This is a genomic window from Sodalis sp. RH15 (genome assembly GCF_047324255.1).
Lineage (GTDB): Bacteria > Pseudomonadota > Gammaproteobacteria > Enterobacterales > Enterobacteriaceae > Acerihabitans > Acerihabitans ligni.
Genome location: NZ_CP178738.1, coordinates 459,381 through 572,573 on the forward strand (window position 1 = coordinate 459,381; position 113,193 = coordinate 572,573).

Consider the following 113,193-nt stretch of genomic DNA (forward strand, 5'->3'; position numbering starts at 1 on the left):
AGCACTCCGGCGAGTTCCACCGCGATATAACCGGCGCCCACCACCGCCACCCGCCGGGGCATGGCATCCAGGGCAAAAAAGCCGTCTGAATCGATGCCGTATTCCTCGCCGACGATATCGATGTGGCTGGGACGGCCCCCGGTGGCAATCAGGATATGATCGGCGGTAATGCGTTCGCCGTTGACTTCAACGGTATGGGCGTCCACAAAGCGGGCGAAACCTTCGATAACATCTACTTTGTTATTGCCCAGCACCCGTTCATAGGATTGATGGATGCGGTCAATATACGCGCTGCGGCTTTTGACCAAAGTCCCCCAGTCGAGACGGTTGATGGTGGTGTCAAAACCGTAATCGGGGCCGTACAGTTTTATCGCCTCGGCAATCTGTGCCGCATGCCACATGATTTTTTTCGGGACGCAGCCGACATTGACACAGGTACCACCGAGATATTTGGCTTCAATCAGGGCGCATTTCTGGCCGTACATCGCCGCACGGTTAATGGAGGCGATGCCGCCGCTGCCGGCGCCAATAGCAAGGTAATCGTAATGTCTGGTCATCGGATCTTCCCTATGTTCATATCAATGGGCACAAGTTTAACCCGCAAAGGTAAATTGTCGCAAAGATTGCATCAATCCCTCCAATAGGCGAAACGGCTATACCGGGTTTATCCCGGCCCGGCCTGGATGACTCCGGGGATTTATTGCTGGATTCGTCGGCTAAAACAGGATTGGTCAGGATAGGGATCACTCCGGCGCCACCCAGCGCACCAGGGTATGGCCGATTCCCTCGGGCACCAGCGCCTGATGAATCCAGGGCAATAATTCATTCATCTGTTGTTCCAGCATCCAGGGGGGATTAATCACGATCATGCCCGATGCGGTCATGCCCCGTTGATCGCTGTCAGGGCGCAGCGCCAGCTCGATCTGCAAAATCCGGCGGATGCCGGTCTTCTCCAGCCCGGCCAGGATGCGTTTCACATTCTGACGCAGCACAACCGGATACCACAGGGCATAGACGCCGGTGGCGAAGCGTTTATAGCCCTCCTGGATGCCGGCCACCACGTCCTGATAGTCCGTTTTCATTTCATAAGGCGGGTCGATGAGTATCACGCCGCGCCGCGACGGCGGCGGCAGCTGGGATTTCAACTGCTGGTAGCCGTCGGCGCGCAGCACCTCGGCACGGGGGTCTTTTTGGAATTCGCTGCGCAGCAGCGGGTAATCGCTGGAGTGCAGTTCCGTCAGGTGCAGGCGATCGTGCTCCCGCAGCAATTGGCGGGCAATCAGCGGCGAACCGGGATAATAACGCAAGGTACCGCTGCGATTGTAGTGATTGATAACCGTCAGATACGGTTCCAGCAGCGCCGGACAATCTTCCCGCTGCCAGATACGGGCGATACCTTCGCGATATTCGCCGGTGCGTTCGGCCCGGTCGCTGTTGAGCAGATAGCGCCCGGCGCCGGCATGGGTATCCAGATAGAGAAAGGGCTTATCCTTCTCCTTCATGGCGGCCAGGATCAGGCTCAGTACCGTGTGCTTGAGCACATCGGCGTGATTGCCGGCGTGAAAACTGTGGCGATAACTTAACATTTATTTATATCCAATTGGAATTTATCGATTTTATTATAATTAGCATTTTCTTCATTTGTTGCTTTCACAAAAGACCGCGCTGGTACAAAACGGAGAAAGGATCACCGACCATAGTAATGGTATCAGACAGTTTATGGCTTCATTGACATTCCATAGACGATGGAGAGTAAAAAAACCGAGGAAATAAATGCACCTTGAGTTTCAGATACCGATTTAATCCTCTTGTTTTATTAAACGACCATCAAATGAAAAATCAACTTCTTTAACTGATCGCAATGCCTGCCGAAAATCAGTGTGTAGAGGATTTAAAATAGCATTGTTTTCTTGTGGAATAATGCATGAAGGAATTATTAAAGCAATACCTTCAATTGAGTCAAGCCAACCTGTTCCCAAGTCCATGGTGGAAAACGGAGCCGGATCCTCTCTCCAGTCATCAGGCAAATAAGCATTTTCGAGGTATTCAACCTGATCATCGGGCAACTCGATACTGAAAAGGGAGTACTGATTCAGTAGGCTATCATGAATTGAATGCACAAGAATTTCCAATGAGGCCAGAGCGATGGTGGTAGATACATAAACAGCCGCACTGCCTTTGTGATTCCATCTCCCTCCATAAATACTCGCGCCATAACCCGTCCATGCTTCCGCCGCATGGATTTTTTGTGTAAGCCTGTAAAAAATCATGAATAGACGCCGTGCTCAAGCCTGCCAATCAAATCAAGGACCTCAAGCGCACCACTCTCAGTGGAAAGAAGCGAGACCGGTGTTACATTTCCCAAGCCCTTTACGGGGCTTCTCAACCAGGTATAGGCATCGGGTTTATTACCGCCAAAAAGATGTACGCTTGCGTCCATCACCCGCACAAGCCGGGCGATACGTTCACTTTCATCGGGTGAAAAAGCCGTTCCTGTACTTTTACGCCTGGCCACGTTTCTTTCATTTATGCCGGCAATCCGCAGAATATCGGCCTTAGACATGTCTGACCATTTATGAATACTGTCAAGCACGTCAACCGGCAGGCCAATTTTCAGCACATTGGTCAACTCACGGCCTCTGCTGACGGGCAGACCGGCAAATTTCCACAAAGCATTATGTTGTGGTTCATGGGACGGAATATAAGCTCTCATGGCAATCTCTTCAGCAGACATTTGTCATGGGATAGTATAGACAATTGTCAGATGGGTATAAAGCACTATTTATGCGTATTTTGCCAACGCACCTGCAACTTGAGGTATGACGGGTATATACACAGTGAATGGCATCGTTTTGGGTCAGTCACCTCATTCCGGCAATGTTACAAAACCCCGGCGGGGCGAGATGCGTATCCGCCGCCCAACTGGTATGCTGGGGAAGTATGCCGGTTTACCCGCTGGCGGATGCCGACGGCGGGATTAAAGCCGTCTCTATTACCGCTATGAAATCACGGGAGGCAGCCATGGCTGCGATTAAACAGGTTTTGATAGCCTATGATGATTCTGACTGCGCCAAACAGGCGCTGGGATTTGCCTGCGAATTTGTCAGGCGTTTCGACGCCAGGTTACATATTGTTTCCGTCTGCCAATTGCCGCAATTCGGCAGCGGAACCGCGACGGAAATGATTATCGAAAATGCGCGAGGGATATATGGGAAATTCTTCGACGGCTTGAAAGATAATCCCGCTTACCGGGATATGGATCTGGTGAAGCAAATGGAAATCGGTAACCCGGCGGAAATGATCCTGCATTATGCGGAAAGCCACAAAATAGACCACATTATCGTCGGCCATCGCGGTTTTTCCAATATTGAACGCTGGTTAATGGGATCGGTGGCGCGACAGATTATCGACAACGCAGGCTGCCCGGTCACCGTGATCCGGGAATCCTCTTATTCAGCACAATAATAACAAAGCGGCATTCGGCTGATAAAAACGGCGAACGCCGGACTGATAGTTTGCCGGTGTATGGAAAGAGTCGGGCTGAATGACACGCCGGCGGTGTGGAAAAACTCGCCGGTATGTCACGTGCCGATTAACCGTTTTCAAACGACACGCTGCTTCCATCAATGGTCATTGGACGGGCCGCCTGCATCCCCATCGGCTATCCCCAGCGTGAAATGGGCCTTGGCGGGATCCCCCACCTGGCGCGGCAGGTCCGCTTCCCAGGCCAGATAGGCGGCGCTGGCGGCGGCATTGCCCTCATGGCGATCGTGCAGCCAAAATAAAAAATCGATTTGCTGAGCAACGGCAGGGGTTTGCGAACTGCTGTGCAGTTCCAGTCCGGCGGCCAGCCAATCCTGCCGTTTACCCTCAACCGCCGTGGCGTTGAAACCCGCGTCGCTCAAATCCAGGACCACCCCTTGCGCCAGCGCCGGATCTTCGGCGAATACCAGGATGTCCCGGGCATTGCCGGCGACGGCAGGCAGATCATCCAGCCGCGAGCGGTTTACCCAGTGGGTGCCGGCGGGATGATACCGGCGATAGTCCCAGCTGCGGTCGGCGGAGAGTCCGATGGCGCCGTTCAGAAGCCGTTGCCCCACGGCGGCGGCGTTTATCCGCGGGACGGTAGGCGGCGCAAGGAGACGGGACGGCGGGCGAATACCCTCGTCAATGCCTGCCAGCACATAGCATTGCCAGCCAAGCTGTATAAGCCAATGGGCAGTGGTGGCGGCCCGGACGCCGTCATTGTCGTTGAGCACAATTCGACTACCCCGCGTGCCCACCCATTTATCCAGCGCCTGAACCAGCTGCCCTCCCGGCACCCAGCGGGCGTCGGCCCGGTGGCCACGCCGGTATTCGTCCTCATGGCGGACATCAAACACGTAGGTGGTGCGCTTTTCATCCCCTTGCCACTGGCGGAGGGTGGCCGCATCAATGTGCGGTACATGGTAGCGCCGGGCCAGTTTTGCCGCTCGTTGCCGGGACGATTGGGCGGCGGTATCGCTTTGGGCCTGAAAGTAGCGATTGCCGTCCCGGACGGTGGCGAAATCCGCCAGCCGCCAGCCTTGGGTGCCGCCGGACAGCGCCACGACCCGATTGGGGACGCCGGCGTTTATCAGGGTTTGCGCGCCGATAATGCCGCGGGTTCGGCCGGCGCAGGAAACCACCACCAGGGTCTGCGGCGAGGGGACCAGATCGTCGAAGCGGTAAAGCAGTTCGGCGCTGGGCACGGATATGGCGCTCGGTACATGGAAGCGGTCGTACTCCTCCACCGTCCGGCTGTCCAAAAGAACGTAATCCCCCTGCTGTTCAATCAGGCGCGCCAGCGCGTCGGCTTCGATGGCCGGCGTCCGGTAATGATGTTCGACGAATTCGGCAAACGCCTTGTACGGCACATTCACGCCTTTGAACAGCGGCAGGCCGGCCTGTTCCCAGGCGCCTATCCCTCCCTCCAGGATGTGAATGTCCGAATAGCCCAGGGCCGACAGTCGTCCCGCGGCCCGTTCGCCCCCTCGGGTATCTTCCGCCAGCAGCACCGTGCGGGTATCGGCGCGGGGGACCAGCGCGGGGAACTGGCTTTCCAGCAGGCTGTAAGGCACGTTCACCGCCAGCAGAGGATGGCTGTCGCCATACAGCCCCTCTTCCCTGATATCGATAAAGGCCAGCTCTTCGCCGTCTTCAAGCCAATTAAGCAGATCGGACAGGGGGACGGCCGATCCGTAATCATTATATTTAGTCATAAGTAGCCCATTGATAGCCGTCATCTTTCACGTGGCAGCCGTGTTGGCCGCCTATACCCGTCATATTTTAAGTTGCAGGTGCGTTGGCAATACTCGGCTCATCCTTGGGCCTCGCCCCTTCGGGGCCGCTGTAAGCAGCGTTCAAATCTGCTTCAGGCAGATTTGTCGCTGCGTTGCCGCCTTCCTGCAACTCGAACTATTTAGGGTATAGTGAAGTTAAATAATTAAAAAACTTACAGACGCAGGCCCGCTTGTTTAAGCAGCGGCAGGATGCGTTCGCCGAAGTAAGCCAGTTCCGGTTCATAGTCCACAAAGCAGAGCTGCAGCCCGTCGCAGCCGATGGCCTTGAGGCGCAGTATTTGCCCGGTTATCTGTTCCGGCGTGCCCACCAGCTGGATATTGCCCCCCACGATGCGCTCATCACGCTGGTGGCCGCGCCAGGAACGGCTGTCGCCGGTGGCATGGGTATGGAAGAAGCCGTCCACCGCGCCATGGTCGGCCTGCCGGAGGATCTCCTGATAAACCCCATGGGCTTCTGCCTCGGTATCCCGGGCGATAATCATCGGATTCACCAGAATGCGGACGTTGCGGCCGATGGCCGCCGCCGCTTCCCGCACCTGGCGGGTGATGCCCGGCAGCGCCTCGATGGCCTCGTCGAAAGAGGCGCCGGCCGGGCTGGTGACGAATATCAAATCCGCCTGGCGCACCGCCTGGGCGATGCCGGCGGCGGAGCTGGTGGCGCTGACGATAATCGGCCGGCCATAGCGGGGTTTAGGCGTGACGAAGGCCTTGCTCAGCGTCCATTGTGCGCTGTGGTAGTCAAGATCCTCTTCGCCGGCCCACAGCTGTTGCAGCAGGGAGACATACTCATCCGCCAGCTCATAGCGGCGGTCGTGGTCGGGCTGCTGTTGGCCGAACATGGACCATTCATCTTTGCGAAAACCGGTAACGACGTTGAGCCCCCAGCGGCCGCCGGACATATGGTCAAGGGTGGCGCCGAACTTGGCCAAATGCAGCGGATGCCAAGGACCGTAGAAAATATGCACGGTGGAGATCAGCAAAATGCGCTCCGTCACCGCCGCCAGCCCCGCCGCCGCCATCAGCGTGTCTAGGGCGGTTTCGCGATAGCGTATCTCGCCGCCGAACCCCCCTTTGGACAACCAGTGGGCCGGTCCGAACACCAGATCGAATCCCAGGGCTTCGGCTTGGCGGGTCAGCGCCGCGTTGTAATCGAAGGTCCAGTCGGTGGCCCGCGGATAGGCGGACATGGTCCAGCCGCCGTTATGTATGGGTAAAAACAGCCCGAGTATCAGCGGTTGATCCAGCACTTTCCCCAGCGGACTGTCAGGGGGAAGCGGCGGTAAAACGGGGTAAGGCATAGGCCACCTCAAAATGTACTTAATCGCGATAATCGGGTTCGCGCCGGTCCAGCAGCCGCCTTAACGCTTCAAAATGCAGCTGATAGCCGGGTTTGTATTGTTCTCCCGGCGAATTGTGCAGGGGAGTGTTGTGGATTTGATCCTGCACCTTGTCCACCTGGGCCGGGCTTAAGCCCCGCAGGCGCTGGCCGGTCCACAGGGCGAACAGCTGGACCCGGGCGGCCCGTTCCAGGGTATAAAGGCGATCGTAGGCCTCGGCGGCGGAGCGGCCGGTCACCAGCACGCCGTGGTTGCCCATAAAAAGAATGGTTTTTTCACCCAGTATTGTCGCCAGGCGCTCCCCTTCCGCCGGATCGCGGGCCAGGCCGTCGTAGGCGTCATCGTAGGCAATCTGATCGAGCAATAATGCCTCCGTCTGGCCGAGAGCCAGCAGGTGCTGGCTCTCCAGCCGGGTCAGCGCGCCGGCATAGGGCATATGGGTATGGAATACCGCCTGGTGCTTGGCATGGGCGGCATGTATCGGCGCGTGAATGCAATACGCCGAGCGTTGGATAATGCCTTCCCCCGCCAGGAGCCTGCCGTCGAAACCGATGGTCATCAGCTGGCTGGCCTGGATTTCCGACCAATGCAGGCCGAACGGCGGCAGCAGAAAACGATCGTTGGTGCCCGGCACAGCCAGGGTGAAATGATTGTAGATACCTTCGCTGAAATCGTGCCAAACCGCGAGCCGGTGCGCGGCGGCCAGATCCCGCCTGGCCTCCAGCCTCGGCTGCTCATCGGCATCATCGGCGAAATCCCCTCCGGCCTCCGGCCGCGCCTGCTCGGCGGCAACCCCGGGGGCGCCCTGCCGTGACGACGGGCGGGTAGCATTGTCCGTGGCGGTTGCGGCGGTAAAAGGCTCGGTTTGTTCACGCGGGTCCTGTGGGTAGAAAGCGGTCATGATTATTTTCCTCCGGGTTCCAAAGACACGTCTTTAAGGGACGATAAAGCGCCGTCGGGAGCGGTGCTGACGCCTTTGAGCCGTGCGCTGTAGACGGTAAAATTCTGTTGTTCAACCAGGGGTATCACCGGCAGATCGGTTTGCGCCAGGCGCTGAAACTGGTGGAATTCGTCGGCGCGTTTGGCCGGGTCGCTTTCCACCTGCAGCGATGCAATCAGCGCATCCATCTTGGGATTGGTATAATTTGAGGCATTGGACCAAGGCGTTCCTTTGGCGATGTTCTTGCTCCAATAGTGGCGCAGCCCGCCAATCTGTGGGTCCATCATCGGCACCCAGCGGCCGGTCTCGATATCAAAATCGTAATCGCTGTAGATCCGCTTGATAAAGGTGGCCAGGTCCTGATTGCGCACCGTCAGTTCGATACCTATCTTGCTCAGGCTCTGGCGGATAAATTCGGCCTGGTTTTTAAAGCCGTCGTTAACCGGGAAATAGTCAATGGCCAGCTTAAAGCGAATACCGCCCGCCTTGCGGGGGTAGCCGGCCTCATCCAGCAGTTTTTCCGCGGCGGCGGGATCGTAGGGATACTGCGGTACGCCGTCGGCGGTGTAAAACTGCTTGAGGGAGGAGGGGATCGGACCGGTGGCCGGTTTTCCCAGGCCGTACCAGACCACATCCACCAGCGCCTGTTTATTGATGGCCCGGGCGATGGCCTGGCGGACCTTAAGATTCGCCAGGATGGGATTTCGCAGGTTGAACTCCAGGAAGGTATAGGCCGCCGAGGAATCGTAGCCCTGCTTGGTGACCACCAGCTGCGGATTTTGGCGCAAACGCTGTACGTCGGATAACGGCACCGAGTCATAAGGAGCGTACAGGGCTTCCCCGGTTTCCAACGCCGCCGCCCTGGAACCCGCGTCCGGAATGATGCTGAAAATGACTTTGTCTACTTTGGGTTTGCCGCTGTCCCAGTAGTCGGGATTGCGTTCCAGTTCGATATATTGTCCCCGCACCCACTTCACAAACTTGAAGGGTCCGGTACCCACCGGCTTGGCGTTGTAAAGGCTGGTGCGAATATCCGACCCGGCGAACAGATGCTCGGGCAGGATCTCCGCCTCATTGGCGTTAATGGAACTCATGATCACCAGGGAGGGGTGCTCAAGGCGGAATATTGCGGTATAAGCGTCCGGGGTTTCCACGTCTTTCAGGGCGGCAAAGGTGGTGCGCCCCCGCGGGTGGACTTTTTTCCACAGCTCCAGGGCGGAGTATTTCACGTCCGCCGAGGTAAAGGGCTGGCCATCGTGCCATTTCACGCCGTGACGCAAATGAAAGGTGATGCTCAAGCCGTCCGGCGCCACTTCCCATGAGGTGGCCAGGCTGGGTTCCGGCTGCATATCCTGGTTGTAAGTGACCAGGCCTTCGTAAATATTATTGGATACTACGCCGTTGGGAAAATTGGTGTTGAACGCCGTATTTAGCGCAACCGGTTCGGGCTGGACGATAGCGACCAAACTGCCCCCGGCGGCCAGTGAGGAAAACGCGGGGAAAATGCTGCAAAGACCCATGGCGGCGAATAGCGTTTGCCGCAAGGTTACACTGAATTTACGCATAGCAAATTATCTTATAACCTCGATGATGAACAACGAAACCTAATTCCATATAAATATTAAGGTGATGCCTGTTCAGTGATAAATCCCCGTTAAGAAGTCCGTTAAACAGAATGGGCGCTCATTTTTTAGTAACATATTAGAAACACTTAAAATAGAAATCTATAACCCGTTTAGCCAATGCTTTTTTTGTATTAGCAAAGAACAAACATGATAATAAGCCACAGAAGTAGCGCGTATTCAGATTTAGCCAAGATTACGGCGTGAACGGGGGATTGTCAGCTATTGGAGCGCATGATTAATTAAGACAGACTATTCAAAATATTGCGTAAGATGCGAGGATGGCGGAATTTGCATCGGGTTAATGCTTTTAATCGCTATGGTTATGCTTTATTGTTTTTAACATTCTTATAGCATTGAGATGTCTATAAACATCATTTATTGATATTTAGTAAATGAGCTTGCGCCGGGATAATATTTGTCGGGTTTACATTTCACCTGCGCCATTCGACAAATAATGTTTATTAGAAAAAAAGGGTTAATTCATGTCCCGGAAGTTTATATCCGCTTTATCCCTGGGGATAATACTGCTGGCGCTAAATGCCATGGGCCGGGTGCTGGCGGATGAGCAGACGCCGGTACGAGGCGGAACGCTGATCGCCGCTATATATCCTGAGCCGGTAACGTTGACGGCGACCTATAATAACCAATATGCCAATCGGGTTATCTCCGCTAATATTTTTGACGGCTTAGTGTATTATGACGATAACTACCGGCCCCAGCCCCGTCTGGCCACCTCCTGGGAGGTGGCGCCGGACGGCTTGAGCATCACCTTTCATTTGCGTCACGGCGTGAAATGGCATGACGGCCAGCCCTTTACCTCAGCGGATGTGAAATACTCCGCCCTGGAAGTCTGGAAAAAAGTCCATTCTCGCGGGCGGTCCACCTTTGCCGCCCTGAAAGATGTGGAAACCCCGGACGATTACACCGCCATCTTCCGCCTAAGTTCGCCGTCCCAGGTTATTCTCAGCGCACTGGACGGCGCGGAATCGCAGGTGGTGCCTAAGCATATTTTCGACGGCGGCGACATTCGCAAAAGCCCGGAAAACGCCCGGCCCATCGGCACCGGTCCCTTTCGTTTCAAGGAGTGGAAGCGCGGACAGTACGTTATCCTGGAACGTAATCCGGATTATTGGGACAAGGGAAAGCCCTATCTTGACCGGGTGATTTACCGTTTTATCCCCGACGCGGCGGCGCGCAGCGCGGCGTTGGAATCCGGCGAAGTGTCCTATATCCCCTACGCCGGGGTGCCGTTTTCGGATATAAACCGGCTTAAGCAAAATCCGGAACTGAAATTTGATTCCCGCGGGTACTCTTATGCGGCGCAAACCTATTTTCTCGGTTTCAATCTGCGTTCGGTCCCATTGTCCAATCTGAAAGTCAGGCAGGCCATTGCCCATATTATCGATAGGCAACGGATTATCGACACCGTCTGGTACGGTCAAAGTAATCCCGAATACAGCGTGGTGCCCCAATCATTGACCCAATTTTTCACGCCGGATATCCCCCGTTATGATTACAGCGTGAAGCAGGCCAATACTCTCCTGGACGAAGCCGGTTATCCCGTCAAGGCGGACGGAAAGCGCTTCACCCTGCGCCTTTATACCGACCCGAGTTCCAGCCAGTTCCTGCTGGCGGGGGAGTTCCTCCGCCAGGAGTTCAATAAAATCGGCATCGCTATCGACTTTACGCCGCTGGACAACGCCACCTTCCTCAAGAAGGTCTATACCGATTATGACTTCGATATTATTTTCCAGGGATTCGGCGTGATGCTGGATCCGCAAATGGGGTTAACCCGGGTCTATTACTCCAAAGCCCAATCGCCGGGGGTGCCCTATGCCAACGCCTTCGCTTACGTCAGTCCGGCCACCGACCGATTGATCGAGGCCTATCAGAATGAAGTTGACCCCAAAAAGCGCATTGCCGTGATTGCGGATTTCCAGCGGCAGACCCTTACCGATCTGCCGCTGTTGCCGGTCATGGCGGCGCCGTTTTTTACCGTTTACAACCGTAAACTGCACGGTCTGGATTTCTCGCCGGCGGGAGCGCATTCCGGCTTTCGCGACGCCTGGATAGCCGGGAAATAGGGGTGCAGGCAGCGGGCACAATGTCTCGACCGCCGATCATGAGACGCCCTTATCTTGGCGGTGGCCAGCAGGATGATTCCTCATAGTGGCGATGGCTTGGCGCAAGATTTCCTGATTAAGGTCGGGTCCTGTGCGGATCCGTTATTTTTCACCGTTTTTTGGAGCAGCGTTATGTCCTTGAATATGACTCCCCCCACCCCCGCCGAAACGCCGGAGGATCGTAACGGCCGGTTTGCCGGGCCGGTGGCCGGCCGGGATAGCCGGGACGATTTGCTCGCCGCGGCGCGGGATATCGGCGCCCGGTTGGCGGTGGACGCCTCGGTGCGGGATAAAGAACGTATTTTGCCCCACGATGAATTGAACTGGGTGTTACAGGCGGGCATTGCCGCCGCCAGGGTGCCCAAAACCCACGGCGGTCCTGAGCTGAACTACACCGACCTGGCGCGGATATCCATCCTGCTGGCGAAGGGCGACCCCAACGTCGCCCAGATATTGATCCCGCATTTTACCTCGGTTGAACGCATTCGCCTTACCGGCACCCCCCATCAGCAAACGCGCTATTTTCAGGGACTGCTGCGGGGGGATTTGATCAGCGGCGCCACCGGGGAACTGGGAGGAAAATTCGTGTCGGACATGACCACCCGGCTCAGTAATACCCCTCGGGGTTTGCGGCTGAGCGGCCAAAAATTCTACAGCACCGGCGGATTGATGGCGGACCGGCTGCGGGTCACGGCCAAGGATGATAGCGGCGATACGGTGTCGGTTTTCGTGCCGAGGGGGCGTGCGGGCATTGTGCAGCATGATAACTGGGACGGCATGGGACAGCGGTTAACCGCCAGCGGCACCACGGAGTTTCTCGATGTCGCGGTGGCCGAAGATGAAGTGATGTTTTACAGCGGCGAAGAGCGCAAGAAACGCAATTATCAGCCGGCCGCCACCCAAATGCTCCATTCCACCATTGAAGTGGGTATCGCCCTCGCGGTGCTGGACGACGCGGTGGCCTGGGCGCACCGCGGGGCGCGTCCCCGCGCCGACTCCGGCGTGCAGCGGTCGGTGGACGATCCCTACGTGCAGCATACCATCGGCAATATCATCGCCAACGCCCACGCCGCAGAGGCGGCGCTGCTGCGCGCCGCGGCGCTGGTGGATACGGCGGTGGCCGCCTGGTACGGCAACGCGGCGGCGGATGAATTGGAACAGCGGCTGATTGAAGGCTCCATTGCCGTCGCCGAAGCCAAGATAGTTTGCAACGGCGCGGCGCTGCGGGCGGCGGAACTGATTTATGAGGTGGGCGGCTCGTCCGCCACCCTGCGGGAGAATAATTTTGACCGCCATTGGCGCAACGCGCGTACCCATACCACCCACGATCCCATTAATCACCGCTATCGCGTGGTGGGGAATTATTACCTCAATCAGACGCCGCCCCCCATCACCATGTATGACTGATAAAGCCTCGGTCCGGGTCGGATAACCGTTTCGCCATGGGTGAAAATGATGACAAAACAGAAAAGACAGATGCATTTGGGGGCTTTTTTACAGGATGTCGGCCATCATATCGGCGCCTGGCGCCACCCGGACGCCCCGCGGAACGCCGGCATGAATCTTGAGCATTTCAAGCTGCTGGCGCGGCAGGCCGAAGACGCCAAATTCGACATGATTTTCCTCGGCGACCAGATGACCTTTCAATACGAGGAGGACGAGCATATCGGCCGCACCACCCGGACCGTCAATTTCGAGCCGCTGACCTTATTGTCCGCTCTGGCGATGCTCACCCGCCGCATCGGGCTGGTGGCGACGGCGTCCACCAGCTATAACGAGCCGTTTAACGTCGCGCGCAAATTCGCTTCGCTGGATCATATCAGCGGCGGGCGGGCCGGCTGGAATATCGTGACCTCCTGGACGCTGGGGGAAGCGCTGAATTTCAATCGCGACGAGGTCATGGATCACGGCCTGCGTTATCAGCGCGCCCAGGAGTTTGTGGACGTGGTGCAGGGGCTGTGGGACAGCTGGGAAGACGACGCGCTGCTCAACGATAAGAAAACCGGACTTTTCTTCGATCCGGACAAGCTGCATGTGCTGGATCACCAGGGCCGGTTCTTCAAGGTGCGGGGGCCGCTGAATATCTCCCGCGCCATCCAGGGCCAGCCGGTGCTGGTTCAGGCCGGTTCTTCTTCCGATGGCCAGGATCTGGCGGCCCGCAAAGCCGAGGTGATTTTCACCGCCCAGCGATCCCTCGCCGAGGCGCAGGGGTTTTATCGCAGCGTCAAAGAGCAGATGCAGGCCTACGGCCGCCAGCCTCATCAGTTGAAGATCATGCCGGGGGTGTTTCCCATCGTCGGCGAGTCCCGCGAGCATGCCGGGGAAAAGTTCGAACAGCTGCAAGAACTGGTGGATCCGGAAATCGGCTGGCCGGTGCTGGCCCGGCATTTAGGCGGCTTTGATTTGTCTGGCTATCCTATTGACGGTCCGGTGCCTGAAATTCCCCTGTCCCAGGGCAACCAGAGCCGGCAGCGGCTATTGGCGGATTTCGCCCGGCGGGAGAAACTGACCATACGGCAACTGTACTGGCATGTGACCGGCACCCGCGGCCACTGGGCGATTTTCGGCACGGCGTCGGACATTGCCGACCAGCTTGAAGAGCGCTTCACCGGCGGCGGCGCGGACGGCTTTAACATTATGGCCCCCTGGCTGCCGGGAGGATTGCTGGAGTTTATCCACCAGGTGGTGCCGGAACTGCGGCGGCGGGGGCTGTTTCGCACCGAGTACAGTGGGTCGACGCTGCGGGAGCATTTGGGTTTATCCGCGCCGCCGAACCGTTATACGCAGCCGGCTGCGGGAGCCGCCTTATGAGCGGGGCGCAGCGGCAGATGAACCTTGGGGTGTTTGTGGAGACTACCGGCCGGCACGTGGCCGGCTGGCGCCACGAAGGAGTTGATCCCCTGGCCCCGCTTGACGTCGGGCATTACCGGCAGGTGATCGGGATTGCCGAGCGCGGCCTGTTTGATCTGTTTTTCCTGGCGGACGGGCTGGCTATTCGCGATCGATCCGCCGAGCGCCTGGGCCGCGGGCCGAAAGCGCATTTCGAACCTTTGACCCTGTTGTCGGCCCTGAGCATGGTCTCCCGCCATATCGGACTGGTGGCCACGGCTTCCACGACCTTTAATGAGCCCTTTCATATCGCGCGTAAATTCGCCTCCCTGGATTTTCTCAGCGGCGGGCGGGCCGGCTGGAACATCGTCACCTCCTCAAGCCCGGCCGAAGCGGAAAACTTCGGCAACGGGCGGTTACCGCCGCCGGAGGAGCGCTACCGGCGGGCCGCTGAGTTTGTGGAGGCGGTGCGCGGGCTATGGGATAGCTGGGATGACGACGCCATCGTCGCCGATCGGGACTCGGGCGTCTATTTCCGCCCCGACGGCCTGCATGCCCTTCATCATCACGGCGAGTTTTTCGACATCCGGGGGCCGCTGAACATCGCCCGCCCGCCACAGGGACATCCGCTGCTGGTGCAGGCGGGATCGTCCTCCGCCGGTATCGGGCTGGGGGCCAGGGTCGGGGAGATCATCTATACCGCCCAGACCACCCTCGAGGATGCAAAATCTTTTTATGCCCGGCTAAAGGGATTGGCGCGGGAGGAGGGGCGTCAGCCCGAGTCGCTGCGCATTCTGCCGGGACTGTTCCCCATTGTCGGCCGCTCCCGCGACGAGGCCCGGGAAAAATTCGGCTATCTGCAATCCCTGATTCATCCCGAGGTGGGACTGGCGCAGCTTGAGCATCACCTCGGCGGAGTGGATCTGTCCGGCTATCCGGTGGACGGGCCTTTGCCGGAAGACGCATTGCCCGGAGAAGGCGCCGACAGCCGGAGCGGGTTGCTCCGGCATATTGCCCGGCGCGATAGCCTGAGCATTCGGGATCTCTATCTGCAGGTTTCCATCGCCCGCGGCCATCCGGTGTTAACCGGCACCGCGACGGATATTGCCGATTACATGGCCGCCTGGTTCCAGGAGGGCGGCGCGGACGGTTTTAATATCATGCCCGGCTGGCTGCCGGGCGGACTGGAGGATTTCGTCACGCTAGTGGTGCCCGAACTGCAGCGGCGGGGGCTGTTTCGCACCGAATACCGGGGTTCCACCACCCGGGAAATCATGGGGCTGGCGCGGCCGGTCAGTCGGTATGGGCGTCTTAATGAATAATCAGAGTTTAACGAGGGGAGTCAGGGGTGTCTGCATATTTTAAAGACAAAGGCCGGGTAGACCCCGCCGAATCGTGTACCGAGAAGATAACGGCATTATTGGCGCTGGCGGAGAAGTTCAGGCTGCGTTTTGCCGCCGGGGCGCCGCAGCGCGACCGCCAGCGGCTATTGCCCCATGAAGAGATGCTGGAGCTGCGCCGCAGCGGCCTGTTGGCCATGCGTGTACCGCGAGAGTACGGCGGCCCGGAGATAGACATGGTGAGTTTTTCCCGGATTATACGGCTGCTGGCTGCCGGCGATCCCAATATCGGCCAGGGCATTGCGCCGCATTTCACCAACCTGGAAAAACTTCGCATTTACGGAACGCCGGCGCAGCAAAAAGTCTACTTTGACCTGGTGTTGGAAGGCTGCTTGATGAGCAATGCCGCCGCCGAACGGGAAGGCGCATTTATCGGCGATGTCTCGACGCTGCTTTTCAGGGAGAATGGGGTCTGGCGTCTGCGGGGCAATAAGTATTACAGTACCGGCAGCCTATTCTCCAGCATTATCCTGGTGACGGCGGCTCACGAAGAGGGGGGCCGGGCGGCGATTTTTGTCCCGGTGGACCGGCCCGGCGTCACGGTGGCGGATGATTGGGACGGCATGGGGCAACGCACTACCGCCAGCGGCACCACCGCATTCGCCGACGTCGAAATTGCCGAGGAGGAGATTTTGCGTATTCCCGCCTATGGCGATCGCCGCACCCATGAGGGCGGCTTCGCCCAGTTGATACACGCCTCCATTGATGCCGGTATCGCCCGGGCGGCGCTGGAGGATGCCTGCGAATACGGCCGCACATCCGCGCGGGTATTGCGGGAAAGCGGCGTGCGCGGCGCCATAGAGGATCCTTATGTGCTCCACACCGTGGGGGAGATGGCCATTATCACCCACGGGGCGGAAAGCCTGCTGGAGCGGGGGGCGGCACTGCTGGAAAACGCGGTACGGGTTGCCTTCGCCGGCGGGGCGGATGCCGACAGGCTGCTGGGAGAGGCCTCGGTGGCGGTGGCCGAGGCAAAATACGCCACCACCGAAGCGGCTATCAAGGTGAGCGAGATGATATTCCGCATCGGCGGGGCATCGGCCACCTCAGCCCGGCTCAATCTGGACCGGCACTGGCGCAATGCGCGCACGCATACCACACACGACCCGGTGGCCTACAAGGCGCGGGCGGTGGGCGATTTTTATCTGAACGGCGCACTGCCGCCCATCAACACCAAAATCTAAGGGGTAGGGTCATGGAACTCGGTTTAGCGGGAAAAACGGTACTGGTGACCGGCGGCAGTAAAGGCATCGGTCTGGCGGTGGCTCGGGCGTTCATTCGCGAAGGAGCGCGGGTGGGTATTGTCTCCCGCGACGGGGGGAACCTGGAACAGGCGCGAAAGGTTCTGGAAGAAGAGGAAGGCGCGGTCATTGCCGTGGCCCGGGCTGACCTGAGCCAAAGCGAACAGGCCGATGCCGCCGTGGCGGCGATTACCCAACGGTTGGGGTCCATCGATATTCTGGTGAACAGCGCCGGCGCCGCCCGCCGGAATCCGCCGGAATCCCTTGACAGCGCCGCCTGGCACGCCGCCCTGGACGCCAAGTATTTTACCTACATCCATACCCAGGACGCGGTGCTGAAACGCTGGGTGGATAAGGCCCGTTCAGCGGGTACGGACCAGGCAGGCGGCGCGCCGTCGCGGCAGCTCGGCGCCATCGTCAATATCGTCGGCACCGGCGGACGTGTGCCTCATCCCTCCCATGTGGCGGGCGGCGCGGCCAATGCGGCGCTGCTGCTCTCCACCCTGGGACTGGCAAGCCATTACGCGCGCTACGGCATCCGGCTGAACGTGGTGAATCCGGGTTATACCCTGACCGAGCGCATGGACCAGACCGTGGCGCAGGAGGCGCTGCGCTTGGGGGTTTCACGCGAAAAGGCGTTAGAGCGGCTCAGCGCCGAATTGCCCCTGCGCCGTTTCGGCGAGCCGGATGAAATCGCCAATGTTGTGCTGTTCCTGGCCAGCGAACGCGCCAGCTATGTGGTGGGGGCATTAATCTCGGTGGACGGCGGCCAGCATCCCATAATTTAACTGATTGCCGGGTGCGTGCCGCAATTCCCATTGTTTAGCGGGGTATCCGGAGCGCCGCCGGGCCAAGCCGCTATTTTGATTAATAGAACCGATTATCCGGACGGCTATCGGACCCGAGTCGCTAAATCGAAGCGGCTCGTCCCCCCGAGCCGGCATTTCACGCCGCCGCCAGAATCAGATTGCGGGTATAGGCATGCACCGGGGCGGCCAAAATCGACATGGCCTCCCCGGCTTCGATAACGTTGCCGTCTTTCATCACGATAATCTGATGCGCCATGGCGGCCACCACCGAAACGTCATGGGTGATAATCAGGTAGCTTAGCCCGTGTTCCCGCTGTTGGCGCTGTAGCAGGGCGATGATCTGCCGCTGGATGGTGACATCCAGCGCGCTGGTGGGCTCGTCCAGCACCAGGATATCGGGATTGATGATCAGCGCCCGCGCAATGGCGATACGCTGGCGCTGTCCGCCTGAAAATTCATGAGGATAGCGTTGCAGCAGACCGGGGAACTGCTCTTGTGTCAGACCCACCTCGGCGAGCATAGCCACGATGCGCCGATCCCGCTCGCGAACCGACAGCTCGGGGTGATGAAAATGCAGATTTTCACCCACGATTTGCGCAATGGACATGCGCGGCGACAACGAAGAGAAGGGATCTTGGAACACTGCCTGGATTTTGCGGCGCAGGGACTTGCGTCCCTGCTTACTGCCGGCATTGGCCTGTTTCCACGATACTCCTTCCACCAGCAGGGAGCCTTCATGTCCCATCAGTCCCAACACCGCGGCGGCCAGGGTGCTTTTGCCCGAACCGGACTCGCCGATGACCCCCAGCGTCCGGCCCGGCGGCAGCGTAAAATCGGCATTTTTCACCGCATTGAAACGGTGGCGCCGAAACCAGTTGCTGATGCCCGGCTGGGATATGGGATAGCTTATATTGATGGCTTTGCCTTCCAGCCGCGGCGGCGTTCCCGCCGCAAAGGCCGGACTGTCGATATCCCGTTCGGGACGGCTGTTGATTAACCGGCGGGTATAGGGATGCCGGGGCGCCAGGAATAACTGCTCGGTGGGGGCGACTTCAACGATGTTTCCCGCCTCCATGACAATCACCCGATCGGCGAAGCGGCGCACCAAATGCAGATCGTGGGTGATCAGCAGAATGGACAAACCGTTCTTGCGCTGCAGGGCGGCCAACAGCTCCAGAATTTGCAGCCGCAGGGTGACATCCAGCGCCGTGGTGGGCTCATCCGCCAGCAGCAGCCTGGGCTCGCCCGCCAGCGCCATGGCTATCATGGCGCGCTGGCGCTGGCCGCCGGACAGCTGGTGCGGATAGGCATGGGCACGGCGCTCCGGCTCGGGGATGCCGGTTTCCGCCAGCCGCGCCACGGCGCGGATCCAGGCCTGTTTCTGGCTCATTCGGGATTTCAGCCGGTAGACCTCGGCGATTTGGTCGCCGACGGTATGCAGCGGATTGAGGGCGGTCATGGGATCCTGAAAAATCATGGCGATATCTTTGCCGCTGATATCGCGTATCTCCCGCTCCCCCAGCGCCAGCAAATCGGTGTTCTCGAACAAGGCCTTGCCCGATACCTCGGCGCCGGGAAGCAGATGCAGCAGGCTCATGGCGCTGACGCTTTTGCCTGAGCCGGATTCTCCCACCAGGGCCACCTTTTCATGGGGTTTGATGTGAAAAGAAATCCCTTTGACGATCTGTTCGCCGTTAAAGCCGATGCGCAGATCCCGGACATCAAGAAGGTTCATTGGCGTCTCCCCGCCCGGTGATGGTGACAGGCGTCTTGCGGGCTTTATGCAGGCGCGGATTGAACACATCGTTCAGACCGTTGCCTATCAGCATAAAAGCCATGACGGTGAGAAAAATAGCCAGCCCCGGCAGGGCGGTCATATACCAGGCGGTGCGCAGCACCTCGCGCCCCGAGCCCACCATGCCGCCCCAGGTAACGACGCTGGGATCGCCGAGGCCGAGAAAGGAGAGGGATGCCTCGGATAAAATCACCTGGGCCACCAAGACCGACGACGCCACCATCACCGGCGCGATACTGTTCGGCAGCACATGGCGGACGATAATGCGAAAATGCCCCAGTCCGATGGTGGTGGCGGCCCGGACGAACTCCAGCTCCCGCACGCGCAGAGCCTCGCCGCGCACCAGCCGGGCGATTTGCGGCCATGAGGTGGTGCCTAGGGCCAGGGAGATGCTGAACGTGGACGGACCCAACACCATCACCATGGCAATGGCGAACAGCAGGCGAGGCATGGTGAGAAAGACTTCGGTAAGCCGCATCAGGACATCGTCAACCCAGGATGCGCCGAAATAGCCGGCGATCACGCCGATAATAATGCCCAGCACCACTGACAGCGCGGTGGCGAACAGGCCAATCATCAGGGAGGTACGGGCGCCATACAGCAGGCCGGACAGCATATCCCGGCCCATCATGTCTGTGCCCAGGGGAAACCTCGGGTCGCTGCCGGGCCACATCGTCGGGCTGCCCACCATATCCCGCGGGTCCCCCGGGAAGAAATAGGAGGCGGAAACGGCGCCGAACAGAATCAGCAGCAGCAGTATCAGGCCGCACTGGGCGGAGGCGGAGTCCGCCAGGCGCTGGAGAAATCGGCGTGACCTCATGAACGGCGCCTCCCGATGCGCGGATCCAGCGCAACATACAATAAATCCACCGCCAGGTTCATCAGCACCACCAGCAGGGAGCTGAACAGGAAAATGCCCAGCAGCAGATTAAGGTCGCGGGAAAAAACCGCATCATAGGCAAGACGGCCGATGCCCGGCCAGCCGAAGACCGTTTCGATAACCACCGAGCCGCTCAGCAGACCGCCGATTTCAAGGCCGGTAATAGTGATGATGGGCAGCGCCGCATTGCGCATGATATGGCCGAAAATCACCTGCCATTCCCGTAGTCCTTTGGCCCTGGCGGTGCGTACAAAATCCAGCCCGTAGACTTCCAGCATCGACGAGCGGGTAATCCTGACATACATGGACAGGAAGAACAGGCTTAGGGATAACGCCGGCAAAATCAAATGCCGCCCAACGTCCAGCAGGTATTGGAAGGTATTGGCGTAATCCGCCCCCACCGTGGACAAACCGCTGACCGGTAGCCAGCGCAGCTGTATGGAAAACAAGACGATTAGCAGCAAACCGATCCAGAACAGCGGCGTGGCGAAGCCGATGGTGGAGAACACGGAAATGAGCCCGTCCAGGGCTGAACCCCGGTATCGGGCGGCGATCATTCCCAATAATACCCCGACCACCAGCGCAAAGATGATGGCGGTTAGCGAGAGGGTAATCGTCGCGGGGAGCCGGCTGACGATAAGTTCGGATACCGGCATGTTTTCACGGAATGAATAACCCAAATCGAAATGGGCCAATGAAACAATATAATGGATAAATTGCTGCCACACCGGCATATCCAGTCCGTACAGATGGCGCATTTGGGCCATATATTCCGGCGTGGCGCCGCCCGATTCCCCCGCCACCACGTCGATAACGTCGCCGGGCGCCAGCTTCATCAGCACAAACGCCAGTATGACGATGATAAATGTCGTCGGCAAAATCTGGAATAACCGCCAACCTATATACCCGATTCGGCCATGCATCGCTAATCTCCGGAATAACAAACAGAAAAACCTTCTAGGAGGCGGTTATGCCGTTAAATTGCGCCTGCCGTTCCATTGCGCGCGAAAAAGTCCCCAAAGATTCCATCAGCCGGGTTTCCAGCTCGGCGCTGAGCTGCGGGTTACGGTCGTAATGGGTTATCTGGCTGTCCTCGGCAAAGACGCCGTGCAGGATTTCCTGCGCTTTCAGCGCGTTAAGCACCGGTTTGAGGGCATAATCCAGCGCCAGCATATGCCCGCTGGAACCGCCGGTTGCCACCGGCAGCACCACCTTGTGTTCAAAGGCCCGCTCCGGCAGCAGGTCCAGCAGGGTTTTCAGCGCGCCGGCAAAAGAGGCCTTATAAATAGGCGTACTGATAATGATTCCGTCGGCGTCCGCCAATTGCTCGATAAATACCTTCAGCGCCGGGCTGTCAAAACGCGCGTACAGCAGGTCTTCCGGGTTGAAATTGAATAAATTCCAGGGAGTGACGTCGATACCTTGTCCCTCGAGCCAATGCTGCGCGACGGTAAGCAGTACGGCGGATCTTGAGGGAAACCTGGGGCTACCGGCCAAGGTAATAACATTCATGGCAACTCCTTAACTGCTTTCCAAAATGGCCTGATCACGTGATTTTTCGTCATGGTTAAGCCGCTGGTTCATACCGGTTCGGCAGCCTGATTTACATCTGGTTAACCATGTTATGATTTAAATCCTACAAATTAAAATACGTTTTATGGCTGACTATATTCAGAAATGGAGGATTGGCGGGGAATATTGATGGTCTTTAGAGGGATAGCGACACGCGTCGGGAGGCGTGCCTGCAGCTTGCAGTATGGCGAGTATAGGCTTGCAAAAAACAAAAAAGTGTAAAGCGACAGCTCCCATCTATCGGGGCGAAAACGGTAAATAAGATAGACTTCCTTAAAATGGAGCGGTTTAAGTGACAAGTTTCATACGGGAAAATCAACGCCTATTTCCCCCGAGGAAAAAATAAGCGTATATATTGTCAAAACACCTGACCATAAAGCACATGCAGCTAATGGAAACCACAAAGGACGAAAAATGTTTAGGTAAGGAATACCACGTTTGATAAGCAATATCTGCACCACTTAAGATTGACGCAGAAAATAATATCGATAAAAAGAGTAGAATATATCGAACTATTTTTTTTGTCATGAACAGGTTCTCTGTGCTGAAAATATTATCTAGACATAACATGCTAATATCGGCGGCGTTTATAGCAGATCTTTATCTCTTGTTGTTTACACTGTTATCGCCTTGACCCTTCCCTTTTTCAAAGCACCCACCGGCTATGGCGCCGCCGATCAGCCCTAATGTCAATCCCGGCGCGCCTCCCGCCGATCCCGCGACCATGTCCCCAATAACGCCATTATTGCAACTGATAACCTTATCGCCCAACTTATTATAATAACCACTAGAATTAGGCGCATTTTTCGAAGCGGCTTCAGCATTGCTGGCACTACTATGCTGGTTAACAGTAGATGAGTTATTCATAAGATTCTCCTTGTTAATAGTGATTATCTATTTTATCCGTTATGCTAATCAACCAATGGATTTCACAAAACGCTTAATAAAATAAGCCACTTATCATCATTGCCCATGAGGAAGTATCAAGGCTCAATGACATTTTTCCACTTTACTTATTGGCTTGGTTAATTTCAAGGGATTTTCAAGATTCTTTATTACACATAAGTGAAGTATTATATTTGCTGATTATTTATTATGATATGTCTTTTATTTAATTGAATGTCATCGCCTAGTGGGAATTTTCTTACTTAATAGGCGCACTCGTACCGCGCTTCGCATAAAATGCGAACCACATAATTCATAGACCCTATTTTTACGCTGAGGGGAGATGACTTCATCCCCTTTTGGCATCGCGGGTGGCCAGCCAGCACAGCAATGAACCGGCGGTCACCATCAGCACACCCAGCCAAAAGGAGAGCAGCAGTTGGGTGTTCAACAGCACGCCCGCCAGCAGCGAGGACAATACCGGAGTGAAGTAGGACGCGGTGGCCAACAGCATTAAATTACCCCGCATGATGCCGCGGTTCCACGCCGCATAGGCCACCGCCGAGGCGCCGCCGGCCACTAAAAAACGTACCACGGCGGCAACATCCATCTGCATCCCCCGTTCGTGGCTGAAGGCATATTGTATCCACAAGGTGACGGCGGTGAGGACAAAAAACAGCGTGACGCCGTCTTTTCCCTTGGCCCATTTCTTGGTGATATTACAATACGCCGCCCAAATCAGGGCGCCGCAAAAGGCCAGGCCGTAGCTCAGCGGGTTCGAGAGGATATTCCGGCCTATTCTCGGCAGCGACCAGCCCCCCTCGCCGCCCATGATCCAGCCGATGCCGTACAGGCATAGCAACAGCCCCGGTATCAGCCATTTATTGGCTTTTTCGCCGTTAATCAGTACCGCCATCAGTATGGTAAAGCTCGGCCAAAGATAATTCACCATGCCGATCTCGATGGCCTGGGCGCGGTTATTGGCGTAACCCAAGGCCAGAGAAAGAAAAATTTCATAGCTGGCAAACAGGATACCGCCGGCTATCAGATACTTGCGGGGAAAAGACCGCAGGGAAGGGAAACCCACCAGCAGCAGCAAAAACAGCGAACTGACGCTGTAGATAATAGCGGCCCCGCCGATGGGGCCCAGCGCTTCGCTGACGCCCCTGATTAAACCAATGGTGCTGCTCCAGAGCAGAATGGCCAACAATCCGCACCCGGTCGCCTTATTTTCCGGCGAAACGACAAACATCACTAACCCCTTAACTAAGTGCATCAATATGCTTATCGGCCACACATGTTCCCGGTCCACGCTTGATAAGCAAAATTCAAACCGCCGACAGGGAGGCGACACTGAAGCCCTATCGGCGAAGGGAAATTAACGCCAGTTCGGGTTCTTCATAATACTGATGCGGCCGCAGCCCAACAGCGCAATGGCCAGACCGGCGAAGAAAAACACCGCCATCACCTCTACGCCCCAGCCGCCGACCTTGTCCATGGTAAAGACCAGTTCGGGCTTGGTAATCAGCCAGGCGAATATCATGGTAAAGCAGAAGATCAGCGCCGCCGGACGAACCAGAATGCCTAGAATAAGCAGAATCGGCATCGCAACCTCGCCAACATAAACGCCATATCCCACAGATGCCGGCAGATCGTGGGCCACCACCATGGCGATGATATTGTCGATACCGTGAATGATTTTGTGTATGCCGTGCGGCAGCATCATGCCGCCGAAGGCCAGGCGAAGAATAAATTTCCCCAGATCCGGGTGGTCCAGCATCCGATTAAAAGCAGCTATCATTATAAATTATCCATTGATAAGAAGATGAATAGTTATCGTTACATGTGTCACTTTGATATTCAATGACAATTCCCGCCGCCGCCGCCATTGATTTTCGCTATAGTTAGCCTCATGTTATTCAGATAGATCTTTAACGATAATCAGGGCCGCCTTATGACTAATCCGTTACTTGCTTCTTTTATCCTGCCGCCTTTTTCCGCCATCAAGCCCGAGCATATCGTCCCGGCGGTAAAATCCGCCCTTGAGGATTGCCGCCGGACCGTGGAACAGGTAGTGGCGCTATCAGGCCCCTATAGCTGGGACAATCTGTGCCAGCCGCTGGCCGAGACGGACGATCGCCTGGGCCGTATCTGGTCGCCGGTGGGCCATCTCAATGCGGTGAAGAACAGTCCTGAACTGCGGGAAGCCTATGAACAAAGCCTGCCGCTGCTGTCAGAATACAGCACCTGGGTCGGCCAGCATAAGGGATTATACGACGCGTATCGCAATCTCCGCGACGGTGAGAACTACGGGGATTTGAGCGTGGCGCGCAAGAAGGCCATTGATAATGCCCTTCGTGATTTCGAGTTATCCGGTATCGGCCTGTCGCCGGAAAAACAAAAACGATACGGCGAAATCGCCGCCCGGCTGTCGGAATTAGGTTCCGCGTACAGCAACAACGTGCTGGATGCCACCATGGGCTGGAGCAAGCTTATTACCGATGAATCCGAACTGGGCGGCATGCCGGAAAGCGCGCTGGCCGCCGCCCGCGCCAAGGCCGAGGCCAAAGGGCAGGAGGGATGGCTGCTGACCCTGGACGTGCCCAGCTATTTGCCCGTGATGACCTATTGCGACAATGCCGCGCTGCGGGAAGAGCTCTATCGCGCCTATAATACCCGCGCTTCCGATCAGGGGCCGAATGCCGGTCAATGGGATAACGGTCCGATCATGAGCGAAATCCTGGCGCTGCGCCATGAACTGGGGCAACTGCTGGGATTCGCGAGTTACGCCGAGAAATCCCTGGCCACCAAAATGGCGCACGATCCGCAGCAGGTACTGGATTTCCTAACCGACCTGGCCAAACGGGCCCGGCCGCAGGGAGAGCAGGAGCTGGCGCAGCTGCGCGCGTTCGCCGCCGAGCACCATGGCCGCGACAATTTGCAGCCTTGGGATATCACCTACTACGGCGAAAAGCAAAAACAGCATCTGTATGCTATCAGCGATGAACAGCTGCGGCCGTATTTCCCGGAGCAGCGCGTCGTTAACGGCCTGTTTGAAGTGGTCAACCGGATTTATGGTGTGACCGCCGAAGAGCGAACCGATGTGGATACCTGGCACCCGGAGGTGCGTTTCTTCGATTTGTTCGACCACCAAGGGGAACTGCGCGGCAGTTTCTATCTGGATCTCTATGCCCGCGAAAACAAACGCGGCGGCGCCTGGATGGATGACTGCGTCGGTATGCTGCGCAAGGCCGACGGCAGCCTGCAAAAGCCGGTGGCTTACCTGACCTGTAATTTCAACCGCCCTGTCAGCGGCAAGCCGGCGCTGTTCACCCATGACGAAGTCACGACGCTATTCCATGAATTCGGCCACGGCCTGCATCATATGCTGACCCGTATCGACACCCCGGGAGTTGCCGGCATCAACGGTGTGCCCTGGGATGCGGTGGAACTGCCGAGCCAGTTTATGGAGAACTTCTGCTGGCAGCCGGAGGCGCTGGAGTTCATTTCCGGCCATTATGAAACCCACGAGCCATTGCCAAAAGAGATGCTGGACAAGCTGCTGGCGGCCAAGAACTATCAGGCCGCCCTGTTTATCCTGCGTCAGCTGGAGTTTGGTTTGTTTGATTTTCGCATGCATTACGAGTACAGCGCCGAGCAAGGCGCCCGCATCCTGGACACACTGGCGGAAGTGAAACAACAGGTGGCCGTGATGCCGGCGGTGGAGTGGAGCCGTTTCCCCCATGCGTTCAGCCATATTTTCGCCGGCGGATACGCGGCGGGTTATTACAGCTACCTATGGGCGGATGTGCTCGCGGCGGATGCCTGGTCCCGTTTTGAGGAAGAGGGCATTTTCAACCGCGAAACCGGCAAGTCGTTCCTGGACAATATCCTGTCCCGCGGCGGTTCGGAAGAACCGATGGTGTTGTTTACCCGTTTCCGCGGACGCGAACCTACACTGGATGCCATGCTGCATCATTACGGTATCCGTGGGTAATCCATTGAGCGCTATGCCATGCCGCGCTATGGCGGGTTTCGAGGATAACGAGTGAGTTCTGTGTGCCTGAGCCGTGAAGGCGACGTGGATGCGCAGCGGCTTATCGCCCTGGCGGAGCGCTGGGGCTTGATCAGCGATCCGTCGGCGGTGATGGAGCTGATGTTGACGCCACAGCGTCTGGAATTGCGCAAACGGGATGAGCCAAAGCTTGGGGCTATTTTCGTTGATTTTGCCGGCGGCGTCGCCGCCCATCGCCGCCGTTTCGGCGGCGGTCGCGGCGAGGCGGTGGCCAAGGCGGTGGGGGTCAAGGGCAGTCACCTGCCGGACGTTGTGGATGCCACGGCGGGGCTGGGGCGAGATGCGTTTGTCCTGGCTTCGCTGGGGTGTCGGGTGCGGATGTTTGAACGCCATCCGGCGGTGGCGGCGCTACTGGATGACGGCTTGCAGCGGGCCTACGCCGATCCGGAAGTGGGTGAGTGGTTGCGTCAGCGGCTTACCCTGGTCCATGGCTCCAGCCTGGAAGGCTTAACGGGAGTACTGCCCCGGCCGGAGGTGGTTTACCTGGACCCGATGTTTCCGCACCGGCCCAACAGCGCGCTGGTTAAAAAAGAGATGCGCGTTTTCCAGTCGCTGGTAGGCAGCGATGAAGACGCCGACAGGCTTTTAGCGCCGGCACGAGCGCTGGCGACCCGCCGGGTGGTGGTGAAACGGCCCGATTACGCGCCGCCTTTGGCCGGCATCGCGGCCCAGGCCCATATCACCACCAAGAACCATCGATTTGACTTGTATACGCCTGCGCCCGCCGGATCCTGATCACAACCCAGCTATTCCTCGTACACTTCTTCGTCGTTAAGCGGGACGATCAGCATATCCACATGTACGGTATTGATCAGCTGCCGCGCCGAAGACATCAGCTTGCTCCAGAAATCCTGATGGTGGCCGCATAACACCAAATCTACGTCGTACTTGTTAATGGCATCCACCAGCACCTGGGCGAGATCGCCGCTGCCGCTCAGCACTTCGGCAATGGGATAACCGGCGTTTTGCGACAGCTGGGTCATGGCGTGCGATGTCTCCTCGGAGATACGTTTTTGCATATCGCCCAAATTGACGTCAATCAGGCCGGTATAGAGATCGGAATAATTGACATCGACATGGATCAGCGAAACCTTGGCATTGTACGGTCTGGCCATCGACACGGCTTTTTCCACCAATACGTTACTTTCCGGTGAAAGGTCAACGGCGATAAGAATGTGTTTGTAAGACATAATCAGACTCCTTGTAAAATGTCACTCGTTAACTCGTCGCGGGTCATTCTTTCGGCCTGCCTGTGACAGAATGAGTTTACCACCCCGCGGCACCGGAGAAGTGATGCCGGGATCACGTCGAACCGAATAATATCAGCCGGTTGGCATAAACAACCATCACGTAAAGTACGGCAGCGTCTCAAAAAATCAGCAGAAATATATGTTGCTGAATGTTAATGGTTTGAATATCAATGTACTCGTTCTAGTATAGTCATTTATGGGAGCCGGGTCGCAACCTTGGCACCCCACCGGCGTTGGCAAAAAAAATTGCAAAAATGCACAAATTTTGTCGCTTCGGTTGCTTTCTTTTGACAAACCTTTTCTACACTCAATATTGTAGAACCTCATAATACTGTGAGTAAGTTGATCTAATCTCAGACATATCATTTTTGGGGTGGGCTTCTTCAGCTCTGTGGTAAGTTATTAAGAGGCGTAACCGCTGAGAGCCCGCGGGTCGGGGATTCAGTGTGGATTTGCGTCGCCGGGGAGGGGGTATGATCAACACCGTTGCGCTTTTTTGGGCTTTATGTGTCGTCTGCGTCATCAATATGGCGCGCTATTACTCTTCATTGCGGGCGTTATTAGTCGTACTTCGCGGCTGCGATCCGCTGCTCTATCAGTATGTTGACGGCAGCGGTTTTTTCACCGCTCACGGGCAACCCAGCAAGCAGTTAAGACTGGTTCGCTATATCTATGCGCAACGCTACCTTGATCATCACGATCAGGAATTTATACGCCGTTGCGAACGGGTGCGGCGACAGTTTATGCTCACCAGCGGGCTGTGCGGGTTGATTATCGTCAGCCTGATTTCCCTGGCTATCTGGCATTGAGAGAAGGGGAAGGCGACCCTCAGGCCGCCTGTGTTACGCTATTGAATACATTTCAGCGCCAGCCAATAAAGAGACCCTGACAGCACAATCGCCACCGGCAGGGTCAGTACCCAGGCCAGCAGGATATTCTGCACCGTCTTGCTTTGCACGCCGCCGCCGTCCACCACCATGGTGCCCGCCACCGCCGAGGAGAGGACATGGGTGGTGGAAACCGGCATGCCGGTATAACTGGCGACGCCGATGGAGACCGCGGCGGTCACCTGCGCCGAAAGCCCCTGCGCATACGTCATGCCCTTCTTGCCGATTTTCTCGCCGATGGTGGTGGCCACTCGCCGCCAGCCGATCATGGTGCCCAACGACAGCGCCAGCGCGACGGCAACGATAATCCATAGCGGGGCATATTCAACGGTGGCCAGCAGGTCCTTGCGCAAATTCCCCAGCAAACGTTTATCTTCACCGGAGGTTTGCGGCAGTTTGACCAGTTTATCCGTGGTGTCGGCGATGCACATCAGCAGGCGCCTGACGTGTGAACGCTCGCCGGGGCTGAGGTGATCGTAGCTTTGCAGATTTTCCAATAACGCCATGGTGCGGTCTATGGCGATGAGCGCCCGGCTGCCGTCGCAGTGGAATACCGTGGTGGCGGGCAGGGCTGAAGGAATGTCGGGCGCCGGTATTACCTGCGTATCAGTATCGGCGGTTTGCGGCAGGGTTGCCGCATGCAGATGATAAAACTGCTGCAGGTTGCCGACGGCATCCCTGGTGCGGGCGATATCATAGCCGGTGGAGTTCATATTCACCATAAAACCCGCCGGGGCGACGCCTATCAACACCAGCATAATCAGGCCAATCCCTTTTTGTCCATCATTGGCGCCGTGGGCGAAGCTCACGCCCGCCGCCGAGAGGATAAGCGCCGTTCGGGTCCAGAACGGCGGCTTGCGCTTGCCGTCCTTCTTTTCCCGTTCCGCGGGGGTCAGGTGGATACGGCGGCGTTTCGGCGTGCCGCTCCAGTAACGGCGCAAACAGAATACCAACGCGCCCGCCAGTACCAGCCCCACGATGGGCGAGATGATAAGGGACAGGAAAATCTCAATCAGCTTTGGAATATTCAGCGCCGCCAACACCGAGGTATGGGTCAGCAGCGCATTGGTCAGGCCGATACCGATAATGGCGCCAATCAATGTATGGGAGCTGGAGGCCGGCAAACCGAAATACCAGGTGCCCAGGTTCCAGATGATGGCCGCCAGCAGCATGGAGAACATCATTGCCAGTCCGTGGGTGGAGCTGACATTCAATAACAGATCCACCGGCAGCAGATGAACAATGGCGTAAGCCACGCTCAAACCGCCCAACAGCACCCCGAGAAAATTGAATACCCCGGACATTCCCACCGCCAGCTGAGAGCGAAGCGCGCGGGCATAGATTACGGTTGCCACCGCATTGGCCGTATCATGAAACCCATTGATAGCTTCATATATTAATACAAATATTAACGCGATAACCAACATAAGACCGGTATGAAATTCCAGGCCGGTAAATAGATGCAGCATAAGGTTACGCCATTTATTGGACATGAACGGGGCGCATTATCTGCGACAACGGGGGCGCTGGAAAAGCAAAATATGACCTTTTTATGACATTTTTATTGACGCTGCCCTTGCGCTTGCTGATGATTATCAATTTTATCAATAGGTTAATTCTGTTCCACCCGGCGTTTTTTCGCGCGGCTGGCGTCTGCCGCGGTGGATGGCTACAATCAGGTGCCCCGCCAAACGCGCCGACCGGGGGTATCCCCCTTAAAAACAAAGGCGGGTGCACATAAGTCAATTGAGCATGATTAGAGTATGAATAAGTTTGGTTTGTATTTATTGAGCGAATATAAATTGTTTAAGCATCAGTCGAAAGTGCAGACATTGAATGGATATAAATTGACTGAATACCAGTCGAGCAGGCTCCTGTTGAAGAGTGATAAATTGATTGAGAATCAGTCAAGCGAGAATAGATTGGCCGGGCTTAAGGTGATTGAGTGAGCACAGGGGAACAATTTGACGCCATTATCATCGGTGCCGGGGCCGCGGGCCTGTTTTGCGCCGCCCAGGCCGGTCAGCGCGGCCTCAGGGTACTGCTGCTGGATAACGGCAAAAAACCGGGCCGGAAGATCCTGATGTCCGGCGGCGGCCGCTGCAACTTCACCAACCTGCACGTGGAGCCCGCCGCCTTTCTCTCGCAAAATCCGCATTTTTGCAAATCGGCCCTATCCCGCTACAGCCAATGGGATTTTATCGAGCTGGTGCGGCGGCACCGCATTGCCTTCCATGAAAAAACCCTGGGGCAGCTGTTTTGCGACGATTCGGCCCAGCAGATCGTGACGCTGCTCCTGGACGAATGCCAGCGCGGCGGTGTGACCTTGCGGATGCGCAGCGAGGTGGCGGCGGTAGAAAAGCGTGATGAACAGTTCCATGTGCTCCTCCCCGGCGGCGAGGTCACGGCGCCGTCGCTGGTGGTCGCCACCGGCGGCCTCTCCATGCCCGGACTCGGCGCCACGCCGCTGGGTTACCGCATTGCCGAACGGTTCGGTATTCCGGTGGTGCCCACCCGCGCCGCGCTGGTGCCGTTTACCCTGCATAAACCGCTGCTGGAGTCTTTAGGCGCTCTCGCCGGCGTCGCCCTGCCAACGCAGGTGGAAGCCGCCGCAGGCATGTCCTTTCGGGAAAATCTGCTGTTTACCCATCGGGGCCTGTCCGGCCCGGCGATGCTGCAAATTTCCAGCTACTGGCAAAACGGCGAATTTCTTACCCTCAACCTGGTGCCGGAGCGGGATCTGGAGGCGTTTCTCACCGAAGAGCGACGGGATCACCCCAACCAAACGCTGAAAAATACCCTGGCAAAGGTGCTGCCGCGCCGGTTTGTAGAGTGCTGGCATACCCTGCTGGACATCCCGGAATGCACCTTGACGCAGCTCAGCCGCCGCCAGCAAAACGACTGGGTGATGTCTTTGCGGCAGTGGCGCGTACAGCCCAACGGCACCGAGGGCTATCGCACCGCCGAGGTCACCCAGGGCGGCGTGGACACCCGCCGCCTCTCCTCCAAAACCATGGAAAGCCGGCAGGTGCCGGGGCTCTATTTTATCGGCGAGGTGGCGGACGTCACCGGCTGGCTGGGGGGCTATAACTTCCAGTGGGCCTGGAGTTCGGCCTGGGCCTGCGGGCAGGCGCTTGCCGAAGTCGCCGGCATGTGATCAGAGGAACTTTAGCCCTTCTCAATGTCACCTCTATCTTGGCAGTGACTGTGCGGCTGGTTCGTCCGTAAACCACGGCGGAAAATCATCGATACAACTTGTCGAGAAATACGTGTATCGACGCTGCTATGTCGTCCACCTTCTCATCGAGCGCAAAGTGACCGGCATCAACCAGTTGAACCTCTGCATCAGGCACATCGCGCTGGTAGGCTTCAGCTCCCGGCACCAGGAACGAGCTGTCGTAGCGGCCCCATATCACCAGCGTCGGCGGCTTATGCGCGCGCAGCCATGCTTGCCACCGCGGATATGCCGCGACGTTGGTCTGATAGTCATACAGCAATGCCGTTTGGATCTCCTTTTCGCCGGGCCGGGAAAGAAAGGCGTATTCGTCCGTCCAGCTATCGGGGTTGTAACATTCCGGGTTTGGGCTGTCGCCGGCATGGCGGAATTTTGTACCCTCGAATGACATAAAGGCTTCAGGCACTTCCGGATGATTCTTTGGGTCGGCCCAATAAGCCCTGATGCCTTGCCATTTGGGCCCTAAGCCCTCTTCGTAGCTGTTGGCGTTTTGAATGATGAGGCCCTGAACGCGGGCCGGATGCGCCAACATGACGCGAAAACCCACGGGTCCGCCATAATCCTGCAGGTAAAGGCTGTAGCGATCAATCTTCAATTGCTCAAGCAGCCTATTGGTTGTTTCGGCCAGGTGGTTGAACGTATAGCGGTAATGGGACGGGGGAGGGGCGTCACTTTGCCCGAAGCCGGGATAGTCGGGCGCGACGACATGATAGCGTGTGGCGAGCAGCGGAATCAGCGTATCGAACATCCTTGATGATGAAGGGAAACCGTGGAGCAACACGATGGTCGGTGCGTCAGTGGGGCCTGCTTCGCGGTAAAAGATACCGACGCCGTCTACCTGGACCTTATGATAGGTCGTGTTCGAATGCGTGGCAGGAAGGGCCGCGGGTGTCTTGTCTGTAAATAAAGACAACGCGGCGGGAATGCTGGAACGGGACATTGCGTCCTCCTTTGGGCGTGCCTATGAATGGGTTGGACAGCGACCGATTAGCGCGGTACTGGCTCGACCGTAGCGTTCAGTTAACGTCGCGATGATTACATACAATTTTATCCGCCGCGACCCGTGAAAGAAAGCTCTACGGCTTTCGTATTCCGGATGGCTGGCTACGAACTTAAGGCTGGGTTCATGCATGGCATCTTTAGGATACTTGCAGGGCACATGGTTACTCCTATAATAGTAGTAGCTAGAGATATGAGCAAACCGAGCCTCGCTGTGGGATGACATCTTATGAAAACCTCCTCAAATGAGTGGGCAAAATTCATCGCAGCCCCTGAGTTGGGAATGCAGGGGCTACATGCCTATTTTAATAAGCATCAATACGAGCGCCACTCTCACGATTATTATGTCCTCGGCACCATAGACGCCGGCGCGCCGAAAGTCGCCCTGGAAAACAGCTCATTTATCGCCCCCGCGGGAAGCGCCATGATCATCAATCCGGGTGATTCCCACGATGGCAAGGCCTGCGGGGATCAGGGCTACCTGTACAGCATGGTCTACGTGGAGCCTTGGGCCATTGCGGACATTGCCGGGGAATTCGGCGTTTCCACGCCTGCTTCCATACTCTTTACCCGTTCGGTGGTTACCGATCCGGACGTGGTCTTCGCCTTGAGACGGCTCCATCGCACATTATTCTATGGGCAGGATCGGCTGGCGGCGGAAATCCATCTGATTGAAGCGCTGAAACCGCTGTTGACCCGGTATTCCACGCGCCCCGCGACGTTGAGGGCGAAGGCGCATGATCCTCGCATCGAGCGGGTGCGGGAGCTTATCCATGCCTGTTTTGCCGATTCGCTGACCACAGCGGATATGGCCGACGCCGCGGGTCTTAGCCGGGTTCGTTTAAACCAGCTGTTTCGCGCCGCCTATGGCTTGCCCCTTCATGCCTATCTCAATGGGGTTCGGCTTGAGGCCGCCAAAAAACTGCTGGCCTCCGGGCTACCGTCCGCTGGCGTCGCGGCATCCGTGGGCCTGTTCGATCAGAGCCATTTGATCCGGCGCTTCAAGGGCTGCTTCGGCATCACGCCGGCCCAGTTTGTCGATGCGCATTTTCCAGTTGTCCAATACGGTACGTCTTCAAGCCTTCCATAATCCCCTTCAGCCACAACAACCCACTTGGAGCGGACCGTATGCCTGATACAACCAATGAGCGGCAGCGTGGGCGCGCCTATGTCAGTCCTTCCGCCTGGGCCCTGGTAGTGATTGGCGCCGGAAGCGTGCTGTCATCCCTTGATCTTTTTGTAGTGAACGTAGCCTTTCCGGCGATCCGCGAGGGCTTTCCCGGCGTCACCAACCAGGCCATGTCTTGGGTGATAAGTGCTTACTCCATTGCGTTTGCCGCATTCCTGGTGCCCAGTGGCCGGATTGCCGATATTTACGGACGTAAGCGGGTTTTCAAAGCGGGTTTGCTGGTGTTCACGATTGCCAGCGTAGCCTGCGCATTCGCGCCCGGCGCGCTGACTCTGATTGGCGCCCGCGGCCTGCAAGGCTTGGGCGCGGCGCTGATGATCCCCACCAGCCTGGGTTTGCTGTTGGCGGCCTATCCCCAAGAGCACCACAAGCGGATGGTGGGCATCTGGGCGGCCACCGGGTCGGTTGCCTCGGCGCTGGGCCCTGTTCTGGGAGGCGCGCTGGTGGACATCGATTGGCGGCTGATTTTTATCGTCAATCTGTTTGTCGCCATGCCGGCATGGCGGCTAAGCAAACATTTGACCGAAACGCCCATCGTTAACAGCGCCTTCCCCGATGTCATGGGTTCGCTGATGCTGATTATAGGCCTTGCGCTGCTGGTGGCCGGGATTTCATATGCAGGCGATTGGGGTGTGACGAGCACGGCGCTTTGGTCGGTGTATTGTGGGGCAGCCCTGTCTTTGGCGCTATTTGTCCGGCGTTGCCTGACCTGCCCCTCGCCCGCATTGGATCTGCGCGTCTTTGCCGTATCCACTTTTACCGTCGCCACGGTGGGCATGGCCTTTTTCTACATGGGTTTCGCCATCATGCTGCTGGGCGGTTCGCTTTTCCTGACCGAGGTCTGGCGCTGGGCGCCGATGTCGACGGGCGCCGCCCTCGGCGTGGGCCCTTGCGCCGCGGTGGCGGCAGCGCTGCTGGCCGGCAGAACGACATTCTCGCCCAAACAGCTGACGCTCGCCGCCGGGCTGCTGTTCTTTATCGCCGGGCTTTGGTGGTATGCCCTGTTAGGCGCCGAATCTCAGTATTTTTTCGCCTATCTGCCCGGCATCCTACTGACCGGCGCGGGAGCGGGGATCGGGCAAACCGGATTTATTGCCGGGGGAGCTTCCGCTCTCCCTTCCCATCAATACGCCACCGGCACCGCCATTATCAATACCTCAAGGCAAATCGGCGCGGCTATCGGCGTCGCCGTATTCGTGGCGGTAGCCGGGACCGCGCTGCATGCCGGGCAGTTCAAAACCGCCTGGCTGCTGATGGCGGCGTTCGGTTTGATGGCGTCGCTTTCCGCGCTCTTGCTGACCGTCCCGGAATAGGCCGTTCATGCCCACTCAGTCAGCGTACTGGGCGATGCCGTTGCCAAATGACCAATTCTCCTTTTTCACCTCCACCAGATTGATGAAGACGTCGCCGGGGGGTATGCCGAGCTGATGGTTCAGCTCATCGGCGATAGTCTTGTAGAGTCTTTTTTTCTGATCTAGGGTTCGCCCTTCATTCAGGGTTATCTGGATCATCACCAGCCGGTCGGTTCGCTTGATGCCCAGGTATTTCGGGTCATAAACGAAATGCTCATGATCGTGCTCATTCAGCACCTGGAAATTGTCGTTTTCCGGAACGGAAATGGCGGTTCGCATGGCGTCGTACACGATATGGCCGATTTTTCCGATGTAGCCGCCGTCCTGATTCTTCATGGTATCTATGCGTACTATAGGCATCGCTGGTGCTCCTGTTGCCGAGAATGTTTGAATCAGAGACGCTGCGAAGAGCGTCCCAACAATATAAATGTCGCTAACGCCGATAGGGCGGCGATGACCGCCGCGCACCCCATCAGCAGGCTGAAGCCGAAAATGAATCCCTGATGGGCCGTTTGCAGCCAAAGGGCGGTATCGGCGGAGGGGATTTTTCCCGCCAGCCATGACTGCAGCTGGCCGGTTGCCACATGATGAACGGCGTCCCGCAGGTTGACGGTATCCGCCAGGGGAAGATTAAGACGCTTTAGAGCAAAAAAGCGGCTGATGCCCGCCGTTAACACCGCGCCGAGTCCGGTCAGCCCGATAAGCAGCCCGACAAACCGGAACGTGGATGCCAGCCCCGAGGCCATTCCGGCACGCTCCAACGGTACGACCTGCATGGAGACCCTGGCGGTTTCACCGTTAAGCAGGCCGGCGCCCATGCCCAATATAAACATGCCTATGGCGACAAAAAGGTAACTGCCCGCCGCGGCCCAGGCGATGGCGGCATTACCCGCCGCCGCCAGCAGCAGTCCGATAACCAGTATCCCCCGGCCGGAAAAGCGTTGCGAAAGGCGCGCGGCGAACCAGGGGCCGGCCAACAGGGGAATACTGAAAGGGAGCAGCGCCAGTCCGGTTTTACCCGGATTGGAAAAGAAGGTTCCCTGCAGGAAAACCGGCAGATAGGTGGTCATGACATAACAGGTGGACGCAAAGGCAAGCATCGCAAGGCTGCAACCGATAAATGCCGGGTTGCGAAAGAGCCGCAGATCCACCATCGGCCGTTTCTGGCGCCGTTCGGCGTAAATGAAGGCCATCATTAACAGGGCGCCGGCAAGAAAGAGCATCTTAACGGAAAGGAGGTTGAATCCCTGATTGCCGCCGTCAATCAATGCGGTGGCAAAGCAGGCCAATGCCGCGGCAAACAGTACCGCTCCGCCGATATCAAGGCGGGCGTGGAGCAGATCCCGTGATTCAATAACCGAACGCGTCGCCAGGATAAACAGCGCCGCGCCAATGGGCGCATTGATTAAAAAAGCCCATTGCCAGCCTATACCGGCGGTGATGACGCCGCCGACGATCGGCCCCGCCGTGGCCGCTACGCCTATCACCACGCCCCACGTCGCGAATGCCTTGGCTCGCTCGCTGCCCTGAAATTCATGGCCCAGGACGGCAAGGGCCGAGCTCAGCTGCAATGCGGCCCCGATCCCCTGCAGGGCCCGGCCGATATTGAGCTGCATAATGGTTTCCGACAAACCGCAGAGCACGGACGCCAAAGTGAATATCGCCACTCCCCATTGCAGGCTTTTTTTTCTGCCGAAGCGATCGGCTATGGCCCCGGCGGGCATCAGGCAGGCGACGAATGCCAGGATATAAGCGCTGACGACCCACTCCACGCCGCTGAAGGCGCTGTGCAGGGAGCCGGCGATGGACGGAAGAGAGACCGCAACAATATTGGCATCGAGCATGATCATAAACGAGACGCCGGAGGTCGCCACCAGGACTTCGTAACGCCGCTGCTTTTCCGACGGAGCCGCAATGATATTGGTTAAGGACATCGTCTTCTCTTTCGTTGAATGGCTAAAATAGATTATGACTATAATATATTTTAATCAACAAAAAAACTCAACGCAAATGAGAAGCCGAGGTCCGGCGCAGCAAGAGGAAACCGTGCCGCCGTTACTTATTCCGTAAGTTCCGCCGCCCTGCGTCTGTCATATTCCAGCTGGGCCCGTTCGATATCGGATTGATGGTGAGCCGCCCAGCCGTACAGGGCGGTAAAAGGTTCCTGCAATGAGTGTCCCAACGCGGTGAGAGAGTATTCCACCGCGATGGGGGATGAGGTGATGACCCGTCGGGAGACCAGCCCGTTTCTTTCAAGGCGGCGGAGCGCTTCGGTCAGCGCTTTGTGGGTGATCCCGTCCAGACGCCGTTTGATGGCGTTGAAACGCGCGGGTTCCGCGCAGAGGAAGGTGAGGATCAATACCGACCACTTATTCGCGATCTGGTCAAGAATCGGCCTGGTGGACAAGGCTTCTACCAGTAGGCAGTCTTTGATTTTCGGCCTGGCTTCTTCCCGTATCGGGTTCTCAATTTTCGGCATGGGGGTTACCTCGTCTATATCTGGGCTACTTCAGGTGCGTAATTGACATTAGATATACGTCGTATATCTTGATGTCAACCTAAAAGATGAGGAGTGACCATGTCGAGATTAAACGGAAAGATTGCGGTTATCACCGGCGGCAACAGCGGAATCGGCTTTGCCGTGGCGCAGCGGTTTGTGCGGGAAGGGGCCTATGTCTTTATTACCGGGCGCCGTCAGGGGGAGCTGGACAACGCGGCGGCATCGCTGGGAGCGAACGCCCAGGCGGTGTGCGGCGACATTACCTCTGAAGCGGATATGCAGCGTTTATACCAAACGGTGAAGGATAAAAAAGGCAAACTGGATATCCTGGTGGTGAACTCGGGAATATCGGAATACGCCACCTTGGACGACATCACGGCGTCCCATTTCGATAAGACTTTCAATCTGAACGCCCGCGCCTCGCTGTTCACCGTGCAAGGCGCCGTGCCGTTGATGCCTGATGGCGGCGCCATCGTGCTGATGGGGTCCATCGCCGGATTTATCGGCACGGAAGGATACGGCGTTTACGGCGCCACCAAGGCGGTGATGCGATCCTATTCCCGCACCTGGGCCAAGGAGCTTTCCGGCCGGGGTATTCGCGTGAACACCCTTAGCCCCGGTCCCATTGATACGCCGATGTTTGACAGCGCATCCGATGAACTGAGAAAAACGATGACGGCGCTGATTCCGCTGGGTCGTCTCGGTCGTCCGGAAGAGGTGGCGGCCGCCGCGCTTTTTCTCGCCTCGGACGAGAGCAGCTTTATCACCGGCGCGGAGCTCTGCATCGACGGCGGAATGGCGCAGGTCTGAACGCGCGTTTCGTTAAAGGCGCTTAAGCCGTTCGGCCAACAGTGCCAGAAAGCGCGGATTATCCACCTGGGTCATCACCTGTATATTCGGCGAGGCGTCGCCGGGATGGCCCGAGGCAAGGGTTACCAAGGTCTGGCCGCGCAAATCATCGTCTTGACAGTTAACCCGTACCCGTCCCGATACGCCGTCAAACAGCGACGGATCGATAAGCCAGGCGATCACGCAGGGGTCATGCAGGCAACGATCGCCGGTGCCGTAACGCTGGATCATGGCGCTGACTGACGACGGCAGCGGGCCGGACTGCCGCAGGCCATCAAGAAAGGGTCCGCTGGTTTTGGCCTGGTGGGTGACATCCAGCCCGAACATCACCTGGGGTATGCCGGCATCAAGGACAATCCGGGCGGCCCAGGGATCGAAAAAAAGATTGAATTCCGCCACCGGCGAGACGTTGCCCGGACAAAAAGCCGCGCCGCCCATAAAGACGATCTGTTTGATTTTTGGCGCGATGTCGGGCTGTTTGACGATGGCCAGGGCGATATTGGTCATCGGACCGATGGGACATAGCGTGATTTCACCCGGCGCCTCGCTGACGGTGCGGATAATGAAATCCACTCCGTGCAGGTCCTGCAGGGGTACCGTGGGCTCAGGAAACGGCGCATCCCCCAGCCCGTCGCTGCCGTGTATCGGGGCGGACCGGCCCTGGGCTTCAATCATCGGCCTGCCGCAACCGGCATATACCGGAATATCGCCGCGCCCGGCCAGTGTGCATATCCGGCGTGCATTATACTGAGTCTGTTCCAGCGGCCTGTTGCCCGCCACGGTGGTGATACCCACTACCTCTATTTCCGCCGGCGAGGCCAGCGCCAGCAGAATCGCCACGGCGTCATCCACCCCCGGATCGCAATCCAGAATAATTTTATGTGTTGCCATTGCGGTGCTCCACTCTCCACTGATACTTGGGCAAACGTCGGGCTTGTAAATAATGGATTGTTCGCGCTGCCTACACCGTCATAAATGCCAATGAGGTCAATTTCAGGCTATCCTTAGGACTCCCCGCGCCGGGTCCAGGGTGACGGTCTGGCCGTTATGAACCCGGTCCATTAAACCGGTTATGCCCACCAGTATGGGAATGCCCATCGCCCGCGCCAGGATAGCGGTATGGGACAGCGGATGCCCTCCCTCCAGGGCAATGCCCGCCACCTTGGCGCGGTCCAGCGACGCCAGCCGGGAGGGGTATAATTCCTTGCCGATCAGGATGTATTCTTCACTTGGCGGCGGTGGCGGCGGCGGAGCCGTGTCAATCAGCGCCAGTACCATGTCCCGCATATCGCGGACATCCAGCTCACGTACCCGTAAATACTCATCCTGCAGGCCGGCATAATCCGCTGCCATCGCCGCGGTCTCCTTACGCCAGGCGGCGGCCGCGCTGCCGAGCCGAGGGATATTTTCCGCAACCGCGTCCCGTAGCCCCTCGTCCGACAGCAGCATGGCCTGCGCCTCGAAAATGCCGGCGAAGCGCGGTCCCAGCCGCAGGCTGATGGCGGCGGCGAGCTGCTCCAACTGACGCTGCGCCTGATCAATCGCCCCGGCAAAACGCCGCTGCTCCGGCTGAATGCAATCTAATGAGGTATCCGCGCGCGGTTGCGCCGACTGGGTTTGATTGCCCGTCATGGCCGGGATCCCTACCGCATTTTGCCTCGGGTCGCCGGTAAGACGCCAGGCGCGGGCGGTGACAGAGGGCTCCGCTACCGTTGTTCCTTGCAGCACTTCACCCTCTTGCGTCGGGATGGTCTCGCCAAAGCCGGTCCGGGCCTCCTGGAGAAATGCCGCCAGCGCCGCGTCGGCCTGCTCGCCTTCAGCGTACAGCACTATCTCGTCCCCCTGGCGCACCTGCAGGGCGGCTACCTGGTTTAGCCGGTTTGCGTCGGCGAACTGTCCGGTTTTTTCCAGCGTCAGCCGGGCGGCGAACGGCGAGAGCACCGATACCAGCCGGGCGGCGGGACGGGCGTGTAAACCGTGGGGATTCTCTATTCGCCAGAACGCGCGGCGCGCGCCTTCCCCCGGCGGGGTTGCCTGCGCCCCGGCGGCAGCGGCGGTTTCATCCGGCGGCGCTTCCCCGCCGGCGGGCACGGTTTCCCCTAATTGGGCCCGTTTGGCGGCCAGGGCATTCATGGCGTCGGCCATCACCCGGTCAAGATCGGCGCCGTTGGAAGCCGCCACCGCGGCCGCCAGCGTGCCTTCCACCAGCGGTGCGGCACAGAGCCTGACCTGCCGCGCCATATCCGGATCAAGAAGTTCCAAGGCCGTTTCGGCGCTGAGCAACGCGCTGCCCAAATCCATCATGACCACCACGCCGGAGGGATCGAACACCTCTTCAATAGCCGCCATGATCTTTACCGCATCGGTCCCGATGGGGTGCGCTTCGTCATCCACGCCGGCCGCCGTGATGAGGCGGCAGCCGCCCTGTATCATTTGCCCCGCCAGTTCCGCCACCCCCTCCGCCAGTTTGGCGCTGTGGGAAACCACCACCAGATTCACCATAGCTTGCTCCATTCCGCCTGCCGCGCCGCTGACATCACGCCGTCGGCGTTTTCGCCGCCGGATTAACCTTGGCTAGCCCCGTTACCCTTGATGCACCGTGGCCGCCAGCGCCTCCACCATCAGCATCGCCGAGGTGGCGCCGGGATCCTGGTGACCGATGCTGCGCTCACCCAGATAGCTGGCGCGCCCTTTGCGCGCCTGCATGCCGACGGTTTCCTCCACTCCCCGGCGGGCCTCCGCCAAAGCGTGATCCAGCGCGGCGGCGAGGGTATCCCCTTCGCCCTGCGCCCGCTCGAGCGCCGCCACCACCGGCCGCCAGACGTCGCACATGGTTTTATCCCCCGGCTCCGCCTTGCCGCGCGCCGTCACGCCGTCCACGCCGTCCTTAATCATTCGATACAGTTCCGGTAGCTCAAGGCTCTCAAGGGAAGCGGTGCTTTGCGCGGCGCGGATAAAGAAAGAACCGAACAGCGGGCCGCTGGCCCCGCCGACGCTGGAGAGCAGGGTCATGCCGGTATTTTTCAGGATGAAACCGATATCCTTATCGGCGAAAGTGGGCAGCTTTTCCACTACCTTGCTGAATCCACGGTGCATATTAAGACCATGATCGCCATCGCCGATCTCGGTATCCAGTCCGGTGAGAAAATCCCGCTGCTGTTGAAAAACCTCGCCGCAGCGCTGTAGCCAAGCCACAATCTGCTGTTTGGTTAATGCCATGTCTGTCTCCCGTTAACAATGCCAGCGCAGGGCGGGGGTATTCACCGGCGCGTCCCATAGCGCTAGGGTTTCTTCATCGGCCCGCATCAGCGTGATGGAAACGCCATACATATCCAGCGACGTGCACCAGGAGCCCACCAGGTTGCGGGCAATTTCAATGCCGGCCTCGGCGCAACGCTCGGCAAGGCGCCGGTAAACGTCGTAGAGTTCGGAAAGCGGCGTGCCGCCAAGATTATTCACCACGGCAATGACCCGTTCACCCCGTTGCAGCGCGTGTTTATCCTGGATCTCATCCTGCCAGTCCCCGAGTTCGCGATCCCAGCGGCGGATAGTACGCTGGTAATTGCCGTTTTCAATCAGTGTAGCGAACATCTGGTCCACCGTGTCATCCAGGTTGTGAAAGTTCCGCCGCTCAATACCCGGCTCACCGTGGATGCCGACGCCGAATTCCATCTCGTTTTCCGCCAGGATAAACGACGGGCGGCCCGCGGCCGGCACGGTGCAGGCGCTGAGCGCTACGCCCAGGGAAAATCCGTCGTTGTTGAGCCGGTGCCCCAGGGCCTGCAGTTCATCGAGGTTGTCTCCCCGGGCCGTCGCCGCCCCCAGCAGTTTTTCCAGCACCACGGTATTGGCGACGCCGCGCCGACCGGCGGTGAAGAGGCTGTCCTTGACCGCGACGTCGTCGTCCACCAATACGGTGGCCACCGGAACGCCGGCATCGTGCAGCAGCTCGGCGGCGGTTTCGAAGTTCATCACATCGCCGGTATAGTTCTTGATAAGCAGCAGAACGCCGTGGCCGCCATCCAGCGCCATGGCGCATTCGAACATTTGATCCGGCGTCGGCGAGGTAAAGATCTCACCCGGACAGGCGCCGTCCAGCATGCCTTCGCCGACATAGCCGGCATGCATGGGCTCATGGCCGCTGCCGCCGCCGGAGAGCAGCGCCACCTTGCCGGTGACCGGCGCATCGACACGGGTAACATACACCGGGTCTCGGTGCAGAATAAGAGCGGGATGAGCCGCCACCAGGCCGGCCAGCTGACCGGCCAGCAGATCGTCCACGCCGTTAATGAATTTTTTCATAGTGCGTTCCTTGGAAATAAGGGGGCCTTCCGGCATCGTTGCCGATTAAAAGCAGCGCCTCCGGATGCCGGCAAAAGCCGGCAGCGAACCGGATAGTCTTCAACATGTGCCTTCTCCTGTTCAGAATAGGCGGTTTATGTCCAGAGGCTGTCGGGCGAATGCAAGGAGCAAAATTACTGCGGAAAATCATTGAATTGTAGGAGGGGTTGAGACCAATTTCTGAGGGTGGCGTCTCATAACGGAACATCCCGTTCCCGCCGATGATGTACGCCGATATAACGTTCATAACGGGCGGGTTTTAACTGGTGTAAATCCACCAGCACCAGGCCGTCGACGCAGTTGTTGAAGGCCGGATCGGAACCGAAGTCAATAAACTGCACGCCGCCCGCTTCGCACAGTTCGGAATACTGTTTATACAGCGGGGGTATACTGCAGCCGAAGTTGGCAAACAGGCGTTTTAGCCGGTGGAGGTCTTCCTGGTAGTTATCGCCGGTGAATTGGGCCAGGACTTCGGGCAGCGAAGCGGGGTAAGGCCGGCGGGACGCGGCCAGCGGCAGCGAGGGGGCAAAATAGAGCCGGTAGAAGGCAATCAGCAGATCCCGCGCCGCCACGGGCATGCCGCCGGAAATGGACACCGGGCCGAACAGGTAGCGGTACCGGGGGTATTTGGCCAGATAGGCGCCGATGCCAATCCAGAGATAATCCAGACTGCGTTTTCCCCAGTAGGCCGGCTGGACAAAACTTCGCCCAAGTTCGATACCCTGCGCCAGAATGTCGTCCATCTGGTGGCCGTAATGGAACAGGCTGTGGGTGTAAATACCGTCAATGCCTTTAAGCCGGTATTGTTCCGCCGTGGGAATAAAGCGATAGGCGCCGACAATTTCCAGCCCCTGGGCATCCCAGAGGATCAAATGATAATAATCATCGTCATAGCCGTCCAGATCACGGCGGCGGCCGCTGCCTTCACCCACCGCGCGAAAGGCGATTTCACGCAAACGCCCCAGCTCGCGCAGTATGGGGACATAATCCTCGCCGTTACGTCGGTACAGATAAATGATCTTGCCGTCCGGTAAATGGCCCAGGATTTCACTGCCCTCCAGGGCGCGTTTCAGCACGGCGCGGTCTTCCGCCCGCGCTATGGCGGATTCGCTGCGGAAAAACCCTTCTTTACCTTGCCCCAGCCGGTAAACATGGCGACGGAAACGTTCGGCGAGATCCTTGGCCTGGGTATGGCCGTCATGCCAGTTGGCAAAGGGGATGCGCGCGCCTACCCTCAGCCGCAGCCGGTTGCCGCCCTGCAGGAACATCTCCCGTACCAGCAACAGCATGGACAATGGCCGGTATAATAGGGCAGAGGCATAAAACAGCGCGCTGTTGCGTCCGCCGATGTGCACCGGCACGATGCAGGCGCGGGTTTTGGCCGCCAGACGGATAAATCCGGTGTGCCAGTGGCCGTCCCGGATGCCTTTGCCGCCGAGGCGGGAAACTTCGCCGGCCGGGAAGAGTATCAATACGCCTTGTTTCTCCAGATGCTGCTGCATCATGGCCACCTGGTTGCGGCTGGTGCGATTGCCCATGTTATCCACCGGGATCATCAGGCTGCCCAGGGCATCCACGCAGGATAATACGCGATTGGCCACCACCTTCACATCCGCCCTTACCGAAGAGACGGCATGCAGCAGCGCCAGGCCGTCCAAGATGCCCAGGGGATGATTGGCCACCAGGACCACCGGTCCGTAGCTGGGTATTTGCTCCAAATCCCGTTCGGACAGCTCACAGCGCAGGTTAAAATGCTCCAGCATCTGCTCCACCATATCCATGCCTTTGAGATGCCGGTAATCTTCCGCCAATTGCCGGAAATATTTTTCGCGGAATAAATAACGCAGCAGACTGAGTTTCCAGGGCGCGGTTTTATGCAGCGGATCAAGATCCTGCAGCACCATATCCATACTAAACATGGTATTACCTCCGGGTAAGTTGCTTTGAACATAATCCGGACAGATGACAGTTCAATGGCAGGTAAATGATGATAAGGAGAATGATGGGTGCTTCCTAAAAACGACCAGCGCCGCGAGGAAATTATCTGCGCCGGGCCAGACAGATATAAAATAGTTGCTCATAAAAAATAATCGCTGCACTGAACCGGACCTTAGGTATAGCATTCTGTGTCTGAAATAAAGATTTCATTTATATGACATTCCTGTGACCATCAGATCATGCGGTGTTATTGAGCTTGTACCGCGTTGGCACGATAAAAGAGATTGCTTTTATTTTATTAACTGTCGTAATAATGTTTTCTCATGATTTGACGATATGAAAAATGCCGGCGGAAATTACTCAGCAATTAAACTTTAACGATGAAGTGACCGGGCTTATTTACGGCTATGTTTTTGAACCGGATGCGGCGGCGCGTCGTATTCCCTCCCGTGAAGTGCTCAATGAATTTCAATCCATCGAGCCGGGCCGGGGGTTCATCTGGCTACATGTGAATCTTAATCACGCCACGGCCGAGAAATGGCTGAAAAAACATTTCGCCATGGCGGATTTTTTCTTCGAGGAGATTCGCCAGGGCTCGCGCAGTACCCGGATAGAACGCCAGGGCGAGGTGCTTTTCGCCGTGCTCAACGATGTGATATTTCGCCCCGAGGGCGGCGGGGAAGATGCGGCGACGCTCTGGCTCTATTGCCGGCCCCAACTGGTGGTGACCGCGCGCCATAAGCCGGTGCGCCTGATCGAGAATCTGTTTCGCAAGCTGGATCAATTGATGCCTGCGTCGCCTACGGCATTATTGGTCGACTTGCTGGAAGAGCAGGAGGATGTGCTGGAGCAAATAGTCCGCCAGGCCAACCTGTACGTAGACGCCATCGAGGAGCGGCTGCTCAGCCACCATATCAAAAACAACCGTACCGCCCTGGGCCGCCTGCGTCGGCTGTTGTTGCGCTATCAGCGTTTGCTGGCTCCCGAGCCGGCGGCATTATTTCGTCTGATGAGCCGTCCTCCGGCATGGCTCGAGACCGTGGTAGTGCAGGATATACGGCATTTCGCCGAAGAGTTCACGGTAGTGCTCAATGATTTGGTGGGTTTGACCGAGCGGATTCGTTTATTGCAAGAAGAGATAGCCGCCAAACAGATGGAGCAAAATAACCGTACGCTGTTTCAGTTGACCATCATCACGGTACTGGCGCTGCCGATTAATATCGTTGCCGGTTTTTTCGGCATGAATGTCGGCGGTATCCCCTTTGCCAATAATCGCCATGGCTTCCTGCTGCTGGTGCTTATCGTGACGGGCTTTACCCTGATTACGGCCTATTGGGCGCTTAGGCGCCGGGACAATGATTAAGCCGGTGGGATTTCAAGGCGTCGATCGTGAATGTCTCAACCCCCCGGCATGCCCGGAGCGAATAAATGCACGTCGGACGAACGTGAGAACCGTTACTGATTATTTAAAATCAATGCGCTCGGAATGTGATAATTGAGACGAATTTCCCGGCCGGCGGGAATATCTTCCGTGGCGAATAACGCGATAACATTCACTCTTCGCCCACCTTCGAGGCAGGCCTTGAATTTCGCGCTTTCAACATTGTAGCCGGTTTTTGCCTGGCTGACGGGCATGCCGTGATCATCGTATTTATAACGCGTATTGATTTTTGACAGTATGCCGTCACTGTCCAGATAGGTTATCGGCTGTCCTTTTAACGAGAGGTCGATAATATATGCATGGTCAAACAGATCGGCGTCTCCCATTTCCTGCGGCGAGACCAGGACACCGGCAAAAATCCCTAAACAGGTAGCCCGAGGGATGAGTTTGGCGGCCACCACTCCCCATTGCCCGATAAGGCGGGATTCCTGCGGCGGTACATCATCGCCGGTTAAGATGCGACAATCCAGATAATGAAATAACCTCCCTCTTTCGGCGCCGGTTGACGTTAATGATATAAAGGGCCTAACCGCCTGTGCACGGTAATGTTTCCCTGAATCGGCGATGGCGGAAAGGTCGGCGATATTTTGTATGGTTATGGTCTTTCCGGCGGTATCCCGGTATGGAGGCAAATCATTATCTCCGGAATAATAATCACGATTACGATTAATTATGGTTTGACGCAGCCGGTATTTTATCGCCATTTTCAATAAACCATTCATGGCCTGTCGGGAATAATAATGCATGGCGGCGCGCTCCCTATCGTCGGCCTGTGCTTCCGATTTGCCGTTACGCATATTCACCAAGCGGGTAATGTATATTAGGGTAGATTCCGGCAAGTCCTCCGTAGGGAGAGAGGCGGGGTTGATGCCGATGGGGGCCAGAGCGGCCCGATCTTCCAGCGTTATCAACCTGGCGCTAAGGGAACGCATGCATTTCAGGGCTATAAGGATAGGCTTGCTGGGATGCGCCGCATTCATCCCCCGGGCGGCGGCGGATAACAATGCGCTGTCCGCTATCTGCAGCCATTGCCGCCAGAGCGGACGGCAATGGCTGCAGCAATTCTGCGCGGCGCGCAGGCGTTGCAGTAAAGCCTCGGTTTGGCGGGGCAATTCATTACGCAAGGCAGGGAACGAGATAAGATAGCCTGCGACATCCGGGGGGGCGATAGCGTCCATAGTAGTTCCTCCTTTTTGAGGCAACGGCTTTTATGCGTTATGGATTGGGTCACTGAATGCTCAGCGTTTCCATAGGGTAACATCGCAGGAAAAAGAGTATAGGGCCGGGCATGCGCCGGAAGGAAAAGTGTTATTGCCGGGGGTGTCCCCGGCCTGATACGGTCACTCTGTAGCGGGTCGCTCGGAGGCGAAATAACATAATGCAATCGCCGGCAGTGCGGTGCCCAGAAGAGAAGCAAGCCCCCACCCGCCCTGGGCATAGGCCCATCCCCCCAGGGCCGAGCCTATGGCGCCGCCGACAAAAAAGGTGGCCATATAGATGCCGTTCAGACGGCTTCGGTAGTGTTCTCCCAGAGCAAAAATGGCCCGCTGGCCAATCACCAGGTTCATGGTGACGCCAAAATCCAGCAGTATCGCCGCCAAGACCAGGATGCCCAGCTTCAGGTGAGAACCCGTATCGCCGATATGGGTAAGCAGAAACGCCGTGCCGGCGGCCAGCATGGCAAACAGCGTGGCGGGCTTGCTTAAACCGCGATCGGCAACACGTCCGGCAATGGGTGCGGCGATGGCGCCGGCCACCCCGGCAAAGGCGAACAGCGCCACCCCCACCTGGGAAAGATGAAACTCCGGTCCGGTGAGGAGCAACGGCGTCACGGTCCAGAACAGGCTGAACGCGCCGAACAGGGCGGCGTGGTAAAGGGCGCGCCGCCGCAGGGTAAGATTATGCACCGCCAGGCTGCCGATAGAGGCCATCAGCGCGCGATAGCGTAGTCCCGGGGCCGGTCTGCGGACGGGTAAAACATATCCCAGCGTCAGCGTCAGCAGGATCATTACCAGGGTGGATATAATGAATACCATCCGCCACGACGACAAATGCGTGATCAGGCTCGATACCGGGCGGGCGAGCATGATGCCCAGCATCAGACCGCTCATCACGTCGCCCACCGCTTTGCCCCGCAGAGCGGGGGCGGAAAGATGCGCCGCATAGGGCACCAGTATTTGCACCGCCACCGAACCCAGCCCGATAAACACCGCGGCGGTCAAAAACAGGCTGACGGTATGGGCGAGTACCGCCGTCGCCAGGGCGGCAATACCCACGCCCATGACGCATAGCGTCAGCCCGCGGTTTTCGAACAGGTCACCCAGGGGCACGATCAAAAGCAGTCCCAGTCCATAGCCGATTTGCGTCATTGTCACGATAAGTCCGGCCGCCTGGGGCGATAGGCCAAGGGCGCGGCTGATTTCTCCGGCCAGGGGCTGGGCATAGTAGATATTGGCGACGATCAGGCCGCAGGCGGTGGCCAGGATCAGCGTCAGACGCCTGGATAAAGCCGGTGGTTGCGATGGTTGTGTCATGGGATCCCTTAAATGGGAATAACTATTCCCCAATAAAAAAGGGCCGATTTCTCAAGACGAAATCTACCCTACGACTTTAAGGGCCAGTTCAACCAGCCCAGGCATTTCTTCTTTGGCGCGTCCGGTTTTCCCCGGCACGCGCAAACCGAACCGTATGCATGACATCAGTTCCGCGTCGCTGCCGGCATAAATGCCGGCGGCGGTTTTTAATGCCATGGGCGGATTGTAGGTAATGAATGTTTCTCAATCAAATTAATCATTGGTAAATAACCATGGAATTTATTTTTTCGGCATGACGGCTGCCGCCGCCAGCAGCGTCAGCAGGATGGCGAGATAACCCACGCCTTGCCAGCCCGCCCGTTCCCAGGCCAGCATCGCGCACATGGAACCGAAAGTGCCGCCGAGAAACATCCCGCCCATAAACAGAGTATTCACCCGGCCTTTAGCCTCTTCGCGCAAACCGAAGATAATGTGTTGATTGGCCACCAGCGCGCTCTGCACCCCAAGGTCCAGCAATATTACGCCCACCGTTAAGCCGGTTAAGGATGTCCAGCCCACGAACAGCAGCCATGCCGCCAATACCAGCCCCACACCGCTCATGATTACCCGGCGGCCGCCAAGCTTGTCCGACAGCCTGCCGGCGGCGGGAGCGGCGAACACGCCCGCCGCGCCCACCACACCGAACAAACCGGCATATCCGGCGCCGAGGTGAAAGGCGGGCTGGGCCAGATAGAGCGCCAGTACGGTCCAAAAAGCGCTGAACGCGGCGAACAGCGCCCCTTGGGTCAGGGTTGCCTGGCGCAGGCGGGGTTCTTCACGCCACAGATGCACCAGGGAAGCCAACAGCGCGCCGTAGCCCAGGGCGGTTTGCGCCTGGGTTTTCGGCAGCATCCGGGCCATCAGCCAGGCGCCGAGCAGCGACAGGGGCACGCCCAGCATAAACATTCCCCGCCAGCCGACATAGACGGCTACCAGACCCGCCAGGGTTCTGCTCAGTAAAATGCCGCACAATAAACCGCTCATCACGCTGCCCACTACGGCGCCGCGACGGGCAGGTTCCGCCATGGAGGCCGCCAGCGGGACGATTTGCTGCGCCGCGGTGGCGCCGATGCCCAGCACCAGCGAAGCCGCCAACAGCACCCAGGCTGAAGGGGCAAACGCCGCCAGCAAGGACGCCAGCGCCAGAGTCAAAAACTGGGCCACTATCAATTTGCGCCTTTCCAGCAAATCCCCCAGCGGCACCAGTAGCAATAGCCCCGCCGCGTAACCCAACTGGGTGATGGTGGGTATAAGGCCGGTGGCGAACCGGCCGGGGAAACTGGCGGAAATGACCACCAGCATCGGCTGGTTGTAATAGATATTGGCGACCGCGATACCGCAGGCCGCCGCCATGGCGAAAATAAGCCAGGCGCCGAGCGCGTCGGTCTTTTCATTGGGTATTAACGTTGCGACAGACATCTTATTCCATCCATTCAGTGGCCGACTCCGGTCGGCGTTCGATGACGGAAGAATAAAGGATGTCCCGCCGGGCGGGTAGTGGGGGCAAAAAGATAGTATTTATTCCTGTTGAGAATAAAGTGGGTTCGCCATGGGCGACGAAGCGCCTTGAACCACTTCGGCGAGGTAGGCGACAAATGCCCGGGCCTTGGCGCTGGCCATGCGGCCGGTGGGAAAAACCGCCCATAGATCCATGGTGGGCAGATGCCAGTCGTTCAGCACCGGAACCACCAGGCCGGCGGCCAATTCCGGTGCGAACATCCATTCCGACGCCATGGCAAGCCCCAGACCCGACAGTACCAGGGTGCGGATGCCCTCCGCCGCGGATGCCCTCACCCGGCCCCGTCCATGGACGATGCGCTCCTCCCCATGGCGGCTGAAAACCCATTTGGAGCCGCCGCCGCCGCGCTGGGTATAGACTACCGCCTGATGGGCCACTAAATCCTCCGGTATCCGGGGTTCGCCGGCGCGGGCGAAATAGTCCGGCGTACCTAAAATCAGCAGGCGACAGGTAGCGAGGCGGCGGGCTATCAGGCTTGAATCCCGCAGATCGCCCAGCCGCAGCGCCACATCGATGCCTTCGGAAACAAGGTCGATATGGCGATCGTCCAGCACCACATCAATATAAAGGTCGGGATTGCGGGCCAGGAAGGCGCCCAGATGGGGCAGAATATGCAGGCGGGCAAAGGTGACCGGCGCGCAAATGCGCAGCCGGCCGGTTAATCCCGATCCCGAACCGCGGGCGGCCACCTCGGCTTCATTAATATCGTCCATGGCGCGTTTGGATCGCTGGTAATACTCCTCACCGGCCTCGGTGGGGGTCAGGCCGCGGGTAGAGCGAATCAATAGCCTGACGCCGAGCCGCTCTTCCAACTGGGCGACGGTTTTGGACACCGCCGGCTGGCCGAGATTCAAGCGCCGGGATGCCGCGGTAAACGATCCGCTTTCCACCACGCAAATGAACGTCTCCATCGCCGCCAGCCGGTCCATGGTATTCCTCCCGGGAATGATTAAATCACTCCCGGCAGTCTACCTTTCCGGCTGGGGAAGCGGAAGGGGAATGTGTTTCCCCTTTGTTTAAGTGCGGCAAAATAGTGCGGCCATAGCGTTAGCGGGCATGTCCCATCAGCGCCGCATCATGCAAATCCAGGCGTTGCCAGAAATTCTGCTCCCCTTCGCCGGCGGACAGCGGGTAGCCGTTCGGTATGGCGGTTTTAACCAGCAGGGCCCGGCGCTGAGCTGCCGAAAGGTTAGGCAACGGCCCTTCCAGTAACACTTCGGCGCCAGCGGGCACCTTGACGGCACTGGCCGGCGCGGCGCTATCCTTCGGCAAACCGTAGGTCATGGTATAGCGATAGAACGAGGTCATGCCGCTGCCCAGATAAGGGTCGGCCTGGCCCTGGCTTTTGGCGCATTCGGCCAACGAGACGCCGCACTCTTTCTCCAGCGCGCCGCGCAACTGCTGTTTAGCTTCTTCAAACAGTGCGCGGTAGCGGGGATCGTTAAGAAAATGGGCAACGTTGCGTTCAGCCACCATACGGGAACCGATGATATCCAGCGGATAATGCACCCCGAGCACGATACGGGAGTAGCCGTAGCGGGCGCCGCGATCCACCAGCGGTACGAAGCGTTCCGGGATCATCTCCCCCATCAGCAGGGCATCGGTGTAACCGGTATTGGTATGGCCGCTGGGGAAGGCGCCCTGGGTGGCTGTGTAAGGATGGTTATCCTGGACCACCATGTCATCCGGCACCAGATGAATTTCATTACCGGGCTGCAGGAAAGGGCGGGGATAATTGAAGTGGTCTTTGGCCGCGCCGGTGCTGATTTCCGAGGTTTTTATCAGCGCGGCGGCCTTGCCCATTTCGCCGTTTTGATAGGCGGCGAGGAAGGCTTTACCGAGCCGCGGACCGAGTGCATCGGCGATGAAAAACAGATAGTTCTGCCCTTCCGCATCCACCAGCGCCTGCTGCCGCTGTCCCTTGGTGGCGTCACGATTGATTTGGGTGACTATCGCCAAGCTGCGCTTTTGTACTTCCGGCGTTAACTGCGAAAAATCAGATAAAAGGGCGATGCCTGCCTGTTGATTTTGTTTAACGGCAAAATCATAGCCGGATTGGGTCAGCCACTTTTTATCCGCTTGCTTGGCGGTTTGCTTGGCTTTATCCAACTGCGGACGGGTCAGGGTTGCCGCGTCGCCTTGCAGCGATTTGCGCAACGCATCCTGCACGTGCTGATCCAGCTCCAGGTAGTCGGCGTTCAGGCTGTAGAACGAGGTGGTATCCACGATGGCGCTGATTTGGGCCGGATCCTCCGCATTCGGTCGCGCCCAGGCCGAGGAAATGAGCATCGCGGTAGCCGCGACGACGAAAGAATAGGTATGCCGCATGTCGAGTCCTTTTAGCTAATCGAGACAAAAGAAGGAAAACGTCACAACATCATTAAGCTAGGCCGCGTTTATGACAATTTAATGTCAACGATGCGGCGACAAACCGGCCGCTCAAACTCCACCTTGGCAAATGCGCTCTTCCTTTGACCCAGGCCCGATAGCGGTTTCGGCGCAACGTGCCTAAGCAGCTGATCTGCTTACCGCATCACCCTAGTCCGGCGGTACTGGCCGCCGGCCATGGCCTGATGGTTTCTTTAAGGTTCAATCATTCGGAACGGCAATTCAGGAAATTAACGCTGCGACCCCATCCCTTATCATGTATGCAAATAAACTATTCAATTACGATCCGACTTTAACGGTATAAGTCTTTTTAAATTCCGATCCGCTTTGCAGCATGGTGCCATGAATGGCACCTGCTATGGTCACCCGGATATCGCCGGTTTCTTTTGGCGTTCCGAATATCCTGATTCTGCCATAATCTTTTGCCGTTACAGGCAGCACCGGCCCTTCATAGTCACTGGGAGCCCAAGACAGGCCAGAATCCGCGGGGTATATTTTTACATTAACACTATTAGATATAGCCCATCCTACAATAATCACATCCTCATAAGGCTGGCTGACCTTGGCATCCTTTAGAAAAGGACCGTCGGGAAGGACACGGGCTTTTATTGCGCATGACGTCAAAAGAACACAAGAAATTAAAATAATGAATTTTCTCATTTCATTCCATTGGTTTGAAAACCAATCCTCCAAACACGTGACGACCCAGTAGCCGTTACGTACATAATCATTAAATATCCCCACATCATGCTGATTGATGTGGGATAAGCCGGTATTATCGAACACCTTTTGATATCCGGCTTTCTCAAACCACTGAGACAGCTTCCCCCAGGTGGTAATCCCGGCCGCCTTGTCATCCACGGCATCGTAACGCATAACGTAGTTTTCCGAGTCCCTGAGCCCCGCCAGCATCATCCAGTCCAGCCCGGAAACCCGCGGTAAACCTTTGTTATCGTAAAAGGACCCTTTGGGATGACGGCAGCCCTCGTTGGGGACGATATTCAGATTGCCTATTCCTTTGACCCAGGCCCGATAGCGGTTTCGGCGCAACGTGCCTAAACAGATGATATGCCTACCGCATCACCCTGGTCCGGCGGTACTGGCCGCCGGCCATGGCCTGATGGTTTCTATAAGGTTCAATTATTTGGAACGGCAATTCAGGAAATTAACGCTGCAACCCCATCCCTTATCATGTATGCAAATAAACTATTCAATTACGATCCGACTTTAACGGTATAAGTCTTTTTAAATTCCGATCCGCTTTGCAGCATGGTGCCATAAACGGTACCTGCTATGGTCACCCGGATATCGCCGGTTTCTTTTGGCGTTCCGAATATCCTGATTCTGCCATAATCTTTTGCCGTTACAGGCAGCACCGGCCCTTCATAGTCACTGGGAGCCCAAGACAGGCCAGAATCCGCGGGATATATTTCCGCAATAACTCTATTAGATATAGCCCCTCCTACAATAATCACATCCTCATAAGGCTGGCTGACCTTGGCATCCTTTAGAAAAGGACCGTCGGGAAGGACACGGGCTTTTATTGCGCATGACGTCAAAAGAACACAATAAATTAAAATAATGAATTTTCTCATTTCATTCCATTGGTTTGAAAACCAATCCTCCAAACACGTGACGACCCAGTAGCCGTTACGTACATAATCATTAAATATCCCCACATCATGCTGATTGATGTGGGATAAGCCGGTATTATCGAACACCTTTTGATATCCGGCTTTCTCAAACCACTGAGACAGCTTCCCCCAGGTGGTAATCCCGGCCGCCTTATCATCCACGGCATCGTAACGCATAACATAGTTTTCCGAGTCCCTGAGCCCCGCCAGCGTCATCCAGTCCAGCCCGGAAACCCGCGGGAAACCTTTGTTATCGTAAAAGGACCCTTTAGGATGACGGCAGCCCTCGCTGGGGACGATATTCAGATTGCCTATTTTTGTCCTGCCGTGGCGCCGGAGATCTCGCGCCGCCTGCGCATAGACATCAGGCCGATCCATTTGCAGGCAGTAAAAGAAAGCAGCGGAGCCACATAAGCTGGTATCCCCTTGGGTGGGGTAATCCATATGATGAAACCGAGAGAAAATCTGTTTTTCTATATCCTCCTGCTCAAACGGATCGCGAGGGTCGCCTATAGGGTATTTTTGCGCAACAAACGGTCTTTCAGGCTCAGAGATCGTGACAATATGGCCATTATTCCCTTCGTTTACCGGACGGGTTTGGCCGGTGGTTACAAAATAGCAGGGGTTTTCATGCTTGCTTGGAGAGAAGGCTTTACCGGTGGTGAATTCTTCGAGGCTGTACATCCGGGTAAATGGCTCCTCGACGACACAAATCGTTTTCAGCATGGTTTTCCGGTACAAAACCACTTCCATAATATAGATCACAGAAAGCGCGTCGCTGGTTTCCTGAGTAGTGTGCCTTTGTGTTTCGTAATTGTTGTTTAACGGCTGTTGTTTGACATCGAGAAGTGTGAATCTCTTTTTTTTCGAATCCAACCGGTAAATGCATAAATCATACAGCAAAGAGCTAGGGGGAATATTGGCATTGATTTTGGTGTATACCCTATAGGCTGGCATGGTTAATCCATAATATTATGCAGACTTATATTATCTGTCGTATCGAAAAAGTGTCATGCCGAAATATTAGGTAGAAAACCGGGTAAATAAAATATCGCTAAGTTAAACGAAACACTTTTGATTATGTACTATTTATCCACATGAAGCAGGGATAGACAGCGGTGCTTCGGCGGGGGGTAGGCGGCTAATCGGCCCGGTCGCCCCGTCATGGTTATAAATCCCTCAGGTAGCTGCCGATGCTCTGCGCCGCTTTGCGTCCTTCCGCGATGGCGGTGACGATCAGGTCCGCTCCGCGCACGATATCGCCGCCGGCGAATATTTTGGGGTTGCTGGTCTGCAGCGGATAACCCGACACCACCGGCGCCACTACCCGTCCCTGTTTATCCAGCGTCACGTTATGATCCGCCAGCCAGGACATGCGGTGCGGACGGAAACCAAACGCCAGCAGTACCGCATCGGCGCTAATTGTCTCCTCGGATCCGGCGATGGGCACCGCCTGCCGGCGGCCCGATCCATCCGGTTCGCCCATGGCGGTATGGATCATGGTAACGCCGGTGACTTGTCCCTGTTCATTAACCTCAAAGCGCAGGGGCTGGAGGTTGAACATGAATTCCGCCCCTTCCTCCCGGGCGTTTTTCACTTCCTTCTTCGAGCCGGGCATGTTTTTCTCATCGCGGCGATAGGCGCAGACAACCCGGGTGGCACCCTGGCGCAGCGAGGTGCGCACGCAGTCCATGGCGGTATCGCCGCCTCCCAATACCAGAACGGTTTTCTTTTCCATACTGGTAAAAGTGTGTTCATCGGTATCGGTATAGCCCATTAAATGGCGGGTATTGGCAATTAAAAAGGGCAGGGCGTCAAGCACGCCGGCGGAGTCTTCATGGTCCAGGCCGGAACGCATGGATTGATAGGTCCCCACCCCCAAAAACAACGCATCGAACTGTTCCAGTAATTGCTCCATGGTGATGTCCCGCCCGATTTCGGTATTCAACCGGAATTCCACGCCCATGGCGCTGAAAATTTCCCGCCGGCGGATCATGACGCTTTTGTCCAGCTTAAAGGCCGGAATGCCGAAGGTCAGCAGGCCGCCGATCTCGGGGTAACGGTCAAACACTACCGGCTGGATGCCGTTGCGCACCAGTATGTCGGCGCAGCCCAGCCCGGCGGGGCCGGCCCCGATTACCGCTACCCGTTTGCCGGTGGGCTTAACCTGCGTCAAATCCGGCCGCCAACCCGCGGCGAGCGCCGTTTCAGTAATGTAGCGCTCGATATGGCCGATGGTCACCGCGCCCTGGCGTTCGTTAAGGGTGCATGACTGTTCGCAGAGGCGATCCTGCGGACAGACCCGACCACAGACTTCAGGCAGGCTACTGGTGCTATGGCTGAGCTCCGCCGCCTCAATGATGCGGCCCTGTCCGGCCAGCGCGATCCACTGCGCAATGGCGTTGTGCAGCGGACAGGTCCATTGGCAAAAGGTCTGTTCGCCGCAATGCAGGCAGCGCGCGGACTGTTCGCCGATCTGCGCCTCGGTAAACGGCCGGTAAATCTCGGCGAAGGTGGTTTTTCGCTGTTCAAGGGGAATTTTGCCCGCTTCCAGCCGGGCAGGACGCGGCGCATCGAGCAGCTTTACCACCGGCAGCGGGCCGGGAACGGTAAACGATGGCGGCACAACGGTCCGGCGGTCCGGACCGAACAGATGGCCGGCGGGATCCCTGAGGGCGGCGGCCAGACGTTTTTGCTGCTGCCGTTCATTCATCTGCCGTTCATCCATGATGTGCAGCGCCCGTGTCGGGCAGGCGCGGACACAGGCCGGATCGTAGTTTTGGTCGGCGCATAAATCGCATTTTTGCGCTTCGGTCCGTTGGTAGGACTCCGCCAGACGACGGCTGGCGGGCTGCACGGTCTCGGTTACCACGGTTATCATGCCGAACGGACAGGCGATGACACAGCTTTTGCAACCGATGCAGAGCGCCTGACGCACCTGAATGGAATCATGGCTGCGGATAATGGCGTCGTTGGGACAGACGGCGGCGCAGGGGGCATCTTCGCAATGGCGGCAGGACACGGCAAAACTGGCGGCGGCGCCTTTCATTACCTGCAGCCGCGGCGTGAAGTATTCGCGTTTATCGGGGAAGAGGCCGCCGTGATGGCTGACGACACAGGCCACTTCGCAGCTGCGGCAGCCGATACAGGTTTCTGGTTCTGCGACGACAAATCTGTTCATGGTATTTTTCCTGCGGCGGGTATAGCCCCTCGCCGCATACATAATAGGAGAGTTCCGCCCGGAGCCGGGCAGTCAGGCGGCAAAATAACCTTATCTTTATAAAGGTTACTATTCCGCGAGCGCAATCCTTTTTTTACAATAAAACCGGGCGGCAGCGCCGGTTTGTGCAGGCTGCGGTAAACATTCCCCGCTTTTGGTGTAAATGCCCAACCCCGATGGGCGGGGTGGCAAAAGAGGCGCGCCTGCCTGCCGCCGCTTTTTCTGCGTGCCCACGGTTTCGCGGCTATTCTTTTGCTTAGAACCCATCGATTTTTGTATGCAGGAGACGTGTATGAGTCACTCACCCATTGCCCCTGAACGGGCCGAAACCGACCGGCAGGTGGAAGCCTTTCTCAAATCACTTAACGCCGCCGATGCGCCGCCGGTTGAATCCTTATCGCCACAGGCTGCCCGTGAAGTGCTGATCCGGCTGCAAAAATCTGTTGGGGTCAATCTCGACGGCATTGACGAGTCCGAACAAATCATTGTGGTGGACGGCCAGGAGCTGAGCCTGAATATCGTCCGTCCCGCCGGGCATAACGAAGCGTTACCGGCCTTTATGTTTTTCCACGGCGGCGGCTGGGTAATGGGTGACTACTTCACCCATCAACGCCTGCTGCGGGATTTGGTGGTGGAAAGCGGCGCAGCGGGAGTATTTGTCAACTATACCCCCTCCCCGCAAGCGCAATATCCGACGGCGATCCAGCAGGCATATGGCGCTACGCGTTGGGTGGCGGAGCATGGCGCCGCCGTCAATATCGACGGATCCCGGCTGGCGGTGGCGGGCAACAGCGTAGGCGGCAATATGGCGACGGTGGTCAGCCTGATGGCAAAAGAGCACGGCCGGCCTTCCCTTAAGTATCAGGTCTTGTTCTGGCCGGTGACCAATGCGGATTTTGCTACCGAATCCTACCAGCGTTATCCGGAAGGCTATTTTCTGACCAAGGGCATGATGGAGTGGTTCTGGGATAATTACACCACCGACCCGGCGCAGCGGCGGGAAATCACCGCCTCGCCCCTGCAGGCGCTGCCGGAACAATTGGCCGGTTTGCCGCCGGCCCTGGTTCAGGTGGCGGAGTACGATGTACTGAAAGATGAAGGCATCGCATATGCGCGTAAACTTAACGAGGCGGGCGTGGATACCACCCTGACATGCTATTACGGTTTGATCCATGATTTCGGCCTGCTCAATCCCTTGCAGCAGGTGCCGGGAGTGCGCAGCGCGCTGCTGCAGGCCGCGGCACAGCTGAAAGAACATCTGTTTTAACGCCTTGCGCAAGAAATAAGGGCCATGCAGGAGCACAAAAAGTGCGCTTTTGGGCAAATGCCCGGTGATTCTGGCATCCCCACGATGAATTGATCGTTACCATTCGTTATAGTTATTAACTATTTGTTCACAGGGCGGCTTCGGTGAGACCGCCCCTTTTGTATGAGTATGATGATGGCCATGCGTGGTACCTCTCCCCAGCCGGCCGCCAGCGGATGGCGTCTCAACCTGAAAATAATGTCCGTCGTTGTCTTTAATTTTGTTAATTATCTGACTATCGGACTGCCATTGGCGGTGTTACCCGGCTATGTGCATAACCATATGGGCTATAGCGCCTTTTGGGCCGGACTGGTCATCAGCCTGCAATATCTTGCTACCTTGATAAGCCGTCCCTGGGCCGGCCGGTATGCCGACCGGGTCGGGCCAAAACGCATTGTCGTGCTGGGATTGGGCGGCTGTCTGTTAAGCGGCGTAGGCTATCTGCTGTCATTACTTATGGATTCCTGGCCGGTAACGGCCCTGCTTTTCCTGTGCGCCGGACGCATCATTCTCGGTATCGGGCAGAGCTTTGTCGGTACCGGCGCCACCCTGTGGGGCGTGGGCTCGGTGGGATCTATGCATATCGGCCGGGTGATTTCCTGGAACGGCGTGGCCAGCTACGGCGCGCTGGCGGTTGGGGCGCCGCTGGGGGTCTGGCTGCACGCCATCGGCGGCCTGGGACTGCTGTCGGCATTTATCATCCTGGTGGCCGGCCTTGCCATCGCGGCGGCCATACCGCGTCCCAAGGTGAAAACCGTCGCCGGTAAACAAATCCCGTTCAGTGCGGTAGTTGGGATTATCTGGCGTTATGGCCTGGTTTTGGCCTTTGCCTCCTGCGGTTTCGGCGTTATTGCGACTTTCATCACCTTGTTTTATGCCGACAAGGACTGGAGCGGGGCGGCTTTTGCCCTTACGCTGTTCAGCGTGGCGTTTGTCGGTACCCGGCTGTTTTTCCCCAACAGTATTAATCGCTTCGGCGGCCTGCGGGTATCCATGGGCTGCTTTACCGTGGAAGCGCTGGGCCTGTTGCTGGTGTGGCAGGCCCCTTTGCCCTGGCTGGCGGGTGCGGGGGCATTGCTTACCGGGGCGGGATTTTCCCTGGTGTTCCCTGCGCTGGGGGTGGTGGCGATGAAAGAGGTGCCGCCGCAAAATCAGGGCAGCGCCCTGGCCACCTTCACGGCGTTTATGGATTTATCCCTGGGGATTGTCGGCCCCTTGGCGGGGCTGCTGATGGCCCACGCCGGCGTTTCGTCGATTTATCTCGCCGCCGCGGTTCTGGTGATAATCGCCTTGTTAATGACTCTGTCGCTTCAGCGTCGCGTTTTACGGCACCGGGCTTCCGGCCAGGAAGGCTGAAGGGCACGGGCTTGATACCGGAACACTTCGCAGTATGGGCCTGCCGGGGCGGGAGATTGCATTCCGGAGACGCATTCTACTCTCGCGTTAAGCGCTGCGGACAGCCGCCGGGATAGCGCCGGCGACGCATGCTTTACCGACGGCATTACGGCCCCTCGTCGCCGCGAGCCGTGGTCGCCGAGGGTAGCGCGGTTATTTGATGGTGATGGTATTCAGTATGGTTTGGGCGTCGCTTTGGGCTTTTTGCTGATTGCCGGCCGGCAGCGTGACTTGCATGGTCAACAAATGATTGTCCACCTTGCCGAAGACCACCGAGGAATAGGCCGGCTTGCCGCCGCTGGAAACGATGCTGTCCAGCTGTTGCAGGGGCGCTCCGTTAACGGTGATGGCTTTGTTGGTCACCACCTGCAGGTCCGGGTCACGGGCGCGCTGCTGCTCTTCCATCCGCTGCGCCAACTGCTCCAGGCTTTCGGGGGTGTCGTCGCCAAGAATCACGATAACCGCCTTATGGCCGGACTCATCGGCGTAAACGTGCATATTATTGGCCTGAGTGCCCACTTTACCGCTTTGATCGGTAATATCAGACGGCAAAGCAAAGGCCAGCTTGCCTCCCAGCAGATTCACCTTGTTGGTCGTCTGGGTCTGGGCCGCGCTGTTGCCGGCGGTGGCGTTTTGATCATTTTTATTATCACAAGCCGCCAGACCGATAACCAGCATGCCGATACCCACATACTTCGCTACATTCCGCATATATTTCCTCAATGACTCCATTTTCTCAGCCGGTAGGTCGGCATTTAGTCTGATAGCCCGTACGAATTAATCAGGGTATGAAAAGTCATTAACACTGAGTCAAAGGCTTTTTGCCAGCCATACCAAATTTTCCTCTTCAGCATCCTGCGCGTCCACTCGCGTCAACCGATAATGATTTGTTATGAGAAACAATAGCATCCCTTTGAAGCGGTTGCGTGTTTTTACAGTAATCTTACTATAACCCCGCGCTCGGGCCCACTCCTCCTGTGCCGTCCATAGGGCGCTGGCGTAACCCCGGCGGCGGTACTCGGGTGATACACCCCCCAGCCAGCTGCAAAATAGCATACTGTCCAGCGCATAACCGGCGATAAACCCCGCGGGACGACCGTCCGCTTCCGCCATCAGCAGATGATGCGGCTGGTTTTGCAGCCGCATTTCGATTTCCAGCAGGGTATGCCGCGTATCAAACTCGGGTAACTGAGCATAGAGCAGATGAATTTCTTTCGCACTGGCGGTGCGCAAGAAGACAGTCATGGCAATCTCCCGATAGCGAGTACGCCAAGAATAGACCAATCCGGACGTTAACTCAGTTGGAGAAATCCGGTTTCCGGCTGTTGCCTTAATTTCTTTAACAGCAGATTGAGCAACACCCCGTACATCGGCAAAAAGAAAAGCAAACTTATCAGTAGTTTAAAAGTATAGTCTACGATGGCTATTTCCACCCAATGGGTTGCCATAAAAGCATCGGTGCTGTGATAAAAAGCGATAAAAAAGAACGCCAGCGTATCGCTGAGATTGCCCAATACCGTTGATGCCGACGGCGCCACCCACCAGCGCCGGCCTTGGCGCAGGCGGTTAAATACATGGACATCAAGAATTTGGCCCAAAGCGTACGCCATGAAACTGGCGCAGGCGATGCGCGCCACGAACAGGTTGAATACGCCCAGGGCGCCAAACCCTTGGCACCGGCCCAGGAAGAATAGCGATGAGACGCCATAGGACACCAGCAGCGCCGGGACCATGACCGCCAGTATTATCCGGCGGGCCAGCGGCGCGCCAAAAATTCGTACCGTCAGGTCGGTGGCCAGAAAAATAAAGGGAAAGGTAAAGGCGCCCCAAGTGGTATGGAAACCCAGAATGGTCACCGGCAGTTGCACCAGGTAGTTACTCGAGGTAATGACAATGATATGAAACAAGGCAAGCCAGAACAGCGCGCGCAGACGCTGCCGGGGAGTAAATTCAAACATATTGCGGCCTTTTTTAGCTATGGGGTGAGGGAACCCAAAACAACCAGCGCGCCATTTTTGTTACGCGGCGCGCATCCTATCAGGTTATGCTGCTATCCGTTTATACTGATAACGCAGCCGCAGAGTTTATCATTGAACCCGCTGAAGCTTGCAACGGAATTTCACCGAGGTAAACTTCACGTGTACGGGTGAAAGCGGAATCAGGCATAGCGCTCGGGCTTAGCTGCTCAACGGAAGGCGAGCGCCCCACGGCGCGCTAGGCCCGCTATCACCGGACGTGCAACGAGCCTGTTAAAGGGAGAGCATGCCGCTGGGCGACAATATCCCCCTACGCTGTTCCTTTTATTTAGATACTGAATGCGGAAACATCTTTATGTCAGATCCATTCGCCGAAGCCGACCGTACCCTTGATGCCCAGGGGCTGCGATGTCCCGAACCGGTCATGCTGGTACGCAAAACCGTCCGCGACATGGATACCGGACAAACCCTGCTGATCATTGCCGACGATCCGGCCACCACCCGCGACATCCCCGGTTTTTGCCGCTATATGGAGCATACCCTGGTGGCGCAGACAATCGATCGTCCGCCCTACCGTTACCTGCTGCGCAAAGGGTAATATCAGACGTACAGCGAGCGAACGATCAAAAAGTGACCGGCGAAATAACCGGCTGCGATCACCGCCCTGGCCGCCCCGAACGGATAGCGGTAATGGCTGACCAGCCATACCACGGTAGCCAGCAGCAGCAGCGCGGTGCCGGCCAGCAATGAAAACCCATGGTCGTTGCTGCGGGCAAAATACTGCTCTCCCGCCACCCAAACCATCAGCAGTGTCATCGCGATATAGGTGCAAACCGGCCAGCGCAGCTCCTCAAGACGAGACCATATCACCGCTATCAACACCGCGCCAACGATCAACAATGCCGCCGGCAGCGGCCAGAAAACGGTAAAGGTCATCTGGCTGGCGAAACCGACGGTATAAAGCAGATGCGAGAGGAAATACGCGCCGATGACATACATCATCCGTTCCCTTGGCAAAAGCAGCAAGGTATCGGCCACCATGGTCGCCAGCAAACCAAGAATGATCAGATAACCGGTGGCGGTGATGACCGGCGCCTGGCATGCCAGGGCCAACAGCAGCAAAAGGGTGACCGGCCTGAATAACCAGCGCTGCCAGACCGGGCCGCGATAGGCGGCATCAACAAAAAGCCAGCCCGACAGCACAACCGCGATAAATGACCAGAGCATTTTTTTTCCTTATAGATGTGCAGAGCTAATAATCCATGAAACAGCGAAATCAAAAGTTGGAATTCGGGTGCCGATCGTCGCTCCAACGTAGGGATCGGTATATGTTTAAGCAAGATTAAGCAAGGAAGATGCGTCGCGACTGCGCTTCATGCTATGTTAGCGCCAGATTTTTTATATGCAAAATGCATTAACCCAGAATTTAGGGAGATAGCCGGGTTATGAGCAGCGAACAACCCCTATATCGGATTCAATTTATCAACAATGGCAAAAACTATCAGCTTTTTGTCCGTGAGCTTATCCAGAGCGCCATGTTCGGCTTTATTGAAATCGGTGATTTTGTTTTTTACAGTCATAGCACCGTGCTGGTGGATCCGTCCGAGGAGAAGCTGAAAACCGAATTCGAAGGCGTCACCCGCAGTTATATTCCGCTTCATGCCGTGATTCGTATTGATGTGGTGACCGAAAAAGGCAGCGCGCGAATTTCCGAACTGGGCGACAATGTCACGGTATTACCCTATTTTCCGGGTAAAAGCCCCAGAACATGAACCGTTCGCCGCGACACTTCTGAGCGCGCGGCGCCCCTGCGCGAAAGCCCTGCGTTTGACAAGCATTTGCGTATAACTCAGGGCCGCCGCAATTTTTTCTGCCAGGCCAGCATCTCGAATATGCCGAAAAGAAACATCCTGATCTGAAAGAGGATCGTGAATTTGGGCTCGTTTTTCGTCAGGGAGATCTTGAGCAGCAGCAGTTGCAAAACATGCATCAGCACCATGAATATCAGGGCAACATCAAAAAAATATTTCAGCGGCCTGGGGAAGGGCTGGATCACGTTCAGAATCAAAAAACACCAGACCAGCACCATCATTAAACGACCGAGATTAATCCACATCGTTGTGCTCCTGTGGTATGCCTTGACGGACAAATAGCCGGTATGCCACCTGGCCTGCGGATTTTTCGCGATGCAGGCGCCAGTTGGCGGGTATCGCCGGCGTACCGGTTTCCGTCTCTGTTTCGATATAAATCCAGGCGTCCGGCGACAGCCAGTGATGTTGTTCCAGTAATTGCGCCGTCTGTTCGATAAGCCCCTTGCGAAACGGCGGATCGAGGAAAACCACATCGTAGGGTTCTCCAGGCTGCGCCAGCCAGCGCAGGCTGTCGGTTACCACCACCTGTCCGTTGCCGGCCCCCAGCAGCCGCAGGTTTTTATCCAGCTGCGCCGCCACGGCCCGATCCTGTTCCAGCAGCGTGGCCGCCGCCGCATGGCGGGACAGCGCCTCCAGACCCAATGCGCCGCTGCCGGCGAAACAATCCAGGCAACGGGAGTCCTGCACCTTCGGCGCCAGCCAATTGAACAAGGTTTCCCGCACCCGGTCCGTGGTGGGGCGCAGGCCGGGGCTGTCGGGAACCGGCAATTTACGTCCGCGCCATTGACCGCCGATCAGACGTATTTGCCCGGCGGGACGGGAGGGGGGATTTTTCGCCATATGCGCCTTGTGGTCACTCAAACGGTTGATAAGCCGTATCAGGGGATATTCTACCGGCCCGATGGCCCGGGGGGAATGTTAATTCGTCACAGTTCGCCAATAGAGCTGAAAAGCCGAGCCTTACGTGTTGGGGCACGGGGAAAAGTGATAAACTATCAGGTTAATCAGTCACGTTATACCCAATAGCTTCAAAGATGACGGGTATATTCATCCGCCATGATTATCAGGCGAGGAGTCTAGTCGCAAATGGCAAAAGATAAAAAACGCGGTTTCTTGTCCTGGTTAGGCCTCAAGCGCCCGGATGAGGAACAGGAAAACCCCCGGCCGGCGCCGGGGGAAGCTGATGACCGGGCCGTTGAGCAAAATGCGGATACCGTAGCGAAGCAGGTTGCGCCCGTGGCGGGTGAATCTGACGCCGTGCGCACCGCCAAGGATATCGTCGACGTCACCGAGCGGGTGGCGCAAGAGCAGGCCGCGGTCACGCCGGCTGCCGATGGCGGCCGCAATACGGCGCCGGCGGCAGAAACGGCGTCCCCCTCTCCGGTGCCCCGTGATGCCTCCGTCTTGGACAGTGTTCCCACCCCCCGTGATGCCTCCGCCTTGGACAGTGTTCCCGCCCCCCGTGATGCCCCCGCCTTGGACAGTGTTTCTGCTCCCCGTGATGCCTCCGCCTTGGACGGTGTCCTCCCTCCGGCGGACGAGCGCCCCGTCCAACGCGATGAGGCCGCATTGACGCTGGCGGAGGATGTCCGCCCCGACCGGGATCTCGCGCCGGCGGACGAATGGGAACCGGAACCTTTGGGCGCCGTTATGGCTGAGCCGCCGGTTACCGAGCAGGCGCGCCCGACCCGCGAAGGTCTTTTTGCCCGTCTCAAACGGGGGCTGCTTAAAACCAAACAAAATCTCGGATCCGGATTTATCGGATTGTTCCGCGGTAAAAAAATAGACGATGATTTGTTCGACGAGCTGGAAGAGCAATTGCTGATTGCCGACGTGGGGGTGGAAACCACGCGCAAAATCATCTCCAGCCTGGTTGAACATGCCGATCGCAGCCATCTGAAAGACGCGGATGCGTTGTACGGCAAGCTCAAAGAGGAAATGGCCGCTATACTGGCCAAGGTCAGCCAGCCTTTGCAGGTGGGCGGCAAAACCCCGTTCGTTATTTTGATGGTGGGAGTGAACGGCGTCGGTAAAACCACCACTATCGGCAAATTGGCGCGCCAGTACCAAGCGGAAGGCAAAACCGTTATGCTGGCGGCCGGCGACACCTTCCGGGCGGCGGCGGTGGAGCAACTGCAAATCTGGGGCCAGCGCAATCAAATCCCAGTGGTGGCGCAGCATACCGGCGCCGATTCCGCATCGGTGATTTTTGATGCCATCCAGGCGGCCAAGGCCCGCGGCATCGATGTCCTGATTGCCGACACCGCCGGCCGATTGCAGAACAAAAGCCATCTTATGGATGAGCTGAAGAAGATTGTCCGCGTCATGAAAAAGCTGGACGCGGACGCCCCCCACGAGGTTATGCTGACCCTGGACGCCAGCACCGGCCAGAACGCCGTCAGCCAGGCGAGACTCTTTAATGAAACGGTGCCGTTAACCGGGATTACGCTGACGAAACTGGACGGCACCGCCAAGGGCGGGGTTATTTTTGCCGTAGCCGATCAGTTCGGCATCCCGATTCGTTATATCGGTGTCGGGGAAGGCATCGAAGATTTGCGGCCCTTTAACGCCGATGATTTTATAGAGGCACTATTTGCCCGAGAGGATTAACTAGGATGATTCGCTTTGAACACGTCAGCAAAGCTTATCTCGGCGGACGGCAGGCACTGCAAAGTGTCAATTTCCACCTTCGTCCGGCCGAGATGGCCTTTTTGACGGGCCATTCGGGAGCGGGTAAGAGTACCTTGCTCAAACTGATTTGCGGTATTGAACGGCCTAGCGCGGGTCATATCTTTTTTGACGGTCACGATATCAGCCGCTTGAGAAATGGCGAAGTGCCCTTCTTGCGTCGCCAGATCGGCATGATCTTCCAGGATCATCATTTGCTGCTGGACAGAACCATTTACGACAACGTGGCGATGCCGTTGATTATCTCGGGAGCGAGCACCGAGGATATCAGGCGCCGGGTGTCGGCGGCGCTGGACAAGGTCGGCTTGCTGGATAAAGCGCGTAACTATCCCATCCAATTGTCCGGCGGCGAACAGCAGCGGGTGGGCATTGCCCGCGCCGTGGTGAACAAGCCCGCGGTTCTGCTGGCGGATGAGCCCACCGGCAATCTTGACGACGCACTGTCGGAGGATATTTTGCGGCTGTTCGAAGAATTCAACCGGGTAGGCGTGACGGTACTGATGGCCACCCACGACCTGGCGCTGATCGCTCGGCGGCGGTATCGTATCATGTCGCTGAATCAGGGAAGAATGGGCGGGGGCGTTGATGGCGAATAAACTTAACCGGCCGCAGACCGCGAGCGGCGCCAAAGCGGCCAAGAGCAAGGCTCTGCGGGGCGGCTGGCGCGAACAGTGGGCTTATGCCTGGAGCAACGCCTTCGGAGATATGCGGCGCCAGCCGTTAGCGACTCTCCTAACCGTTACCGTTATTGCCATATCGTTGACGTTGCCCAGCATATGTTATCTGGTATGGAAAAATGTCAGCCAGGCGGCGGCGCAGTGGTATCCAAGCCCGCAGCTCACCGTCTATCTGGATAAAACCCTGGATGATGATGCGGCCCTCAAGGTCATGAATCGCCTGAAGCAGGAAGCCGGAGTGGATAAGGTGAATTACCTTTCCAAAGAAGAGGCGATGGGGGAATTCCGTAACTGGTCGGGCTTTGGCGGCGCGCTGGATATGCTGGAGCAGAATCCGCTGCCGGCGGTGGCCATCATCACGCCGAAGCTGGATTTCCAAAGCGCCGACACCCTTAAAACGCTGCGGGATCGGGTCGCGGCGGTGCCTGGGGTGGATGAGGTGCGAATGGACGACAGCTGGTTCGCCCGGCTGGCGGCCCTGACCGATTTGGTGGGACAGGTCGCGGCCACCATCGGCGTGTTGATGATCGTTGCGGTATTCCTGGTTATCGGCAACAGCATCCGTCTGAGCATCTTCAGCCGCCGTGACACCATCAACGTAATGAAGCTGCTGGGGGCCACCGATGGGTTTATCCTGCGGCCGTTTCTCAACGGCGGGGCTTTGCTGGGGCTGGGCGGCGCCATTGTTTCGCTGATCCTGTCGGAAGCCCTGGTATGGCGGCTGCAATCCGTGGTGGAGAAGGTGGCCTCGGTGTTCGGCACCACCTTTGCCCTGCACGGGCTTGACTGGTCGGAGATTCTGCTGCTATTACTGATTTCCACCATGATTGGCTGGCTGGCGGCCTGGCTGGCGACGGTGCAACATTTACGTCGTTTTACACCCCAATGATGTTTTTTTGTTATAATCGGACAACGATATTACAACCGCACAAGCTGATCTATGTTACGTTTTAACCTGAACTAATATGCTGCGAGTGGGTCTTAATATCGGCTGTTGATACAAAAGTTGCCCGTAATACAACGGCCGCTTGATGTGACAGCATATGAGAATTTAGCGAGAGGACTTGAATGATTAAAGATATGCAAGCTTTAGCCCTGGTTCCCCAAGGCAGTCTGGAAGCCTACATCCGGGCAGCCAATGCCTATCCTATGCTTACGGCGGAGGAAGAGCGGTCTTTGGCTGAACAACTGCATTATCAGGGCGATTTGGAGGCGGCCAAGCGGCTTATCCTGTCTCACCTGCGCTTTGTCGTCCATATCGCGCGTAATTATTCCGGTTATGGTCTGCCGCAGGCGGATTTAATCCAGGAAGGCAATATCGGCCTCATGAAAGCGGTGCGCCGCTTCAATCCTGAAGTAGGGGTCCGGCTGGTTTCTTTCGCCGTGCACTGGATTAAAGCTGAAATTCACGAATACGTTCTGCGCAACTGGCGCATCGTGAAGGTGGCCACCACCAAGGCCCAGCGCAAGCTGTTCTTCAATTTGCGCAAAACCAAACAGCGCCTGGGCTGGTTCAATCAGGCCGAAGTCGAGATGGTGGCGCAAGAACTCGGCGTCACCAGTAAAGACGTGCGTGAAATGGAATCGCGCATGGCGGCTCAGGACATGACCTTTGATCCGACCCCGGATGAAGATGTCCGCGAGGGGCAATCCATGGCCCCGATGCTCTATTTGCAGGATAAGTCTTCCGATTTCGCCGACGGCATTGAAGAAGACAACTGGGATGATCATGCGGCGGACAAGCTCGGCCTGGCGCTGGAAGGCCTGGATGAGCGCAGCCAGCATATTATCCGCGCCAGATGGCTGGATGACGACAACAAGACCACGCTGCAGGAACTGGCGGATAAATACGGCGTTTCTGCGGAACGCGTGCGCCAGCTGGAAAAAAACGCCATGAAAAAAATGCGGATGGCGATAGAGTCGTAATTTGCAAGGCCTGTCCCGACCGGGCAGTTTGTCAATAAGCTCAGGCCCCCTCATTGCCGAGGGCGGCCTTTTTGCTTTCGGTGGTTAACCCTTGACGCCGGCTACCACCTCGCGGGCGGTGCGCACGATGGCATCGGTCGTGATATCGAACTTGGCGTACACGTCTTGAATCTTGCCCGATTCGCCGAAGTCGTGCATGCCGACGAATTTGCCTTCAAAGCCGATGTACCTTTCCCAGCCCAGTTCAACCGCCGCCTCGATGGCGACTCTGGCCGCCGTATCCCCTAATACCGATTTTTGGTATTGGCGATCCTGCTCTTCAAAAAGCAGCCGGCACGGCATGGAGACCACGGCGGTGGGCACGCCTTCTTTTTGCATTATTTCCCGCGCCTCAACGGCAAGATGCAGTTCCGAGCCCGTTGCTATCAGGGTCAGCTGACGGGGTCCGCCCTGGGCCTCCAGCAGAACGTAGGCGCCCCGGGCCGATTTGTTTTCGGTCCCGGCTTCTTTTCGCAACAACGGCATGGGCTGCCGGGACAGCGCGATAAGGGCGGCGCGGCGCGGCTGCTCCAGGATCAGTTCCCAACATTCGGCGGTTTCCACCGGATCCCCCGGCCGGTATACGCCCAGATGGGGAATCGCCCTAAGCGCCGCCAGATGCTCAACGGGCTGATGCGTCGGTCCGTCTTCCCCCAGCCCGATGGAATCATGGGTCATGACAAAAATTGTGCGTATACGCATCATCGCCGCCAGCCGGATGGCCGGTCGGCAATAGTCGGAGAAGCAAAGAAACGTGCCGCCGTAGGGGATTAAACCGCCATGCAGCGCCAAACCGTTCATGGCCGCGGCCATGCCGTGCTCGCGCACGCCGTAATGGATATACGAGCCATCATAGTGACCGGGGGTGATCTCCACCTGATTTTTCGCTTTGGTATTGTTTGACGGCGTCAGATCCGCCGACCCTCCCAGCATTTCCGGTATCGCATCGAACAGATGATTAAGCACGGCACCGCTGGCTTGGCGGGTGGCCATGTCGGCTCCGCTTTTGATGAATTCTTCACGCGCGGCGGCGATGGCGGCTTTCCAGTTTACCGGCAGCTCACCGCGGGTGCGGCGTTCGAACTCCCTGCGCAGATCCTCAGGCGTATTTTTCACGCGTTCCGCCCAGGCCATCCGGGCGGTCCGGCCTTTTTCGCCGATGGCGCGCCACTCTTTTAACAACTCCTGCGGGATCACGAACGGCGGTGAATCCCAGCCGAGGATTTTACGGGCGCCGGCGATTTCTTCCTCGCCGGGAGCATCGCTATGGGCTTTCTGGGTCCCGGCCTTGGTAGGGAAGCCAAAACCGATGATGGTCTTGCAGGCAATCAAGGTGGGTTGATCTTCTATCCCACGAGCCGTGGTGATGGCGTTGCGGATGGCGTCGGTATCATGGCCGTCGATTTCCAATACGTACCAGCCTGACGCGCGGAAACGTTCAATCTCATTGTCAGAGACCGACAGGCTGGTGGCGCCGTCAATGGAGATGGAGTTGTTATCCCAAAACGCAATAAGGCGGCCTAGCTTGAGGTGGCCCGCCAGGGAGATAGCCTCCTGGCTGATCCCCTCCATCAAACAGCCGTCACCGAGAAAAACGTAAGTGTAGTGGTTAACCAGGTCATCGCCGAAGGTTGCATTCATGATGCGTTCGCCCAGCGCCATGCCGACCGATTCCGCAATGCCCTGGCCCAGCGGCCCGGTGGTCAGCTCAATCCCATCCGCATGCCGGTATTCAGGATGGCCCGGCGTCTTGCTCCCTACCTGGCGGAAACGCTCCAGTTCCTCCACCGGCATGTCCGCATAACCCGTCAAATACAACAGGCTATAGAGCAGCATCGATCCGTGGCCGTTGGAGAGCACGAAGCGGTCGCGGTCCAGCCAGTGCGGGTCCGCGGCATCGAACTGCATGAATTCTTTGAACAGGACGGTGGCGATGTCGGCCATACCCATGGGCGCGCCGGGATGGCCGCTTTTCGCCTTTTGTACAGCATCCATGGAAAGAAACCGGATACAGTCCGCCATATCGCGAAGGTGCCGGTCACGAGGCGCCGGTACGCTTTTCGGCGCTGTTGGTGTTCCGGAAGGTTGTTCTGTCATCGTTATACCCTCTTATGTCATTGACGTTTAGCGTTCATCATCGAGTAAATGGGTAAGCGCAAGGCGTAAGACAACGGCATCCTGACCGGTGGAGCGACGGCATCCCATCCAGCGGAGATTAGGCCGAGCGGACCGTCTATCGTTTTGCTCGGCATTGGCCCCATGTGCTGCCCGCAAGTCACTTCGACGATCAACAGCTTAGTGGGAAAGGTATTGATACCACGGCATCTGATGGTTCTCTGTTCTACATAATAGCGTAAGACGTCGGTTCACGCCGCTCTTCGGTCATCACCTGGCGGCTTTCGGGACGGCGACTTTCCTTTTGCGACGAACGGAGCCGGCATCGGTAGTCTTTTTGGTTATCAATAAAATAAAGATGCGGCTTCCCATACGCCTTTACCGCAATAATATTAATTGTTATTTTTGCCTGTTACCGAAGGAATATATAGCAGTGAAGGAAAAATATATTAATTTTCATAAAATGATTATTGTTAATATTTTAATTTTTTCATTGTAAGCGTGAACGGTATCTATCAATAACAACGCTGTCTCAAGGAGCGTAATAATGGACTATAGGGGCTATCTACATTCTTATTATCAGCCGCATGTATTACCTGTTTACCCGCGGCCGGGTCAATATAATACAATGAATATGCCGTTATATTACTACCCGGTCATGGGCAGTCACTACGTCCCGCTGCAGCGAGTGATGATGCCGTTAATCAATGTCGGTTATGCTTTACCCGGAGGATATGCCGCCAGGGCTGTACCGGAGTATATTCCCGCGGTGAATTGCATGCCGGGTATACGTGAAAGGCTCAGGGCCGCCGGGCAGGCCGCGCCGTTATTGCACTGTCCCTGCCTTAGTCATCGCCCGTCCCCCGTCGCCGCTCCGTTTAATACCGCCAGGGTATCCCGCGCCGCCTCCCGTCCGGTTGAGCATTCTCCCCCTCAACGGGCGCGAGCTCCTGGCTCCGCCCGTGGAGGACGAAATCCCGCATTGCCGTTAACCCGCCACAACGTCAAACAATGGGAGGGGGCGAATCCTGCGCCGGCAAATCCCAGTGGTGCGTGGCTGGTGAAAAAATGAATCACCGGTTAGCCATGGCGAAAGGGGGCGGGTGAAGTCCGGCGGAAATCACATTGCATACATTATACAAAAATGAGATATTGTATAAAATCATTGCCTATCAATGTGATTAAAAGAGGATTTCAATGAACACCGCCCCGGTCTATCTCAATCCCGAAGGCGCCTGCCCGGCGCAAGGACTCTATTCCCACGCGACGCGGGTGAGTACAGGCACGATGTATTATCTGGCCGGTCAGCTCTCCGTGGCGGAGGATGGCGGCGTTGCCGGGAAGGGAGACTTCGCCGCTCAGTTTATCCAGGTGTTCGCCAATCTTGAGGCGGTGCTGAAGGGCTTGGGTCTGGGCTGGCGGGATATCGTCAAATTCACCACCTTTATGGTGCACTCACAGCATATTGAATTGTTTATGCGGCTGCGCGCCGAGCACTTTCCCCGTTTTTTTTCCGGCGATCTGTTTCCCCCCAATACCTTGCTGGTGGTGAACCGGCTGGTGAAAGAGGACTTTTTGCTTGAAGTGGAGGCCATTGCCTGCAAAAGCGCTGAAGATTTAAGGTGAGATTGAAATAATTCCCGGCGGACAGGAAAGGCATGGAATAGTACACTGTTGCAATTGGCGGGGCCGATAAACAGCGATATTCCGGATGCCGCGCTGCGATAGCTCCGGGCTGGGGCGGCCTATGACAAATGAATTGATGACGGAATAACAACATGCCCTCAGTGATGCTCGCCGGCGGGTCCGCAATGCCGGAGCCGATGTCGTTGCCGGAAATAGTCTACCGAAAACTGCGTGATGCGATTCTCAACGGCGTCTATGCCCCCGGCGCCATGCTGCGCCAGGAAGAAGTGGCCGCCCAGTTGGGCGTCAGCCGCAATCCGCTGCGGGAGGCGCTGCCCCGTTTGGAGTCCGAGGGCATCGTGGTGCTGTATCCCCGGCGCGGTTATGCGGTGGTGAAACTGGATCCCACAGAAATATGCAATGTGTTTGATTTGCGTATTTTATTGGAAACGGACCTGGTGGCCCGCTCCATCGTGCTGAAAACCAAGGCCGATGAGCAGCGGGTCCAATCCATTCTCGACGACATGGCGCTGCTGGCGGAGCAGGCGGAAGCCGCCGACAGAACCCGCTGGTTCGATTTGAACCTGCGCTTTCATGACGCCATGCTGCTGCCGGCCCGCTGTCCGCACCATATGAAAGCGCTGGCCCAGTCGCGAGGTGCGCTGGAGGCCTATATACGCGCCGAGGTCCGGTTGACGGGGGATCTTAACCAGGCCCAAAGGGAACATGCCGAACTGACCCTGGCGTTTGTCTCCGGCGATAAGGACCGGCTGATCCGGCTGATCCGGGAACATTCCGAACATACCCGCGATCGACTGCTGCGCGGGCTGCCACGCTGGCAATAGACGTCCCCGAAGAAAGGGACTCATCGTCCCCCTTCCTGATTCAGCTCGCCTTCTTAAGATGACGGCTATAGGTTTCATACAGCCAGCGGTTGAATTCCGGCAGGATTTTTTCCAGATGGGAATAGCGGCCGCGGGGGGCGAAGCGGGATTTAAAGGCCTTCTGCATGGTCATATTGGTCTCTTCATCCTGCTCGCCGAAGGTTTCCGTTGAGGAAATCTGTACTTTGCGCATCCAGTCAAAATTGGGCAGTTCGGTGGTTTCCTTCGGATAGTAGAAGTTAATCAATAGATCGATGGAACCCACCGAACGGGGAAACACCCGGAAGGTGAATGCCTGGTCCGGCAGCAGACAGAAGAACAGCGTGGGGGGAACCGAGGAAAAAATCGTTCGGCGCCGCTCTTCGTCGGTAAGATCCTTTAGAATCGGAAATTGCGCTTTCTGGCTCGGGTTAAAGGCCGCATCCTGGCGCATACCTTCAAAGTAGGTGGAGTGGGTTAAGTAATTTTCACCCTCCTGCCAGTCGTCCCATTCGGAGAAACGGGCGTTTTCCGCCGGGGCTATTTCATGGAATCCCTTGTGCACATAGGAGGTGTGATAGGGTTCCAGGCCGTTTTCCAGCGTGATTTTCCAGTTCCAGGGATAATTCTGGTGCGCCAGGGTCGGCATCACCTGCATGTCGGCGAAATTATAGTGCCGCAGCTCTTCGTCGGCTTTCGCCAGGGTCGGCGCCAGCGGCGCGGCGTTCATATCGAAGTTGGCGAAAATAAAGCCGTGGAACAGCTCCATCTTGAGCTCCGGCAGCGCGGTATCTTCACGCTGCTGGGTAATGGGAATGGTCATGCCCATTTCCGGCGCCGCGCGCAGTTTACCGTCCAGGCGATAGGACCAGGCATGGTAAGGGCAGCTGAAGGTGACGCAGTTACCGGTTTTTTCCTCCGCGCAGTCACGTATCAGCGGATGGCCGCGATGCTGGCAGATGGCGGACAACACCTTGATGGAGCCGTCGTTTTGCCGTACCACCAGCAGCGGTTCGTCGATGATTTCAACGGTGAAATAATCTCCCGGATTGGGAATCTGGTTTTGATGGCCCAAAGCCAGCCAGCTTTTGGAAAAAACCGCCTGCTTTTCGAATTCGAAAAACGCCTCTGAGGTATAGAATTCACTTGGCAGCGAACGTGCCTGGGTGAAATCTTTAATGGACGCTTCCATCATTTTGAGCAGTTCATCGATATTCACATCTGATTGAGTTTGTTTAATGCCCACAGCTACCTCCGGCAATAATGAGTTGTCATGAGTGACATCGGGATGGGTTGTTGGTAAATGCTGCAACCCCACAGCGAATCAACATCAAAGGGTTCGGCCTTTATGATCAGGGCGATACCAATTCCATCTGCAATCCCCAGGGCGTCAGAAAATAAACCCAGCGGCGGCCCGCCAAGGGATGATCCGGACCGATGACCGAGGGTTCGCCGAGAATTTTTACCCCCGGCACCTGCCGCAGGGCCGCCAGCGCCTGCGGGAGATTGTGCACGGTGATGCCCAGATGGGCGCCGCCGGCGTCACAGTTCCTCGGCATGGCCCGGTTCAGGTCCGGCGCCCGGTATTCGAATAATTCCAGCGCCGTGCCCAGGAAATCGAGCTTGGCCAGGCGGCAGGCGGCCTCAGGGTGCGTATTGAAGCGTTCCGCCATTGACGCCGCGTTGTCCGCACCGGGCAGGTAATGGCGGCGATATAATTCGCGCGCTCCCAGGACTTGGGTAAAGAACGCCGTCGCCGCGTCCAGATCCGGGACGGTGAGGGCGACGTGATCCACCCTGCCGCATGACAGCACCGGCGCGGCGAGCGGCTGCGGAGTGTCGGGCTTCATGTTTTATCGTCCAGCGCGGCGAAGCGTTCTTTCAGCCAGCCCGCCTCATAAGGCGTGCGGAACTCGATATAGAGCTTGAGATGCCTGAAACGCCAGACGCCGTTACGGCGCTCAAACACATCGTCATAGCGGCCGCCCATCCACAGCGCCATCCGGTCCTGAAATATGCAGGGTTCGAGAAGTTTCCAACTGCCGCGGCCCCGTTCGCCGGCGACGTATATAGATTCGTTCATTAAATAATGAGTGGTAAAAGAGAGCCGGCGCGGGCTGGCCTCGAACATATCGGCAATGGCGTCATGGCCGGTAACCTTGTTGGCCGTTCCCTGCGCCTCGCTTTCCCAGATACCGTCCGGCCAGAACAAATCGGCCACCGCCCGCCCGAGCTTATCGTCGCAAGCCTGCATATAGTCCGCTTTCAAACGGCGGATGGCATCTTGGGATTCCAGGGCGTCCAGGCGCTGTAGCAAAGACTGTTCGTCACCGGTCAGGTTTCTGTCAATGGGCATGATGTTCTTTGGATATTATTTTGGATACAATATAAAATACAATATGCGCCGGTGATTTATCACTGTCAACAGGCAAAAGTGGATATTGGAAAATGCGTATGACATGCTAGATTTCCTTGCCGGACATGAAACTTTTAACTTTCTTTTTTCAGCGATATAAGAAAAACAACCTATGAAGACTTCGAAAAGGCAAACGGCCACCGGGCGGACAACCGAGCGCATCCGGGAACTGATCATCAGCGGCGAAATCGGTGCCGGCGAAACCTTGCGTCAGGAAGAACTTTCGGTCCGTCTGGGCGTTTCACGCACACCGCTGCGGGAAGCGATTATCATCCTGCAAGCCGAGGGTCTGGTGATTAATCATCCCCACAAAGGCACCGTGGTTTATAAACCCACCGTGGCGGAGCTTGAGGAAATTTACGCTACCCGCCTGCTGCTGGAGCCGGCGGCGGCCCGATTGGCGACCCGCAACATGACGCCGGAAGCGCTGCTGGACGTGGATCGCATCGTGCATGAGATGACCGCCACCACCACGCCCTGGCAGTTGATCCGCCTTAATCATGAATTCCGCTATACCTTTTATTCCGCTTCCGGCAACCGAACGCTGGCGGACACCATCCGCGGTCTGACGCTGCGCGCCGAACCCTATGTCGGCATACTGGTAAGCGGGCTGAACCGGCCTTTCACCGATCAAGCCTTCGCCGCCCTGTTGGACGCTATCCGCGCCGCTGACGGCGACCGCGCCGCCGCCGTCACCCAGGCGCACCTCGAGGCGACGGTGGCCAACGTTCTGCCGATGCTGCAGCGCTGAGTCCGCTAAGGCGCACCTAGGAGCGGCGGTGGCCGGCGTCCTGCCGATGCCGCGGCGCTAAAGCGCGTCGAGAAACCGGCTTACGATGCGGTTGAATTCGCCGGGATGCTCGTAAAAAGGCAAATGTCCGCACCGTTCAAGGGTGTGCAGCCGCGCCCTGGGGAAACATGCCACCGCGGCTTCGGCGCGGGCATGGCTGGCACGGGGATCCTGGCGTCCCCACAGCAGCAGGGTGGGGGCGGCGACCTCATTGAGCCGTTCGGCGACCCGGAAGGGCCGTGCCCGATTTACATCCAGCATGGCCGCCAGCAGCGATTTATAAGCCTGGGCGGCGCCTTCCCTGGCATAGGCCGTTAATTGGCTCAAAATCAGCGGGTCGAAATCCAGCGTTCCGTCAAAACAGAGATTCGCCAGGCGCTGCCGGCAACTGTCCCAGGTGGCGGTATCAAAGGCGCTGCTGCCGTTGGCCAGGGTCTTGCCCAGGGTTGCCACGGTTTCGGCTTCGGTTTGCAGCGCGGTGCCGCTGCCCACCACCACCAGGCGCTTTATCCGCGCCGGCATACGTAAGCCGAGCAGCAGGGCAAGCTGGGCGCCGAATGAGCTGCCGACAATGGAGAACTGTTCAAAGTCCAGCCGGTCCACCAGCGCCTCCAGATGCGTCATTAGGGCGGCATGGCCGATATCGCCGCGATCGTCATACAGATCGGTAAAACCATGGCCGAGCAGATCCGGCGCGCAAACGCGCCGCCGTGCCCCCAGGTCGGCCAGGTTACGCAGCCAGACATCGGCGGAAAACCCCACCGGATGCAATAACAGCAGCGGTTCTCCGCGACCCGATTCAATCACCCGGGTGCGGATGCCCCCCGCCGTCAAAAATTGGATATGCATGGTCAGGCCTCCTCGCGCAGGCAGGCCAATGCGTCGGCGCGGGAAGCTTCTCGGGGCAGGAGGGCGGCGCCGGTATAAAACGCGAGATAGATGCCGTTCGGGTCGCGGGCAAAACAGCGGGCGCCTTCCTGCCGGGTTTGCCGAGCCATCCCCGCCGGCATGGCCGGCTGGGAGAGCAGAAAGGATTGGGGGGCGATTAAAAACCACAGGGAGTGCAGTCCCGCCTGCTCATCCCTTCCCGCCGCCACCAGGGCCACGCAGGCATGTTGTTGCCCGGGCAGACCCAATAGCGCCGCCTCCCCGCTCTGGCTGATAAGCTCCAGACCGGCGATGCGCCGATAGAAATCCAGTGAGCGCGGCAAATCGGCGACAAAAAATGTCCCGCCGCAGATCTCCATCGACTGGAGGGCCGCGCCGTCCACCCGGGTGTCTAGCCGGGGCAAAGGCTCAAAGGCCGGGAAGGGCGGCGTTGTCAGCGGATCCCAGCGGGCGCTGATCAGGTTATTTTGGTTTTCGGCATAAAAACCGCGCCAGTCGGGCACGCTGTCGATATAGAACTCCACGGCGTTGCCGTCCGGATCGTAGAGATACAGGCTGCGGGACATGCCGTGATCCAGCGCCTTTTCCACTGCGATATCAAAACGTTCGGCGTTGCGGTAGGCCTCGATAAGCGACGCCTCGCTGCAGACGTGAAAAGCGATATGATTGAGGCCGGGCTGCCGGCCGCGAACCATGGTGTTCTGTACGCTGCCGTCCCGGCCGATCAGCGGGGCGCTGGAAACCTGCATTAATCCCATATCGTGATGAGTGGCGCCGTTGCTGAGGAATCCCGCCTTGATGCCGGGTTCGCGAAAGACTTCGGTCAGGCCGCAGACATCCCGGTAGAACGCCACGGACTCATTCACATCCGCCACGAAAATATTCGCATGGGCGAAGCGGTCGGGACGGAAAAGCGCTGTATTTGCGGACATTTTTCTCTCCAATCAATTACCCGGACATTACCGGAAGCGGGCGACGACGCTTTTTTCCAAGGCCGACATCACCAAAAACAGCAGGATGCCGAAACCGCCGGCCATCAGCGTCGCGGCCCACAGCAGGGCGATGCTGTCGCTTTGCATGGCGGAAATCAGCAGCGGGCCGATACCCTGATCCAGCCCGAACCATTCGCCGAAAATGGCCCCCACCATGGCGGCCGGCGCCGCCACTTTCAGGCCGGACATAAACGTCGGCAGGCATGCCGGCAGTTCCAGATGAAAAAATCGTTTGTTGCCGGGGCAGTCCAATACCGCGAACAGATCGTAATGGGCCTGGTTGACCTCGGCGAAACCGGACAATGTGGCGATAAATACGCTGAAAAAGACAAAAAAGGCGGCCACCGCGATGGGGAGATCCTGGCGTTCCATCGTCGCCAGCAGTACCGGCCCCAGGGCTATCACCGGCGTTGCGTTGATAATGGCCGCCAGCCGGGTGATACCCGGCCTGAGCCAATGGCCCAGCTGGGCCAGGACCGCCAGCAGCGTGCCGATAAGGATGCCGATAAAATAGCCGCGAAATGCGCTGTCGGCGGTGTGCAGCAGCGCATCAAGGAACACCGCGTGGTTTTCCGGCGCCAGAAATTGCCCGATAACCTCGCTCAGCGGCGGTATCACCCCGCGCAGCCAGGACGATCGGCCGCCGGCTTCCCATAACGCCAGCAAAATGAAGGCCCCGGCTAAAGCATACAGCCGCTGGCGCCGTAACAGGCGAGTCGTCATGTCGGCACCTCAGTCAACATAAATCCTCCCCGGCTTCCAGCTCATCCAGCGCCAGGGTCAATTCATCGGACAACGCATGAAACTGCGGGCTGCGCATGATCTCCGGCTGGCGCGGGCGCTGGAAAGGTATGCGCCTTTCCATCCGCACCCGGCCCGGCCGGGGCGACATCACAATGACCCGATCGGCGAGAAAAATGGCCTCTTCCACCGAGTGGGTGACCAATAACGTCGTCAGCCGTTCGGCGCTCCACAGCGCCTGTAATTCAATATTCAGCCGCCGTCTCGTCACCGCGTCCAGTGCGCCGAACGGCTCGTCCAGCAGCAGCAATTCCGGCCGCAAAACCAGGGATCGTGCAATGGCTACCCGCTGGCGCATGCCGCCGGAAAGCTGTTTCGGCCGGGATTTCTCGAAGCCGGTCAGGCCCATCAGATTGAGCAGCCAGGCGATGCGCTGTTCATTCACTTTATGTCCGGTGATTTTGCAAGGCAGCGCCACATTGTCCCAAGCGGAAAGCCAGGGCAGCAGAGCATGGTCCTGAAAGGCCACGCCTAATCGGTTGTTTTTGATGAACTCTCCCGGTCCGTCGCAGCCGTCCATCACCAGTTTCCCGCCGCTTGGGGTCTCAAGGCCCGCGATAAGGCGCAGAATGGTGGATTTACCGCAGCCCGACGGGCCAATCAGCGCGACGAATTCATATTTACCGATGTGCAGATCGACATTATCCAGCGCGGTGAATTCGCCGCCGCCGCTGGCAAACCGCTTGGAAACCTGCTTGAGATCCACCAGCACATGCTGCCCGGACGCGGGCTGTTGCGCCGGTATGATTTCTTCAGCCGGCGTCCCGGCGGTCGCCGCCGTAGAGGTTGATGAAAGCTGCATGGCGCGTCTCTTAGAGTAATTGGGTCCGATTGCCGAAGACCTCTTCGAGCAGGCTGGTATCCACATAGCTATCCACCGCGGGCAGTTGGGTTTCGCCGGCCGCGCGCAGCGCCGCATAAATGGGGCCGCTGATTTTGGTCTTGTCGATCCAGAGCATGCCTTTGTCGCGGGTCAAATCGCTTTGCGTCAGCGGAACCATGGCCTGATTGACCCGGAGCTGATGGGGCTGGTCGATTTTCATGGAGCCGGCGTAGCGTTCCGCCACCAGTTTCGGCGCCAGGGTGGGATCTTTGGCATTCATTTCCCAGCCTTTGATACTGCCGCGCAGGAAGCCGAGAATGACTTTGCGGTTTTTGGCGATGGCGTCGCTGCTGACCACAATCGGGCTGGTATAGGTGGGCAGTCCCATAGCGGCGAACAGGATCATATTGGTTTTCACCCCCTGTTCCGCCAGCGTCACCGGTTCGGAGGTGGCGAACACGCTGATGATGTCAACGCTGCCTTTGGTCAGCGGTGTGGAGTCATAGCCGATGGGCACAAAGGTATAGCCGTTGGCCGGCAGGCCATTGATTTTGAATACGGCGTCAAGCTCGCGCTGACGTCCTTGGGCGGCGCCGATCCGCTTGCCCACCAAATCCTTGGCGCTGTTCAGCGGCAGGCTTTGCAGGCTGATGAGGGCCAGGGGCGAAGTCTGGAATACGGAGCCGATGACCGTCAGCTTGGCCTGGTGCTGAACAGCATTGATAGTGCTGGTGAGAAAGGTCGGCAAGCCGGCGGTACCGGCGCCGCCGGCCACGACCTGCTCTACGCCCTGCATATTGGGGCCGCCGGGCAGGAACTTCACGCTGATGCCTTCCTGTTTGTAATAACCCAAGGCGTCGGCGATATAAAAGCCGGCGAAATCCACGCTCGGGATCCAGTTCAGCTGCAATGAGACCGTATTGCCGACGGCGGCAAGGACGACGCCGGGGCCGAACAGCGATGCGATGGTAATGCCTGCGCCGGCGGCGGTGAGTAAACGGCGACGGCTGATGTGACCTTCTTTCATTTTTTTTCCTCTTTATAATATCTGTGCAGGGAATTAACGAAACTTCATGCTCACTTTTCTTTCCAACCCGCTTGCGATACCGAAGATCACCAGCGATAGCACTACGCCGATCAGGCTGACTTGCCAGGCCTGGTCGGTATCCATAATCTGTTGCGCTTTTGCCAGCCGGTAGCCCAGGCCGCGGGTGCCCAGCAGCCACTCGGCGGTCAGCGCGCCCACCACGCTGAGCATGGCGCTGATGCGCAGCGCGGTGATGATGTTCGGCACCGCGGCAGGTAAGGCCACGTGCAGATAATGCCGGCGTTTGCCGGCCCCCAGCACGTGGAGCAAATCCGCGGCCCCCGGCGGTATGCTGTCCAGGCCGGAGCGCGTCAGCACAAAGGCCGGAAAATAGGAAATCAGCGCGGCGATGACGATGATGGTGTAAAGGGTGTAGCCGAATATCGACGCGACGATGGGAATCAGGGCGATGGACGGCAAGGTATTGAGCAAAATGGTCAGCGGCGTCAATACCCCCGACAGCATGGGAGAAAACCAGCTGAGGGAGGCCACCGTGATGCCTAGCAGCATTCCCAGGCCCAAGCCCGTACCGATGACCATCAGGGTGGTCAGCAGGTCGGGCAGGTATTGGGCGAATCCGGTCACCGTCCCGGCCAAGGTTTGCAGGGGGGAGGGGGCAATAAGCGCGGGAACATCGTCCAGCACCAGCCAACACTGCCACAGCAGGATGATCAGGCAGTAAGGCCATATCATCCGGATAAGTCCGGCGGCGGCCCGACCGGCTCCGCGGCCGATGACTTTTGTGCCGGCGGGCGGCGGCGCGGGTACTTCTCTTGCGGCCATAAAAATCCCCCTTGTCCCGTTACGTCCAAAAAACTGCATTTTTTTCGCCCGTGGCGGTTTGCACCGGCTTAATGCAATTTCGGATAAAATTTTGGATATTTTGAAATTTATGCAAAAGCCGCTCCAATTTCGGCGGCTTTACAGACAGAAGCAGTCTGTTTTTTGTACTTACCTTACTCGCGCAAGGCTAAAACGGGATTGACTAACCTACCGATAGGCTGAATCTCAATCTCCACACGGTCGCCGTGACGCAGGAATCGGGGTGGGGTGAAACCGATTCCGACCCCGGCGCAGGTGCCGGTGGCGATGATATCGCCGCTCTCAAGGGACATGGTTCGGCTGATGGTTTCAATCAGCGTGGGGATATCGAAAATCAGGTCGGCAACGCCGGCATGCTGCCGCAGCTCGCCGTTGACCCAGGTTTTAAGCTGCAATTGATCCGGGGCCGGGATTTCGTCCGCCGTGACGATGGCAGGCCCCATCGGGCAGTAGCCGTCCAGGCTTTTGCCCAGGAACCATTGGCGATGGGTCTGTTGCAGGGTGCGGGACGTCACGTCATTTACGATGGTATAGCCGAACACATGGGTAAGGGCGTCAGCTTTGGCGATATTACGGCCGCCCCGCCCTATTACCACCGCCAGTTCACCCTCGTAATCCGTGGATTCGCTGTAGTCGAGATAGGCGGGTATGGCCATCTCGGGGCCGATGACCGACGACGGCGCCTTGGTAAAAATGACGGGGAATTCAGGGGTGTTTTCGCTGGCGCTGGCATCAAACCCGCTGGCCTGGAACTCCACGGCGTGCTGATGGTAGTTTTTACCGACGCATAGAATATTGCGCGCCGGGCGGGGAATCGGGGCCAGCAGCTGTATCCGGTCCAGCGCCACCCAGTCGCCATGGTCTTCGTCGGGGTTATCTATCTGTGCAAACCGCCGGATCAGATGCAGCATATCGCTGCCCGCCTCACCGGGAAAAGCCTGTACCGCGGTGCCGGCGGCATTAAGGCGGCCGACCCGCACCACTCCTTCCAAGGCATAACTCACCAATTTCATGATTGGTTTTTCTCCTCTATGATCTCTGTAACGAGAAATGACAGCCTAGACCTTCCGGCACCCATATTCAACCAATATTGAATTGGACTGCATAATTGACTTAATTGGGCTGAAATTGGCTATTCCCCTTGGCAAACCGGCGGATTGCGCGGGCGCACGCACTGAATCAGCCCATCAACTGCCGCCACCGATAGCCTTTTGCACCTTTTGAAGGCAATACTCTTCTTCAATGGCGCAAAACAAGGGGGAACTGATTCATATTTAGCGCTCCGTAATCAGGATATGGTATCCTAATCTACGTTTCGGGCCGCCGTTGGTTGTTCCAATGGGTAACCAATCCATATCGGCCTGTTTTCCACCATTCCCGTACCGCAGGGTTCACGTCCCCTGGCAAACCCGCCGGGCCGTCGGCCGGCTCTGAAGGAGATCCCTATGAAACCCGCTATGGAAGCACAATCGACAGCATCCTCGGCATCGACGTCCGCCAGGATTAAAACAAAAACGCATTCCGTTGCCGATCAGATCAAATCCTACCTGGTCCAGCTGGATCTGGCGAAAGGCGCGCGGCTGCCCGCCGAGCGGGAGCTGGCCCAGGCGCTGGGGATTACGCGCTCGATTTTGCGCCGGGGGCTGGATCAGCTTGATGCGGAAGGCTTTATCTGGCGTCATGTCGGCAAAGGCACATTCATCGGTTCGTCCCCCGCCGGTACTGCTTCCCTCAGCGCCGGTATGGACAGCTACATGAACCCGCACGATTTAATGGAAGTGCGGCTTTTCCTGGAGCCTCCCGCCGTGGGCCTGGCGGCCATTCGCGCCACCACCGCCGAGCTCGATGAAATCCAGGCCTGCCTGGAGAATTCCCTGAAAGCCTCTACGGCGCTGGAATATGAACATTGGGACGGACGTTTGCACCGGGCCATCATCAAAAGCACGAAAAATTTGCTGTTGGTGAAAATCGGCGAATTGTTCGAGTCGGCGCGGGACGAACGGGTCTGGGGTAAGCTCAAGGAGCGCTCCTCCACCCCCGAGCGGCGCGAGCACTATAGCCGGCAGCACCGGGCCATCGTGAACGCGCTGCTCGATCGTAACCGTCATGAAGCCGAGTCGCAAATGCGCGAACACCTTATCGATGTTCAGACCGATCTGCTGCGGGCCAGCGGACAGGCCTAGCGAGATCGGGCGCGCCTTCGGGGCGCGGGGCCGCCACCGCTATGCCATGATGAACAGTTTATTTGCCCGGACCCGCCGGTGGTATAACCTTTTTTAAACCAATTTTGCATTAATCAAACCAATTTTGAGCCAATTTGCCTGCTTTACGCATGCAGCATTGGCGCTATCCTTGTTACAGCGTGTTTACTCTAAATTTTGTATAATCTCCCCGCTGTTTTTCCCTGACTTTGTCAAACCATTACAATATTGGTTGATTTCATCTCGGACCGAAGGCTATAGTTATCGCCGGGCACTGACGTGCAGCTGGTTATCCGTAGGTGGCAGAGGTTCTGAACATGACCCATTCTCCCGACACTCTCGCCGTAAGATTGGTGCGCGTTACGTATCTTACGGAGCATGTCAGCCTGTTTGAATTCGCCTCGCTGGACGGCGCCCCATTGCCGACCGCCGCCGCCGGCGCGCATATCGCTCTGCAACTGCCGAACCTGGGGGAACGCGCCTATTCCCTGGTTACCGACAGCAGACATCCCGAGCGCTACGCCATCGCCGTGAAGCGCGAACCGGCCGGACGGGGCGGTTCGCGGCATATGCACGATATGCTCAGGGTGGGGCAGGTGATTACCGTCACCCCGCCGCGCAATCTGTTTGAACTTAACGAGCAGGCGGAGGAAACGCTGCTGTTCGCCGGCGGTATCGGCGTCACGCCGATCCTGAGCATGGCCCGCCGTCTGCAAGCCCTTAACCGTCCGTTCAGGTTCTTCTATTCCAGCCGCTCCCGTATCCATGCGCCGTTTCTTGAAGAGATCGCCTGTTTTCCCGACAGTCATTGCCGTTTTGGCGATGAACACGGGCGCGATCCCTCCTTCGGGCAGATTCTCGCCGGCACCTCGAGAAATGCCCATCTCTACTGCTGCGGTCCGGTGCCGATGATGGACGACTTTTTGACGGCCGCCCGCGCCGCCGGTTTTGCCGAGGAACATATTCATGTGGAATATTTCGCCGCCAAGGAGACGCCGGCCCTGACGGGCGGTTTTGTGGTGAAACTGGCCCGCAGTAACCGCAGCCTGACGGTGAAGCCCGGACAATCCATATTGTCGGCCCTTCGTGCCGCCGGCGTGGCCATGACCACGTCCTGTGAACAGGGGATTTGCGGCGCCTGCGAAGTCCGGGTGCTTTCAGGCCTGCCGGACCATCGCGACAGCGTTTTGACGGATGAGGAGAAACTGGCCAACCAAACCATGATGGTGTGCTGTTCCGGCGCGTTAAGCGGTGAACTCGTCCTGGATTTATAACGGCCCTTGCGCCGCCGCCGGTACATTGTCGGCAGCGGAACGTTCAATTGTGGCACCGGCCACCCAGCAAAAGGAATATCCAGCGCCATGACGCAGAACAGGCTTTTTACCACCGTGCATGATGTACTCGATCCCCTGACCGGATTACGCCACTCTTTACGCTGGCCCGCCGGCGGCGCGCTGCTTCGGGCGGATGCCTGGCCGAAAGGGCAAGGGCGGGATATCGACGGCAGCCATTTGTTGGTGCTGCCGGCGCTGTATGATGCCGATGCCCATTTGCCCATGGTGCTGTTCGGGGTTCGTCAGAGTGATTTGTACCGCGCCATGGCGGGGGGGATAGGCCAGATGAACGTCGCGCTGCCCTGGCAGCAGGCAAGACTCTTCACTCTGCGGGAACTGGTTAACGACAGCGCCGGCTTTTTTCCGGCCATCGTGCCGGTGCTTTCGGTCTCGCCGAATGAGGACAGCCGCGATTTCTCGCAGTGGCTCAAGCAACATGCCGATGAGGTGAAAGAGTGCCTGCCGTCGGTGTGTAAATTATATTCCTACGATCCGCATTTCGAGCGCAACCTGGAGGCGGTGTGGCAGGCGGGGCTTAAGGCGGTGGTGTGGAACTCTACCGACGAAGCCCTTGAGCGTCTGGTGGCCAATGCTTCGGGCCGGCCGCTGCATCTGCGGCACGCCGTTTCGGCCGGCATGATTGCCGTGATGCGCCGTGCCCGCCAGGCCACGCTGCAAAGCAGCCCGCATTTTCTTCTGCCGCTGGGGGAGGGTAAGCGGGAATCCCTCACCGTTTTGCCTCCGCCCCGTGCGCCGGAGGATATCCAATCCCTGGCGGACAGCGTTTTAGATCAGGTGGATTTGCTTTCCAGCGATCATGGCGCGCCGCATCAGAGCGGCGTTTCCGTCGGGCCGGGTTTGCAAACCCAGCAGCATTTTCTGCCGGTGCTGCTTACCCTTTGCGAACGTTATTCCTGGCCGCTGGAATCCATATTGGCCAAAGTAACCCGGGCGCCGGCGAAGATTTTCGGCACTCGCGTGCCGCAGGGGGTGCTGCTGGTGGATCCTGATTACCGGGAAACCGTCGCCCCTTGGCCGAATCAGGCTTCGGACCGCGCGCCTTATGAGGGGCTGGAATTGACCGGCCGGGTATTGGCTATTAGCAATGACCGGCAGGTTTTGCTGGTGTAGGCGCCGCCACGGTCTCCCTTTAACACGCACGGTTCAAGCCTTGATGGTAGCGGGCCTACCGCGCTGAGGGGCGCTCGGTCGGGCAGGAAAACCATGCCCGATTCGACCCCATCAGCACGTTTTCCCTTTAACACGCACGGTTCAAGCCTTGGTGGTAGCGGGCCTACCGCGCTGTGGGGCGCTCGGTCGGGCAGAAAAACCATGCCCGATTCGACCCCATCAGCACGGTCTCCCTTTAACACGCACGGTTCAAGCCTTGGTGGTAGCGGGCCTACCGCGCTGAGGGGCGCTCGGTCGGGCAGGAAAACCATGCCCGATTCGACCCCATCAGCACGGTTTCCCTTTAACACGTACGGTTCAAGCCTTGGTGGTCGTAGGATTTCCCGCCGCTTCAGCGCCTTTTATGCCAGCCGTCCTGCTCCAGGCAAAATCCGCAGGCGGCCATGAATTGCTCCATTACCGCCCGATCTTCCATCGGCTGGGCGCCGCTTAACCACCAGTGATTGATCTCCGGCAACTGTCGCTGTGCTTCATTGAACAAATACAATCCCACGCCGCGGCGCCGGGTTACCGGCCGCACCAGGGGCGAGACCAGCCTGCCTTCGCCCCATTCGTTATCAATGACCACCTGCACCGCGCCCAGCAACCGATCGTTGAACCTGGCGGCAAATACCGCATAGGAAGGAGAGAGTTTGCCCGCCAGGGCGGGGATATCCTGTTCCGGCCATATTTTGGCCAGATCAATTTTATCCTGTTCGGTAAAATCGGAGAGTCGTTCGATTGTCAATTTCATGCGTGTAATCACTTAAAGACGTAAAGGAATAATGTAGCGAATTTGTTTATAAAAGATTATGTAAATCTTGCTATCGCAAAACCTCAAGAAACCTTATGTCATTCAAACATTTTCGGAGCAATTAAACTTACATAAAATGACAATCTAGCATGACTATCTGAAAGATTATCGAATGATGGTTAATTATACCATTATTTTGTGCTGCCAATGCAGGTTATTTCTTAAAGTATAAGTTGATTTACAGCATAATATTTCTGTTTAATAATATGAAAATAAAAGCTTATTTTGGATCTTGCGTTCCAGAAGGCTAAATCATTATTACGTATAATAAAAACATCTGGTTGCCGTGGAAAGCCGGTTAATAATCAGACAGCAAACACAACAAACATGGAGAAAAGGTGGATGAAATTCAACAAAGGTAACGCTTTGCTGGCCGGTTGTATGGCCATGGCGATGAGCCATACCGTCTGGGCGCAGGATATCAAGGTGGCGGTTGTCGGTGCAATGTCCGGTCCGGTTGCCCAATATGGCGACATGGAATTTACCGGCGCGCGCCAGGCGATTGCCGATATTAATGCCAAAGGCGGCATAAAAGGCAATAAACTGGTGGCGGTGGAATACGACGACGCTTGCGATCCGAAACAGGCGGTGGCGGTGGCCAATAAGGTGATTAATGACGGCATAAAATATGTCATCGGCCATCTGTGCTCTTCCTCCACGCAGCCGGCGTCGGATATCTATGAAGACGAAGGGGTCATCATGATCACCCCGGCGGCCACCAATGCCGATCTCACCACGCGCGGCTATAAAATGATTCTGCGCACCACCGGCCTGGATTCGGATCAGGGCCCCACCGCTGCGAAATATATCCTCGATGAGGTCAAACCCAAACGCATCGCCGTGGTCCATGACAAACAGCAATATGGTGAAGGATTGGCCCGCGCCGTGCAGGACAGCCTGAAGAAAAACGGCGGCAACGTGGTGCTGTTTGAGGGCATCACCGCCGGCGACAAGGATTTTTCCACCCTGGTGGCGCGTCTGAAGAAAGAAAACGTCGATTTTGTTTATTTCGGCGGTTACTACCCGGAAATGGGGCAAATCCTGCGGCAGTCCAGGCAAGCCGGGCTGAATATCCAGTTCATGGGGCCGGAAGGGGTGGGTAACTCATCACTGTCCAATATTGCCGGCGCCGCCTCCGAGGGCATGCTGGTGACCCTGCCGAAGCGTTATGACCAGGTGCCTTCCAACCAGCCGATTGTCGCCGAGTTCAAAGCCAAAAAACTGGATTATACCGGGCCTTTCGTCTGGACGACCTATGCGGCGGTGCAGTCCCTCACCACCGGCATGGAACGGGCCGGCATGGATCCGGCGGATATCGTGAAGAACCTCAAAGCCAACTCGGTGGATACCGTGATGGGACCGCTGAGCTGGGATGATAAAGGCGATCTGAAAGGTTTCGAATTCGGTGTATTCAAATGGCATGCAGACGGCACTTCCACCGCGGTGAAGTAATCTGCTCCCTCCCCTTGTCTTAAAAAATCGTCGCCCCCGGCATCGGTCCCGCGCCGGGGGCGGCTACAAAGGTTATGGTATGTCCGAGCAGTTCCTTTACTTTTTGCAGCAGTTGTTCAACGGTTTGACGTTGGGCAGCACCTATGCATTGATTGCCATTGGCTACACCATGGTTTACGGCATTATCGGCATGATTAACTTCGCCCATGGCGAGGTGTATATGATCGGTAGCTATGTTTCGTTTATTGTCATTGCCGCGTTGATGATGATGGGTATCGATGCCGGCTGGCTTTTGATAGGCGCCGGGTTTATCGCGGCCATCGTCATCGCCAGCGCGTATGGTTGGAGTATCGAACGGGTGGCCTACAAGCCCGTGCGCTCCTCAAAACGCCTGATAGCCCTGATTTCCGCTATCGGCATGTCCATCTTTCTGCAGAATTATGTCAGCCTGTCGCAGGGATCCCGCGATCTGGCGCTGCCTAACCTGGTGAGCGGCCAGTGGATCCTGGGGCAAAACAACGGTTTTGTTACCAGCATCAGTACCATGCAATTCATTATCTGGGCAGTGACCTTTGTCGCCATGCTGGCATTGACGCTGTTTATCCGCTATTCCCGCATGGGACGCGCCTGCCGCGCCTGTGCTGAAGATTTGAAGATGGCCAGCCTGCTGGGCATCAGTACCGACCGGGTGATTTCGCTGACGTTTGTGATCGGCGCGGCGATGGCGGCGGTGGCGGGCGTGTTGCTCGGCCAGTTTTACGGCGTGATCAATCCCTATATCGGCTTTATGGCCGGCATGAAGGCGTTTACCGCCGCGGTGCTGGGCGGTATCGGCAGTATTCCCGGCGCCATGCTGGGGGGATTGATTCTAGGCGTGGCGGAAGCCCTTACGTCGGCTTACCTGAGCAGCGAATACAAAGATGTGGTGTCGTTTGCCCTGCTTATCGTGGTGCTGCTGGTATTGCCTACCGGGATTCTGGGCCGTCCGGAGGTTGAGAAGGTATGAAGATCAATACGTTCTTCGGCGCGCTGTTGTCCGCGCTGATGTTATTAGTGCTGGCCTCTATCGTCATGGGGATGCAGCTTAGCCTGGACGGCACCCGCCTGGTGGTGCACGGCGCCGGACAGGTGCGCTGGTATTGGATTGGCGCCGGCTGCGGGGTAGTGTTCCTGTTCCAGCTGCTGCGGCCCTCGTTCCAGCAGGGCCTGCAAAAAATCAGCGGCCCGTCCTGGGTGCTGCCCAGCTTCGACGGTTCCACGCCGCGCCAGAAATGGCTGGCGCTGGTGATGATCCTGGCCGCCATCGCCTGGCCGTTCCTGGTGTCCCGCGGTACGGTGGATATCGCCACCCTGACCCTGATTTATATCATGCTGGGCCTCGGCCTGAACGTGGTGGTGGGGTTGTCCGGCTTATTGGTATTGGGCTATGGCGGCTTTTATGCCATCGGGGCGTATACCTATGCCCTGCTGACCCATTATTACGGCCTGAGTTTCTGGGAGTGCCTGCCGCTGTCCGGACTGGCGGCGGCGGTGTTCGGCCTGCTGCTGGGATTCCCGGTGTTGCGGCTGCGCGGGGACTATCTGGCGATTGTCACGCTGGGATTCGGCGAAATCGTCCGTATCCTGCTGCTGAATAACACCGAATTGACCGGCGGTCCGAACGGCATCAGCCAAATACCGAAACCGACCTTGTTCGGCCTTGAGTTCAGCCGTGAGGCACGGGAGGGGGGATGGGATACCTTTCATCACTTTTTCGGCCTGAAATATGACCCCAACGATCGCATCATCTTCTTATATATGGTGGCGCTACTGCTGGTTATCTTGACGCTGTTTATCATCAACCGCCTGCTGCGCATGCCGCTGGGCCGGGCCTGGGAGGCGCTGCGGGAAGATGAGATTGCCTGCCGTTCCCTGGGTTTGAGCCCGACAAGAATCAAACTGACCGCTTTCACCATCAGCTCGGCGTTCGCCGGTTTTGCCGGTACGCTGTTCGCCGCGCGGCAGGGGTTTGTCAGTCCGGAATCGTTCACCTTCGTCGAATCCGCCTTTGTGCTGGCCATTGTGGTCTTGGGAGGCATGGGATCGCAGTTCGCGGTGATCCTGGCGGCGATTCTGCTGGTGGTCTCCCGTGAACTGATGCGGGACCTGAACCAATACAGCATGCTGTTGCTGGGCGCCCTGATGGTATTGATGATGATCTGGCGGCCGCAGGGCCTGCTGCCGATGAAACGTCCGCAAATGAAAATGAAAACCGGTAAAGGAGCGCAGGCATGAGCGACGCTGCTTTACAGCCGTTATTGTCCGTCCGGCAATTGTCCATGCGTTTCGGCGGCCTGCTGGCGGTGAATCAAGTGGATCTGGACCTGTTCCCCGGCGAAATCGTCTCCCTTATCGGCCCCAACGGCGCCGGCAAGACCACGGTATTCAATTGCCTCACCGGTTTCTACCGCCCCACCGGCGGCACTATCCTGCTGCGGGATCAGCATCTGGAGGGACTGCCGGGCCAGAAAATCGCCCGGATGGGCGTGGTGCGGACATTCCAGCACGTGCGGCTGTTCCGCGAGATGACGGTGATTGAGAATTTGCTGGTGGCCCAACATCAGCACCTGAAGAGCGGGGTATTCGCCGGCTTGCTGAAAACCCGCGCCTTCCGCCAGGCGGAAGCCGAGGCGCAGGATTACGCCGGTACCTGGCTGGACCGCGTGGGCTTGCTGGAGATGGCCAACCGCCAGGCGGGGAATCTGGCTTACGGCCAGCAGCGCCGGCTGGAAATCGCCCGCTGCATGGTGACCCGTCCTTCGCTGTTGATGCTGGACGAGCCGGCGGCGGGCCTGAACCCGAATGAAACCGCCGAACTGAATAATCTGATCGCGGAGCTGCGTTCACAACATAACGTCTCGGTATTGTTAATCGAGCATGATATGAAGCTGGTGATGGGCATTTCCGATCGAATTTATGTCGTTAACCAGGGGACGCCTCTGGCGAACGGCACCCCCGCTGAAATCCGTTCCAATCCGGACGTGATTCGGGCTTACCTGGGTGAGGCCTGATGAGTAAGAGAACAGAGATGCTGTCATTTAATCAAGTATCGGCCCATTACGGTAAAATCCAGGCGCTGCACGAGGTGAGTCTGCATATCGAACAGGGTGAAATCGTGACGCTTATCGGCGCCAACGGCGCGGGCAAGACCACCCTGCTGGGCACATTATGCGGCGATCCCCGTGCCACCGCCGGGGAGATATTCTTCGACGGCAATGAGATAACCCATTGGCCCACGGCGCGCATTACTCGCGCCACCATCGCTATCGTACCGGAAGGCCGCCGGGTCTTTTCGCGCATGACGGTGGAAGAGAACCTGGCGATGGGGGGCTTTTTTGCCGACCGCGTGCAGTATCAGCAGCGCATCAAACGCGTATATGAACTGTTCCCCCGGCTCTACGAGCGGCGCATCCAGCGCGCCGGCACGATGTCCGGCGGCGAACAGCAGATGCTGGCCATCGGCCGGGCCCTGATGAGCCAGCCCAGGCTGCTGCTGCTGGACGAACCCTCCCTGGGCCTGGCGCCGATTATCATCCAGCAGATATTCGATACCATCGAGCAGCTGCGCCAGGAAGGGATGACCATCTTCCTGGTGGAACAGAACGCCAACCAGGCGCTAAAGCTGGCGGATCGCGGCTATGTGCTGGAAAACGGCCGCATCGTGCTGGAGGATACCGGCGCGGCGCTGCTGGCCAATGAAGCGGTGCGCAGCGCGTATTTGGGGGGATAAGGGCGGGGATTTGGTTCGGCTGAAAGGATGGCACGACAAACGAAAACCGCAGGTTAAGAGGAGGTCGGGCCCGAAAGCCCGACCGGCACGCAACGCGGACTTTCCCACAGGCATGCCTGTCTTGGCCATCGCTGATGGCGGGGCGGCGTGTCTTAGGCTATGCGGCCATCATCTGTAAAAAGCTATCCCGCAGCGCATCCTTTATGTCTGGATTCCATGCCACCCCAATCTGCCAAAGGGCGTGGCTTTCCTCCGGCTGCACAATACTCACGCCCGTCGGCAGAAAATGGCTGATACCGGAGGGCAGCAAAGCCACACCGTTTCCCGCCGCGAGTAATGCTAATAGGCTATGGATATCATCAGCGGCAAAGGAACATTTGGCGCTGAGATGATTTAATTTGAGGAAAAGGGCTGATTGCTCGGCCAGGCAGCGCCCGCGGCGCGGATTGATTTGCAGCAGCGGGTGCATTTCAAGTATGCGCTGGATATTCGCGGGATCCGCCTGAACGCTTGCAGGAACAGCCAGTACCAGTTTCTCTTCCATCAGCACCTTGGCTTTAAGGGGTTCGGGCATCGGCAAGCGGATAAAACCGGCCTGAAGTTGTCCCTCAATGAGCATTCGGCATTGTATATTGGACGGAATGTCATTTAACGATACTTCTACATTGGGGAATTGTTCACGAAAAGTATGTACCCAGGCAGGAGCAAGCTGAAATGACGATATGCCGAACCCAAGCGCCAGTTTTCCCTCGTTGCCTTCCCGTATTCGGGAGGTATATTCCTGAAAGTCATCGAAATGTTTCAGCAATTCGCCTGTTTTGGCATAAAGCTGTTTCCCCGCCAACGTGAGCATGGAACCATGGCGGCCGCGCCGGAAGAGACTGACGCCGATCTGGTGCTCAAGCGCTTGAATTTGCTTGGTCAATGCAGGTTGCGTCAAGCACAGGATTTCGGCCGCGGCGTGATAACTTCCCAGCTCCGCCAAGGTAACGAATGACCGCAATAGCTTTATATCCATTCATCCATTCCCGCCGCTTATCAAACCTGGAAAAAAAGTCATTATACAGTGTGGATTTTATGGGTGACATTGATATTCCTTTCAGGCAGTCGCCGCCACCCACATTAAGCGCGACGCGCTATTGTGTCATGGAGAAATAATAGATGAGTGAGAAAATAGCGGCGGTCTTGTTTGATATGGACGGCGTATTAATCGATTCCCGGGCCGTCATTGAGCAGGGATGGCGCGAGGCTGCCCAACTGTACGGGCGCCGGATCACACCGGATGACATCGTTAAGCACATCCACGGCCAGCCCGGGCCGCATACCATCCGCGCGCTGTTCCACGATCTGCCGCTTTCCGATCAGGCGAAGATTCAGTCGCATATTATCCATGTTGAAAATACCGCCGATTGCGAGCCCATTCCGGGCGTGGCGCAGCTTATCGCTTCCCTCGGTTCGGCCGGGATTCCGGTGGGTATCGTCACCAGCGGTTGGCGCCTGAAAATCGATCGGGTCATCGCGTTACTCCAGGCTGAGCCCTATATCTCGGTAATCGTTGAACGGGATGACGTGGCCCGTGGCAAACCCCACCCCGATCCCTACCTGCTCGCGGCCGAACGTCTGGGTATTCCCGCGAGCAGAACCGTCGTTTTCGAGGACGCCAAGAGCGGGGTGACTTCTGCTGTCGCCGCCGGCGCCTATTGCGTCGGCATCGGCGATGAAGACCTGATACCCCTTGGCGCAAAAGTCGTCGTACCCGACTTCCGGGGCATGAAAGTCATCGTCAACGACGCGACAGGCGCTATCCTTTCATTCTGCCCAGGGTATGAGGTAATCGTGGAGCGGATTTCTGCGCATCATGACAAACGGCCGGCGCTAAGAGGCGCCGGGGGCTAAGGGAACGGCGGGCGTGCATTTATTCTGACGGACCTGAAAGTCCTGCTATCGGCTCGTTATCTTACGAGACGTGTGCAGTACGCGCTCGATAAGCACCTCCTCGTACCGTACCCCAGCGGCCTTGCAGAGAGCGAGCTAGTTTTGTTGCCGCGCCAGTGTTCGGGTTATTCCACCTCGAACGCGCTTTCATATTGCCGGCCGCCGTGCCAGATGCCCGTGATGTTAACTTCCTGAGCTTCGTCATTCACCACTATGGCGATAATGGTGCGTTTTCGATAGTGGGTTATCCGTAACCCCGGCAACAGTTCGTCGCGCCGGTTTCCTCTGTACGGGAACTGCGCTAACGATTCGCAGTAACTCACAACGCCGTCCGTATAGCTTTGTGCTACACCCGCCGAAGCGGCGTCAGCGATATAGTCATAGAGTGCGATAAGCTGTTTGTTCGCTTCCGGTGCGAACACCACCCGATAGTCCGTCATGCCTTTTTGGTTTTCTCCCTGTGGGCCCGCGCTAGGTTAGCGCGCACTTCATCCGCGCTCATTCCCCTGCTTGGGTCGGCCTTAAGCGCTTGATACGCCGGGGCCACCTCTTCGCGCAGCCAGGTTTCCATGGCCCTATCGCGCGCGTCCAGCGCCCGCAAGCCCTCGCGGATAACTTCGCTTTCAGAGGCATATTCTCCACTGGCGACTTTGGATTTTACATTGGCTGCCATTTCATTGGGCAGGGTAATGCTCATTTGTTGTGTGGTGCGCATCGTGTTTCTCCTTCTAACGAGTAGGATTTAATCATACTCATTTTTGTCGCCCACGTCATCTGCCAGCAGGTCGGCCAGCAGTCCGGTGTCTTTCATCACCGTCCGGCCCTTCGCTCTGCGTCTGCTCCGCCGGATGCGTCGATGCATGCACCGCCGATAACGCCACCGGTCACCACGGTGGCTGTGCCTACCGCCGCCCCTAGTGCCGCATAACTGTAATAAAATGTTACTACCACTTTTAATCGGGCATTATGCGGCGCATTGAATGAAATTCAACTACTTATCGACCGGCGTTGTGATGTGGTTTATGGCCGATAGAGCATAGGTCCCCATAGCAGGAGGGAGGTTCAATTCGGTAATTTAAGGGATTCTTCATTTCTCGTAGCAAGCCCGCTGTCATCCCGCTGTCACAACCCTGTTCTTATTCTGTCATTTCGACATGTCATGTTACAGACCGATGAATTTTTTCGTTGGGCATTCAGGAGACAGGCATGTTGAAGCACAGTATCCGTATAACAACAATGAGCATTGCACTGACGCTGGCGTTAAGTACCGGCGCGCAGGCCGTAACCGAGATACCTTTCTGGCATTCGATGGAGGGCGCGCTGGGCACCGAGGTCGACTCCCTGGCGACCCGTTTTAACCAATCCCAGTCGGATTATCGCATTGTCCCTTCCTATAAAGGCAACTACGAACAAAGCCTGGCGGCGGGCATCGCCGCTTACCGCACCGGCAATGCGCCGGCCATTCTTCAGGTATATGAAGTAGGCACCGCCACCATGATGGCAAGCCATGCCATTAAACCGGTTTACCAGGTATTCGAGCAGGCCGGTATCAAAAACGATGAGTCGGCCTTCGTGCCAACGGTCTCGGGATATTACAGCGACAGCAAAACCGGCCATCTGCTCTCCCAGCCGTTCAATAGCTCCACGCCGGTGCTTTATTACAATAAAGACGCGTTCAAAAAAGCCGGTCTGAACCCCGATGTCGCGCCCAAGACCTGGCAGGAACTGGCGGAAGATGCGTCCAAACTGCGCGCCGCCGGCATGACCTGCGGTTACGCCAGCGGCTGGCAGGGCTGGATCCAGATTGAAAACTTCAGCGCCTGGCACGCCTTGCCGGTGGCCACCGAAAACAACGGCTTCAGCGGTTTCGACGCGGTGCTGGTGTTTAATAAACCTCTGCAGGTCAAGCATATCCAGCTGCTGGAGGATATGAACAAGAAAGGCGATTTCAGCTATTACGGCCGTAAAGATGAGTCCACCGCGAAATTCTATAACGGCGAATGCGCCATGACCACCGCCTCCTCCGGTTCGCTGGCGGATATCCGTCAATATGCCAAATTCAATTACGGCGTGGGTATGATGCCTTATGACGCCGACGTGAAAGACGCGCCGCAGAACGCCATTATCGGCGGCGCCAGCCTGTGGGTGATGAACGGTAAGGACGACAACACCTATAAAGGCGTGGCGGAGTTCCTGCAGTTCCTGTCCAAACCGGACATTGCCGCCGAATGGCACCAGAAAACCGGTTATCTGCCCATCACCACCGCCGCCTATGAATTAACCAAGTCCCAGGGTTTTTATGATAAAAATCCAGGTTCGGATATTGCCACCAAACAGATGCTGAACAAACCGCCGCTGCCGTTCACCAAGGGGTTACGGTTAGGCAATATGCCGCAAATCCGCACCGTGGTGGATGAAGAGCTGGAACGGGTCTGGACCGGTAAAGCCACGCCGCAGGAAGCATTGGACAATGCGGTAAAACGCGGTAACGAGCTGCTGCGCCGCTTTGAACAATCGGTACGTTAAATCCACCCTTTCGACCCGCGGGTTATTGCCCCGGGTCGTTTTGCGTCCACCGGATTGGGTTGTCTATGGCTAACGCTCCGCATCGCGGTTTTACCAACACATGGCTGCCTTATGTCCTGCTGCTGCCGCAATTGGCGATTACCGCGGTATTTTTTCTCTGGCCGGCGGGAAAAGCGCTCTGGTATTCGGTACAGCAGGTGGATCCCTTCGGCCTTTCCAGCACTTTTGTCGGCCTCGATAATTTCATCCGCCTGTCAAAGGATGAGTACTACCTGGCTTCTTTTGAAACCACGATGATTTTCAGCGCTCTGGTCACCGGTATCGGCCTGGTGGTCTCGCTATTTCTGGCCGCGCTGGTGGATCACGTCCTGCGGGCCAAGCGCATTTATCAAACCCTGTTGCTGTTGCCTTACGCCATCGCCCCGGCCGTGGCGGCGGTACTGTGGATGTTCCTGTTCAATCCCGGTATGGGATTGGTGAGTTATCTGCTGAACCACTTCGGCTATCTGTGGAATCATGCGCAGAATAGCGGCCAGGCGATGTTCCTGGTGGTGCTGATTTCCGTATGGCAGCAGGTCAGCTACAACTTTTTGTTTTTCCTCGCCGCGCTGCAGTCCATACCCCGTTCCCTGGTGGAAGCGGCGGCCATCGACGGAGCCGGTCCGGTCAGGCGCTTTTTTACCATTACGCTGCCGTTAATCTCGCCGGTGAGTTTTTTCCTGCTGGTGGTGAATCTGGTGTACGCCTTTTTCGATACTTTCCCGGTCATTGACGCGGCCACCGCCGGCGGTCCGGTGCAGGCCACCACCACGCTTATCTATAAAATTTATCGTGAAGGATTTGCCGGATTGGATCTGGCCAATTCGGCGGCGCAATCCGTGGTGTTGATGATCCTGGTAATGATTTTGACGGTTATTCAGTTTCGTTTTGTGGAACGTAAGGTGCGCTACCAATGATTGAACATCGCCGCGGACTGGATATCTTCAGCCACATCATGCTGATTCTGGGGGTGGCCATCATCCTGCTGCCGTTATACATCGCCCTGGTGGCGGCGACGCTGGATGATAAACAAGTATTCCAGGTGCCCCTTACCCTGCTGCCGGGCAGTGCGCTGTGGGATAATATCCGCCATGTCTGGCTGCAAGGCGTCGGTTCCCAGGCGGTGCCGTTCAGCCGGCTGCTGTTCAATAGTCTGGTCATGGCCCTGGGTATCACCATCGGCAAGATTTTTGTCTCGATTTTATCCGCTTATGCCATTGTCTATTTCCGCTTCCCGCTGCGCAGCCTGTTCTTTTGGTTGATTTTCATGACGCTGATGCTGCCGGTGGAAGTGCGTATTTTCCCCACCGTCGATGTCATCGCCAATCTGCATTTACTGGACAGCTATACCGGGTTGACCCTGCCGTTGATGGCTTCGGCCACCGCCACCTTCCTGTTCCGTCAGTTTTTTTTAACCGTACCCCATGAATTGCTGGAAGCGGCGCGCATCGACGGCGCCGGCCCGCTGCGGTTTTTTTGGGATATTTTGCTGCCGCTGTCGAAAACCAACTTGGCGGCATTGTTCGTGATCACCTTTATCTACGGCTGGAATCAGTATTTATGGCCGATTCTGATTATCAATAACGGCGCCATGGGTACGGCGGTGGCGGGCATTAAAAGCATGATATCCCTGGGAGACGGCACCACACAGTGGAATGACGTGATGGCGGCAATGCTGCTTACCATGCTTCCGCCGGTGGCGATCGTGCTGCTGATGCAGCGCTGGTTTGTGCGCGGGCTGGTTGACAGTGAGAAATAATTATCTATGGCAAGTCTAATTTTACGATCGGTGGTCAAAAGCTATGACGGCCGCACCCCGGTAATCGCGCCGCTGGATCTGGATGTGGCCGACGGTGAATTTATCGTGCTGGTGGGACCTTCCGGCTGCGGCAAATCCACTCTGCTGCGCATGGTGGCCGGGCTGGAAAGCGTGAGCAGCGGCGATATCTATATTGACGGCGAGCGGGTAACCGAACGCGAGCCCAAAGATCGCGGCATTGCCATGGTGTTTCAGAATTATGCCTTATATCCCCATATGAGCGTTTATGACAATATGGCCTACGGCCTGAAAATCCGCGGCTTCGGCAAGCAGCATATCCGCAAGCTGGTGGATAACGTCGCGCAAATGCTGGAGCTGGAGGGGTTGTTGGCCCGCAAACCGCGGGAACTCTCCGGCGGGCAGCGGCAGCGCGTGGCCATGGGGCGGGCATTGGTGCGCGAACCGGCGGTGTTTTTATTTGACGAGCCGCTATCAAACCTGGACGCGAAGCTGCGCACCCAGATGCGCCTGGAGCTGCAACTGCTGCACCGGCGCCTGCGGACCACCAGTCTCTATGTCACCCACGATCAGGTGGAGGCCATGACCCTGGCGGAGCGGGTGATAGTCATGAACAAAGGCCGGGTGGAGCAAATCGGCACCCCGACGGAAATTTACCGCCGGCCGGCGTCGCTGTTTGTGGCCGGTTTCATGGGATCGCCGGCGATGAATCTGCTGCCCGGCCGGGTCAGCGAAGACGGCGGTTTTTTTAACATAACGGGCGGTCCCTCCCTCCCTTTTCCCGGTTTTGCCGCATTATGGCGCGGACGCGAGTTGACCGCGGGTATCCGTCCGGAGCATATTGAACAATCCAGGTCCAAAACCGGGGGTGTTGAATTGGAAGTCGTGACCCTTGAACAGCTTGGGGCCGATAATCTGGTCCACGGACGCTGGGGCGCCTGCGATATCGTAATGCGGCTTTCCCATGACGACCAACCCGCCATCGGCACGGTCCTCCCTATATTGTGCCCGGCCCAGGCATGGCACTTTTTTGATCCCTTAAGCGGATCCCGGGTGGAAATATGACAGAAGATTGGCCTTACCCGACTATTGTAGCCCACCGCGGCGGCGGCGCGCAGGCGCCCGAAAACACCCTGTCCGCCATTGATACCGGAGCGCGTCTGGGACAGAAGATGATTGAAGTGGACGCCAAGCTCTCCGCTGACGGACAGATATTTTTGTTACATGACGATACCCTAGAACGCACCACCAACGGCCGGGGCATTGCCGGCGAGCAGCCTTGGGAGACGCTTTCCAGGCTGGATGCCGGCGAGTGGTACAGCGATGCTTTTCGCGAGGAGCCTTTGCCCCTGCTCACCGAGGTGGCGGCGCGCTGCGCCAAATATGGAATGGCGGTGAATATAGAAATAAAACCCACCACCGGCGCCGATGTTGAAACCGGCCGCGCCGTTGCGCTGGCGGCAAGGGAGCTGTGGCGCCATATGTCGCCGCCGCCGCTGTTATCCTCGTTTTCCATCGAGGCGCTGGCCGAGGCGCTGAAAAGCGCGCCGGAACTACCGCGCGGACTATTACTCGACGAATGGGACGACAACTGGCCGGCGCTGTCTCAGCGGCTGGAATGCAGCGCCCTGCATCTTAATCACGAACTGCTGACTGAAGAGCGCGTCACGAAGATTATCGACGCCGGTTTGCATATCCTGGCCTATACGGTGAACAGTCCCTATCGTGCGCGAACCCTGCTAAGCTGGGGCGTCGATTCCCTCTGCACCGACCGGATAGACCTGATTGACGCCGATTTCGGCGCCGATTTCACCGAGAGCGCGAATTAGCCTCCTGCTTAAACCGATCAAATTCCGCCGGCAACCGGCGCCCTGCGTAGTACGGTGAAAATTCCGCCGGGAAGGGCGCCATGCGTGAACGGTGCCGATTTCTCAATGAGCCGGCATCCTGTTTAAACGGTGCTGATTCTGCCGTTACGGGTTTTGCTGCAGTTGATTGGCCGGCGCGTTTTGCTGCGTTCGCTGCCGATCGGCATTGAGCTGGGATTGCAGCTGGCTGCGCTGCTGGTCTCGTTGCATTTGCTGTTGAAGCTGTAAGCGGGTTTGCTGCTGTTGCGCGTTCATTTGCATTTGCTGCTGCAAATGCTGCTGGGCCGGCGACGGCGTGAAGGGCGGGTAAGGCTGCCCGGCAACCCCGGGCTTTTGCGCCGCCGACACCGCGCAGGCCGCCAGCGCGACCGTCAAACCCAGCCATATCATTAATTTCATATACACCTCGTTGGGGACACCCTACGTTAATTTTACGCCAAACCGGTGGAAACGCAGGGTTAGACTGTGCTTATTGCGATTCATGCCGCAGGATAAAAAAACCATAGGGTGCTAAGTTAATTAATAATTCGTTAGTTAACCATTTGGGTGAAGAATGTTTCTTGCCATTGTCTCCCGTTGCCGGGCCGGCTTATTACTGGCGGCGCTGTTTTCCCAGGCACTGCTATTGCCGGCCGCCGGCGCACCCCTCACTTACGGGGTTGAAAGCGATATTCATCACCCGGTCACCGCCCGGCACGGCATGGTCTCCACCGTGGACGAGACGGCCACTCGGGTGGGGGTGGATGTACTGCGCGCCGGCGGCAATGCGGTGGATGCGGCGGTGGCGGTGGGTTATGCCCTGGCGGTGACACATCCGCAGGCGGGCAATCTCGGGGGCGGCGGCTTTATGCTGATTCGTACCGCCGCGGGCAAGACGGCGGCGGTGGATTTTCGGGAAATGGCGCCTGCCGGGGCCACCCGCAATATGTTTATCGGTACGGACGGAAAGGCCGACAGTCGGCTATCCCTGTTAAGTCCCCTAGCATCCGGCACCCCCGGCACGGTGGCGGGATTGTCCCTGGCGCTGGAACGATACGGTTCCTGGCCGTTGCAACGGGTGATGCAGCCGGCCATCGCCCTGGCAAAGAACGGATTTATCGTTAACCGGGCCCTGGCGTCCGATCTGGCCGGCTATGGCAAAGAAGTGCTCGTTAATCACCCGAACAGTAAAGCGGTATTTTTCAAGGCAGACGGACAGCCCTACGCAGAGGGGGAAAAACTGGTACAGCCGCAATTGGCCCATAGCTTGGAGTCCATCGCAGCCCAGGGGCCGGCGGCTTTTTATCAGGGCGCTATCGCCGATGACATCGCCGGCGAGATGCAGCGGCAGGGGGGATTGATTAGCAAGGCGGATCTGGCGGCCTACCGCGCGGTGGAACGCCAGCCGGTATCCGGCACCTATCGCGGCTACCGGGTTTACTCCATGCCGCCGCCGTCCTCCGGCGGTATCCATATCATCGAGATCCTGAATATTCTGGAGAATTTTGATTTGGCGAAAATGGGCGCCGGCAGCGCCGATGCCATCCAGGTGATGTCGGAAGCGATGAAATTCGCCTATGCCGATCGCTCGGAATACCTTGGCGATCCCGATTTTATCAACGTGCCGGTAGCCGCACTCACCAATAAAGCCTATGCCAAAACCCTGGCGCAGCGCATCGACCTGGCACATGCCATTCCTTCCACCCAGATCAAGCCCGGCCGGATTCAGCCTTACGAGAGCGACCAAACCACCCATTATTCCATTGTCGACGGGCAGGGGAACGCAGTGGCGGTAACCTATACCCTGAACACCTTCTTCGGCAGCGGTATCATGGCGGGCAACAGCGGCATCCTGTTGAATAATGAAATGGATGATTTTGCCGCCCAGCCGGGCGTACCGAACATGTACGGGCTGGTGGGAGGAGATGCCAACGCGGTACAGGCGCGCAAGCGGCCGCTGTCGTCCATGTCCCCCACCATTGTGGAAAAAGACGGTAAAGTCTGGCTGGTTACCGGCAGCCCGGGGGGCAGCCGAATTATTACCACCGTCCTGCAAATCCTGGTGGACACCATCGATTTCAAACAGAATATCGCCGACGCCACCGATGCGCCGCGTTTCCATCAGCAGTGGACGCCGGATGAGCTGCGGGTGGAAAAAGGCTTCAGTCCGGATACGCTGAGGCTGTTATCTGAAAAAGGCCAGCATGTGTCGGTTCAACCGGTCATGGGCAGCACGCAGAGCATCATGGTGATGCCCGACGGCACCCTCAGCGGCGCATCCGATCCGAGAACCATAGATGATTTGACCGCAGGATATTAGGGCCAGGACTGGCTCGATATACGAGAGGGCGTTGCGTTAACGCTCATCCAAACATAACGTCAGACTGACTATTCATTCTTGTTTATTCCAAATCAGCTCAACCAACCATGGTTCGCCATTTAGTAATAGGCTGTCGGTAGATTTCAAAATGAGTTTTTTACGCTCAAAGCTAAAGTATCGGCAAAATTGTGTGCCAATTTGATTGGGATTTTTACCGCTCTCAATATAATGAGTCACTTTATTTCTCATAAAATCAATACAATAACTGCCACAATATGTCTCGAAATTAGAGAAGTCCAACACAATTTGTTCAGGAGGAATGGCACGAATATCATTCGTGCTGAATTTTTTTCTCTCGTTGCTTGAAATGAAGACCATCATATATTGTTCGGTATAGATAAGCATCCCAAAAGGAGCTTCGCCTAAAGGAGAGATACTTCTAGCGCCATTTTTTCCGGTGCAAGATGCCAATTTCCAGCGGCCTAAAAATTTATTTTTACTGATATCCGACATAATTAACCCTCTTTTATATTAGCGAAGAGTATAAAATTACCCCTTTCGGCCAAAGCATCATGATAAGATAGGGCATCTGGTTATTTATCCTCGAAATGGTCGTCAATCATTTTGATCCATTTCGTGAAATTATCAGTAAACAATTTTCCATTGTCAGCGAGGATGACTTGACCTCGTACTGAATCCATTAAACCACTGCATAGTGCCATAATCACATTTCCAACGGCTTCGGGTTTGATGATAAAATCAGGATCGAATTTTCTGATAAATTTTTGTGCCTTCTTGCCAAATACAAGCTCAAAGGCTTCGGTGTCAACTACGCCGGGTGAAACACAATTTATAATAACATTGTCCCGTGCTGCAATATATTTTGCAAAGGTTTCCAGTACGGCTTTCGATGCCGCCACATAATCATAACCTTCAATATAACAACTACGATGACCTTCGGACGTCACTGCAACAACATAACGCGGGCAATGACCAAATACTTCTTTTATATTATTAAGATAGCTAATTAGTGGCCAAGCATTATGTTCGATACTGTTCAACAAACCGCGGTATTCATAATTCTCTTTGAATTGCGGAGCGAAAGCTGCATTGGCAATAAAAATATCAATGCCTTGATTTTCTTTGGCGATATTTTTGATTAAAGAGTATGTTGCATTTTCATCTTTTACATCTGAATATATAAAGCTAGGCGAGTTAGAATATTTCGAAAAATATTCTTCCAACTCCGTTAAGTTATCACCCCAGTAATAAGTGCCATAGACTTTTGCGCCGGCCTTAACAAAAATTTCAACAGTGGCACGGCCGATTCCCTTTGTGCCACCCGTGATTAAAACCACCATTTCGCTGAAGTTATTAAACATAATCAACCTGTATAATTATCTTGTATGTTTTTTTCAATATCAAGCTGGTTGAAAGAGATGTGATGCATAAATGCTTCGATGGTGCTTGTCTCCTCAAGGGACTTACGTCTTCCTATTGACATGTATTTTTTTAACAACTCTAAATTATGGCGTGGTTTTTCAGCAACAGCCGCGGCCAATTCCATTGCCTTATTCAAGACGGCAGCACGCGGTAAAATATAGTTAAAACAACATTTTCCTTTCAATTCCTTGCCTGTAAAGTGGTCACCGGTAATCATCATCTCAAAACCTGTATAATAACCAAACGCCGATTGACATAATGCGGTGGAACCCATCCCTGGGGTGAATCCCATGTTCATGAATGTTAGACCATAACGGCTCTCTTCTGCGGCGATTATAATGTCCGCATATAAACCTATAATTAATCCCCCACCCGTGGCGCTTCCTTCCATCGCCGCAATCACAGGAACGGGAATATTCAATATTTGTTTTAGATGGTTGGCATAATCATGCTCTATATTGGTTTTGTAATGGCTGATGAGGTTTTGTAAAAACGCTTTTGTACCACCGCTGCAAAATATATCAGGTAACCCGGTCATGATAATAACTTTTATGCTTTTGTTCTTTTTAATTTGATCTACTATGTCATACAATTGTATGCAAAATTCATCATCGATTGCGTTTTTTTTTGCTGGGTCGTTAATGTTCAAAGAAACAATTCCATCCCCATGAACGTCCAAGATAAATTTATTCATGTTTGTTCTCCGCGTATTCATCATTAAACAAACGGATGCATTCAAGGTAGTGACGTATTTTTTCAAGAGTTAGCGGGTCATTTAATCTTTCTCTGAGGAGATGGGCGCCTAGCTCCAGTGTTTTATCAAAAGATGAGCGCGGGTTTATAAGTAGTTTACTTTCCCGAATAACGTACTCGGGGATTTTTGAAAATTTATTGCACATCGTCCTGACATCTTGCTCAAGGTTTTCTATGGTGCTCATTTTATCAACCATACCCCATTCAAGGGCTTCTATTGCCGGAATAGCAGTAGCGCTCCATACGAGGGATTGAAGATGATGAGGAGCAATGCGCTCAAGCAAACAGGACATAGCGATTGATGGCGTTATCCCAATAGTTGATTCCGGCAAACTAAATGAAGCGGTGTCGCAGGCAATAACAAAATCTGCTAAGGACATAAGCGCAATCCCACCGGCAATAACATCCCCTTCCACCTTGGCTAAGACAGGTTTGGGGCTGTTTTTCACCATTTTTAGTATATTGTAAAATTGAGAAATAAAGAGTGGGTCGTATGATTTTGTTATATAATCAAGATCCATGCCCATACTAAACCAGGTGCGGCCACCTGTGAGTACGATAACATCAAACTGACTATTTTTTAACGCTGTTTCAAACCGACTCTCGAAATCTGATAATAAGTCAGGATTAAACTTTATAGGCACAGTAACGTATTCATACATAACGATAACCCCTCAAGTAATTATCGATATGTTCAAGGATGAGACGGTCGTTGCCGCTGTAGTAACGGGCATACCCGTCCAGCATATTATTTTCGTCTACTTTGTAGCCTTGACCTTGCATTTGAGCGCTTCGTGCTTCTTCCAATTGCTCATAGGCAGGCACGTCCAATATTTTTCGCTGAGCCAATAGTGCATCCAGTTTTTTAGCCTGTTGCCGGGCAATCGCTACTGCCTGTTCCCCGACAAGCATGCTAAAGTATTCAGCACAGGAGCCTGACCCATAGGAGTAAATCCCGATGCGCTCTCCGGGTTTGAGTCCCTGAGCCTGTGAAACAAGCGAAAACAAAGAGAGAAAAATACTACCACAATAGGTCGCACCCATTTGCTGGGAATAGTATAAGGAAGGTATTACCTTTTTCTTAAATGAAGCCGCGATGGCCTCCATACCAAATATCCCCTGTAACTCAAGCAAGACTTTATGCGCTTCTTTGCTGATGCCAGGGAAAGGCAGGTGATAAATATTATAATTAAAATAAGCGGTGTCTTTCGCTTCAGGCGTTATCTGACAATATTCTGCGAAAGCGCCTTCGAGTCCGTCCATATAGGAATAAAGGCTCGCCTGCACATCAAAAGCTATCTCTTTCCAAGGGAGAGGGCGGATGACATCGGTGACTTCATGGGTATGAACGCCTGATTTGCCCGTTTCAATCACTGCAAAAAGCGGTTTATTCGAAATGAGCAACGCAACAGCGCCAGCGCCAAGGCTATACTCCATCATTCCATGACGAGTCATATTATTGCTGATGTCGACGTTGATCAGCAGAGCCTTCTTGTCACGATTTAGACCGGAATATATCCACGATTCAGCCATCTTCAGCGAAGCGGCGCCGGCATGACAGGCAGATTTCAATTCAAAAACACGACAAGCGGCAGGTAGATTAAGATAGCGGTGCGCCCAGGTGCTAATCGCTTTTTCTTGGTCTAAGCCAGACTCTGTTGCAATGATAAACAGGCCGATGTCCGATCGATCTTCATTGGTCAGCATCTCTTTGGCGCTATTCACCGCAAGTGTGACCGCATCCTCGCATAAGGGAACCAAGCTACGTGTCGAAACCATTAAGGTTTCTTGAATATATTTCCTGTCACCAACTCGTGCGTGGGCCAGGTCAGATAACCTCAGGGCCAGACTGCTGGGATAAATACTTATTTTTTCAATACCAATAGTGTTCATCACGCCCCCGGAAATCAATAGACCCAATCAATACCACTCGTTACGTTGAGAACAGCACCGTTGACATAACTACTTTCTCTGCTGGCAAGGTATAAAATAGCTTCAGCAACTTCACTGGTTGAGCCAAGCCGCCTTAACGGGGAGTGCTGTGAAAAAAACTGTACGATACCTTTAACATCGTCAACAATAATGTCAGTATCAATTAATCCGGGAACCAACACGTTAGCCGTAATGCCAAAACGGCCATACTCCTTCGCCGTTGTTCCGGTTAATCCCACTAGGCCGGCCTTTGATGCAGCATAAGCCGCTTGTCCCGAGGAACCATCTTTAGCCAATGAGGAAACAGTGACAATTCGTCCGTATTTATTGGTGATGAATAACGGAAGAAAATAGCGAATAAGATAAAAAGCGCCCGTTAAGTTGGTATTGAGTATTAGTGCCCAATCTTCATCAGATATTGACACCAGATTACAGGGGATATCCATGCCTGCATTGCAAACAATCGCATCAATATCGTTAAAATCAGCAATGATACAATCGCCGGTCGACTCCACGGCTTTGCTGTCTGCCACATCCAGGGGATAGGCATGACATAATTGATTTGGAAATTTTGCACGGGCAATATCAAGAATCTGTTGAGCGCCATTTTTATTGCTGTGGTAGCTAAAGCCGACATGCCAGCCTTTTTCCAACGCGGCAATGACCACCCCTCGACCTATACCGCTGGCCCCACCGCTGACAAACAAATTCATACTAGCCATAATACCGCCTGAACAGGCTTGCACTGTTAATGCCTCCCATGCCAAAAGAGTTGTTCAAAAAAACATCAACGTCTTTTTTTACATTACCGGTGGCACACACATTCAAATCTACGGCAGGATCGAGCGTTTCTATATTGTGCGATTGATGGAACTCTCCACGTTTCATTTGCCAAATAGCAATGGCTGCTTCTATGACACCGGATGCCCACATGGTATGCCCAAGCAAAGATTTCGGTGCGTTGATAACAAGATTTCCCGCATGGCTGCCAAACACCTTTTTAATCGAATTTATTTCTACGATGTCACCTATTTTCGTGGAGGTTGCATGGGCACTGACAAAATCGACCTGCTCTTTGGCTATATGGCATTTTTGCAGTACATCCTGAATTACCCGAACCTGCCCTTCATGAGAAGGATCGCCAAGATGGTTGGCATCAGAATTGATACTGACACCCAGAAGTTCGGCATAAATCTTCGCGCCACGGCTTTCTGCGTGCTCGGCCTGTTCAAGAATTAATACTGCTCCTCCTTCACAGGGCAGGAAGCCACTTCGATTTATGTCATAAGGGCGACTGGCCTTGGCGGGAGAATCCTGATATTGGCTATAACAAATAGCTTCCAGAATCGTCAGTGAATGCAACATCATCGGGTGGAATGAGGCCATTGGGCAAACGACGGCAACCACCTTTTTTTGATCTACTCTGATCGCATTCACTGCGGCCTGCATGGTGACGTTGCCGGTGGCGCAGGTTCCTCCGATGAGATAGGCTAATCCTTTGGCATTCAATACTTGCGCCACAGAGGACGAATGGTCGGTATCGAGCGAGTTTAATCCAGATAAAGCATCAATAAATTCCGGCTCATCCAGAAAAATAGCTTGTTGATTAAGCAAATATTGATCAGTCAGGTTATGTCCGCCGCAAATGACACCATACTCGAAGGGATCAAGGGTTTGCTCGAATAATCCTGCGTCAAGCCAGGCGTCCATAGCCATCAATACCGAGAGCTGCACGTTCTTGGTGGTCTGCTTAAAAACCCGCTCAGCACGGTCGATGACGGCATCGGAAATACGATTGCTAAAAGTGCGCAGCTTGTCTTCAGAACTATAGTCTGGAAGCTGCCCACCGATTTTTGAATAGATATTACAGGTGTCCAAATTACGCCAGTAGCCAATGGCGGATTTTCCAGACATTAAATTATTCCCCACATTATCTAATGTGTCTCCAAGCGGTGTATTGATGGCTATGCCAGTTACCACTATGCGATCAGATGACACAAAATTCTCCTTTTCCGATGGTGACGATATTATTGTTAACCGTAATTTGAACAATGGCCGTGGCAATCAGAGCATCGTATTCTGTGATGCCGCAGCGAATGGTCATCAGATCTCCGGGAAGCACGGCACACAAATGAAAGACATCATATATTCGCGTGCCCACAGCGTTAGTAACCTGCTCGTTTTGCAAAGGTTCGGTAGTCTCATTAAGCAGGCAATATAATAAAATGAGTGCGCTTTGAAACATGCTTTCTTGCTGAAGCACCCCCGGGTATACCGGATGATGAGGGAAATGTCCTCTGAATACTGGGTCTTGCTCATCTATTTTTCTGGTTGTTTTGATTAATCTGCGCTTAAGATTAATCAACTCAACGCTGTCCACCAGGAGAAACGGTTGCCGATGGGGTATCATTCTTTTTATCTGCCGCTGGTCTAGAGTCTGCTTCAATTCATTAGCCACATTGTCAGAAAACAATAAATCTTCTTTCAATTGATATAGCTGTATTTTTTCTAAATTAAGGTCGTTGCCGTATTCTATATGATTGACTGATAGGGGATTATCTTGCGATAGGAGGCCATCGCTTTCCGAACCATTACTGCCATTTTCATCCATTTAAAACCTCACTAAAATGAGTGCCGCTAATAACGATCTTGCCAAGGGAATTAAAGTAGGCTTTCCAAAAAGTTATGGCTTCTTCGGCTGATTCTTTTGAAAAGACCTTCTCTATTTCAAACACTTCTGAGATTTGAGGATGATGGCGAATTTGCCAAGCATGCAATGCCTGATATGGACAGCGTTCTATTTGAAGTAATAAATCGGTTTCATCGGTATAAATCGATTTATCCAAATAATCAATAAGCAAACTGTCGTCACAGGTTCCACAAACACCATAAATACAAAAACAGGGGATGTGGGACATGATGAATAATCCTCATCAGAAAAGTGAAATGGCATGTCCTAAATTATTATTATCGTCCTCTTAAAAGACTACAATAAAGAACCTAAAAAAATGTGCGACAGATCGCATTATGAAAAAACGGTATTATTATTTAAACTATAATTGAAAGCATTAAAGTATATAAACTATTCAAACTTTCTTACCTAAAATTAAATATCATCGGAAGATTGATAGTTTTAATAAAAAAGATTATAACAAATGGGACACTATAATTTACATCAATGGTAAGGAGATATTATGAACAGAGAATATATCAAAAATGTTATAATAAAGCATATTGTTAGCGCCGTTAAAGACATCAATGAATCAGAAATTGATTTACAAAAATCTATGGCGGACTATGGTGCAAGCAGTTTAGATATTGTTTCCGTTGTTTCGGGAAGTATGAGAGAGTTGAAAATAAAAATTCCGCGAACCGAATTGAAGAATGTTAATTCAATTAACGGACTGATAGATTTGTTTGTCACCAGCAGTTCAAAAATGTAAGTTTTAGGATAAGCAATGCAAAGATATTGGGAGTACATGAAGTTTCGACATTTCTATGCAGAGTGACGGGGGAGTGAAGAACGTGACTTCTAAACAAGCTATACTATTCCCGGGCCAGGGTGCTCAGCGCTCAGGAATGAAGACAGTCGTTTTTGATATTTGGCCGGACTTACTGGCGAAGGCGGATGAAATTTCCGGATTTAGCATTCGTGAATTCTTCTTGAATTGCCCTGCTGATCGCTTTAGGAATACACGTTATGTTCAACCAGCGTTGTATACCATCAATGCTTTATATTACTTACATTATACTGAAGAAGGTAATCACCCCCCATTTTTTTTGGCCGGACATTCCTTAGGTGAATTCAATGCACTCCTTTGCGCCGGCGTGTTCGATTTTGAAACCGGACTGCATCTGGTAAACCGTCGCGCGCAGCTTATGTCTGAAATTGCGGGAGGCGGCATGGCGGCGGTACTCGGTCTTGATGCGGAGGAGGTGGTGCAGGTCCTTGCTAGAAATCGCCAACTTAACTTGTCAATCGCCAATCTAAATGCCGACTTCCAGATAGTTATCTCAGGCCCTATCGAGAGTATCCATCTTGCTGAGGAAGTATTCTACGACAATGACGCTGTGAAATATGTTGTACTGAACGTGAGCGGAGCTTTTCATAGTTCCATGCTGAATCATGCAGCCGCCCGGTTTGGTGAATACGTTGAAAGTTTTTCATTTTCAACTCCGCAAATTCCTGTGATCGCCAACAGGACAGCTCGGCCGTATAGCGCATCATCGGTGGTGCGCAATCTTTCTGAACATATTAATAAACCTGTTATGTGGCGACAATCCGTTATGTATATGCGAACCCATGGCGTTAATGATTTTGTGGAAATAGGAGACAGTTCTATATTGTTGGATATGATTAAAAATATTGAATTGAAATAAATACCAAAATTAATATATCAAGATCTTAAGGGCTATGGATGTGCTTCTATACAAAAATTACCCATTACATGCTGCCGATTTTAGCTGTTATCTAGCGTGCCGTATTAATCATCTGTACTTTTTTTGACATGAAAATACTAATGAGAAGGTTATTATTCCTATAAACGGTCCTATCGATAAAATTATGAGAGAAGATAAATTCTCGCCTGAAATTAATGAAGAAATGGCTAAATACTTATTAACCACGCCAACG

Annotated in this window: 110 protein-coding genes (1 of these 110 cut by a window edge); 44 read left to right on the forward strand and 66 right to left on the reverse strand. The window is 56.3% G+C overall.

Features of this window, described 5'->3' with window-relative positions:
* From gorA to ACL2XO_RS02055, 4 genes are all read right to left on the reverse strand, one after another.
* On the reverse strand, positions 1–557 hold the start of the coding sequence (gene gorA, locus ACL2XO_RS02040) for a glutathione-disulfide reductase (RefSeq protein ID WP_413726256.1). It extends 796 nt beyond the left edge of the window; the window shows 557 of its 1,353 coding nt (coding positions 1–557); the start codon lies at positions 555–557; its stop codon lies off the left edge, out of view.
* 186 nt (positions 558–743) lie between these two features.
* Positions 744–1,586 (reverse strand): 23S rRNA (adenine(2030)-N(6))-methyltransferase RlmJ, encoded by an 843-nt coding sequence (locus ACL2XO_RS02045; protein WP_132923960.1) that lies wholly within the window; start codon positions 1,584–1,586, stop codon positions 744–746.
* Between the two features lie 213 nt (positions 1,587–1,799).
* On the reverse strand, positions 1,800–2,270 hold the full coding sequence (locus ACL2XO_RS02050) for an RES family NAD+ phosphorylase (RefSeq protein WP_413726257.1): 471 nt from the start codon (positions 2,268–2,270) through the stop codon (positions 1,800–1,802).
* Positions 2,267–2,713, reverse strand: coding sequence for an antitoxin Xre/MbcA/ParS toxin-binding domain-containing protein (locus ACL2XO_RS02055; protein ID WP_413726258.1), 447 nt, complete (start codon positions 2,711–2,713; stop codon positions 2,267–2,269). The genes ACL2XO_RS02050 and ACL2XO_RS02055 overlap by 4 nt, the downstream gene beginning before the upstream one ends.
* A 227-nt stretch (positions 2,714–2,940) precedes the next feature.
* On the opposite strand from ACL2XO_RS02055, the gene ACL2XO_RS02060 reads away from it, so the two are divergent.
* On the forward strand, positions 2,941–3,465 hold the full coding sequence (locus ACL2XO_RS02060) for a universal stress protein (RefSeq protein ID WP_413726259.1): 525 nt from the start codon (positions 2,941–2,943) through the stop codon (positions 3,463–3,465).
* A gap of 158 nt (positions 3,466–3,623) precedes the next feature.
* Here ACL2XO_RS02060 and ACL2XO_RS02065 read toward each other — a convergent pair whose 3' ends face one another.
* The 4 genes from ACL2XO_RS02065 to ACL2XO_RS02080 form a co-directional block, all read right to left on the reverse strand.
* Positions 3,624–5,240 (reverse strand): rhodanese-like domain-containing protein, encoded by a 1,617-nt coding sequence (locus tag ACL2XO_RS02065; RefSeq protein ID WP_413742089.1) that lies wholly within the window; start codon positions 5,238–5,240, stop codon positions 3,624–3,626.
* Between the two features lie 233 nt (positions 5,241–5,473).
* Positions 5,474–6,619: an LLM class flavin-dependent oxidoreductase gene (locus tag ACL2XO_RS02070; protein ID WP_413742090.1), complete on the reverse strand. Its 1,146-nt coding sequence runs from the start codon at positions 6,617–6,619 to the stop codon at positions 5,474–5,476.
* Positions 6,620–6,638: 19 nt separating this feature from the next.
* Entirely contained in the window at positions 6,639–7,559 is a 921-nt protein-coding gene (locus ACL2XO_RS02075; protein ID WP_413726262.1) for a class II aldolase/adducin family protein, read from the reverse strand.
* Positions 7,560–7,561: 2 nt separating this feature from the next.
* Positions 7,562–9,163, reverse strand: a complete 1,602-nt coding sequence (locus tag ACL2XO_RS02080) for an ABC transporter substrate-binding protein (RefSeq protein ID WP_413742091.1) — start codon at positions 9,161–9,163, stop codon at positions 7,562–7,564.
* A gap of 542 nt (positions 9,164–9,705) precedes the next feature.
* On the opposite strand from ACL2XO_RS02080, the gene ACL2XO_RS02085 reads away from it, so the two are divergent.
* From ACL2XO_RS02085 to ACL2XO_RS02110, 6 genes are all read left to right on the forward strand, one after another.
* Positions 9,706–11,307, forward strand: coding sequence for an ABC transporter substrate-binding protein (locus ACL2XO_RS02085; RefSeq protein WP_203524483.1), 1,602 nt, complete (start codon positions 9,706–9,708; stop codon positions 11,305–11,307).
* A gap of 171 nt (positions 11,308–11,478) precedes the next feature.
* A complete protein-coding gene (locus ACL2XO_RS02090) occupies positions 11,479–12,753 on the forward strand; it encodes an acyl-CoA dehydrogenase family protein (protein ID WP_413742092.1) in 1,275 nt (424 codons plus the stop codon).
* Between the two features lie 48 nt (positions 12,754–12,801).
* Positions 12,802–14,157, forward strand: a complete 1,356-nt coding sequence (locus ACL2XO_RS02095; protein ID WP_413743019.1) for an LLM class flavin-dependent oxidoreductase — start codon at positions 12,802–12,804, stop codon at positions 14,155–14,157.
* Positions 14,154–15,497: an LLM class flavin-dependent oxidoreductase gene (locus ACL2XO_RS02100; protein WP_413742093.1), complete on the forward strand. Its 1,344-nt coding sequence runs from the start codon at positions 14,154–14,156 to the stop codon at positions 15,495–15,497. The genes ACL2XO_RS02095 and ACL2XO_RS02100 overlap by 4 nt, the downstream gene beginning before the upstream one ends.
* 26 nt (positions 15,498–15,523) lie before the next feature.
* Positions 15,524–16,759 (forward strand): acyl-CoA dehydrogenase family protein, encoded by a 1,236-nt coding sequence (locus tag ACL2XO_RS02105; protein WP_413742094.1) that lies wholly within the window; start codon positions 15,524–15,526, stop codon positions 16,757–16,759.
* Between the two features lie 11 nt (positions 16,760–16,770).
* Entirely contained in the window at positions 16,771–17,604 is an 834-nt protein-coding gene (locus ACL2XO_RS02110) for an SDR family oxidoreductase (protein WP_413726267.1), read from the forward strand.
* Positions 17,605–17,761: 157 nt separating this feature from the next.
* Here the strand turns inward: ACL2XO_RS02110 and ACL2XO_RS02115 are convergent, their stop codons facing one another.
* From ACL2XO_RS02115 to ACL2XO_RS02145, 7 genes are all read right to left on the reverse strand, one after another.
* Positions 17,762–19,360 carry an ABC transporter ATP-binding protein gene (locus ACL2XO_RS02115; protein WP_413726268.1) on the reverse strand — a complete coding sequence of 533 codons (1,599 nt, stop codon included), beginning with the start codon at positions 19,358–19,360 and terminating at the stop codon, positions 17,762–17,764.
* Positions 19,347–20,240, reverse strand: coding sequence for an ABC transporter permease (locus tag ACL2XO_RS02120; RefSeq protein ID WP_132923947.1), 894 nt, complete (start codon positions 20,238–20,240; stop codon positions 19,347–19,349). The genes ACL2XO_RS02115 and ACL2XO_RS02120 overlap by 14 nt, the downstream gene beginning before the upstream one ends.
* The gene (locus ACL2XO_RS02125) at positions 20,237–21,223 is read right to left on the reverse strand and encodes an ABC transporter permease (protein ID WP_413742095.1); all 987 of its coding nucleotides are present in this window, start codon (positions 21,221–21,223) and stop codon (positions 20,237–20,239) included. The genes ACL2XO_RS02120 and ACL2XO_RS02125 overlap by 4 nt, the downstream gene beginning before the upstream one ends.
* Positions 21,224–21,257: 34 nt before the next feature.
* Positions 21,258–21,812 carry an NADPH-dependent FMN reductase gene (gene ssuE / locus ACL2XO_RS02130; protein WP_413726269.1) on the reverse strand — a complete coding sequence of 185 codons (555 nt, stop codon included), beginning with the start codon at positions 21,810–21,812 and terminating at the stop codon, positions 21,258–21,260.
* Positions 21,813–22,472: 660 nt separating this feature from the next.
* A complete protein-coding gene (locus ACL2XO_RS02135) occupies positions 22,473–22,739 on the reverse strand; it encodes a hypothetical protein (RefSeq protein ID WP_413742096.1) in 267 nt (88 codons plus the stop codon).
* Between the two features lie 367 nt (positions 22,740–23,106).
* On the reverse strand, positions 23,107–24,009 hold the full coding sequence (gene yddG / locus ACL2XO_RS02140; RefSeq protein WP_132923944.1) for an aromatic amino acid DMT transporter YddG: 903 nt from the start codon (positions 24,007–24,009) through the stop codon (positions 23,107–23,109).
* 126 nt (positions 24,010–24,135) lie between these two features.
* Positions 24,136–24,558, reverse strand: a complete 423-nt coding sequence (locus ACL2XO_RS02145; RefSeq protein ID WP_413742097.1) for a DoxX family protein — start codon at positions 24,556–24,558, stop codon at positions 24,136–24,138.
* Between the two features lie 153 nt (positions 24,559–24,711).
* On the opposite strand from ACL2XO_RS02145, the gene prlC reads away from it, so the two are divergent.
* Complete coding sequence (prlC, locus tag ACL2XO_RS02150) at positions 24,712–26,754, forward strand: oligopeptidase A (protein WP_413726271.1); 2,043 nt, start codon at positions 24,712–24,714, stop codon at positions 26,752–26,754.
* A gap of 51 nt (positions 26,755–26,805) precedes the next feature.
* A complete protein-coding gene (gene rsmJ, locus ACL2XO_RS02155; RefSeq protein WP_132923941.1) occupies positions 26,806–27,567 on the forward strand; it encodes a 16S rRNA (guanine(1516)-N(2))-methyltransferase RsmJ in 762 nt (253 codons plus the stop codon).
* Positions 27,568–27,578: 11 nt separating this feature from the next.
* On the opposite strand, the gene uspA is transcribed toward rsmJ, so the two are convergent.
* Positions 27,579–28,022, reverse strand: coding sequence for a universal stress protein UspA (gene uspA / locus ACL2XO_RS02160; RefSeq protein ID WP_132923940.1), 444 nt, complete (start codon positions 28,020–28,022; stop codon positions 27,579–27,581).
* 533 nt (positions 28,023–28,555) lie between these two features.
* Here uspA and uspB point away from each other — a divergent pair.
* Complete coding sequence (gene uspB, locus ACL2XO_RS02165; RefSeq protein ID WP_203524470.1) at positions 28,556–28,891, forward strand: universal stress protein UspB; 336 nt, start codon at positions 28,556–28,558, stop codon at positions 28,889–28,891.
* Positions 28,892–28,929: 38 nt separating this feature from the next.
* On the opposite strand, the gene pitA is transcribed toward uspB, so the two are convergent.
* Complete coding sequence (pitA, locus tag ACL2XO_RS02170) at positions 28,930–30,438, reverse strand: inorganic phosphate transporter PitA (protein ID WP_132927916.1); 1,509 nt, start codon at positions 30,436–30,438, stop codon at positions 28,930–28,932.
* A 476-nt stretch (positions 30,439–30,914) separates the two neighbouring features.
* Between pitA and ACL2XO_RS02175 the strand changes: the two genes are divergently transcribed.
* Entirely contained in the window at positions 30,915–32,126 is a 1,212-nt protein-coding gene (locus tag ACL2XO_RS02175) for an NAD(P)/FAD-dependent oxidoreductase (RefSeq protein ID WP_413742098.1), read from the forward strand.
* A gap of 85 nt (positions 32,127–32,211) precedes the next feature.
* On the opposite strand, the gene ACL2XO_RS02180 is transcribed toward ACL2XO_RS02175, so the two are convergent.
* Positions 32,212–33,144: an alpha/beta fold hydrolase gene (locus ACL2XO_RS02180; protein ID WP_413742099.1), complete on the reverse strand. Its 933-nt coding sequence runs from the start codon at positions 33,142–33,144 to the stop codon at positions 32,212–32,214.
* 288 nt (positions 33,145–33,432) lie between these two features.
* On the opposite strand from ACL2XO_RS02180, the gene ACL2XO_RS02185 reads away from it, so the two are divergent.
* Both ACL2XO_RS02185 and ACL2XO_RS02190 read left to right on the forward strand, forming a co-directional pair.
* Positions 33,433–34,293: an AraC family ligand binding domain-containing protein gene (locus tag ACL2XO_RS02185; protein WP_413742100.1), complete on the forward strand. Its 861-nt coding sequence runs from the start codon at positions 33,433–33,435 to the stop codon at positions 34,291–34,293.
* 38 nt (positions 34,294–34,331) lie between these two features.
* Positions 34,332–35,705, forward strand: coding sequence for an MFS transporter (locus ACL2XO_RS02190; protein WP_413742101.1), 1,374 nt, complete (start codon positions 34,332–34,334; stop codon positions 35,703–35,705).
* A gap of 15 nt (positions 35,706–35,720) precedes the next feature.
* Here ACL2XO_RS02190 and ACL2XO_RS02195 read toward each other — a convergent pair whose 3' ends face one another.
* The 3 genes from ACL2XO_RS02195 to ACL2XO_RS02205 all read right to left on the reverse strand — a co-directional run bounded on the left by ACL2XO_RS02195 (position 35,721) and on the right by ACL2XO_RS02205 (position 38,223).
* Positions 35,721–36,104 (reverse strand): tautomerase family protein, encoded by a 384-nt coding sequence (locus ACL2XO_RS02195; RefSeq protein WP_413726276.1) that lies wholly within the window; start codon positions 36,102–36,104, stop codon positions 35,721–35,723.
* Positions 36,105–36,136: 32 nt separating this feature from the next.
* Positions 36,137–37,678 carry an MFS transporter gene (locus tag ACL2XO_RS02200; protein WP_413726277.1) on the reverse strand — a complete coding sequence of 514 codons (1,542 nt, stop codon included), beginning with the start codon at positions 37,676–37,678 and terminating at the stop codon, positions 36,137–36,139.
* A gap of 125 nt (positions 37,679–37,803) precedes the next feature.
* Complete coding sequence (locus ACL2XO_RS02205) at positions 37,804–38,223, reverse strand: winged helix-turn-helix transcriptional regulator (protein ID WP_413726278.1); 420 nt, start codon at positions 38,221–38,223, stop codon at positions 37,804–37,806.
* A 99-nt stretch (positions 38,224–38,322) separates the two neighbouring features.
* On the opposite strand from ACL2XO_RS02205, the gene ACL2XO_RS02210 reads away from it, so the two are divergent.
* Complete coding sequence (locus ACL2XO_RS02210) at positions 38,323–39,054, forward strand: SDR family NAD(P)-dependent oxidoreductase (protein WP_413742102.1); 732 nt, start codon at positions 38,323–38,325, stop codon at positions 39,052–39,054.
* Positions 39,055–39,066: 12 nt separating this feature from the next.
* Here the strand turns inward: ACL2XO_RS02210 and ACL2XO_RS02215 are convergent, their stop codons facing one another.
* From ACL2XO_RS02215 to ACL2XO_RS02235, 5 genes are all read right to left on the reverse strand, one after another.
* The gene (locus tag ACL2XO_RS02215) at positions 39,067–39,984 is read right to left on the reverse strand and encodes a nucleoside hydrolase (RefSeq protein ID WP_413742103.1); all 918 of its coding nucleotides are present in this window, start codon (positions 39,982–39,984) and stop codon (positions 39,067–39,069) included.
* Positions 39,985–40,086: 102 nt separating this feature from the next.
* Positions 40,087–41,595, reverse strand: a complete 1,509-nt coding sequence (gene dhaM, locus ACL2XO_RS02220) for a dihydroxyacetone kinase phosphoryl donor subunit DhaM (protein ID WP_413743020.1) — start codon at positions 41,593–41,595, stop codon at positions 40,087–40,089.
* An 81-nt stretch (positions 41,596–41,676) separates the two neighbouring features.
* Positions 41,677–42,312, reverse strand: a complete 636-nt coding sequence (gene dhaL, locus ACL2XO_RS02225; RefSeq protein ID WP_413726281.1) for a dihydroxyacetone kinase subunit DhaL — start codon at positions 42,310–42,312, stop codon at positions 41,677–41,679.
* A gap of 12 nt (positions 42,313–42,324) precedes the next feature.
* The gene (gene dhaK, locus ACL2XO_RS02230; RefSeq protein WP_413726282.1) at positions 42,325–43,395 is read right to left on the reverse strand and encodes a dihydroxyacetone kinase subunit DhaK; all 1,071 of its coding nucleotides are present in this window, start codon (positions 43,393–43,395) and stop codon (positions 42,325–42,327) included.
* A gap of 233 nt (positions 43,396–43,628) precedes the next feature.
* Positions 43,629–45,353 (reverse strand): lysophospholipid acyltransferase family protein, encoded by a 1,725-nt coding sequence (locus ACL2XO_RS02235; RefSeq protein ID WP_413742104.1) that lies wholly within the window; start codon positions 45,351–45,353, stop codon positions 43,629–43,631.
* Between the two features lie 362 nt (positions 45,354–45,715).
* On the opposite strand from ACL2XO_RS02235, the gene ACL2XO_RS02240 reads away from it, so the two are divergent.
* Positions 45,716–46,735, forward strand: a complete 1,020-nt coding sequence (locus ACL2XO_RS02240; RefSeq protein ID WP_413726284.1) for a transporter — start codon at positions 45,716–45,718, stop codon at positions 46,733–46,735.
* Positions 46,736–46,827: 92 nt separating this feature from the next.
* Here ACL2XO_RS02240 and ACL2XO_RS02245 read toward each other — a convergent pair whose 3' ends face one another.
* The 9 genes from ACL2XO_RS02245 to aegA all read right to left on the reverse strand — a co-directional run bounded on the left by ACL2XO_RS02245 (position 46,828) and on the right by aegA (position 58,108).
* A complete protein-coding gene (locus ACL2XO_RS02245; RefSeq protein WP_413742105.1) occupies positions 46,828–47,991 on the reverse strand; it encodes a hypothetical protein in 1,164 nt (387 codons plus the stop codon).
* A gap of 162 nt (positions 47,992–48,153) precedes the next feature.
* On the reverse strand, positions 48,154–49,347 hold the full coding sequence (locus tag ACL2XO_RS02250; protein ID WP_203524454.1) for an MFS transporter: 1,194 nt from the start codon (positions 49,345–49,347) through the stop codon (positions 48,154–48,156).
* A 63-nt stretch (positions 49,348–49,410) separates the two neighbouring features.
* Entirely contained in the window at positions 49,411–49,563 is a 153-nt protein-coding gene (locus ACL2XO_RS02255; RefSeq protein ID WP_165934182.1) for a hypothetical protein, read from the reverse strand.
* 63 nt (positions 49,564–49,626) lie between these two features.
* Positions 49,627–50,805 carry an MFS transporter gene (locus ACL2XO_RS02260; RefSeq protein ID WP_413742106.1) on the reverse strand — a complete coding sequence of 393 codons (1,179 nt, stop codon included), beginning with the start codon at positions 50,803–50,805 and terminating at the stop codon, positions 49,627–49,629.
* A gap of 99 nt (positions 50,806–50,904) precedes the next feature.
* Positions 50,905–51,834, reverse strand: coding sequence for a LysR family transcriptional regulator (locus tag ACL2XO_RS02265; RefSeq protein WP_413726288.1), 930 nt, complete (start codon positions 51,832–51,834; stop codon positions 50,905–50,907).
* A gap of 118 nt (positions 51,835–51,952) precedes the next feature.
* Positions 51,953–53,233, reverse strand: a complete 1,281-nt coding sequence (locus ACL2XO_RS02270) for an acid phosphatase (protein WP_413742107.1) — start codon at positions 53,231–53,233, stop codon at positions 51,953–51,955.
* A 339-nt stretch (positions 53,234–53,572) separates the two neighbouring features.
* A complete protein-coding gene (locus ACL2XO_RS02275; protein WP_413742108.1) occupies positions 53,573–54,169 on the reverse strand; it encodes a hypothetical protein in 597 nt (198 codons plus the stop codon).
* Positions 54,170–54,507: 338 nt separating this feature from the next.
* Positions 54,508–55,884, reverse strand: coding sequence for a hypothetical protein (locus ACL2XO_RS02280; protein ID WP_413742109.1), 1,377 nt, complete (start codon positions 55,882–55,884; stop codon positions 54,508–54,510).
* Positions 55,885–56,095: 211 nt separating this feature from the next.
* The gene (gene aegA / locus ACL2XO_RS02285) at positions 56,096–58,108 is read right to left on the reverse strand and encodes a formate-dependent uric acid utilization protein AegA (protein ID WP_413742110.1); all 2,013 of its coding nucleotides are present in this window, start codon (positions 58,106–58,108) and stop codon (positions 56,096–56,098) included.
* Between the two features lie 331 nt (positions 58,109–58,439).
* On the opposite strand from aegA, the gene ACL2XO_RS02290 reads away from it, so the two are divergent.
* Positions 58,440–59,414, forward strand: a complete 975-nt coding sequence (locus ACL2XO_RS02290) for an alpha/beta hydrolase (protein ID WP_413726292.1) — start codon at positions 58,440–58,442, stop codon at positions 59,412–59,414.
* Between the two features lie 162 nt (positions 59,415–59,576).
* Positions 59,577–60,809, forward strand: a complete 1,233-nt coding sequence (locus ACL2XO_RS02295) for an MFS transporter (protein ID WP_413742111.1) — start codon at positions 59,577–59,579, stop codon at positions 60,807–60,809.
* 192 nt (positions 60,810–61,001) lie between these two features.
* Here ACL2XO_RS02295 and ACL2XO_RS02300 read toward each other — a convergent pair whose 3' ends face one another.
* The 3 genes from ACL2XO_RS02300 to ACL2XO_RS02310 all read right to left on the reverse strand — a co-directional run bounded on the left by ACL2XO_RS02300 (position 61,002) and on the right by ACL2XO_RS02310 (position 62,806).
* Positions 61,002–61,559, reverse strand: coding sequence for a DcrB family lipoprotein (locus tag ACL2XO_RS02300; protein WP_132923919.1), 558 nt, complete (start codon positions 61,557–61,559; stop codon positions 61,002–61,004).
* Between the two features lie 99 nt (positions 61,560–61,658).
* Complete coding sequence (locus ACL2XO_RS02305; RefSeq protein ID WP_413742112.1) at positions 61,659–62,093, reverse strand: GNAT family N-acetyltransferase; 435 nt, start codon at positions 62,091–62,093, stop codon at positions 61,659–61,661.
* A gap of 47 nt (positions 62,094–62,140) precedes the next feature.
* The gene (locus ACL2XO_RS02310; RefSeq protein WP_203524447.1) at positions 62,141–62,806 is read right to left on the reverse strand and encodes a 7-cyano-7-deazaguanine/7-aminomethyl-7-deazaguanine transporter; all 666 of its coding nucleotides are present in this window, start codon (positions 62,804–62,806) and stop codon (positions 62,141–62,143) included.
* A 373-nt stretch (positions 62,807–63,179) separates the two neighbouring features.
* On the opposite strand from ACL2XO_RS02310, the gene tusA reads away from it, so the two are divergent.
* The gene (gene tusA / locus ACL2XO_RS02315) at positions 63,180–63,422 is read left to right on the forward strand and encodes a sulfurtransferase TusA (RefSeq protein ID WP_413726294.1); all 243 of its coding nucleotides are present in this window, start codon (positions 63,180–63,182) and stop codon (positions 63,420–63,422) included.
* Between the two features lie 2 nt (positions 63,423–63,424).
* On the opposite strand, the gene ACL2XO_RS02320 is transcribed toward tusA, so the two are convergent.
* A complete protein-coding gene (locus tag ACL2XO_RS02320) occupies positions 63,425–64,051 on the reverse strand; it encodes a lysoplasmalogenase (protein ID WP_132923915.1) in 627 nt (208 codons plus the stop codon).
* A 218-nt stretch (positions 64,052–64,269) separates the two neighbouring features.
* On the opposite strand from ACL2XO_RS02320, the gene ACL2XO_RS02325 reads away from it, so the two are divergent.
* A complete protein-coding gene (locus ACL2XO_RS02325) occupies positions 64,270–64,596 on the forward strand; it encodes a DUF1820 family protein (RefSeq protein ID WP_132923914.1) in 327 nt (108 codons plus the stop codon).
* A gap of 77 nt (positions 64,597–64,673) precedes the next feature.
* Here ACL2XO_RS02325 and ACL2XO_RS02330 read toward each other — a convergent pair whose 3' ends face one another.
* A complete protein-coding gene (locus ACL2XO_RS02330; RefSeq protein WP_132923913.1) occupies positions 64,674–64,940 on the reverse strand; it encodes a DUF1145 family protein in 267 nt (88 codons plus the stop codon).
* Positions 64,930–65,535, reverse strand: coding sequence for a 16S rRNA (guanine(966)-N(2))-methyltransferase (rsmD, locus tag ACL2XO_RS02335; protein WP_413726295.1), 606 nt, complete (start codon positions 65,533–65,535; stop codon positions 64,930–64,932). The genes ACL2XO_RS02330 and rsmD overlap by 11 nt, the downstream gene beginning before the upstream one ends.
* A gap of 246 nt (positions 65,536–65,781) precedes the next feature.
* On the opposite strand from rsmD, the gene ftsY reads away from it, so the two are divergent.
* The 4 genes from ftsY (at position 65,782) to rpoH (ending at position 69,986) form a co-directional block, all read left to right on the forward strand.
* Complete coding sequence (ftsY, locus tag ACL2XO_RS02340; protein ID WP_413742113.1) at positions 65,782–67,305, forward strand: signal recognition particle-docking protein FtsY; 1,524 nt, start codon at positions 65,782–65,784, stop codon at positions 67,303–67,305.
* A gap of 5 nt (positions 67,306–67,310) precedes the next feature.
* Positions 67,311–67,979, forward strand: coding sequence for a cell division ATP-binding protein FtsE (gene ftsE / locus ACL2XO_RS02345; RefSeq protein ID WP_132923910.1), 669 nt, complete (start codon positions 67,311–67,313; stop codon positions 67,977–67,979).
* Positions 67,969–68,949, forward strand: a complete 981-nt coding sequence (ftsX, locus tag ACL2XO_RS02350; protein ID WP_132923909.1) for a permease-like cell division protein FtsX — start codon at positions 67,969–67,971, stop codon at positions 68,947–68,949. The genes ftsE and ftsX overlap by 11 nt, the downstream gene beginning before the upstream one ends.
* Before the next feature lie 179 nt (positions 68,950–69,128).
* Positions 69,129–69,986 (forward strand): RNA polymerase sigma factor RpoH, encoded by an 858-nt coding sequence (gene rpoH / locus ACL2XO_RS02355; protein WP_132923908.1) that lies wholly within the window; start codon positions 69,129–69,131, stop codon positions 69,984–69,986.
* Positions 69,987–70,070: 84 nt separating this feature from the next.
* On the opposite strand, the gene tkt is transcribed toward rpoH, so the two are convergent.
* The gene (tkt, locus tag ACL2XO_RS02360) at positions 70,071–72,047 is read right to left on the reverse strand and encodes a transketolase (protein ID WP_413743021.1); all 1,977 of its coding nucleotides are present in this window, start codon (positions 72,045–72,047) and stop codon (positions 70,071–70,073) included.
* A 721-nt stretch (positions 72,048–72,768) separates the two neighbouring features.
* Between tkt and ACL2XO_RS02365 the strand changes: the two genes are divergently transcribed.
* The 3 genes from ACL2XO_RS02365 (at position 72,769) to ACL2XO_RS02375 (ending at position 74,611) form a co-directional block, all read left to right on the forward strand.
* Entirely contained in the window at positions 72,769–73,212 is a 444-nt protein-coding gene (locus ACL2XO_RS02365) for a hypothetical protein (RefSeq protein ID WP_413742114.1), read from the forward strand.
* A gap of 125 nt (positions 73,213–73,337) precedes the next feature.
* A complete protein-coding gene (locus ACL2XO_RS02370; protein ID WP_132923905.1) occupies positions 73,338–73,766 on the forward strand; it encodes a RidA family protein in 429 nt (142 codons plus the stop codon).
* Between the two features lie 152 nt (positions 73,767–73,918).
* Complete coding sequence (locus ACL2XO_RS02375; RefSeq protein WP_413726298.1) at positions 73,919–74,611, forward strand: GntR family transcriptional regulator; 693 nt, start codon at positions 73,919–73,921, stop codon at positions 74,609–74,611.
* 40 nt (positions 74,612–74,651) lie between these two features.
* On the opposite strand, the gene ACL2XO_RS02380 is transcribed toward ACL2XO_RS02375, so the two are convergent.
* The 3 genes from ACL2XO_RS02380 to ACL2XO_RS02390 form a co-directional block, all read right to left on the reverse strand.
* Positions 74,652–75,875 (reverse strand): aromatic ring-hydroxylating oxygenase subunit alpha, encoded by a 1,224-nt coding sequence (locus ACL2XO_RS02380; protein ID WP_203524439.1) that lies wholly within the window; start codon positions 75,873–75,875, stop codon positions 74,652–74,654.
* A 106-nt stretch (positions 75,876–75,981) separates the two neighbouring features.
* Positions 75,982–76,479: a VOC family protein gene (locus ACL2XO_RS02385; RefSeq protein ID WP_413742115.1), complete on the reverse strand. Its 498-nt coding sequence runs from the start codon at positions 76,477–76,479 to the stop codon at positions 75,982–75,984.
* Positions 76,476–76,985, reverse strand: a complete 510-nt coding sequence (locus ACL2XO_RS02390) for a nuclear transport factor 2 family protein (RefSeq protein WP_413726300.1) — start codon at positions 76,983–76,985, stop codon at positions 76,476–76,478. Before ACL2XO_RS02390 ends, ACL2XO_RS02385 begins: the two co-directional genes overlap by 4 nt.
* Before the next feature lie 172 nt (positions 76,986–77,157).
* Between ACL2XO_RS02390 and ACL2XO_RS02395 the strand changes: the two genes are divergently transcribed.
* Positions 77,158–77,796, forward strand: a complete 639-nt coding sequence (locus tag ACL2XO_RS02395) for a GntR family transcriptional regulator (RefSeq protein ID WP_132923900.1) — start codon at positions 77,158–77,160, stop codon at positions 77,794–77,796.
* Positions 77,797–77,853: 57 nt separating this feature from the next.
* Here the strand turns inward: ACL2XO_RS02395 and ACL2XO_RS02400 are convergent, their stop codons facing one another.
* From ACL2XO_RS02400 to ACL2XO_RS02430, 7 genes are all read right to left on the reverse strand, one after another.
* Positions 77,854–78,684, reverse strand: coding sequence for an alpha/beta fold hydrolase (locus ACL2XO_RS02400; protein ID WP_413726301.1), 831 nt, complete (start codon positions 78,682–78,684; stop codon positions 77,854–77,856).
* Between the two features lie 2 nt (positions 78,685–78,686).
* Entirely contained in the window at positions 78,687–79,655 is a 969-nt protein-coding gene (locus tag ACL2XO_RS02405) for a VOC family protein (protein WP_413742116.1), read from the reverse strand.
* 27 nt (positions 79,656–79,682) lie between these two features.
* Complete coding sequence (locus tag ACL2XO_RS02410) at positions 79,683–80,438, reverse strand: ABC transporter permease (protein WP_132923897.1); 756 nt, start codon at positions 80,436–80,438, stop codon at positions 79,683–79,685.
* A 13-nt stretch (positions 80,439–80,451) separates the two neighbouring features.
* Complete coding sequence (locus tag ACL2XO_RS02415) at positions 80,452–81,318, reverse strand: ABC transporter ATP-binding protein (protein ID WP_132923896.1); 867 nt, start codon at positions 81,316–81,318, stop codon at positions 80,452–80,454.
* Between the two features lie 10 nt (positions 81,319–81,328).
* Entirely contained in the window at positions 81,329–82,366 is a 1,038-nt protein-coding gene (locus ACL2XO_RS02420; RefSeq protein ID WP_132923895.1) for an ABC transporter substrate-binding protein, read from the reverse strand.
* Between the two features lie 33 nt (positions 82,367–82,399).
* Positions 82,400–83,209, reverse strand: a complete 810-nt coding sequence (locus ACL2XO_RS02425) for an ABC transporter permease (RefSeq protein ID WP_165934180.1) — start codon at positions 83,207–83,209, stop codon at positions 82,400–82,402.
* A gap of 173 nt (positions 83,210–83,382) precedes the next feature.
* Complete coding sequence (locus ACL2XO_RS02430; protein ID WP_413726304.1) at positions 83,383–84,261, reverse strand: fumarylacetoacetate hydrolase family protein; 879 nt, start codon at positions 84,259–84,261, stop codon at positions 83,383–83,385.
* Positions 84,262–84,693: 432 nt separating this feature from the next.
* Between ACL2XO_RS02430 and ACL2XO_RS02435 the strand changes: the two genes are divergently transcribed.
* The 3 genes from ACL2XO_RS02435 (at position 84,694) to ACL2XO_RS02445 (ending at position 87,914) form a co-directional block, all read left to right on the forward strand.
* Entirely contained in the window at positions 84,694–85,431 is a 738-nt protein-coding gene (locus ACL2XO_RS02435; protein ID WP_413726305.1) for a FadR/GntR family transcriptional regulator, read from the forward strand.
* Between the two features lie 335 nt (positions 85,432–85,766).
* On the forward strand, positions 85,767–86,723 hold the full coding sequence (locus ACL2XO_RS02440; RefSeq protein ID WP_413742117.1) for a PDR/VanB family oxidoreductase: 957 nt from the start codon (positions 85,767–85,769) through the stop codon (positions 86,721–86,723).
* 87 nt (positions 86,724–86,810) lie between these two features.
* Complete coding sequence (locus ACL2XO_RS02445; RefSeq protein WP_413742118.1) at positions 86,811–87,914, forward strand: hypothetical protein; 1,104 nt, start codon at positions 86,811–86,813, stop codon at positions 87,912–87,914.
* A gap of 391 nt (positions 87,915–88,305) precedes the next feature.
* Here the strand turns inward: ACL2XO_RS02445 and panM are convergent, their stop codons facing one another.
* A complete protein-coding gene (gene panM / locus ACL2XO_RS02450; RefSeq protein ID WP_413726308.1) occupies positions 88,306–88,707 on the reverse strand; it encodes an aspartate 1-decarboxylase autocleavage activator PanM in 402 nt (133 codons plus the stop codon).
* 402 nt (positions 88,708–89,109) lie between these two features.
* On the opposite strand from panM, the gene ACL2XO_RS02455 reads away from it, so the two are divergent.
* The 5 genes from ACL2XO_RS02455 (at position 89,110) to livF (ending at position 93,988) form a co-directional block, all read left to right on the forward strand.
* Positions 89,110–90,219 (forward strand): branched-chain amino acid ABC transporter substrate-binding protein, encoded by a 1,110-nt coding sequence (locus ACL2XO_RS02455; protein WP_132923888.1) that lies wholly within the window; start codon positions 89,110–89,112, stop codon positions 90,217–90,219.
* Positions 90,220–90,298: 79 nt separating this feature from the next.
* The gene (livH, locus tag ACL2XO_RS02460; RefSeq protein ID WP_132923887.1) at positions 90,299–91,225 is read left to right on the forward strand and encodes a high-affinity branched-chain amino acid ABC transporter permease LivH; all 927 of its coding nucleotides are present in this window, start codon (positions 90,299–90,301) and stop codon (positions 91,223–91,225) included.
* On the forward strand, positions 91,222–92,493 hold the full coding sequence (locus ACL2XO_RS02465; protein ID WP_132923886.1) for a high-affinity branched-chain amino acid ABC transporter permease LivM: 1,272 nt from the start codon (positions 91,222–91,224) through the stop codon (positions 92,491–92,493). Before livH ends, ACL2XO_RS02465 begins: the two co-directional genes overlap by 4 nt.
* Positions 92,490–93,269, forward strand: a complete 780-nt coding sequence (gene livG / locus ACL2XO_RS02470; protein WP_132923885.1) for a high-affinity branched-chain amino acid ABC transporter ATP-binding protein LivG — start codon at positions 92,490–92,492, stop codon at positions 93,267–93,269. The genes ACL2XO_RS02465 and livG overlap by 4 nt, the downstream gene beginning before the upstream one ends.
* Positions 93,270–93,286: 17 nt before the next feature.
* On the forward strand, positions 93,287–93,988 hold the full coding sequence (gene livF / locus ACL2XO_RS02475; RefSeq protein ID WP_132927913.1) for a high-affinity branched-chain amino acid ABC transporter ATP-binding protein LivF: 702 nt from the start codon (positions 93,287–93,289) through the stop codon (positions 93,986–93,988).
* 157 nt (positions 93,989–94,145) lie between these two features.
* Here the strand turns inward: livF and ACL2XO_RS02480 are convergent, their stop codons facing one another.
* Positions 94,146–95,006: a LysR family transcriptional regulator gene (locus tag ACL2XO_RS02480; RefSeq protein WP_413742119.1), complete on the reverse strand. Its 861-nt coding sequence runs from the start codon at positions 95,004–95,006 to the stop codon at positions 94,146–94,148.
* Positions 95,007–95,149: 143 nt separating this feature from the next.
* Here ACL2XO_RS02480 and ACL2XO_RS02485 point away from each other — a divergent pair, with 143 nt between their 5' ends.
* Positions 95,150–95,884, forward strand: coding sequence for an HAD family hydrolase (locus tag ACL2XO_RS02485; protein ID WP_413742120.1), 735 nt, complete (start codon positions 95,150–95,152; stop codon positions 95,882–95,884).
* Positions 95,885–96,048: 164 nt separating this feature from the next.
* On the opposite strand, the gene ACL2XO_RS02490 is transcribed toward ACL2XO_RS02485, so the two are convergent.
* Together ACL2XO_RS02490 and ACL2XO_RS02495 are read right to left on the reverse strand one after the other, a co-directional pair.
* A complete protein-coding gene (locus ACL2XO_RS02490) occupies positions 96,049–96,363 on the reverse strand; it encodes a type II toxin-antitoxin system RelE/ParE family toxin (protein ID WP_413726311.1) in 315 nt (104 codons plus the stop codon).
* A complete protein-coding gene (locus ACL2XO_RS02495; protein ID WP_413726312.1) occupies positions 96,360–96,638 on the reverse strand; it encodes a type II toxin-antitoxin system ParD family antitoxin in 279 nt (92 codons plus the stop codon). The genes ACL2XO_RS02490 and ACL2XO_RS02495 overlap by 4 nt, the downstream gene beginning before the upstream one ends.
* Positions 96,639–97,129: 491 nt before the next feature.
* Here ACL2XO_RS02495 and ugpB point away from each other — a divergent pair, with 491 nt between their 5' ends.
* The 5 genes from ugpB to ugpQ all read left to right on the forward strand — a co-directional run bounded on the left by ugpB (position 97,130) and on the right by ugpQ (position 102,094).
* A complete protein-coding gene (gene ugpB, locus ACL2XO_RS02500; protein ID WP_413726313.1) occupies positions 97,130–98,449 on the forward strand; it encodes a sn-glycerol-3-phosphate ABC transporter substrate-binding protein UgpB in 1,320 nt (439 codons plus the stop codon).
* 65 nt (positions 98,450–98,514) lie between these two features.
* The gene (gene ugpA / locus ACL2XO_RS02505) at positions 98,515–99,405 is read left to right on the forward strand and encodes a sn-glycerol-3-phosphate ABC transporter permease UgpA (RefSeq protein ID WP_132923879.1); all 891 of its coding nucleotides are present in this window, start codon (positions 98,515–98,517) and stop codon (positions 99,403–99,405) included.
* Positions 99,402–100,247 carry a sn-glycerol-3-phosphate ABC transporter permease UgpE gene (gene ugpE, locus ACL2XO_RS02510; RefSeq protein ID WP_203524420.1) on the forward strand — a complete coding sequence of 282 codons (846 nt, stop codon included), beginning with the start codon at positions 99,402–99,404 and terminating at the stop codon, positions 100,245–100,247. Before ugpA ends, ugpE begins: the two co-directional genes overlap by 4 nt.
* A gap of 6 nt (positions 100,248–100,253) precedes the next feature.
* Entirely contained in the window at positions 100,254–101,330 is a 1,077-nt protein-coding gene (locus tag ACL2XO_RS02515) for a sn-glycerol-3-phosphate import ATP-binding protein UgpC (protein WP_132923877.1), read from the forward strand.
* A complete protein-coding gene (gene ugpQ, locus ACL2XO_RS02520; protein ID WP_132923876.1) occupies positions 101,327–102,094 on the forward strand; it encodes a glycerophosphodiester phosphodiesterase in 768 nt (255 codons plus the stop codon). Before ACL2XO_RS02515 ends, ugpQ begins: the two co-directional genes overlap by 4 nt.
* A 144-nt stretch (positions 102,095–102,238) precedes the next feature.
* Here the strand turns inward: ugpQ and ACL2XO_RS02525 are convergent, their stop codons facing one another.
* Positions 102,239–102,532 (reverse strand): DUF2756 domain-containing protein, encoded by a 294-nt coding sequence (locus ACL2XO_RS02525; RefSeq protein WP_132923875.1) that lies wholly within the window; start codon positions 102,530–102,532, stop codon positions 102,239–102,241.
* A 154-nt stretch (positions 102,533–102,686) separates the two neighbouring features.
* Here ACL2XO_RS02525 and ggt point away from each other — a divergent pair, with 154 nt between their 5' ends.
* Entirely contained in the window at positions 102,687–104,432 is a 1,746-nt protein-coding gene (ggt, locus tag ACL2XO_RS02530) for a gamma-glutamyltransferase (protein ID WP_413742121.1), read from the forward strand.
* Positions 104,433–104,504: 72 nt separating this feature from the next.
* Here the strand turns inward: ggt and ACL2XO_RS02535 are convergent, their stop codons facing one another.
* From ACL2XO_RS02535 to ACL2XO_RS02575, 9 genes are all read right to left on the reverse strand, one after another.
* Entirely contained in the window at positions 104,505–104,945 is a 441-nt protein-coding gene (locus ACL2XO_RS02535; protein WP_413726316.1) for a lipocalin-like domain-containing protein, read from the reverse strand.
* A gap of 80 nt (positions 104,946–105,025) precedes the next feature.
* The gene (locus ACL2XO_RS02540; protein WP_413742122.1) at positions 105,026–105,814 is read right to left on the reverse strand and encodes an SDR family oxidoreductase; all 789 of its coding nucleotides are present in this window, start codon (positions 105,812–105,814) and stop codon (positions 105,026–105,028) included.
* Between the two features lie 2 nt (positions 105,815–105,816).
* Entirely contained in the window at positions 105,817–106,569 is a 753-nt protein-coding gene (locus ACL2XO_RS02545) for a polyketide synthase (protein WP_413726318.1), read from the reverse strand.
* Positions 106,562–107,290, reverse strand: a complete 729-nt coding sequence (locus ACL2XO_RS02550; protein WP_413726319.1) for an enoyl-CoA hydratase/isomerase family protein — start codon at positions 107,288–107,290, stop codon at positions 106,562–106,564. The genes ACL2XO_RS02545 and ACL2XO_RS02550 overlap by 8 nt, the downstream gene beginning before the upstream one ends.
* Positions 107,283–108,521 carry a hydroxymethylglutaryl-CoA synthase family protein gene (locus ACL2XO_RS02555; protein WP_413742123.1) on the reverse strand — a complete coding sequence of 413 codons (1,239 nt, stop codon included), beginning with the start codon at positions 108,519–108,521 and terminating at the stop codon, positions 107,283–107,285. Before ACL2XO_RS02555 ends, ACL2XO_RS02550 begins: the two co-directional genes overlap by 8 nt.
* A gap of 14 nt (positions 108,522–108,535) precedes the next feature.
* Positions 108,536–109,273 carry an SDR family NAD(P)-dependent oxidoreductase gene (locus tag ACL2XO_RS02560; protein WP_413726874.1) on the reverse strand — a complete coding sequence of 246 codons (738 nt, stop codon included), beginning with the start codon at positions 109,271–109,273 and terminating at the stop codon, positions 108,536–108,538.
* Position 109,274: 1 nt separating this feature from the next.
* The gene (locus ACL2XO_RS02565; RefSeq protein ID WP_413742124.1) at positions 109,275–110,558 is read right to left on the reverse strand and encodes a beta-ketoacyl-[acyl-carrier-protein] synthase family protein; all 1,284 of its coding nucleotides are present in this window, start codon (positions 110,556–110,558) and stop codon (positions 109,275–109,277) included.
* Entirely contained in the window at positions 110,548–110,970 is a 423-nt protein-coding gene (locus tag ACL2XO_RS02570) for a 3-hydroxyacyl-ACP dehydratase FabZ family protein (protein ID WP_413726875.1), read from the reverse strand. Before ACL2XO_RS02570 ends, ACL2XO_RS02565 begins: the two co-directional genes overlap by 11 nt.
* Before the next feature lie 193 nt (positions 110,971–111,163).
* On the reverse strand, positions 111,164–111,478 hold the full coding sequence (locus ACL2XO_RS02575) for a hypothetical protein (RefSeq protein WP_413726322.1): 315 nt from the start codon (positions 111,476–111,478) through the stop codon (positions 111,164–111,166).
* A gap of 276 nt (positions 111,479–111,754) precedes the next feature.
* On the opposite strand from ACL2XO_RS02575, the gene ACL2XO_RS02580 reads away from it, so the two are divergent.
* A complete protein-coding gene (locus ACL2XO_RS02580) occupies positions 111,755–112,003 on the forward strand; it encodes a phosphopantetheine-binding protein (protein ID WP_413726323.1) in 249 nt (82 codons plus the stop codon).
* A gap of 82 nt (positions 112,004–112,085) precedes the next feature.
* The gene (gene fabD / locus ACL2XO_RS02585; protein WP_413726324.1) at positions 112,086–112,940 is read left to right on the forward strand and encodes an ACP S-malonyltransferase; all 855 of its coding nucleotides are present in this window, start codon (positions 112,086–112,088) and stop codon (positions 112,938–112,940) included.
* The last annotated feature ends 253 nt before the right edge of the window (positions 112,941–113,193 follow it).

Excerpts from the sequence above, each read along its gene's own strand:
- ACL2XO_RS02045 (WP_132923960.1), bottom strand. The coding sequence starts at position 1,586 with ATGTTAAGTTATCGCCACAGTTTTCACGCCGGCAATCACGCCGATGTG.
- ACL2XO_RS02050 (WP_413726257.1), bottom strand. The coding sequence starts at position 2,270 with ATGATTTTTTACAGGCTTACACAAAAAATCCATGCGGCGGAAGCATGG.
- ACL2XO_RS02055 (WP_413726258.1), bottom strand. The coding sequence starts at position 2,713 with ATGAGAGCTTATATTCCGTCCCATGAACCACAACATAATGCTTTGTGG.
- ACL2XO_RS02060 (WP_413726259.1), top strand. The coding sequence starts at position 2,941 with ATGCCGGTTTACCCGCTGGCGGATGCCGACGGCGGGATTAAAGCCGTC.
- ACL2XO_RS02065 (WP_413742089.1), bottom strand. The coding sequence starts at position 5,240 with ATGACTAAATATAATGATTACGGATCGGCCGTCCCCCTGTCCGATCTG.
- ACL2XO_RS02070 (WP_413742090.1), bottom strand. The coding sequence starts at position 6,619 with ATGCCTTACCCCGTTTTACCGCCGCTTCCCCCTGACAGTCCGCTGGGG.
- ACL2XO_RS02075 (WP_413726262.1), bottom strand. The coding sequence starts at position 7,559 with ATGACCGCTTTCTACCCACAGGACCCGCGTGAACAAACCGAGCCTTTT.
- ACL2XO_RS02080 (WP_413742091.1), bottom strand. The coding sequence starts at position 9,163 with ATGCGTAAATTCAGTGTAACCTTGCGGCAAACGCTATTCGCCGCCATG.
- ACL2XO_RS02085 (WP_203524483.1), top strand. The coding sequence starts at position 9,706 with ATGTCCCGGAAGTTTATATCCGCTTTATCCCTGGGGATAATACTGCTG.
- ACL2XO_RS02090 (WP_413742092.1), top strand. The coding sequence starts at position 11,479 with ATGTCCTTGAATATGACTCCCCCCACCCCCGCCGAAACGCCGGAGGAT.
- ACL2XO_RS02095 (WP_413743019.1), top strand. The coding sequence starts at position 12,802 with ATGACAAAACAGAAAAGACAGATGCATTTGGGGGCTTTTTTACAGGAT.
- ACL2XO_RS02100 (WP_413742093.1), top strand. The coding sequence starts at position 14,154 with ATGAGCGGGGCGCAGCGGCAGATGAACCTTGGGGTGTTTGTGGAGACT.
- ACL2XO_RS02110 (WP_413726267.1), top strand. The coding sequence starts at position 16,771 with ATGGAACTCGGTTTAGCGGGAAAAACGGTACTGGTGACCGGCGGCAGT.
- ACL2XO_RS02115 (WP_413726268.1), bottom strand. The coding sequence starts at position 19,360 with ATGAACCTTCTTGATGTCCGGGATCTGCGCATCGGCTTTAACGGCGAA.
- ACL2XO_RS02120 (WP_132923947.1), bottom strand. The coding sequence starts at position 20,240 with ATGAGGTCACGCCGATTTCTCCAGCGCCTGGCGGACTCCGCCTCCGCC.
- ACL2XO_RS02125 (WP_413742095.1), bottom strand. The coding sequence starts at position 21,223 with ATGCATGGCCGAATCGGGTATATAGGTTGGCGGTTATTCCAGATTTTG.
- ssuE (WP_413726269.1), bottom strand. The coding sequence starts at position 21,812 with ATGAATGTTATTACCTTGGCCGGTAGCCCCAGGTTTCCCTCAAGATCC.
- ACL2XO_RS02135 (WP_413742096.1), bottom strand. The coding sequence starts at position 22,739 with ATGAATAACTCATCTACTGTTAACCAGCATAGTAGTGCCAGCAATGCT.
- yddG (WP_132923944.1), bottom strand. The coding sequence starts at position 24,009 with ATGTTTGTCGTTTCGCCGGAAAATAAGGCGACCGGGTGCGGATTGTTG.
- ACL2XO_RS02145 (WP_413742097.1), bottom strand. The coding sequence starts at position 24,558 with ATGATAGCTGCTTTTAATCGGATGCTGGACCACCCGGATCTGGGGAAA.
- prlC (WP_413726271.1), top strand. The coding sequence starts at position 24,712 with ATGACTAATCCGTTACTTGCTTCTTTTATCCTGCCGCCTTTTTCCGCC.
- uspA (WP_132923940.1), bottom strand. The coding sequence starts at position 28,022 with ATGTCTTACAAACACATTCTTATCGCCGTTGACCTTTCACCGGAAAGT.
- uspB (WP_203524470.1), top strand. The coding sequence starts at position 28,556 with ATGATCAACACCGTTGCGCTTTTTTGGGCTTTATGTGTCGTCTGCGTC.
- pitA (WP_132927916.1), bottom strand. The coding sequence starts at position 30,438 with ATGCTGCATCTATTTACCGGCCTGGAATTTCATACCGGTCTTATGTTG.
- ACL2XO_RS02180 (WP_413742099.1), bottom strand. The coding sequence starts at position 33,144 with ATGTCCCGTTCCAGCATTCCCGCCGCGTTGTCTTTATTTACAGACAAG.
- ACL2XO_RS02185 (WP_413742100.1), top strand. The coding sequence starts at position 33,433 with ATGAAAACCTCCTCAAATGAGTGGGCAAAATTCATCGCAGCCCCTGAG.
- ACL2XO_RS02190 (WP_413742101.1), top strand. The coding sequence starts at position 34,332 with ATGCCTGATACAACCAATGAGCGGCAGCGTGGGCGCGCCTATGTCAGT.
- ACL2XO_RS02195 (WP_413726276.1), bottom strand. The coding sequence starts at position 36,104 with ATGCCTATAGTACGCATAGATACCATGAAGAATCAGGACGGCGGCTAC.
- ACL2XO_RS02200 (WP_413726277.1), bottom strand. The coding sequence starts at position 37,678 with ATGTCCTTAACCAATATCATTGCGGCTCCGTCGGAAAAGCAGCGGCGT.
- ACL2XO_RS02205 (WP_413726278.1), bottom strand. The coding sequence starts at position 38,223 with ATGCCGAAAATTGAGAACCCGATACGGGAAGAAGCCAGGCCGAAAATC.
- ACL2XO_RS02210 (WP_413742102.1), top strand. The coding sequence starts at position 38,323 with ATGTCGAGATTAAACGGAAAGATTGCGGTTATCACCGGCGGCAACAGC.
- ACL2XO_RS02215 (WP_413742103.1), bottom strand. The coding sequence starts at position 39,984 with ATGGCAACACATAAAATTATTCTGGATTGCGATCCGGGGGTGGATGAC.
- dhaM (WP_413743020.1), bottom strand. The coding sequence starts at position 41,595 with ATGGTGAATCTGGTGGTGGTTTCCCACAGCGCCAAACTGGCGGAGGGG.
- dhaL (WP_413726281.1), bottom strand. The coding sequence starts at position 42,312 with ATGGCATTAACCAAACAGCAGATTGTGGCTTGGCTACAGCGCTGCGGC.
- dhaK (WP_413726282.1), bottom strand. The coding sequence starts at position 43,395 with ATGAAAAAATTCATTAACGGCGTGGACGATCTGCTGGCCGGTCAGCTG.
- ACL2XO_RS02235 (WP_413742104.1), bottom strand. The coding sequence starts at position 45,353 with ATGTTTAGTATGGATATGGTGCTGCAGGATCTTGATCCGCTGCATAAA.
- ACL2XO_RS02240 (WP_413726284.1), top strand. The coding sequence starts at position 45,716 with ATGCCGGCGGAAATTACTCAGCAATTAAACTTTAACGATGAAGTGACC.
- ACL2XO_RS02245 (WP_413742105.1), bottom strand. The coding sequence starts at position 47,991 with ATGGACGCTATCGCCCCCCCGGATGTCGCAGGCTATCTTATCTCGTTC.
- ACL2XO_RS02250 (WP_203524454.1), bottom strand. The coding sequence starts at position 49,347 with ATGACACAACCATCGCAACCACCGGCTTTATCCAGGCGTCTGACGCTG.
- ACL2XO_RS02255 (WP_165934182.1), bottom strand. The coding sequence starts at position 49,563 with ATGGCATTAAAAACCGCCGCCGGCATTTATGCCGGCAGCGACGCGGAA.
- ACL2XO_RS02260 (WP_413742106.1), bottom strand. The coding sequence starts at position 50,805 with ATGTCTGTCGCAACGTTAATACCCAATGAAAAGACCGACGCGCTCGGC.
- ACL2XO_RS02265 (WP_413726288.1), bottom strand. The coding sequence starts at position 51,834 with ATGGACCGGCTGGCGGCGATGGAGACGTTCATTTGCGTGGTGGAAAGC.
- ACL2XO_RS02270 (WP_413742107.1), bottom strand. The coding sequence starts at position 53,233 with ATGCGGCATACCTATTCTTTCGTCGTCGCGGCTACCGCGATGCTCATT.
- ACL2XO_RS02275 (WP_413742108.1), bottom strand. The coding sequence starts at position 54,169 with ATGCGTTACGATGCCGTGGATGACAAGGCGGCCGGGATTACCACCTGG.
- ACL2XO_RS02280 (WP_413742109.1), bottom strand. The coding sequence starts at position 55,884 with ATGCCAGCCTATAGGGTATACACCAAAATCAATGCCAATATTCCCCCT.
- aegA (WP_413742110.1), bottom strand. The coding sequence starts at position 58,108 with ATGAACAGATTTGTCGTCGCAGAACCAGAAACCTGTATCGGCTGCCGC.
- ACL2XO_RS02290 (WP_413726292.1), top strand. The coding sequence starts at position 58,440 with ATGAGTCACTCACCCATTGCCCCTGAACGGGCCGAAACCGACCGGCAG.
- ACL2XO_RS02295 (WP_413742111.1), top strand. The coding sequence starts at position 59,577 with ATGAGTATGATGATGGCCATGCGTGGTACCTCTCCCCAGCCGGCCGCC.
- ACL2XO_RS02300 (WP_132923919.1), bottom strand. The coding sequence starts at position 61,559 with ATGCGGAATGTAGCGAAGTATGTGGGTATCGGCATGCTGGTTATCGGT.
- ACL2XO_RS02305 (WP_413742112.1), bottom strand. The coding sequence starts at position 62,093 with ATGACTGTCTTCTTGCGCACCGCCAGTGCGAAAGAAATTCATCTGCTC.
- ACL2XO_RS02310 (WP_203524447.1), bottom strand. The coding sequence starts at position 62,806 with ATGTTTGAATTTACTCCCCGGCAGCGTCTGCGCGCGCTGTTCTGGCTT.
- tusA (WP_413726294.1), top strand. The coding sequence starts at position 63,180 with ATGTCAGATCCATTCGCCGAAGCCGACCGTACCCTTGATGCCCAGGGG.
- ACL2XO_RS02320 (WP_132923915.1), bottom strand. The coding sequence starts at position 64,051 with ATGCTCTGGTCATTTATCGCGGTTGTGCTGTCGGGCTGGCTTTTTGTT.
- ACL2XO_RS02325 (WP_132923914.1), top strand. The coding sequence starts at position 64,270 with ATGAGCAGCGAACAACCCCTATATCGGATTCAATTTATCAACAATGGC.
- ACL2XO_RS02330 (WP_132923913.1), bottom strand. The coding sequence starts at position 64,940 with ATGTGGATTAATCTCGGTCGTTTAATGATGGTGCTGGTCTGGTGTTTT.
- rsmD (WP_413726295.1), bottom strand. The coding sequence starts at position 65,535 with ATGGCGAAAAATCCCCCCTCCCGTCCCGCCGGGCAAATACGTCTGATC.
- ftsY (WP_413742113.1), top strand. The coding sequence starts at position 65,782 with ATGGCAAAAGATAAAAAACGCGGTTTCTTGTCCTGGTTAGGCCTCAAG.
- ftsE (WP_132923910.1), top strand. The coding sequence starts at position 67,311 with ATGATTCGCTTTGAACACGTCAGCAAAGCTTATCTCGGCGGACGGCAG.
- ftsX (WP_132923909.1), top strand. The coding sequence starts at position 67,969 with ATGGCGAATAAACTTAACCGGCCGCAGACCGCGAGCGGCGCCAAAGCG.
- rpoH (WP_132923908.1), top strand. The coding sequence starts at position 69,129 with ATGATTAAAGATATGCAAGCTTTAGCCCTGGTTCCCCAAGGCAGTCTG.
- tkt (WP_413743021.1), bottom strand. The coding sequence starts at position 72,047 with ATGGCGGACTGTATCCGGTTTCTTTCCATGGATGCTGTACAAAAGGCG.
- ACL2XO_RS02365 (WP_413742114.1), top strand. The coding sequence starts at position 72,769 with ATGAATATGCCGTTATATTACTACCCGGTCATGGGCAGTCACTACGTC.
- ACL2XO_RS02370 (WP_132923905.1), top strand. The coding sequence starts at position 73,338 with ATGAACACCGCCCCGGTCTATCTCAATCCCGAAGGCGCCTGCCCGGCG.
- ACL2XO_RS02375 (WP_413726298.1), top strand. The coding sequence starts at position 73,919 with ATGCCCTCAGTGATGCTCGCCGGCGGGTCCGCAATGCCGGAGCCGATG.
- ACL2XO_RS02385 (WP_413742115.1), bottom strand. The coding sequence starts at position 76,479 with ATGAAGCCCGACACTCCGCAGCCGCTCGCCGCGCCGGTGCTGTCATGC.
- ACL2XO_RS02390 (WP_413726300.1), bottom strand. The coding sequence starts at position 76,985 with ATGCCCATTGACAGAAACCTGACCGGTGACGAACAGTCTTTGCTACAG.
- ACL2XO_RS02395 (WP_132923900.1), top strand. The coding sequence starts at position 77,158 with ATGAAGACTTCGAAAAGGCAAACGGCCACCGGGCGGACAACCGAGCGC.
- ACL2XO_RS02400 (WP_413726301.1), bottom strand. The coding sequence starts at position 78,684 with ATGCATATCCAATTTTTGACGGCGGGGGGCATCCGCACCCGGGTGATT.
- ACL2XO_RS02405 (WP_413742116.1), bottom strand. The coding sequence starts at position 79,655 with ATGTCCGCAAATACAGCGCTTTTCCGTCCCGACCGCTTCGCCCATGCG.
- ACL2XO_RS02410 (WP_132923897.1), bottom strand. The coding sequence starts at position 80,438 with ATGACGACTCGCCTGTTACGGCGCCAGCGGCTGTATGCTTTAGCCGGG.
- ACL2XO_RS02415 (WP_132923896.1), bottom strand. The coding sequence starts at position 81,318 with ATGCAGCTTTCATCAACCTCTACGGCGGCGACCGCCGGGACGCCGGCT.
- ACL2XO_RS02420 (WP_132923895.1), bottom strand. The coding sequence starts at position 82,366 with ATGAAAGAAGGTCACATCAGCCGTCGCCGTTTACTCACCGCCGCCGGC.
- ACL2XO_RS02425 (WP_165934180.1), bottom strand. The coding sequence starts at position 83,209 with ATGGCCGCAAGAGAAGTACCCGCGCCGCCGCCCGCCGGCACAAAAGTC.
- ACL2XO_RS02430 (WP_413726304.1), bottom strand. The coding sequence starts at position 84,261 with ATGAAATTGGTGAGTTATGCCTTGGAAGGAGTGGTGCGGGTCGGCCGC.
- ACL2XO_RS02435 (WP_413726305.1), top strand. The coding sequence starts at position 84,694 with ATGAAACCCGCTATGGAAGCACAATCGACAGCATCCTCGGCATCGACG.
- ACL2XO_RS02440 (WP_413742117.1), top strand. The coding sequence starts at position 85,767 with ATGACCCATTCTCCCGACACTCTCGCCGTAAGATTGGTGCGCGTTACG.
- ACL2XO_RS02445 (WP_413742118.1), top strand. The coding sequence starts at position 86,811 with ATGACGCAGAACAGGCTTTTTACCACCGTGCATGATGTACTCGATCCC.
- panM (WP_413726308.1), bottom strand. The coding sequence starts at position 88,707 with ATGAAATTGACAATCGAACGACTCTCCGATTTTACCGAACAGGATAAA.
- ACL2XO_RS02455 (WP_132923888.1), top strand. The coding sequence starts at position 89,110 with ATGAAATTCAACAAAGGTAACGCTTTGCTGGCCGGTTGTATGGCCATG.
- livH (WP_132923887.1), top strand. The coding sequence starts at position 90,299 with ATGTCCGAGCAGTTCCTTTACTTTTTGCAGCAGTTGTTCAACGGTTTG.
- ACL2XO_RS02465 (WP_132923886.1), top strand. The coding sequence starts at position 91,222 with ATGAAGATCAATACGTTCTTCGGCGCGCTGTTGTCCGCGCTGATGTTA.
- livG (WP_132923885.1), top strand. The coding sequence starts at position 92,490 with ATGAGCGACGCTGCTTTACAGCCGTTATTGTCCGTCCGGCAATTGTCC.
- livF (WP_132927913.1), top strand. The coding sequence starts at position 93,287 with ATGCTGTCATTTAATCAAGTATCGGCCCATTACGGTAAAATCCAGGCG.
- ACL2XO_RS02480 (WP_413742119.1), bottom strand. The coding sequence starts at position 95,006 with ATGGATATAAAGCTATTGCGGTCATTCGTTACCTTGGCGGAGCTGGGA.
- ACL2XO_RS02485 (WP_413742120.1), top strand. The coding sequence starts at position 95,150 with ATGAGTGAGAAAATAGCGGCGGTCTTGTTTGATATGGACGGCGTATTA.
- ACL2XO_RS02490 (WP_413726311.1), bottom strand. The coding sequence starts at position 96,363 with ATGACGGACTATCGGGTGGTGTTCGCACCGGAAGCGAACAAACAGCTT.
- ACL2XO_RS02495 (WP_413726312.1), bottom strand. The coding sequence starts at position 96,638 with ATGCGCACCACACAACAAATGAGCATTACCCTGCCCAATGAAATGGCA.
- ugpB (WP_413726313.1), top strand. The coding sequence starts at position 97,130 with ATGTTGAAGCACAGTATCCGTATAACAACAATGAGCATTGCACTGACG.
- ugpA (WP_132923879.1), top strand. The coding sequence starts at position 98,515 with ATGGCTAACGCTCCGCATCGCGGTTTTACCAACACATGGCTGCCTTAT.
- ugpE (WP_203524420.1), top strand. The coding sequence starts at position 99,402 with ATGATTGAACATCGCCGCGGACTGGATATCTTCAGCCACATCATGCTG.
- ACL2XO_RS02515 (WP_132923877.1), top strand. The coding sequence starts at position 100,254 with ATGGCAAGTCTAATTTTACGATCGGTGGTCAAAAGCTATGACGGCCGC.
- ugpQ (WP_132923876.1), top strand. The coding sequence starts at position 101,327 with ATGACAGAAGATTGGCCTTACCCGACTATTGTAGCCCACCGCGGCGGC.
- ACL2XO_RS02525 (WP_132923875.1), bottom strand. The coding sequence starts at position 102,532 with ATGAAATTAATGATATGGCTGGGTTTGACGGTCGCGCTGGCGGCCTGC.
- ggt (WP_413742121.1), top strand. The coding sequence starts at position 102,687 with ATGTTTCTTGCCATTGTCTCCCGTTGCCGGGCCGGCTTATTACTGGCG.
- ACL2XO_RS02535 (WP_413726316.1), bottom strand. The coding sequence starts at position 104,945 with ATGTCGGATATCAGTAAAAATAAATTTTTAGGCCGCTGGAAATTGGCA.
- ACL2XO_RS02540 (WP_413742122.1), bottom strand. The coding sequence starts at position 105,814 with ATGTTTAATAACTTCAGCGAAATGGTGGTTTTAATCACGGGTGGCACA.
- ACL2XO_RS02545 (WP_413726318.1), bottom strand. The coding sequence starts at position 106,569 with ATGAATAAATTTATCTTGGACGTTCATGGGGATGGAATTGTTTCTTTG.
- ACL2XO_RS02550 (WP_413726319.1), bottom strand. The coding sequence starts at position 107,290 with ATGTATGAATACGTTACTGTGCCTATAAAGTTTAATCCTGACTTATTA.
- ACL2XO_RS02555 (WP_413742123.1), bottom strand. The coding sequence starts at position 108,521 with ATGAACACTATTGGTATTGAAAAAATAAGTATTTATCCCAGCAGTCTG.
- ACL2XO_RS02560 (WP_413726874.1), bottom strand. The coding sequence starts at position 109,273 with ATGAATTTGTTTGTCAGCGGTGGGGCCAGCGGTATAGGTCGAGGGGTG.
- ACL2XO_RS02570 (WP_413726875.1), bottom strand. The coding sequence starts at position 110,970 with ATGATACCCCATCGGCAACCGTTTCTCCTGGTGGACAGCGTTGAGTTG.
- ACL2XO_RS02575 (WP_413726322.1), bottom strand. The coding sequence starts at position 111,478 with ATGTCCCACATCCCCTGTTTTTGTATTTATGGTGTTTGTGGAACCTGT.
- ACL2XO_RS02580 (WP_413726323.1), top strand. The coding sequence starts at position 111,755 with ATGAACAGAGAATATATCAAAAATGTTATAATAAAGCATATTGTTAGC.